Source organism: Longimicrobium sp. (assembly GCF_036399935.1).
Lineage (GTDB): Bacteria > Gemmatimonadota > Gemmatimonadetes > Longimicrobiales > Longimicrobiaceae > Longimicrobium.
Window position 1 is genome coordinate 1 of record NZ_DASWMD010000074.1, and the last position, 101,640, is coordinate 101,640.

Genomic DNA, 101,640 nt, shown 5'->3' on the forward strand with positions numbered 1-101,640 from the left:
AGGAGTTTCCGCGAGGATCGAGCGTCATCCGCACTGTGTGGCGGATCCCTCAGTCGCTGCCGTCATCGGTGTACGGGCAGGTTCGCCGGGGCCGCTCCATCGGGATGACATTGTGCGCCCCATCGGCCGGAGCGCGATCGAATTCTCCCTTTCCCCTGCGAAACTGGGGAGAGGGCCGGGGAGAGGGGGCTGCCGAGGCGTGCACGGGCAGCCAGTCGAAGAGCACCCCCGCTCGTGGCCAAGGAGTTTCCGCGAGGATCGAGCGTCATCCGCGCTGTGTGGTGGATCCCTCAGTCGCTGCCGTCATCGGTGTACGGGCAGGTTCGCCGGGGCCGCTCCATCGGGATGACATCGTGGCCCGTCGGCTGTCGTGCGCGTCCATGGTTTCGGACGGCTCGGGGTTGTCTCAGGCGTGTGGTTGAAGCCCCGAGCGGGACGCGACAGCGGCCCGAGTCGGGGCTTACCGCCGTTCCAGCCGCGGGTTCACCCGCCCCTGGATCGGGGCTGGCGCTTGGCCGGTTCCGCCTGGTTCACCCGCCCCTGGATCGCCGTGGCTTCCGTCGATCGACGCCCGGCCCTCCCGCAAACGAAAAAAGGCTCCCGTGCACCTGCGCGCGGGAGCCCTTCGTCATCGATCGGACGTGCTACTCTTCTTCGCCCTCGTCGTCGCCGTCCGCGTCACCCTCTGGCTCGGCGTCGGGGTCGGGCGCGTCGGCGGCCTCTCCCCTCAGCACCAGCACCCATCGCGGCGGCGTGTGGCGGTGCGACTGGTAGAAGTCGCGGAACAGGTCCACGGCTTCGCGCGTGGCGCCGGCCCGCTCGTCTTCGGGAAAACCCCAGAGCAGAAGCTCCATCACGGCCCTGGCGTCGCGCCCCGGAAGCGCGTCGTCCGGCTGCCCGGCCACGCCCGCCCGCAGCTCCCGCGCGTAGTACTTCTTCCACAGGCGCAGGTTGCGTTCGTACGGAACGGAGCCGTCGATGAACTTCTTGGTGGCGCCCACCTTCACGCCCGCACGTTTGGCAACCTTGCGCAGCGACGTGCGCGCAACCTGGCCGCGCACGTGCTCACGGATCCGGTCGATGGACGGATCGGCGACACGCTCGGTCATAGGACCCTCCCCGGGCGGGAGGGCCTTGTGCCTCGTGCACTTTGTTTGCTTCGTCTTGGATTACACTCTACAGATTAGTGCCGGTTTTTGGTCCCGGCAAGAACCTGAAAGCGCGATCCCGCAACTTATACAAAGTAGACGCGGCGCGATAAACTCTTGTTCACGCCAGAAGTGCAGGCGTAGCGCGCCCATTCGGACCGCGCGCAATGCGCCACAGGTGTTACGGGGGTGTAACGCCTGTGGCGGAAATTGATTCAGAAAAGCACGGCGCGCACCTTCACAGCAGTGCCGCGAGAAGCGCCAGCGCCGATCCCACGGCTGCCGCTACGGACACCACGAGGGCGGTCCTCGCCTGCCGCTCGGCCGCCTGCGCCCCGGCGCGCGCGGCGGTTTCGGCGATGCGCTGCACATCCTCGCGGAGCCGCTCGGCGTCTTCGCGGGAGCGGGCCTGCGCCTTTTCCATCCGCCGCAGCGTCTCGGACAGGGGCGTGACGGTGTCCTCCACCTCCACCAGCCGTGTCGACAGCGCGGAGACCTCGTCATCCATCCCGCCGCTCCCCGCCAGCCCGGCCATTCCCGCCAGCGCCGACTCGCCGAACAGCGACTGGTCCATCACCCGCCTGGAGGCCAGCACGTCGTCCACGGCGCCCTCGAAGTGGCGCTGCGCGATCCGCTTCTCCGCGTCGGGGCCAGGCTCCGCGATGGCCATCTGCGCGGCCTTGAGCACGGCGTTCTTGATGTCGCCGCCCGTCAGCGGGTAGCGCTGGGCCAGGGCGGCGAAGTCCACGTCGGCGGCCAGGGGCGTCTTGCGCGCATGGATCTGCACCTTCCAGATCTTTTCGCGCTCCTCCGGCCCGGGCTGCTCGAAGAGGATGTGGGTGCGGATGCGCCGCTCGAACGCGGGGTCGAAGTTGGCGGCCAGGTTGGTGGCGAAGATCACCACGCCGGGAAATTCCTCGAGCTCGCGCAGCAGCACGTTCACCACCGCGTTGGCCTCGCGCTGGTAGCCCTGGTCCATCGACGTGAAGCGGCGCCCGGCGATGGCGTCGGCCTCGTCGAAGAAGAGCACGGCATTTTCCTCCTGGGCGCTGGCGAACACGGCGGCCACGTTCTTGGCCGTCGCACCGGCCCACTGGCTTTCCAGCTCGTTGTAGCGAACCACCAGCAGACGCTTGCCCAGCGCATGCGCGATCGCCTCGGCGCAGATCGTCTTTCCCGTTCCCGGCGGCCCGGCGAAGTTGAAGGCCAGCCCCAGCCCGCTTTCGTGCCTCTCGCCGAGCCCCCACTCGCCGAAGATCAGGTCGTGCTTCTGGATCTGCACCAGCGCGTTGTCCAGCGCCCGCCGCGTGGACGGGGGCAGCACCACGTCGGCGAAGGAGCGCCGCGGCGTGCTGGCGCTGGCCAGGGCCGCCCGGTCGGGGCCGAAGATCAGGTCGCGCAGGGGGTTGTTGGACATGCTTGGGGGAAGTGCGTGAGTGCGTGAGTGCGTGAGTGCGTTAGTGCGTCAGTGGCGGGTGCAAGGAGTTCGCCTGGGATGGATACCGTGCCGCTCGTGGCGGGAACGGCGCCTTGTGATTACCTTTCGATGCCGGCTTTTCGTCCCCCCGCCGGCACCCTCTCCGATCCGTCCTTCCGCTGGAGTGCTCCCATGAGATTCGACCGCACGAAGTTCTTCGACGCGTACACCAGCGCGTTCGGCGCGCTGAAGCAGAGCCAGAAGGACGGCCTGAATGCGCTGCTCGCCGCCGCCGAGCGAGACGGCGACATCACCGACATCCGCTGGCTGGCGTACATGTTCGCCACCGTAAAGCACGAGTGCGCCGGCACCTGGCGGCCCATCGAGGAGTACGGCAGGGGCAAGGGCCGCAAGTACGGCCAGCCCGTCACCGTCACCGACGCGGCCGGCAAGGAGTACAACAACGTGTACTACGGCCGCGGCTACGTGCAGCTGACCTGGGACTACAACTACCGCGCGATGGGCGCCGCGCTGAAGAACCGGCTGCTGTACGAGCCTCATCTGGCGCTGGACGCCGAGGTGGCGTACGAAATCATGTCGCTGGGCATGCGGAAGGGCTCGTTCACGGGCAGAAAGCTGGCGGACTACATCCACGACGGCGCCTGCGACTACGTGCAGGCCCGCAAGATCATCAACGGGCTGGACCAGGCGGAGCGCATCGCGGGGTACGCGCAGAAGCTGGAAGCCATCCTGCGTGGCTCGGCCGTCGCCGCCGTGCCCGGCATCCCGGCCCCGCCCCAGCCCGTCGCGCCCATGATGCCGTCGCCCGGCATCGCCCCGGCCACCCGCCTGCCGAACCTGTAACCTCCGGCGGCGCGACGATTCTCGTCGGCTCCGCAACACGTCGTCGGCCCGGCTCCCCGTGCGCGGAGCCGGGCCGCCGTGCATCTTGCAGGGATTGGAGCCGACGCCGAACAGGAGATCGCGATGAGCCGCCGACCCATCCAGGCCAGCATCCGCACGCACGCAGGCGATGACGAGGTCGCCGACGGCGTCCGGACCGAGGACTTTCGCGAAGCGATGTCGCTGTGGGCCAGCGGCGTCGCCGTCCTGGCTGCTTCGGACGGCGACGACGTCGAGGCGATCACCGCCAGCGCGGTGACGTCGCTTTCGGTGGACCCTCCGCTGGTGCTGGTGTGCATCGGGAACCACGCGGCCATCCTGCCGACGATCCACGAGCAGCGCCGCTTCGTCCTCAACCTGCTGGCGGAAGGAGACCGGCGGCTGGCCTCGGACGTGGCGCTGCGGGTGCCGCCGGACCCGTCGCGCCTGCCCGCGTCGGGCGACCCCGTGCTGGAGGGCGCGCTGGTGTCGCTGGTCTGCAGGCTGTGGGAGACGTATCCCGGGGGCGACCACCAGATCGTCATCGGGCAGGTGGAGCGGGTGGAGATCGGTGCCGAGGCCGCGCCGCTGGTCCACTTCGCGCGGGAGTACCGCGCGCTGCGCTGACGCGGGTTCATCGAGCGGACGGGACAGGGAGGCGGACGTGAGACAGGTGTGGATCACCCGGCGCGGCGGGCCGGAGGTGCTGCAGGTGCGCGAGGCGCCGGACCCGGAGCCCGCGGCTGGCGAGGTGCGCATTCGCGTTCAGGCGTCGGGCGTGAACTTCGCCGACGTGCTGGCGCGCATGGGATTGTACCCCGACGCGCCGCCGCTCCCCACCGTCGTCGGCTACGAGGTGGCGGGGGTGATCGACCGTGTGGGCAAGGACGTCGAGGGATTCCGCGAGGGCGACCGCGTGGGCGCGCTCACCCGGTTCGGCGGGTACGCGGACGTGGTGTGCGTGCCGCCGATGCAGGTGTCGCCCCTGCCCGGCACGCTCTCGTTCCAGAAGGCGGCGGCCATCCCCGTGAACTACCTGACCGCGTGGATCATGCTGGTGCACCTGGGCTGCGTGCGCGAGGGCGACCGCGTGCTGGTGCAGGCCGTGGCGGGTGGAGTTGGCCAGGCCGCCGTGCAGATCTGCCGCTGGCGGGGCGCGGAGGTGATCGGCACGGCGAGCGCGGGCAAGCACGAGCGCCTGCGGGAGATGGGCGTGGCGCACTGCATCGACTACCGCACGCAGGACTTCGAGGCCGAGGTCAAGCGCATCACGGGCGGCAGCGGCGTCGACATCGCGCTGGACGCCGTGGGAGGCGAGTCGTTCGCCAAGAGCTATCGCTCCCTCGCGCACCTGGGGCGGCTGTACGTCTTCGGCGTGTCGAGCTTTGCCCCGGGCAAGCGCCGCAGCATCCCCGCCGCCGTGCGCGGGCTGTGGAAGATGCCGCGCTTCAGCCCCATCCCCATGATGAACAAGAACCGCGGCGTTCACGGGGTGAACCTGGGGCACCTGTGGAAGCGTGTGGACCTGCTGAAACGCATGCAGTCCGAGATCATGGAACTGGTGCAGGACGGCACCTTCGATCCCGTCGTGGACCGCGTGTTTCCCCTGGAGCAGGCGGCGGATGCGCACGCATGGATCCAGGACCGGAAGAACTTCGGGAAGGTGCTCCTGGGGAGTGCGTGAGTGCGGAAGTGCGGAAGTGCGGAAGTGCGGAAGTGCGAAATGAAAGGAGCCGGGTCCCCTGGGATGGCCCCCGGCTCGTGGTGCGTTCGCCGTTCACTCCCGCACTAACGCACTCACGCACTCACGCACTTCCTCGAGGGTTGAGCGAGGTTGCTGCGCGCCGTAGATTTGCGGGATTCCGTCCCGTTGGTTCGTTTCGTCGTTTCCGGCCCGTGTGGAGCCCATGAGCACAACCTGCCCGTCCTGCGGCACCGCGTCCGCAGGACGTTTTTGCCCCGATTGCGGAGTGGCGCTGAACGCCACCTGCCGCGAGTGCCAGAACCCGCTGCCCCTGGGCGCCCGCTTCTGCAACGACTGCGGCGTCGCGATCGCCGCGCCCACCGCCGCCCGGTCGCGCAAGGCGATGGTTCCCTGGGCGCTCGCGGGCGTGTCCGTGGCCGCGCTGGCCCTCGTGCTGGTGTTCCGCCCCGGCGCCGAGCCTGCCGCACAGCCGGCCGCCGCGGTGCCGGCGGGCCCGTTCGCGCAGAGCGGCGCCCCCGCGGGCGATCCGTCGTCCGTGGACCTTTCCAGCATGACGCCGCGCGAGGCCGCGGACCGGCTGTTCAACCGGGTGCTGAGCGCCGAAGCCAGCGGCGACACGACCCAGGCGCGCCAGTTCGCGCCGATGGCGGTGCAGGCGTACGGGCAGGTGCCGCAGGACAACGACGTGCGCTATCACCTGTCGGAGCTGTATCGCGTGCAGGGCGACGCGGCGGCGGTCAAGGCGCAGGCCGATGCCATCCTTGCGGTGGACCCCAAGCACCTGTTCGGCCTGTTCGCGGCCGGGCGCGCGGAGGCGATGGGCGGGAACGCCGCGGCGTCGCGCGCGTTCTACAAGCGGTTCCTGGATGCGTACGGCGGCGAGGTGTCGCGCGACCTTCCCGAGTACCGCGACCATCAGCAGGCGCTCCCCAGCATGCGCGCCGAGGCGGAACGGCTCAGCGCGCAGTAGGCCGGCGCCCCTCCCCGCTCAAACAGCGTGCGGAGAGGGGGAGACCCGGCGCGGTCACTGCCCCGGGCGGTACACGCGCTCCGTGTGCCCGCGCAGCTGCCCGGGGTAGAAGTACACGTCGCGCAGGCGGCCGGCCGCGTAGCGCTCCGCCTGGTCGTTGAAGTGGCGGGAGCGGGGGTCACCGCTCTCGCCGCCGGCCGTTACGGCCCGCGCCCGCACCGAGTCGCGCCCGAACTCCACCGCGGCGACGAAGCTGTTGCCGCTGGTGCCGTACCACCGCCGGCTGCCGTTGCGCGGTGCCGCGGCGAAGGAGGCGAGCGAGCCCCAGTGCCCGTGGGTGAACCCCACCGGGATGCTGGGGCCCGCGTCGCTGAAGGGGTGCACCACGTCCCCCGTGATCCGCTGGAAGCGGTTGATCTCCCCCCACGGCGTGCGCCAGCTGCCGAACTCCCGCTCCAGCCGCTCCACCGCGAAGACGAGCGCCTCCAGGTGCTGCTCCGGGGTCAGGGTCGCCGCGGCCCAGTGCAGCGTCGTCGCCGTGGGGCCGCGCTCCGCCACGCCGGGCGCCCGGCCGCCGTGCTCCCCCCACAGCCTTGTCCCGTAGAAGATGGCGAGCGAAGTGGGGACGGAAGCCGCGTCCCAGCGGCGGTCCCACCCGCGCAGCGCGGCCACCGGCTCGGCGAGCCGCGCCCGGCGGGGGTCCCCCGCCGGGAGGGCATCGTACGCGCGCAGGAGCGGCGGCAGCACCAGGTCGAAACCGGGCATGTGCGGGTCGTACGCCGCGTCGATCAGCCCCTGCAGCGTCCACCCCCGCCGGCCGCGCAGCAGCTGCAGGGCGTGCAGGCCGCGTGCGTTCTCGCCGTAGGTGTCCATGTAGCGGGCGAAGCGCTCGGGGCGGGGTGAGCTCTCCCCGGAAACGGAGTACGGCGTGTTGTTGGTGTTCTGGATCCACCCGGTGGCGGGGTTCACCACGCCGGGCGCCTCGTCCAGGGCATGCAGTCCGCGCCAGTCGGTGGCCGGGTCGCTTCCGTCCACCGGCCGCGTGTAGTCGAAGCGGTCGTCGCGGCGAGGGATGAACTGCGGGTGGAAGTAGGCGATGTTCCCGTCCGCGTCCGCGTACACGGTGGCGTTCGACGAGTTGGCGCGCAGCTCCAGCGCGCGGCGGAACTCCGCCAGTGTGCGGGCCCTGGTGCGCAGGTAGCTCTGGCTGAGCGCCTCCACCGGGGTGTTCATCATCGCCACCGCCACCCAGCGGCCGTCCTGCTCGCGCACCACCGGCCCATGGTGCGTTCGGAACACCGCCAAGCTCCGCCGCCCCATCGCCCCGTCCGCGCCGCGGACGGACACGGTGACTGTGTCCGTGGTCACCGGCCGCTCCTCGGCGCCGTAGCGGTAGACGTGGCGGCCACCGCGCTCCGCCACCGTTTCCAGGAACTCGTCGACGGCGTCCACCCCGCTGGTGGTGTGCATCCACCCCAGCCGGTCGTTGAAGCCCTGGTAGATGAAGAACTGCCCCCAGGTGGCGGCCCCGTACGCGTTCAGCCCCTCGTCGCTGGTGGCGTGCAGCTCGGCGCGAAAGAAGAACGAGGTGTGCGGGTTGATCAGGAGGAGCGCGCGCCCGTTCGCCGTGTTCGGCGGGGCGATGGCGATGCCGTTGGAGCCGCCCTGCTCCTTGAAGGCGCCGGTGTCCGGCACGGGCTGCCGGGCGGCCACCTGCCGGGTGCCGTAGAAGGCGGCCAGGTCGCGCAGCGACACCCGCTCGATGTCGGCTCCGATGCTCCCCTCGCTGAACGACAGCGCCATCCACGGCTCGAACCGGCGGATGGCGCGCGGCGTCACCTGGGGGTGCGTGTGCAGGTAGAAGTTGAGCCCGTCCGCCCACGCGTCCATCAGCGACCGCAGCCACGCCGGGCTCGCGGCGTACTGGGCCCGCAGCGTGTCGTGGTCGATGAAGAGACGCTGCCGCACGTCCTGCCACACCGCGGCCTCCCCTTCCGCCTCGGCCAGCCGCCCCAGCGACACCAGGTAGTTGCGCTCCACCCGGTTGAAGTCGTCCTCCGCCTGGGCGTACATCATCCCGAACACCGCGTCGGCGTCGGTGCGCCCGCGCACGTGCGCGATCCCCCAGTCGTCGCGCGTGATGGTGACGGCCTGCGCGCGCGCCTGCCACCGCGCCAGGTCGCCGCCGGCGTGCGCGGCGGATGCGGGCGCCGGCGCGCGCGGGGCAGGGGCGGCGCACGCGCTCAGCACGAGGAGCGCGAGCACGTGCCGGGCGGGGGACGTCAGGAGGCGGTTCATGGGCGCATTCGTTCGGGGAGGGGCGGCCGTCCGGGTGCACGGTCTGCCGCCCGCCGGTCCCCGGAACCTGCGACGGCGCGGAGCCGCGCCGCAAGACGCGGCGGGCAATCCGCCCGGGTCGGGTTCTGAACCGGCCGGCGCCCGCAAATTCCCAACCGCCGCGGCCCCTGTTCCTCGTTGGTACGCGATGTCGCATTCCTTGCGCGCCATGCTTCGTTTCGCTATCATTTGAGGCTCCTATCCCCACAGACATGCCGCTGTACCGAGCCGCCCGGCTTCACGGGCGAGTTCGCCGTTTTCACCATTCCCGTGAGGACGCCCCATGCGCAACCGCTTCACCCCCGCGGTGCTCGCCACCGCCCTCGCCGCCCTGGCGGCCTGCTCCGATGCCGGTCAGCCCGTTGCGCCCGACGTGCAGCCCGACCTGGCCCGCGACGGCCAGCCGGTGCCCACGCGCCAGGAGCAGCGCGGCGGCACGTTCATCGAGCTGAGCGACGCCCAGCTGTGGACGGCGGTGCAGGAGGGCGGCGGGCGCGTGATGGTGGGGCTCAAGGCTCCCGGCGGCGCGCGCGGCGTGTGGCAGGGCAAGGTGCTGGTAGACCGTGCCACGTGGACGCAGGGCAGCGCCGCCGTGCTGGCGCAGCGCGGCGTGCAGCTGATCCAGGCCGACGACCTCCTCCCGCGCGTGCAGGTGCGGGTGAGCGACGCGGGCGCGCTGGCCGCCATCCGCAAGCTTCCGATGGTGGACTACGTGGAGCCGGTGCTGGTGGCGGGCGATCTGCACGCCTTCGCGGGGACGGGCGGCTGCGGGTACGGCAGCGCATGGACGGGCGACCGGCAGTACACGTCGACCAGCGACATCTACTCGCAGAAGTTCACGGGGATGAACATCCCTTCCGCCTGGAGCCTGAGCGCCGGGGCGGGGATGACCATCGGCCTGATCGACACGGGCCTCTCGTCGGGGCAGGGGCAGTTCACCAGCACCTTCGCCTCGGGCTCCAGCACCGGGCGCACCATCCGATTCATGAAGGTGGCCTCGCAGTCCAGCGTGTACGACGGGTGCGGCCACGGCACGCGCATGGCCGGCATCATCGCCGCGCCGTGGGACGGGCGCAGCGTGGGCGGCATCGCCTACAAGGCCAACCTGATCAGCGTTCGCCAGGCCAGCGGCGTGGCGGCCGTCAGCAGCGCCGACGCGGCCGAGGCCGTGCGCATCGCCGCCTCCAACGGCTCGCGCGTGATCGTGATGGCGTGGGAGAGCCTGAACTGGTGGTGGCAGGTGTCGGACGAGATCGAGTACTGGCACTACAACCGCCCCATCCTGTTCCTGGGCGCGGCGGGCACTTCCGGGTGCGGCGACGGGATCCTGGACAGCAACGTCGTCTTCCCCGCCGACATGCCCGAGGTGATGGCGGTCACGGGGATCACCTACCCCGGCGGCGGGGTGCCCTGCGGCATCCACCGCGGCGCCGACGTGGAGATCACGGCCTACCTGGACGTGCCCAGCACCGGCCAGTACACGGGCGACGTCGTGGGGATGGGCGGCAGTTCCAACGCCACGGCCGTCGTGGGCTCCATCGCCGCGCTGGTCTGGTCGCGCACCCCCACGCTGACGCGCGACCAGGTGCGCGCGCGCATCCAGCAGAGCGGTGCCTTCTACCCCAGCCGCCACTCCGAGCAGGGGTACGGCCTGGTCAACGCGCTCAAGGCGGTTCGCGGGTACTGATGAATGGAGGCTCCGGGGCATTGGTGCTCCAGGGCCGCCCCATGACGTCGGATTCCGCGCTACCATCAGGTTCCTTGAGCGGGTAAACCCGCCGCTGGAAAGGCGGAAAGCCCCGACACAGGCCGCTTGCGCATCCTGTTCGGGGCTTCACCTTCACGCGTACCGCACCTGCCGGCGCGCGATCGATGCGAAGCGGGGGAGAGGGCAGGGGAGCGGGGGCTGCCGCGGCGTGCAGCGATAGCGCGTGGAAGCGCACCCCAGCCTCGTCGGCTTTGTGTTTCCGCGGGCGTGGCGCGTTTCTGCAGAGTGTGTGGCGGATCCCTCAGTCGCTGCCGTCTGCCGTGAGGCGGAGGGTTCTCCGGGGCCGCTCCATCGGGATGACAGACGCGCGTCCGGAGCTTCGGCGTGCATGCAGGTGAAGCCCCGGGCGGGACGCGGCAGCGGCCCGAGCCGGGGCTTTCCGCGGTCCCAGCCGCGGGTTCACCCGCCGCGGGGGGCACCCCGCTGTCGCGATCCCGGAGGAGGAATGCGCCGCGGCCTTGGGTACGGTGCCCGCTGCCGCGCCCCGGCTACAAGGTGTCCTCGGCTAGATCCTTCGGCCCGCGCAGGATGTGCTCGGGGCTGGTTGAGTGCGCCTGGGCCTCTGGATGACAGACTCCCTTCCCCCGCGCCGTTCGCGGGGAAAGGGCTGGGGATGGGGGCCCCGTCGGCATGCGCCGGAACCACCCCCTCCGGCCCGTGGCTTGCGACGGTCGGCGGCCCCAGGCGGATGACGGAAATCCTGACGGGAGGCGCAGATGCAGGATCGTGAAGCCCAGAGCGACGTGAACCCCGGCCGCGTGGAGCGCGGCCTGGACGCGGCGCCCACGCAGGGAGCGGAGAACAGCGAGAACGAGGGGCTGCGCGGCGGGCCGGTGATGGAGCGCGAGCGGGAAGACGGCGGGCAGATCACCACGCGCGAGGCGTTCGACGGGCCGGGGCAAGCAGGCCGCGAGAACATCCTGAACGGCAGCCGCTCCGGCGGAATGGAAAACCGGCCGGGCGACCGCAGCGATCCCATGCCGGAAACCTCGGGCAGCGCGCGCCCGGCTCCGCGCGAAGACCCGGCGTCAGGCGGCGGCCTCAGCTGATCGCAACTGCTGGTCTCACACGGAGGAACGGCGGAGGACTCCGTCGTTCCTCCTCCGTGCGAAGCTTTCTTTTCGGCTCAGGTAATCACGTTCCAGACCGCCCGCGCGGCCAGGTACGCCAGGATGCCGATGCCGCCCAGGATCACGACCAGGGCGACGATCACCGCGCTGACCACGCCCTTGCTGGAGCGGCGCGTGCTGCCCGGAAGGTCCATCTCGCGGCGCAGCAGCGCCACGTTGCGCGCGTTGGCCTTGAACGCCGCGTCGAACAGGTCTCCCAGCACGGGCACCGCGCCCGCCACCGCCTCTACCCCCATGTTCAGCAGCATGCGGATCAGCGTGGGGACCGATGCGCCCAGCCGCGCCGCCTGCACCACCACGTAGGCCGAAACCACGGCGCCCGCCGCGTCGCCGAAGCCGGGGATCAGCCCGATCACCGCGTCGAGCCCGAAGCGCGCCTGCGTTCCGGGCACCCGGATGGAGTTGTCGAGCAGGTGGCTCAGCGCGTCCAGGCGGCGCAGGGCGGTCTGGCGGGCGGGGTTCGGTGCGTCCATGGCGGGCCGTGGAAAGGGGGTGAGATGGGGGTCAGGAGGAGAGCGGATGCATTTCTCCGTCCCACACCAGCTGGAAGGGGCTGGTGCCGGCGGCGACCTCGGCGCGGCGGAAGTAGTTCTGCACGTAGCGCACGCCCTCGATCACCTCGTCACGGGCAATGTGCGAGTGCCCGAAGACGTGCACCGCCGCGCCGGCGCGCCGCACCTGCTCGTCGATGCCCAGCGACCCGGCCACCAGCGGCAGGCCCTTGAAGCTCAGCGAGTGGACGCCGGGCAGCAGCTCCGGCCGGGGAACAAAGTGCGAAAAGGTGATCGCCGGGGCGTCGTACTCGCGCACGTGCGGCTCGTTCATGGCCAGGAAGAACTGGTCCACCCGCTCCACGTCGTCCGGCCAGCGGCAGAAGTACAGGTCCGACCACGCCTCCAGCTCGGCCTGCACGCCCTCGCCGCGCACGTCGAACGAGGCGTCGTACCACGAGAACAGCGGCACCACCCAGGCGCCGCCCACCCGCGCCGGCCGCGTGCGCACCCCCACCTGGCTGCACACCCGCAGCACCGCCTGGAACTTGTCTACCGAGGTGCGCTCCTCGCCCCGCACCCACAGTTCGTGGTTGCCCGGAACGAAGAACACCTCGGCGAAGCGCGAAACCAGCAGCTCCAGCGTGTCGCGCAGCACCGCCTCGGAATCCGCCACGTCGCCGGCAACGATCAGCGCGTCGCCCCGGTGGCCGTGCCCCACCGCGCGCTCGAGCGCCTCGCGGTTTTCTCGGAAGTCGGTGTGAAGGTCGGAAATCGCGTAGATGCGCATCGGCAGAATCCAAAGGAACGGACGGCCCTGATCGCCCCCTCCTCAAAAAGAACGCCCGCCGTCGCGAACGAGGGCGGGCGGACTCACTTCTTGGGGGCGGCTTCGTCAGGCGGTGCCTTTTCGCGGCGCCTGCGGCTGGCCGTGGGGTAGGGCACTTCCCGGGCGTACTCGGCCTGCAGGCGCCGCAGAAGCCAGCGTTCCAGGTCTGCCGCCAGCGCGGGCGGGCGCGACATCCCCCGGAAGACCTCGAAGACGGCGCTGATCTCGGCGCTGGCCTTTTCCAGCCCGCGCGGCAGGAGCAGCTTCAGCTGCCCCGCGCTGGGCGCAGCCTCGCCCTCGGCCACCGAAAGCCGCTTCCGCTCCAGGTACAGCTGGCCCATGGCCCGGCGGCTGCGCTCATGCGGGCGGTCGGTTTCGCCGATGATGAACTTGCGCAGCGCCTCGTGCCCCAGGCCCACGCGCTTGGCCGCGGGACGCAGGGACGACTCGAGTACGAGCTCGCGCATGAAGCTGCGCAGCTCTTCGAGTCGCACCGAGCGCCACTCTTCGTCATAGCTGACGGGGGCGCCGGTCTTGCGACCATTTTGTCCACTAAGCGTTTTCGGACACTGGGGATTGTAGAAGCGCGGTCCCCCCAGCGCAAGGCGAGACCCTGCCCCGTGACGCCATCGCGATCAACTCCGTACCACACGTGGCGGATAACGCCGTGGCAGGCGATCCCGATTGCGTCCGAAGGAGCGGAGAATGTGCGGCTGGAGCGGGGCCGGGCGAGCCCCGCCCACCGCGCGGCGTGCTCAGTCGTCGTCTTCTTCGTCGTCGGACTCGAAGCCCGAGGCTTCTTCCTCGATGCGCTCGGTCAGCCCGCTCCCCCAGGCGCTTTCCAGCAGGCGGCGCACGCGCGGGAAGCGGCGCATGACCTCGGCCATCTCGGGCGTCACGAAGATTTCCAGGACCTCGCTCCGCTTGTAGTCGACGGATTCCTCGTCGTCCAGGAACGCCTTCAGCTCGTCGAGAAGGTCCTTGAAGTCGCTGACCAGCTCCGTGGGAAAGTGGCCTTCGTCCAGCGCCACCGCCGACTCCACCCAGTCGTGCACCTCGGCCACCAGCGAATCGAACCGCTCTTCCACCTTCGAATTGCTCATCCCGGTTACGTCTCTCTTCACGGTTGGGTTGGCGCTCTCGCGCGGCGTCCGCGCCTGGGCCGCCAGGTTTGGTGCCGGGCCGTGTTCGGCGCGGCGGAACACAGCGTAAAGTCCTGTCCCGGCCGGGTCAAGTGCCGTGAAGCAGGCGGCACACGGTTGCCGCCAACGGCGCCCCACCCCCGGCCCCTCCCCGCACGGTACTGCTGTGCGGAGAGGGGGGAACTTCGGTCCGGGTTCGACAGGGTGTCGGTGAATGCCTTGGGAGCCCCTCCCCCCGGCCCCCGTCCCCCGCTCCGCAGGGGAGGGGGAGAACTGCATGCGCCTTCCGGTTCACGATCGTGGCTCGGTGCAGAGTGGCGGCCGCCGCTCCGTTGGAGCGGGTGAACCCGCCGCTGGAAGAGCGGAAAGCCCCGACACAGGCCGCTGGCGCGTCCTGTTCGGGGCTTCACCAGCACGCACACCGCACCTGCGGAGCGCAATCGAATTCTCCCCTCTCCGCATGCGCAGCATGCGGGGAGGGGCCGGGGGAGGGGCCTCCCGCGGCATGCGCCGGCAGCCGGTCGAGACGGACCCAAACCCCACTGGCCAGGGTGTTTCCGCAGCGTCGGAGCGTCATCCGCGCTGTGTGGCGGATCCCTCAGTCGCTGCTGTCTTCGGTGTACGGGCAGGTTCGCCGGGGCCGCTCCATCGGGATGACACGGGCGCTTCGACGGGCTCGGCAGTTCCCGGCGGAGGGCTGGATCACACCTTTCGCTTTTCCAGATCCCGCAGCACCACGCGCGCGGCGTTGCGGCCCGAGGCGCCCATGATCCCGCCGCCCGGGTGCGTGCTGGCCCCGGTCAGGTACATCCCGCGCAGTGGCCCCCGGTACTGCGCCATCCCGCCGAACGGGCGCAGCGCGAACATCTGCGTGACGCTCATCTCCAGGTGCATCACGTTTCCCCGCACCAGCCCCAGCTCCCGCTCCAGCCAGAGCGGATGCTGAAACAGGCTGCCCACCACCTTGGCGCGCGTGCCCGGCGCGTACTTCTCGAAGGTGTCCAGGATGCCGCCCGCCACGCGCTCGCCGATGTCGTCCCAGCTGACGCCGCCGGCCAGCTCGTACGGGTAGTACTGCGCCCACAGCCACAGCACCTCGCCCCCGGGCGGCGCGAGCGAATCGTCGACCGCGCTGAAGGTCATCGCCACGATGGGCGGGTCGCGCGTGGGCTCGCGGCGCAGGTAGTCGCCGTACGCCGAAAGGATCTGCTGGCGGTCGCGGCACAGCAGTTGGAGCCCCACCCTGGCCTCGCGCCCCGGGTGCGCCGCGTACTCCACCGGCGAGTCCAGCGCCAGCCGCAGCACCGCGCCGAATCCGTTCCCCACCTGCATCCCGCGCGCGGCGGGCGGCCGGTGCTCCGGCGGCAGCAGCCGGCCGAACGTTTCTACCGCGTGCGTTCCCGACACCACGGCACGCGCGGTGTACGGCTGGCCGCGCACCCGGATCCCCACGGCCCGTCCGTCATCGACGAGGATCTCGTCCACGCCCGCGCCCGTGTGAACGTGGCCGCCGTGCGCCTCCACGTGCCGGGCCAGCGCCTGCGTGAGCACCCCCGATCCCCCGCGCGGCCGGGCGATGCCGCCCTCGTGGTAGAGCGGCTGCCACAGGAGAAAGGGCGCCGTCAGCGGCTCCGTGGGCGGCGGGCCGGACTGCGCGGCCATCCACACCAGCGGCGCCTTCACCTTTTCCTCGCGAAAGTACTCGTCTACCACCTCGCCGTACGGGCGAAGGATGGTGCGCAGCGCGCGCTGCCAGTCACGGCCGAAGGCGCGGTTGAACAGGAAGCGCTTCCCCAGCTGGAAGGGGCTGGGCACCTCCAGGAAGGCGTCCTTCACCAGCCGCGCGAAGGGGCGCCAGTCGTCCATCAGGCGGCGGTACGCATCGCCCTCGCCCGGGTACTTTTGCTCCAGCTCCTGGGCCGTGCGGTCGGCGTCGCGGTGGATGAACAGCGAGTCGCCGTCTTCGAACGGGGCGAAGAAGAGCGGGTCCAGCTCCAGGTACTCCAGCCCGAAGCGCTCCAGCCCCAGCTCCTCCACGACGGGCGTCAGGCGGATGAGGATGTGCGCGCTGCCGCCCAGGTCGAAGCGGTAGCCGGGAACGATCTCCTCCGTGGCCACCGCCCCGCCGACGATCGAACGCTTCTCGAACACGCCCACGCGGTAGCCGGTCTGCGCCAGGTACGCGGCCGTGATCAGCCCGTTGTGCCCGGCGCCGACCACGATGACGTCGTAGTCGTGCCCGCCCCTCACGCGGCCCTCGCGGGTGGGTGGAGAAAGAGGATCATCCCCTGCACCACCAGCAGGTTGGTCACCAGGAAGAAGACCGCTTCTTCCAGCGGCAGCACGCCCAGCGAGGGCCCCAGCGTGTGCGCCGGGCTGATGCGCCAGATTTCGAGATGGATGGCCACGGCGTCCGCCATCCACAGGTACAGCGTGGGGATGCCGACGGCGAATGCGAAGACGCGGCGCCGCGCCCAGATCTCGCGCCCGGCGTACGCCCACTGCAGGGCCAGCACCGGCGCCGCCCAGGCCAGGATCAACCCCAGGTAGGTGCCCTTCTCGAGCGTCAACAGCAGCCCGCCCGCGAGCGCCGCGGCGGCGTACACCAGCGCGCCCGTCCACCGGCTGACGTTGCCCGCCATCGACGGAACCGTGGGGAGCAGGGAGCACAGCCAGAGCCCCGTCAGCAGCGGCTGCAGGAGAAAGAACAGGTACTCCTCCACCGGCACGTAGCCGATGGTGCCCACCACGCGGTCGCTTCCGTAGTTCCACACGCCGCGCCAGATCAGGTAGTTGTCCCACGGCGTGGTGTAGACGAGCGCGATCAGCGCCATCAGCACCAGGAACCGCCCCGCCTGCGGATGGATGCCGCGCAGGCGCCGCCGCTGCGTCCACGCGAGGACGAGCAGGGGCGGGACGATGAACACCAGCAGAAAGGCGAGGTAGCTCACGCGGCGCGCCGGGGAGCGGGGACCACGCGGTCCAGCACCCGCGCCGAGCAGAGCACGCCGGGAACGCCGCCGCCCGGGTGCGTTCCCGCGCCCACGAAGTACAGCCCACCCACGTCCTCGGACCGGTTGTGGTAGCGGAAGTACGCCGACTGGGTGAGGATGGGCTCCAGCCCGAACGCCGCGCCGTCCTCGGACCGCAGCGTGTGCTCGAAGTCGTGCGGGGTCAGAAAGAACGGCTTTACCGGGCTCTCACCCAGGCCGGGGAGGAGGCGCTTTTCCAGCGACGCGCGGATGCGCTCCCAGTACGGCTGCGCTTCGCGGCTCCAGTCGATCCCCGCGCGGGTGTTGGGCACGGGGGACAGGACGTAGAAGCCCTCCTTCCCCTCCGGCGCCAGCGACGGGTCCGTCCGCGTCGGCGCGTGCAGATAGAGGGAGAAGTCGTCGGCCAGCACGCGCCGGGTGAAGATGTCGTCCAGCAGCGGCTTGTAGCGGTCGCCCAGGACGATGGTGTGGTGCGCCAGCTCCGGAAACTGCTTGCGGCTGCCGAAGTAGGCCACGAACAGGCTCATCGACTGCCTGCGGCGGCGCAGCGACCGGTCCGTGTGCCGCCGCCGGTGCGCCTTGCCGATCATCTGGCCGTAGACGCGCGACGGATCGGCGTTGGCGACGACGACGTCGGCGGCGAAGCGCTCTCCATCCGCCGTCCTCACGGCTACGGCACGCCCGCCGGACACCTCGATCTCCTCCACCGGCGAGCTCATCCGCACGTCCACGTCCATCTCCCCCAGCAGCTTCACCAGCCCGGCCACGATGCTGGTGGTGCCGCCCATGGCGAAGTGCACACCCCACTTTCGCTCCAGCCAGTGGATCAGCAGGTAGATGGAGGTGGTGCTGAACGGGTTGCCGCCCACCAGCAGGGGCTCGAAGGTGAGCGCCTGCCGCAGCCGCTCGTCGTGGATGTAGCGCGAGACCATCCCGTAGACGCTGCGATGGCTGCCCAGGCGGATCATCTGCGGGATCACCCGCGCCATGTCCGACACGCGGTCGAACGGCTGGTCGGCCAACTGTGTGTAGCCCACGTCGAAGATGCGCTCGGCGTGGGCAGCCAGCTTTCGATACCCGTCCACGTCGCGCGGGCTCATGGCGCGGATCTGCGCGATCAGCCGCTCCTCGTCGCCCACGTAGTCGAAGGTGCTGCCGTCGGGATACAGGATGCGGTAGAAGGGGTCCACGGGCACCAGCTTCACGTAATCCGCCATGTCGCGGCCGGCAAGCGCGAACAGCTCTTCCAGCAGATAGGGCGCGGTGATCACCGTGGGTCCGGCGTCCCAGGTGAAGCCGTCCTGCCGAAAGACGCGCGCCCGGCCGCCGGGCTGGTCCAGCGCCTCCAGGAGGGTGACCCCGTAGCCCCGGGCGCGCAGCCGCACCGCCGCCGCCAATCCCCCGAACCCGCTGCCGATGACCACCGCGCGGCTGCCGCTCATGCCTCTGCCCCACCAGGATGAAGGTCGTTCAACGCCGTGCGCAGCTCGTCCAGGTCGCGCAGCGGCACGGCGCCGGCGCGCCGCAGGGGCACGGCTGCCGCCTGGGCGCCGGGCCCGCCCACGAAAAGAGTGACGCCCTCTGCCACGGCGGCGCGTATTTCGCGTACTTCCGTATGGAGCGCATCCGCATCATCTTCCAGCACCGCGCTCAGCAGCACCACGCGGGCGCCGCGCACCTGGACGGCGGTGGCGATGTCGGCCGCGGGGAGGTCGGCGCCCAGGTAGGTGACGCGCCACCCCTCCTGCGCCGCCGCCACGGCGGCCAGCAGCGCGCCGAACTCGTGCCGGTGGCCGCGGGGCGCCACGGCTACGGCGTCCGGGGCGCCGCGCGGCACGGGAAGCGACTCCGCCAGCCAGCCCAGCACGCGGCCCACCTGCGCGGAAAGCACGTGCTCGTGCGCCGGGGTGATGCGGCCCTGCGCCCACCGGTCGCCCACGCGGTGCAGCAGGGGAACCACCACCTCGTCCGTGAACTCGTGCGAGGGCAGTGCGACGGCGGCACCCATCAGCGTGGCGTACAGGCGCGGCGCGTCCATCGCCTCCACCGCGTCGAGCGCCGAAGAGACGAAGACGCCGGCCCCGGCGCGCGGCCGGCCCTGCGCCGCGCGGGGCACGTCGTCGTCCCCCACCAGCGCCGCCAGCTCGCCGACGGACAGCGCGGCCGCCTGGCTGATGCCGTGCCCCGCCTCGGTGGCCAGGCGCAATTGGCGGAGCCGCGCGATGTCGGCCTCGGAGTACAGGCGGCCTCCCGCGGCGTCGCGCCCGGGCTGCACCACGTCGTATCGGCGCTCCCAGGCGCGCAGCACGTGGGGCGAAAGCCGGGTCATACGGGCCGCGACGCGGATGGGGTACCGCGGCAGCGTTTCGGACGCCTGCATCTGCACTCCCTGTCGAAGTACGGTCAAGCTATGCTATGAACAGAAGCTTGACAAGCCTTATACAAACCTTGTATCGTCCCTGCGACGCTCACGGCCGTCCCAGGCCGGACGAGCACGGCGTGACATCAGCCGCAGGGAAATCCCGAATGCGCAGCTCATCCGCCCCATCCTTATCGGCCCGCCTGCCCGGCGCGGGGCTGATGCTGCTGTACGCGTTCACGGCGTTCGCCCTGTTCGGCTACGCCACCTTCGGGCTGCACCCCGGGCTCCTTGCCCGCTATCCCCAGTTCGCCCGCTTCTACGGCATCTCCTTCCAGTTCTTTGCGCAGGCGCAGATCTACCTTGCCTGGGCCGTCCTGGCCGCGGTGCTGTCGCTGTACGCCGGGAGGCGCTGGGTGCCGGCTTTCTGTGCGCTCTACCTGCTGAGCCTGTGCAGCGAGCTGCTGGGCACCGGCGCGGGCATTCCCTTCGGCGAGTACCACTACACCGAGGCGCTGGGGGCGCGGTGGTTCGGCGCGGTGCCCATCGTCATTCCGCTCAGCTGGTTTTTCATGGCGCTGCCCTCGTACGCGGCGGCGCGCGCGGCGCTGCCGGAGCGTCCGGTCGCCCGGGTCCTGGTGGCGTCGCTGATCCTGCTGAGCTGGGACCTGGCGCTGGACCCGGCCATGAGCCACGCGACCGCGTACTGGGTGTGGGGCCAGCCGGGCGCGTACTACGGAATGCCCTGGCTGAACCTGTTCGGCTGGTACGTCACCGGATTGGGATTGATGGCCGCGCTGGCGGCGCTGCGGTCGGACGCGTGGGTGGCCCGGGTGCCCACGCGGTGGATGCTGGCGTTCTACGGCGCCAACCTCCTGCTCCCCGTGGGGATGAGCGCCGCGGCGGGGATGTGGGGCGCCGTGGCCGCCACCGCCGCCGCGCTGGCCGGTGCGGCCCTGGTCGCGCGGGCGCTGGGCCGCAGCGGGCAGGCGCACGCGAGCATGGTGAGGGCGACCGCATGAGCGCGCCGACCGTGATCGCCGAGCCCGTGCGGGAGCTGCTGCCGCGGGTGCGCGAAGGACTCCTGGCCGCGTCCGCCGCCGCGGGTGCGCAGGGGCTGCCCGGGACGGACGCCGCAGGGCAGCTGCTGAGGCCCGTGGTGGCCTTCGCCGGCGTGCGCGGCGAGCCGCCGGCCGGGTTCTGGGACGCCGTGCTCGCCGTGCAGCTGGCGCACGAAGCGTCGCTGCTGCACGACGACGTCATCGACCAGGCGGCGGTCCGCCGCGGCCAGCCGACGCTGGCGACGTCGCGGGGCGTGGCCTGCGCGCTGGTGCAGGGCGACCACCTGCTGACCGCCGCCTACCGGGCCGCGGCGCGCACCGGCAGCCTGGAATTCGTGACGCTCTTCGCCCGAGCGGTGGAGCGCACCGTGGCCGCCGAAGCCGCGCAGGGGCGCGGGGCAGGGCAGGTGCTCACCCGCGCCGCCTACGACGAGATCGCCCTGGGCAAGGCGGGCGAGCTGCTGGGGTGCGCCCTGGCGTCGGCGGCGGTGCTGGAGGGGCGCGCGGATGCGGGAGAGGTGTTCGAGCTGGGCCGCCGGCTGGGGCTGCTGTACCAGATGCTGGACGACCTGCTGGACTACTGTCCGCAGACCGACACGGGAAAGCCGCCCCTGGGCGACTACGCGCAGGGGCGGTGGACCTGGATTCTCGGCCAGGCGCCGGACCTTCGCTTCGGCGGCGAGCCGGGCCACGCGGCGCGGGCGCTTCACCGCTCCACCGCGCGCGGCCGTCCCATGGCCCGCGCGCTGACGCAGCTGGAGGCGGAGGGCCGGCAGCTTCGCGCAGCGCTTTCCCGCCACCTGCCGGGCGACGCGACGACGGTCGGGCTGGTGGATGATTGGATCGCCCGCGCCCGCGAGGCGGTGGCGCGCGAGGCTGTCGTCATCGAGACCCCGATCGCCGTCCCCTCCGCCGTTCCCGCGGTGGACCTGGCGGTCGCGCTGCGTGCACGCGTGCCGGCGCTGGATGCGGTGGACGCCTACCTGGCGACGGGAAGCCGCTCGTTCCGCTTCGCCTCTCGTCTCTTCTCCCCCGACGACGCCGGGCGGGTGGCGCGGGTGTACGCCTGGTGCCGGGTGACGGACGACCTGGTGGACGATCCGCCAGCCGGGGTCGACCCCGCGGAACTGCTCGACGCCTGGCTCGGGCTCTCCCGCCGCGCCTACGATGGGCATCCCACGGGGCTGCCGCTGCTGGACCGCGTGATGGGAGAGATGGCCGCGGGCGGCGTCCCCTTTCGCCACGCCGCGTCGCTGGTGGAGGGGATGCGGATGGACCTGCGCGGCGAGCGCTACGCCACCCTCGCCGAGCTGCGCCGCTACACGTTTTGCGTGGCGTCCACCGTCGGCCTGTGGCTCACGCAGTTGATGGGGGTGGACGACGCCGTGGTGCTGGAGCGCGCGGAGCGGATGGGGCACGCCATGCAGCTGACCAACATTCTGCGCGACGTGGGCGAGGACCGGGCGAACGGCCGGATGTACCTGCCCGCGGACCTGCTGGCGAAGCACGGCATCACCGAGCCGGCGCTGGCGCGGATGTGCGCGGGTGGGACCATCTCCCCCGCCTGGCGCGCGCTGGTGGAGGAGCTGATGTCGGTAGCGGAGGACGACTACCGGGCCGCGCTGGAGGCGGTGCCCTCCCTTCCGCCGTCGTTCGCCCGCCCCGTGGCGGTGGCGGCGCACGTGTACCGCGGCATCCATCGCGAAATCCGCCGCAACGGCCACGACAACCTGCGCCGCCGCGCGCACACCCGGGCGAGCGCCAAGGTGAGCCTGGCGCTCGCTGCACTCTGGGAGCTCTTCCGCGCCTCCCGCGGCTCGGCGAGCCTCGGCCGAAGCCGAACCCTTCAGGCCGGCACGTGGAACTGATCCAGCGTTTCGCCCTCCCGCTGCTGCTCGCGGCCGTGCTCTCCGCCGTTCCCGCGCCGGCGCACGGGCAGGACCCGCTGCAGCGCATCCGCCAGCTGTACCTCTCCGCCGTGGAGGACGAGTCGGCCATCGCGCGGGGGATGCGGGCGCTCCGCGAGGTGCGCGCGGCGGGCGCGGTACGGGCGGGAAGCGGATTGGATGCGGCGCTGACGGCGTACGATGGCGCGCTGGCGACGCTCAGGGCCAAGCACGGCAGCTGGCCCCCCGCCCGCCTGCGGCACCTTCGCCAGGGGCTGGCCGTAATGGACGCCGTCGTCGAAGCGCACCCGGACCACCCCGAGGTGCGCTACCTGCGGCTGATGAGCTGCTACTATCTGCCGAGCATCCTGGGCCGGACCGCATCGGTGCGCGAAGACTTCGCGGCCCTGGCGCGGCTGCTCCCGGACGCGCGCGGGGAGTATCCGCCGGAGCTGTACGCCGCCATCACGCGATTCGTCCTGCGGCACGGGGAGCCGACGCCGGGGCAGCGGCGGGCGCTGGAGGCGGCGTTAGGGGAATCCGGCGGATGAACAGCCGCTTTTCGCGCCCGGCGGTTGCCGCGTTCGAGCTGTTCTTTCGTCCGTGGATGCGGCGGCGGGTGCACGCCGTGCGCGTCTCCTTCGCCGCGCCTCCCCCGTCTACGGACCGGCCGCTGCTGCTGGCCGCCAACCACGTGAGCTGGTGGGACGGCTTCGTGCTGCGCGAGGTGCAGCGCGCGCTCCGTCCCGGCGCGCCGATGTACACGGTGATGTCGAGCGCGGAGCTGGCGCGCTTTCCGTACTTCCGGCTGATGGGCGTCGTGGGCGTGGACCCCGCGTCGGCGGGCTCCGTCTCCCGCGCCCTGGGATTCCTGCGGGCGCGGCTCCGCGAACGGCCGGAATCCACGGTCGTCTTCTTTCCCCAGGGGCGCATCTGGCCCTCGCACCGCCGTCCGCTGGGCTTCCGGCGCGGGGTGGAGGTCTTCGCGCGGCGCCTCTCCGCCCACGTCCTCCCCGTCGGCATCCACGCCGAGCCACTGAACACCGTCGCGCCGACGTTCTTCGTCTCCGTGGGTGAGGGTGTCGACGGACGTGTGCCGGCGGAGGAACTGGAGCGGCGGGTGGAGAGGGAGATCGATGCCGTGCTCGGGTTCCTGGCGGAGCACGGCGAGGACGCGGGAGACGCGTGGCCGGAGGGGACGCGATGATGGTGGTGTCGCTGGCCTCCACCGTCCTGCTCGCGGCCATGCTGGTGGTGGCCCTGTGGAATCTTGCGGCCGCGCGGCGGCTGGAGGCGGCGGGCGATCCGTCTTCGCGCCCCGTGGTGAGCATCCTGGTGCCTGCGCGGAACGAGGAAGCCAACCTGCGCACCCTGCTCCCCGCGCTGCTCCGGCTGGACTATTCCAAGCTGGAGATCCTGGTGCTGGACGATGGGTCGGAGGATGGCACGGCGGCCGTCGTCCAGGAACACGCGTCGATGCGGGGTGCGCGGCTTCGCCTGCTGGAGGGGCGACCGCCGCCGCCGGGGTGGATGGGTAAGTCGTGGGCCTGCCACCAGCTGGCCGCGGGCGCCGGCGGCGAGGTGCTGGTGTTCTGCGACGCGGACGTGGTTCCCCTGCCCGCCGCGCTGGACCGGACGATCGCGGCCATGCAGTCCGCGGGCGCCGGGGCCGCGACGGTCATCCCCCGGCACCGGCTGGACGGGTGGATGGAAAGCGCCGTGGTGCCGCTGGTAGCGCAGCTGCCCGTGCTGGCACTCCTGCCGCTGGCCCTCGTCCACCGGGTGCGCGCGCCGTCGCTGTCGATGGCGAACGGGCAGTGGCTGGCCTTCACCCGCGCCGCGTACGCCGAATGCGGCGGGCACGCGGGCGTGAGGGAGACGGTCCTGGAGGATGTCGCGCTGGGCCGGCGGGTGAAGGAGGCGGGGCATCGCCTGCTGCCCCTCGTCTCCCACTCGCTGGTGAACGTGAGGATGTATCGGGATTCGGCCGCCCTGTTCCACGGCTTCGGCAAGAACGTCTACGCGCTGGCGGGGGGACGGCCGGCCACCTTCGCGGCGGCCCTGGCGGTGTTCGGCCTCGTGGCCATCTACCCGTGGCTGGGCGCCATCCTGGGCGTGCGCGGCGCCCTGGTGCCGCTGGCGCTGCTGGCGGCGGTGCGGGCGTGCGGGGTGCTGCTCTTTCGCCACGGCCTCCGCTCCGCGCTGCTCCATCCGGCGGGAAGCATGCTGCTGACGGCGATCGCGCTCAGGTCGTACGTGGGAACGCGAAGGGGTACCATGGAGTGGAAGGGAAGGCGGATTGGCGAGCCGGGTGCCCGGATGAGGAGCGCGGCGTGAGCGAAGAACGGGTGATCCTGGTGGACGAAGGCGACGTGGAGCGCGGGACGGCCGAAAAGCTGGCCGCCCACGCCGAGGGCGCGCTTCACCGTGCCTTTTCCGTGGTCGTCTTCAACCGCAAGGGCGAGATGCTGCTGCAGCGCCGCGCGGCCGGCAAGTACCACTCGGCGGGGCTGTGGTCCAACGCCTGCTGCGGGCATCCCCGCCCGGGCGAGGACGTGCGCAGGGCGGCGAGACGCCGCCTGGCCGAGGAAATGGGGATCGACTGCGCGCTGGAGCCCCTGTTCCACCTTCGCTATCACGCGGACCTCGACGGCGGCCTGGTGGAGAACGAGTACGACCACGTGTTCACGGCCCTGTACGACGGCGACGAGCCGCGGCCCAACCCGGCGGAGGTGCAGGCATTCTGCTGGGTGCGGTTGGACGAAATCCGCCGCGACATGGACGAGGAGCCGGAACGCTACACGGCGTGGTTTCCTCTGCTGGTCGACGAGCTTGCCGCGGAAGGCGTCCGGCACTGATCGCCTCCGGGAAAAAGGGAGAGGGCCGGCCCCGCGTCGCGGGGCCGGCCCTCCGCTCATCCATACGCAGGTGGCTGCCCGTCGGCTGCCCTAGTTGACGGCGACGTGGCCGGGGTGCACGGCGGGAAGGCGCAGGCGGAAGAGGCTGCCGGCGCCGGGGGTCGACTCGGCCTGCAGCTCGCCCCCCAGCAGCTGGGCCAGGCGCTGCGAGATGGGAAGCCCCAGCCCGGTGCCCCCCTCGGCGGAGTTCGGAAGCTGCACGAACTCGTCGAAGATGCGGGGCAGGTCCTCGGCGGGAATGCCCAGCCCCATGTCCACCACCTCCAGCTCCATCCAGCCGCCCTCCCGCCGCTTGCAGCGGATGACCACCGGCTTGCCTTCGCCGAACTTGATGGCGTTGGACACCAGGTTCAGCAGGATCTGCCGGACGCGGCGCGGGTCGGTGATGATGGGGTCGGGGCAGTCGCCCTCGGCCAGGTCCAGCGGCGTGTTGCGGCTTTCGGCTACCGGGCGCACGGTGGAAAGCAGCTCCTCGATCAGTTGCGGCACGTGCACCGGCTCCGAGGCGATCTCCATCTTCCCCGCCTCGAGCTTGGACAGGTCCAGCACGTCGTTCACCAGCTCCAGCAGGTGCCGCGTGGCCCGCTGCGACCGCTCGATGCTCTCCTGGACCCCGGCGGCCAGCGGGCCGTACACCTCGGCCAGCACCAGGTCGTTGTAGCCCAGGATGGCGTTGATGGGGGTGCGCAGCTCGTGGCTCATCACCGTGTAGAAGCGGCTGCGCGCATGCACCGCGTGCTCGCGCTCCTGCTCGGCCAGCTTGCGGCGCGAGATGTCGGCCGCGCCCACGGCGATGCCGTCGCCCAGCTTCACCGCGGCCACGCGAAGCCACAGGTCCAGCCCGTCGTGCGCGTAGTGAACCTCGCTTTCGCGCGGCTCGCCCGTTTCCACCACGTCGGCGTACAGGCGGAACAGCCCCGCGTCGAGGTTGCCCGGATACTCGGCGATGATGGCGCGGCCCCGCAGCTCCTCGGGCGTGCGCCCCAGCATGCGGCAGGCGGCGGGGTTCAGGTATTCGAAGCGGAAGTCCTGGATGGCGCCATCCACGCCCCGCACGCTGCGCAGCACCACGAAGGCGTCGGGCGAGGTTTCCTGCACGGTGCGAAAGCGGATCTCCGCCTCGCGCGCCTGCGTCTCGGCGCGGTACAGGCGCACGGCGTGGCGAAGGCTCTGCGCCAGCCGCTCGGGGGTCAGCCCGTCCTTCTGCAGGTAGTCGGAGGCCCCCTCCTTCATCAGCCCCACGGCCGTCTGCGTGTCCTGCTGGCCCGTGAGCATGATGACGGGCGCGTCCACCCCCGACTCGCGCATGCCGCGCAGCACCCGCAGGCCGTCGCCCCCCGGAAGGTTGTAGTCCAGGAACACGCAGTCGAACGGCTCGCCCTTCACGGCGTCGAGCGCGCTGGCCACGTCCACGGCGTCGGTCACCTCGGCCGTCACCCCGCCGGCGCGAAGGGCGCGGCGCACGGCCATGCGGTCTACCTGGTCGTCGTCGACGATCAGGATGCGAAGCGTTTCTTCCGGCTCCATGGCTACGGCAGCTCGACGAGCGACCAGTACTTGTTCAGCGTGGCCATCGCCTCCACGAAGTTCATCAGCGTCACCGGCTTCAGGATGTAGCCGGCCACGTTCAGGTTGTATGCCTCCACCCGGTCGCGCTCGTCGTCGCTGGTGGTGAGCACCACCACCGGCACGGGCCGCAGCTCGGGGTCCGCGCGCAGCTCCCGCAGGAACTCGATGCCGTTCATCCGCGGCATGTTCAGGTCCAGCAGCACCAGCCGGCGCTCGCGGGGCATGTCGCCCGTCCGCAGCATCTCCAGGGCATCCAGCCCGTTGCCGGCCACCCACAGCGGGTTGCAGATGTTGTTCTTCTTGAAGGCGCGGCGAACGTTCATCACGTCCACCTCGTCGTCTTCCACCAGCAGAATGTTCAGCATTTTCTCATCGGCCTGTGACATCGTCGGCTCTCCTGGGCCACGTAAACCGGAAGGTGGCGCCCCCCTGCGGGGGAGACTCCACCCAGATGCGTCCGCCCCTGCTTTCCACCAGCTTCTTGACGAGGGACAGGCCGATGCCCGTTCCCTCCACCTTGTCGCGCGCCTGCAGCGTCTGGAAGATGCCGAAGATGCGCTCGTGGTACTCCGGTGCAATCCCGGGTCCGTTGTCGGCCACGCTGAACTCGAAGGCGCTTCCCAGGTCGCCCGCGGTCACCTGCACCCAGGGCGCGGGGCTGGTGTTGTACTTGGCCGCGTTGCCCACCAGGTTCATGAACACCTGCTGCAGGGGCAGCCGCTCGGTGACCATCCGCGGCAGCGGCTCCGGCACCCGCACCTCGAACCCCTCGGGAAGCGCCAGCAGGTCCTCGACCTCTTCCAGCAGCGCCTGCACGTCCACCTCCTCCGGCTCTTCGCGCACCCGCCCGGCGCGCGAGTACTGCAAAATGCCGTCGATCAGCCCCTCCATGCGGTGCACCCGGCCGCGCAGCAGCTCCAGGTGCTCGCGCGCCTCGTCGGTCACGCGGTCGCCCAGGTCTTCCTCGATCCAGCTGGACAGGTTGGCGATGCCGCGCAGGGGCGCCTTCAGGTCGTGGCTGGCCACGTAGGCGAACTGGTCGAGCTCCTTGTTGCTGGCCTCCAGCTGCCGCGCCAGCCGGCCCAGCTCGTCGGCCTTGGCTTCCACCTCACGGCGCGCGCGCACCTGGGCCGTAACCTCCACCGCGTGCACCAGGATGTCGCGCCCGTGCGCGCCGGCGCCCGCCAGCGGCCGCCACACCAGGTTCCACCAGGTGTCTTCGACCACGCCGCTGCCGAACCGCTCCAGCGGCACGTTCACCTCGGGATCGTGAAAGGGCTCGCCGGTCTCGTACACGCGCCGCAGCATCTCGAACAGCCCCGTTCCCGCGAACTCCGGGAACACGTCGCGGAAGGGCCGGCCCACGGCGTTGGGCTTGCCCACCGTCTGCTCCCAGGTGGGGTTCACCAGGCTGATCACGTGCTCGGGCCCGGAGTACAGGGCCATGACGGCGGGCGCCTCGGCGAAGATCTGCTGCAGGCGGGCCTGCCCCGTTTCCAGCTCGGCGATCAGCCGCTCGCGCTCGGCCTCGGCCGCGCGCCGCTCGGTGATGTCCTGCACCGTGCCCAGGAAGCGCGCCGGCTTGCGGGCCCCGCCCTGGCCCTCGAACGACACGCGGCCCACGGCGCGCACCCAGCGGTGCTCGCCGTCGGGGCACACGATGCGGTAGTCGGTGGCGAACTCGCCCCGGCCGGCCGGGTCCATGGCCGCGGCCACGGCGGTGTTCGCCCGGTCCTTGTCGTCGGGATGGACGATCTCCAGGAAGGTGTCGTAGGTCACCTCACCCTCCTGCGGAACCCCGAAAATCCGCCGCGCCCGCGGGTCCCACGCCAGCGAGCCCCCCGACACGTCCCAGTCGTAGGTGCCCACGTCGGCGGCGTCCAGCGCCAGGCGCAGCCGCTCTTCCAGCCGCTCCACCGCCACGCGCGCCCGCACCTGCTCCGTCACCTCCACCGCGTGGATCAGGATGCCGCTCACGGCGTCCGCGTCGCGCAGCGGCTGGAAGACGAAGTTGTAGAAGCCCTCCTCCAGGGTGCCGGTGCCCCGCCGGTCGATCAGCACCGGCGACTCGTTGCCCACCACGGCCTGGCCGCTGGCGTACACGCCGTCCAGCATCTCGAAGTAGCCCTGTCCCTCCACCTCGGGAACGGCCTGGCGGATGGTCTTGCCCAGCACCTCGCGCCCGCCCACCGTGGCCAGGTACGGGGGGTTGGCTAGCTCGAACACGTGCTCCGGGCCGCGCAGGACGGCGATCATGGCGGGGGCCTGCATGAACAGCTCGCGAAGGCGCGAGCGCTCCGCGGCCAGCTGCCCGATCAGCAGCTCGCTTTCCTCGGCCGCGCGCCTTTCGGCGTCGACGTCGTCCAGCACCACCAGCGCATGGGTCATCTCGCCGCGCGCGTTGCGGATGGGCACGCCGGTGATCTGCACCCAGCGGCGCACGCCGTCGCCCCGCTCGTACAGGTACGGGTCCGGCCCGGCGGGCTGGCCGGTGGCGAGCACCCGGGCCAGCGGGTACTCGTGCCCCTCCACCCGCCGGCCGTCGGGGTGGTAGCCCGTCCACTCGCGGTACGCCTCCACGCTTTCGGAACGCAGGAGCGGGTGCCCCAAAATCTCCTCCAGCCGGGGGTTTCCCATGACGATGGCCCCCGACGGGGCCTCGGCGATGATGATGCCCACGGGCGCGTTCTCGATGACGGCGGCCAGTTGCGCGCGCTCGCGGCCGGAATCCTCGATGGCGTGCTGCAGCTGCTCGTTGGAGGTTTCCAGCTCCACCTGCACGTCTTCCATCTGCTGCGCCTGCACCGTCATTTCTTCGGTCTGGGCCTCGAGCTCGGTGGCCTGCTCCTCCAGGCGCCGGCGCTGCTCCACCATCTCGGTGACGTCCACGCCGTGCGCCAGGATCCCCGCGACGGTGCCGCCGGGCCCGGGAAGCGGCTGGTAGACGAAGTTCACGAAGCGCGCCTCCATCCGCGCGCCCGCCTCGCGCTGCAGCGCCACCGGCACCTCGGTGCCGATGAAGGGCTGGCCGGTGGTGTACACGTTGTCCAGCAGCGCCAGGAAGCCCTGCTCCACCACCTCGGGAAGCGCCTCGGCCACCGGCTTTCCCAGGAGGTCGCGGTGCCCCACCAGCTGGTAGTACGGCGGGTTGGCCAGCTCGAATACGTGCGTGGGCCCGGTGAGCATGGCGATGAAGGCGGGCGACTCCTGGAACACCGTCCGCAGGCGCGCGCGCTCCATCTCCAGGTCGTTCAGCAGCCGCCGGCGCTCCGCCTCGGCCCGCCGGTCCTCGCTGATGTCGCGCGCCTCGATGATGGTGCCCACCGTGCGCTCGCCGTCGCGGATGGGGCTGGCGGTAAAGGCCACGGGGTAGAAGTGCCCGTCCTTGTGGACGAACGTTTCCTCGCCCTGCTCGCGCATGTTCCGGGGAAAGGCCCGGTCGATGGGGCACTCCTCCAGGGGATACGGAGTGCCGTCGGGGCGCGTGTGGTGCACGTAGTCGTGGAGCGCCTTCCCCTGCACCTCGGCCAGGGTGTAGCCGGTGAGCTGCTCGGCGGCGGGGTTCATGAACGTGCAGCGCTGGTGCTCGTCCATGATGAACAGCGCCAGCGTGGCGTTCCGGGCAAGCGCATCCAGCTGCCGCCGGTAGTGCTCGGCGGGCTGGTCGGCCTTACCCGCGGGCGCGCCCGCCGCGGGGCTGGTTTCGATGGAGGTCACCGCTGCATCGTTTTTCCGAGGACGCGAACGACCGCGTGCCCGGGAGCACGCGGCCGAGCCGCGCGGGTCTTTTCCCCGCGCGGGCGCGTCGGTCTTTGCGAGAATGGTGCCGCGCGCCGCCCGCCGAAACCGCTACGGGAGCGGGGGCGGGGCGTCGTCGTGGGTGGGAAGGCGGATGAAGAGCGTGGTGCCGGCGCCCGGGGCGGACTCCACCTCCAGCGTGCCCCCCAGCAGCTCCACGCGCTCGCGCATTCCCACCAGCCCGATGCGCCGCGTGCGCGCCCCCGTGGCGGCCACGGCGGCCGCGTCAAACCCCGAGCCGTCGTCCTCCACGATCACGCCCACGCTCCCCGGCCGCCGCTCCAGGATCACGCTCACGTTCTGCGCGGCCGAGTGCTTGGCCACGTTGGTGAGCGCTTCCTGCACGGTGCGGAAGAGCGTCGTTTCCACCTCCAGCGCGAACCGCTCGGGCCCCACGCCCAGCGGCTGGAACCCGGTGGCGATGCCGTAGCGGGCCGCCCAGTCTTCCACGTACGCCTGCAGCGCCTGCTGAAGCCCCAGCCGGTCCAGCGCGGGGGGGCGCAGCTCCGAGGCGATGTGGCTGAGCTCGCCCGCAAGCTGCACCGTCAGCTGCTCCAGGTCGTCCAGCGCGGCCCCCGCCGATCCGTTCCCGCTGCGCAGCCCCCGCAGTCCCAGGCGCAAGGCCGTCACCAGCTGCCCCAGCTGGTCGTGAAGCTCGCGCGACAGGCGGATGCGCTCCTGCTCCTCGGCGGCGATCAGCTGGCGCAGCAGCACGTAGCGCGTGGCCTCCAGCCGCGACCGCTCGGCGCGCTCCTCCCGCAGCCGCGCCGCGGCCCCCTCCATCTCGCCGGTCCGCCGCTCGTCCCCCTCGTCGTGGGCGCGCTCCTGCAGCAGCTCGGACTTCAGCCGGATGGCCACCTCGGCCTGGTGCTGGGCGATCAGGAGGGCGGCCTCTTCCGCGCGCTTGGCAGTCAGGTCGCGGGTCACCTTGGCGAAGCCCAGCAGCGTTCCCTCGGTGTCGCGCAGCGCGGTCAGCGAGACGCGGGCCCAGAAGGTGGAGGTGTCGGCCCGCACGCGGTGGCCCTGGCCGATGTATTCGCCCGACTCCGCCGCCTGGCGGATGTGCTCCTCGGCCGTTCCGTCTTCCGAGCCGCCGTCCGGGTACAGCATGCGAAGGTGGGCGCCCTCGGCCTCTTCCCTGGACCACCACTTGATCAGCCGCGCGCCCTCGCCCCAGAAGGTGATCACGCCTTCCGGGTCCATCAGGAAGATGGCGTAGTCGCGGACGTTCTCGGCCAGCGCGGCAAAGGCCCGGTCGGCGACCTCGGCCGGCGCCTGGCCGCGGTACGGGTCGCGCGGCGGCGCGGCGGCCGGGTCGCGGACGAGTTCCTCGCCCCGCTTCCACGCGGCCATCCGCTCGGCCGATTCGCGGCCGGGGGGCGAGGCGGTGGGGAACGCGGGTGAACGGTCGTTTCGATCCTGGTCCATGGCAGGCGCAACAAGCAGGACTGGCGCCAGCGCCGTCGCATGGCGTCGTCCTGAACGTGGACGTGCGACCCGCCCGCGCGCTACTCGGCCGCGGGAAGGGTCAGCGTGAAGGTGCTCCCGGCGCCCGGCGTGCTTTCGGCCGTCAGGTCGCCCCCCATGCCGCGCGCCAGGTCGCGGCTGATGGCCAGCCCCAGCCCCGTGCCCTCGGCCGTGCGCGCCAGGTCTGCCCGCACCTGCACGAACGGCTCGAAGATGCGCTCCATCTGGTCCGGCGCAATGCCGATGCCCGTGTCGCGCACCAGGACGTGCACGTCGCTTCCGGCAGACTCGCACGACAGGGCCACGCGGCCCCCGCTCTCCGTGAACTTCACCGCGTTGGAGAGCAGGTTCACCAGGATCTGCCGCACCTTCTCGGCGTCGGCGCGGGCGGCCAGCCCGGGCGGGCACCGGGTGACGGAAAGCGACAGGTCCTTGGCCCCGGCCTGCGGCGTCACCAGGGCCTCGGCGGCGGCGAGCGCGTCGCCAAGGTTCACGTCGGCCATGTCGTAGCGCACGGTGCCCGTTTCCAGCCGTGCGTAGTTGAGCACCTCGTTGATCAGCCCCAGCAGGTGCCGCTGGCTCACCTGGATGCGCCGCAGGTCCTCGAGCTGCTGCTCGGTGACGGGCCCGCGGATCCCCAGCTCCATCAATTCCGCGTACCCGCCGATGGCGTTCAGCGGGGTGCGCAGCTCGTGGCTCATCACGGCCAGGAACTCGCTCTTGGCGCGGTTGGCGCGCTCGGCCTCGGCACGGGCGGCGTGCTCGGCCTCGAACAGCCGGGCGCGCTCCACCGCCAGCGCGGCCTGCTGCCCCACGGCCAGGAGAAAGGCGCGCTCCCCGGCGGTGAACGCGCGCGGCGCACGGAAGGCGAAGGAGATGACGCCCACCGTTTCGCCCGCGGCGACCAGGGGAACGAAGGCCGCGGCCGCCACGCCCAGCGCGTCCCAGATGGGGGCGATGAGGGGATAGCGGGCGTCGAGCCCCTCGGCTCCCTCGCGCGTCTCGATCCACACCGGCGACTGGCTGCGGTAGCACTCCGTGAGGGGGCTGCGGAAGTCCAGCCGCTGCCGCTTCACGTGCGCCGGCACCGGCTCGGGAAAGCCGACCGTCCGCAGCAGCACCAGCGCGTCGCCCTCGGCCGTGCGGACGGCCAGCGCCCCGGTATGCGCACCCTGCGCCGCCACCATGTCGGCCACCACGACGGTCGCCACGTCGTCCACCGTGCGGGCGCGCGCCAGCGCCGCCGTCAGCGCCTGCAGCCGCTCGGCGCGGTCGCGGGCGGCCTCGGCCTGTGCCAGGGCGGTGCGCAGGCGGTGTTCGCTGTCCTGCAGGCTGCGCAGCGCGCGCGCCCGCTCGATGGACTCCCAGCAGCGCTGCGTTACCGTCCGCAGCAGCTCCACGTCCTCGCTCAGCCAGTGCCGCGGCGTGCGCTGGTGCACCGCCATCCCCGCCACGAAGCGCCCGGCCTTGTGCAGCGGCATGGAGATCACGGCGCGGATCTGCGTCTGCTCGTACGCGGCGCGGTCCGCCGCCGACACGCGCGGGTCCGCGGCCATGTCGTCCACCACATAGGGCTCGTCCCGCCGCATCAGCCGCAGCGCCTCGGCGCCGAACGCCGACATCGCGTAGCGCCCCACGATGCTGGCCGTGTCGCCCCGCGTGTAGTCGCCCGTGAGGACGAAGTGGTCCTCGTCGGCCTCCACCTCGGCGTAGGCGCAGCGGTCCACCTGCAGGTGCTCGCCGAGGAGCCGGGCCGCGGTGGCCACCACCTGGTCCGGGTCGGTCAGCGGCTGCAGCGCCTGGCCCAGCGCCGCCAGGAAGGCCAGCCGCCGCTCCACCCGCACCTCGTCGGTGATGTCGCGCACCTCGATGATGGTGCCCACCGTGCGGCCCCCCTGGCGGATGGGGCTGGCGGTGAACGCCACGGGGTAGAAGTGCCCGTCCTTGTGGACGAACGTCTCCTCGCCCTGCTCGCGCATGTTCTGGGGAAACGCCTGGTCGATGGGGCACTCCTCCAGGGGATAGGGAGTGCCGTCGGGGCGGGTGTGGTGAACGTAGTAGTGAAGCGCCTTGCCCTGCAGCTCCTGCAGCCGGAAGCCCGTGAGCTCCTCGGCCGCGCGGTTCATGTACGTGCAGCGCTGCTGCTCGTCCATGATGAACAGCGCCAGCGTGGCGTTCTCCGCCACGGTCTCCAGCTGGCGGCGGTAATGATCAGGACCGTTCACGAGCCGTCACCGGGCGGCGGTGGAGATCCCGGCGGCGGCTTCGGCCCGCGCGGGTGCGAGCGGCGCACCCCATGCAACATCCTCACCGGACACCCCGCGCACCCGGCCGCGGCTCTTGCCCCTGTCTCGGCGAACACACACGTTCATCGTGCCACGCGGCCCACTCTCCCCGGCTCCCGACCCGCGAACACCGGCGGGTCGCAGCCTGTTCCAGGCCCGCGTGGATTCCCGCCGGGGACGACATCCCCGGCCCCGAAGCCACACCTTCCGTACCGGTTTCTCCCGGCCTTTCCGATGAAATCTCTGTTTGCCGCGGTGCTCTGCCTCGTGCTGTCCGCCTCCGCCGCCGGCGCGCAGCAAACCGCCCGCCTGCAGGGCCGCGCCACCGACCCGTCCGGCCGTCCCGTGACAGGCGTGTCGGTGCGGGCGGGCGGCGCGGGCACCGTCACCGACGCGCAGGGGAGCTACGCGCTGCGCGTCGCGCCGGGCAGGGTGGCGGTGGTCGCCGCGCGCATCGGCTACGCGGTGGAATCGCGAACGCTCGACGTCCGGGAAGGCGAGGTGGCGCAGGTGGACTTCGCGCTGAGGCCACAGGCGGTGCAGATCGACGACCTCATGGTGCCGCCCCCCGACACCGCGGAGTGGCGTGCCGGCGTGCGCCGCGACACGGTGGTGCCGGGCGCCGGGCAGCTGGCCGCCGCGCGGACGCTCCCCCAGCTGCTGGCCGGGCGCGTCCCCGGGCTGCAGGTGCGCCCCGGCAGCGGGGCGGTGGCCTCGGGATCGCGGCTGCGGCTTCGCGGCGCGTCGGGGATCGAGCTCGCGGGCGAGCCGCTGGTGGTGGTGGACGGCGTGCGCGTGGTGAGCGAGCCCAACGACCTCGTTCTCTACCTGACGACGGGGCAACGGCCGTCCCGCCTCGACGACTTCGTTCCCGACGCCTTCGAGCGGGTGGAAGTGCTCTCCGCACCCGCCGCCATCGCCCGGTATGGACCGCAGGGGGCGAACGGGGCGATCGAATTCCACACGCGGCGCGGAGTCGCGGGACGTCTCCGGGTTCACGGGTTCGCCGAGGCGGGGGTCCGGAGCGACGTCGCCGACTATCCCACCATCTACGGGCGCCTCGGCCGGTTGCCCAATGGGTCGATGACCCCCGTGTGTACCTTGGCCGACGAAGCAGCCGGAAGGTGCACACCGGTGGGCGACTCGCTCCTTGCCTACAACGCGGTCGAACGGGCGAGCCCCTTTCGCACCGGGGGCACGCGCCGGGTGGGCGCATCGTTCTCGGGCGGGGCCGGGCCGCTGCTGTACCACGCCGGCGGCACCGCCGAGCGCGACCTGGGGGTGCTGCGCCGCGACTCCCGCGCCCGCGAGGAGGCACGTGGCTCGTTCACCCTCACCCCAGGCTTCGGCGTGCAGGTGTCGGGCTCGGCGCTCCACCTGCGCAACCTGCTGGAACTGCCCAACGAGGACGCCAGCCTTCACGGGACGATCATCAACGCCCTGGCGGGCTTCCCCTTCGACGGCGACTCCCTCCGCCGGGGCTTCGACCCGCTCACCCAGGCGGAGCGCGACACGCTGGGCATAACGCAGGACGCTCGCCGTACCGTTGCCACCGCCTCCGTTCGCTGGTCGCCGCTCCCCTGGCTGACCGTGGGAGGCCAATACGGCATCGACGACGTGCTGACCGATGAGGTGCCCCACGAGCATTACGACGGGCGGCTCCCCGGAGAGGAAATCACCCACGTCGCGGAATCGGACAGGACACGGCGCAACGCCGACGTGTTCGCCCGCGCCGAGTACGTCGCCCCGTTCGACCTCCTGCTTTCTACGGTGCTGGGCGCGGAGCGGTGGTCCACCCGACTGTACGCACACCAGGAATACAGGCGTGGCGGCGCATTCAACTCGAGCACGGAGCGCAGGCGCGACGAAACGAAGGCCCTCTACGTGCGCCAGGGCCTGTCGTGGCGCAACGGCGTGCTCGCGTCGCTCACCCTGCGTGGCGACGAATCGCTGGCGTGGGGGCACCGGCTTCTCTCGGGTGCGCTAGGCGCCGCGTGGGAGGTGCCGCTCTTCCCGCGCGCGGCGTGGATGGACGGGTTGCGGGTGCGCGCCGCGTACGGGCAGGCGGAGCGACACCCGACGGAGCTGGTGACGGCGTTCCCGCAGCCGTGCCCCCAGGGCGGCTGCCTGCACGACGAGAAGCCCTCGACGCCACAGCGCCACACCGAAGTGGAAGGCGGGGTCGATGCGGAGCTTTGGGGGGGATGGCTGGAGCTGTCGCTGACGGCGTACGCCCGGCGCACGGAGGGGGTCCTCGCCCTGGTGAGCGGCGCGAGCTTCTCACAGATCCCGAGACCGGGGCGGGTGGGCAACCGCGGCGGCGAGGCGCGTGTGAGAGTGGGGGCGCCGCCCGCGGCGGGGCTGCAGTGGGAACTGGTGGCCACCGGGGCGGTGAACCGGAACTGGGTGGAGGAGCTCGAAGGGGCGCCCATCATCCTTGGCTTCACGGGCCAGTCCGCCCGCGAGGGGTTTCCCGTGGGCGGGTTTTACGTCCGGCGCATCACGGGGTTCGCGGACCGCAACGGCGACGGCGTGATCGGCTATGCAGGGTGCACCACCTCCGGCACGTCCGCGTGCGAGGTGCAGGTGAGCGACGAGCCGGAGTTCGCCGGTTCGCCCGATCCCACCCGCATGCTCGGGCTCCGCGGACGGATCCGGCTGGGCTGGGTGGAACTCTCGGCGCTGCTGGACCACCAGGGCGGGGTGCACCGGACCAACGCCACGGACCGCTTCCGTTGCCACTCCCCCGTACAGGCGTGCCGCGCCAGCTACGATCCGTCTGCGTCGCTCCAGGAGCAGGCGCGGCTGGTGGCCTTTGCCGTGCCGGGCTACTTCCAGGTGGAAGACGCGAGCTTCACCCGTGTGCGGGAGGCGGCGGTAACGCTCTCGGTGCCCGGGCGCTGGGCCCGCCTGCTTGGGGGCCGCGGCGCGGAGCTGACGATCGCGGGCCGCAACCTGGCGACCTGGACACCGTACACCGGCCTGGACCCGGAAACGAACTACCAGGGTGCCGATCCCCTGGTCTTCGGCGAGTTCTTCACGCAGCCCCTTCCGCGCACCGTGACCACCCGGCTCGACGTGCGGTTCTAGGCGAAGGAGCCGCCGTCCCAGGCGACCGCCTTGCCTCGCAATGCACCTTGTCGTTATGGGACCCCGGGGAATGCACAATCGAGCACCCCGGGGATACGGGGTGTCACGGCAGCGCATCGCAAAGCCGGGCACCAGCCACGAAGCCAACGGCCGTCAGCCGATCGACGGCCGACCCCACCCCTCCGTGGGAGCGGAGTGATGCCAGGTAGTCTCCGGTGTCCGGCAGGGACTTCGTCATCGAGCAGCGATGTTCCTCGGCCGCCCGGAACACGGCTTCCATGTCCCTGTCGCAAAGGATCTCGGCAAACCGGTCGGGCTTGACTGCTTCTATCGCGTAAGGGGTGAGGACACACGCGGGGAAATCTCCGATATTGCTCGTGACGATGTAGTCGGCTTCGTAGTGGACCGCCAGGTCGATCACGTGCCGATCCCCCTCGTCGGGGAGTGTGCCCGCGATTGGGTTCCCGGCGAAACCATGGCCCCACGCTTCTGGGAAGTACCTGCGCAGGTTCTCGGTCAGCCGGTTGGCTCGCGCGGGTGTCATCACCGCGTTCTTCACGAGGTGATGGGTCGCTTCTTCCACGATCTCCTGGGACCATAACGGATCGTACAGACCCTCCGTCGCACAGAACAAAAAGAATCCACGCTGGACGAACGTGTAGAGGACGTTCGCGTCCAGCACGGCGAGCGGCTTCGGCGACATCAGTGCGGCTCTCCAGCCTCGATCCCGAGGTCTACCATCTGGCGGAGGCCACGGAGCCGATCCTGCTTGCTCTGGCGCGACGGGGCGGGCTCCCCCGCGTCCATTCGACGCTTGTACTCCAGCAAACTGGCGCGCGAAACCCGCCGGTGGGTGCCCACCAGGTGGTACCTGATCTCGCCAGACTCAAGAAGGTTGATCAGCGTCGGGCGCGAAACGTTGAGGATGCCCGCGGCCTCGGTCGTCGAGAGCGGTTCCTCGGGCATCGGCTGGATCGCAACGCGGTGCCCCTCGGCAACCTCGGCCAACACGCGCATCAGGAGCGGGACGACCGCCGTAGGAACCGCGAAGCCGTTGAAGCGCACAAGCCCATTCACGGCGCTGAGCGTGGCCGCTTCGACAACCGTGTCGGTCAGAGAGCGCAGGCTCTCGCGGGCGGCTTCGACATCCGTTGGGGTGGGCTCGATGACGTTGAGCGTTTCTGCGGTAGCCATGGTTTCTCCGGTGCGGGTACAAACACAATATGTGCAGCATATGCAATAAGTGCAAACCACGCGCCAGGTGGCGGATAGCGAAAGGGGCCAGGGATCCCTCCCCAGCCCCTACTCGTCTCGCCCCGCCCTGAGACTTATGGCAGCAGCCGAACTCCGGTAAACGCGTCTTACGAATTCATGTGCCGTCACACGTCCAGGAAGCGGACGTAGCGCGCGTTCTCTTCGATGAACTGGCGGCGGGGCTCCACCTCTTCGCCCATCAGCTTGGTGAACACGCTGTCGGCTTCCACCGCGTCCTCCATGGTCACCTGCAGCAGGGTGCGGGTATCGGGGTCCATGGTGGTCTTCCACAGCTGCTCGGGGTTCATCTCGCCCAGGCCCTTGTAGCGCTGCACGTGAATGCCGCGCTCGCTCTTGCCCTCGCCGTCGCCGTTGCCCTTGAAGCGCGCAAGGATGGTGTCGCGCTCGGCGTCGCTGTAGGCGTAGTGCTCCTGCTTGCCCTTCTTCACCAGGTACAGCGGCGGCTGGGCGATGTAGATGTAGCCCTCGTCCAGCAGCTGCCGCATCTGCCGGAAGAAGAAGGTCAGCAGCAGGGTGCGGATGTGGCTGCCGTCGACGTCGGCGTCGGTCATGATGATGACCTTGTGGTACCGCGCGTTCGTCAGGCTGAACTCGTCGTCGCCGATGCCCGTGCCGATGGCGGTGATGATGGCGCGGATCTCGTCGTTGCTCAGCACCTTGTCGAAGCGCGCCTTTTCGACGTTGAGGATCTTGCCCTTCAGCGGCAGGATGGCCTGGAACTCCCGCTTGCGCCCCTGCTTGGCGCTGCCCCCGGCGCTGTCGCCCTCCACGATGTACAGCTCGGTGAGCTCGGGGTTGCTCGACGAGCAGTCCGCCAGCTTGCCGGGCAGCACGCCCGTTTCCAGCGCGCTCTTCTTGCGGGTGAGGTCGCGCGCCTTGCGGGCGGCCTCGCGGGCACGGGCGGCCGAGATGGCCTTTTCGATGATCGCCCGGCCGATCCCCGGCGTTTCGTCCAGGAACTCGCTGAGCTTCTGGTTGACTACCGCCTCGACGGCGCCCTTCACCTCGCTGTTGCCCAGCTTGGTCTTGGTCTGCCCCTCGAACTGCGGCTCGCGCACCTTCACGCTGATGACGGCCGTAAGGCCTTCGCGCACGTCGTCGCCGGAGAGCGCGTCCAGCCCGCCCTTCTTGAACAGCCCCGACTTGCGCGCGTACTCGTTGATGGAGCGGGTGAGCGCCGCCTTGAACCCCGTGAGGTGCGTGCCGCCCTCGTGGGTGTTGATGTTGTTGACGAAGGTGAACGTGTTCTCGTTGTACCCGTCGTCGTACTGCAGGGCGATCTCGATCTCGGCCTCGGGGCGGCTGGCCTCGATGTAGATGACTTCGGCGTGCAGGGGCTTGCGGGTGCCGCGCAGGTGCTCCACGAACTCGCGCAGGCCGCCCTCGTAGTGGTAGTCGTCGCGCTTCGGCTCCTGCCCCTCTTCCGTCCGCTCGTCGGCCAGCGAGATGAAGACGCCCTTGTTCAGGAACGCCAGCTCGCGAAGGCGGTTGCTGAGCGTATCGAACGAGTAGGTGGTTTCTTCGAAGATCTGCGGGTCGGGCTTGAAGGTGACGGTGGTTCCCGATTCCGTCGTGTCGCCCGTAACCGTCAGCTCCTGCGTCTTGTCGCCGCGCGCGAACGCCATCTCGTGCACGTGCCCTTCGCGCTTCACCACCAGGCGAAGCCACTCGGACAGCGCGTTCACCACCGACACGCCCACGCCGTGAAGGCCGCCCGACACCTTGTACGAGCCGCCCTCCTGGTTCTCGAACTTGCCGCCCGCGTGCAGCACCGTCAGCGCCAGCTCCACCGCCGGCACGCCCTCGGTGGGGTGCATGCCCACGGGAATGCCGCGGCCGTTGTCGACCACGGTGATGCTGTTGTCGGCGTGGATGGTGACGTCTACCCGGTCGGCGAAGCCGGCCAGCGCCTCGTCGATGGAGTTGTCGACCACCTCGTACACAAGGTGGTGAAGGCCCCGCGCGCTGGTGGAGCCGATGTACATGCCCGGGCGCTTGCGAACCGCCTCCAGGCCCTTGAGCACCTGGATTTGCCCAGCGTTGTAATCGCTCTCTGCGCCGTTGATAGACATGGCTTCGGGGTATCGTGTTCCGGTTACGTAATCAGTGCATCCAGTACACCGTATGGACGCCGAAGTTCAGGGATGGGTACTCCGCTCTACCCGTTCCTCATCACGAAGACGATCTGCTCGATGCGGCCGTCCTTCTTGCCGGCGTTCACGTGCCGCATCAGGTCGTGCTTCATCATGTTCAGCTCCATCATCCACGCGCTGGTGTTGACGGCCACGAACAGGGTGCCCTCGGAAACGCGCAGCGGCTCGGTGACGGCGGCGATGCCCGGGCCCACGCGCTGCTCCCACTCGGGGATCACGGCCGCGGCCTCTACCTTGGGCCCCAGCCCGCTGCGGACAAGGTAGCGCGCAAGGACGTCGCCCACGGCCTGGGGCTGTCCGGTGCTGGGCTCTCGCTTGCGGCTCACGGCGTGGGGGGTCTGGGGCGTGCAGGACGGAGGTACAATGTAGCATCGCGCGCGCGCGTACGAAACCACCGGCGCGGCCGTGTAAACACTTTCCGCGCGTCCTCCGTCACACACCCGTAACCCCGTCGGGCGCCCGGCACCTTCCGCGGGCGGGGCTGGCCTCCCCGCCCGCAATTGCTCCAGCGAAAGACCGCCTCCATGTCATCCGCTTTCCTTCCCATCGCTCTTCGTCTGGCCCTGGCCGGGCTGCTTTCGGCCGTCGCCGCGCCGGCCGCGGCGCAGCAGGGCGACGACCTTTCCGTGGACCCGGCCACCCGCGACCGCCTGGTGGCCTTCGTGGCCCAGCGCGTCGGCGACGGCTACGTGAACCCCACCGCCGGCCGGCGGGTGAGCGATGAGGTGATGGCGCTGCACCGCGCCGGGCGCTACGGTGCGCTCGGCACCGCTTCGGCGCTCACCGACACGCTGACGGCCGACGTGCGGCGCATCGGCGGCGACAGCCACCTGCAGGTGGTGTTCAGCGTCCGCCCGCGGCCCATGTCCGCCGGGGGCGCGCCTTCGCCGGACGAGGCGCGCAGGCAGCGCGAGGCCGCGGCTGCGCGCAACTTCGGCTGGCACCGCGTGGAAAGGCTCGACGGCAACGTGGGATACATCGAGGTGGGCCGGTTCGAGCCCCTGGACGACGCCGGCCCCGTGATGGCGGCGGCCATGCGGTTCCTGTCCAACACCGACGCGATCATCGTGGACCTGCAGACCAACGGCGGCGGGCATGCGCAGACGGTGAACGCCTTCGTCTCGTACTTCCTTCCGCCCGGGGTGCACGTGTCCACGCTCCACCGCCGCGACCCCGCCGACTCCGTGCGCGCGGTGACGGACTCGGTGCTCCCCGCGCCGCGCTACCTGGACCGCCCCGTCTTCGTGCTGACGGCCGCGCGCACCTACTCGGGGGCGGAGGGCTTCACCTACGGGCTGCGAATGCGGGGCCGTGCGACCGTGGTGGGCGAGCGCACGCGCGGCGGCGCCAACCCGGGCGAATGGCAGCAGATGAACGAGCACTTCGCCGTCTTCGTGCCGACCGCACGCGTGGCCGACGGCGTGACGGGCGGAAACTGGGAGGGCACCGGCATCCACCCCGACATCGCCGCCGCGCCGCGCGACGGGCTGGCCGTGGCGCACGCGGCGGCGCTGGAGAAGCTGCTGGCGGAGCGGCCGGACTCCCCGCGCGCGCCCATGTGGCGCGAGGCCCTGGAGCGGCTGCGCGCCAGGGCGTCCGCACCGTGAAGGGGATCGGCCGTGGGCGATGAGCTGCCGCGCGACCTGGAGGCGCTGGCCGACGCCGCGCGGTCATCGCCGTCGGCCGCCGGGCCCGCCATGGCCGCCCTGCTGGCGGCCTCGCGGGAGCGGGTGTACCGCTGGGCCCTCGTGCGCACGGGAGACCCCGACGACGCCGACGACGTGGCGCAGGAGGTGTCGATGACCCTTCACCGGCGGCTGGACCAGTTCGGTGGGCGCTCGCGCTTCAGCACCTGGCTGTACCGGCTGGCGGCGAACGCCGCAGCCGAGCTCCACCGCCGCGGCCGCCGTCGCAGCGAGGTGCATGGCCTGGCTTCGGACGAAACGGTCACCGCCGCGCTGGACGAGCGCATCGCGGGGCTGGCCGACCGCCGCATCGCGGACGCGGTCCGCGGGTTCTTCGCCACGCTCCCCGACCGGCAGCGGGACCTGGTGGACCTCGTGGATCTGCAAGGCTACACCGCGGCCCAGGCGGCGGAGATGCTGGAGATCGAACCCGCCACGGCGCGCACCCACCTGTTCCGCGGCCGGCGCGCGCTGCGCGAGCGGCTCCTGGAAACGTACCCCACGCTGAGGGAAGACCGGTGACGATGACCTGCGCCCAGGCGCTGGACCGAATGCTGGAAGCCGAGCCCGCGGAGCTGCACGCCGATGCCGCGGGGGACGTCGCCGGCCACCTGCGCGGCTGCGATGCCTGCCGGAGCGCAGCCGAGCGGATACTGGCGGCACAGGCGGAGCTCGCGTCAGGGCTCGCCGCGCTGACCGCCGCGGGTGTGCGGGAGGAGGTGCGCGTGCGGCCGATCGCAAGCGCCCCGTCCGCCGCGCGACGCTGGGCACTGCGCGCCGCCCTGCCGCTGGCGGCGGCCGCCTCGCTCCTGCTGGTGCTGCGCCGGCCGTCATCATCAGCCCCGGACTCCGCCCGGGTGGCCGCGGCCGCCATCCAGCGCGACATGATGCACGAGGAAGCCCTGGTGGAGCCCGGCCCCGGACAGAGCGTCGCGGTGATGGCCACCCGCGATCCCGAGGTCACCGTCGTCTGGCTCTACCCATCCAACTGACCCGAACGGAGCTGATCCGATGAACCGATTGATTCGAGCCGCTGCCACCGTGCTGGTGCTGCTGCTGGCAGCATGCGACAGCGGACGCGACCTGCAGGTGCGCACGTACGAGCTGCACCGGCTGTCCAAGGACGAGGCGCTCACGCTGGTGACCCCGTACGTGGACGATGGCGGCTATCTCAGCGGCAGCAACGAGCTGATCACGGTGCGCACGAGCCCCGCGCGCCAGGCCGAGATCGCGAAGGTGCTTGCCAAATTCGACGCGGCGCCAGTGGAGGTGGTGCTCCACTTTCGCGTGGTCGAGGCCAACGGCTTCGCCACGCGCGACAGCGCCCTGGCCGACGTGGAGCCGCTGCTGCGCGGCCTCTTCCGCTACGATGGGTACCGGCTGGCGCGCGAAGCCACCGTGCAGGTGACGGAGGGAGGAAAGTTTTCGCAGGGCGTGGGCGGCCCCACGGCCCTGGAGGGCGAGGTCGAGCGGGTTACCCGGGTGGGGAACGAGTACCGGGTGAAGGTTTCCATCTCGCTCACGGCACCCGGCGGCGCCATGCAGAGCTCGGTCACCGCCGTGGCCGGCAAGACGGTGGTCGTGGGGTCGCAGAAGGAGGGTTCGGCCGCCGGCGCGTGGATCGTGGTGATGCGGCCGGAAGTCCGCTGAATCAGCGTAAGAAGACGACGCCCACGCGGAAGGTGTCCGCGATCTCCGCCTCCCGCTTGGCCTCGCCCATCGCGGGGGAGGGGAAAAAATTCTCGCGAATGAACGCCGTTGCCACGCACTTCCTGCCACGCCGGCTCACCGCACAGATGCGGCCCGCCCATGTCCACTACGCACTCATTTGCTGGCCGATCTTGAACTGCCATCCTCTTTCCACGATCTTTGTTCCTGCCTCGGGAAGCGTCCCGAGGCGCCCCCACACCCACTGGAGTATCCGCAGTGAAACCAAACCTCCTCTCCCCTGCGATCCTTGCGATCGCCCTCGCCCTGACAGCCTGCCAGGACGCGCCTCTGGCTCCGGATGCGGCGGAGAAGCCGGCCGCGCCAATCCCGATGGGACCACCCAGCGGCGAGGTGCGCACGGGATGGATCTACGGACCCGATGGCAAGCCGGCAGAAGTGACGTTCACGGTGTTCGAGGGCTGGGCGCTCTTCGAAGGCGACATCAACCTGGGCCGCGCGGACAAGATCGCAAAGACGCGCGAGGAGCTTGCCCCCACCGCAGGCCCCCGCTATGGCGTGTTCATCAACGGCTCCACCTACCGCTGGCCCAGCGGTGTCATGCCGTACGTGATCGACCCCAGCTTCGACCCGTTGCAGCAGCAGACCATCCTGGATGCGATGAGCCACATCGTCAACACTGTTGGCGGCGTAAAGTTCAAGCCGCGCACCACCGAGTCGAACTACGTGGTGTTCCTTGTGCACCCCAGCGTCTGCAACTCGCCCCCGGGACGGCAGGGAGGTGGGCAGGTCATCAACCTGACGTCCGGGTGCGCGTACAACATGGGGAAGGTGGCGCACGAGATCCTGCATTCGGCGGGCATGTGGCACGAGCAGAGCCGCTGCGACCGTGACAGCTACGTGTCGATCAACCTGAACAACGTACTTTCGAAAGACCACCACAACTTCGACAAGAAGTGCCCCTGGGCCCACTCGAGCGTGTTCGAGTACAGCGAGGGCTCGATCATGCATTACGGCGCGTACGACGGCAGCTACAACGGGCAGCCGGTCATTACGTCCAAGCGCGGGCTGGGCCACCTGATGGGCCAGCGCACCGGACTGGCGCAGAGCGACGTCAACACCCTCAACTACATCTACAGGCCGTGGGTGCCGCAGAACCTCGACATCGTCAACTCCAACGGCGATGCGGTGGTGACCTGGAACCCGTCCAGCGGGGCCACCCACTACACGATGACGTACATCCAGCGGTACGAGTACCGCGACAACTACGCTGGCACCTCGTACACCACGGAGCAGCGGCTCGGGCCCGGCACCATCTACGGAACCACCACGAGCCTCGGCCCGTACACCGGCAAGACCAGCTGCGTGGCGTACGACGACGGATACGTCCAGGAGATCTACACGTACGAGTTCGAACTGCAGGCGCACTTCCCCGAAGGGATCACGAGCTACGCGGGGGCCTGGGCGTCACCGACCGGTGACTGCTGAGCGCGGGCCCGGGAAACAGGACTACCCGGGCAGCACCACGCCGTCGCGGATGCTCCAGCGGGGCAGGGTTTCGCCCCGGAGCTGAAAGTCGGTGGGCTTGGGGGAGGTCAGGATCACCTGGCCTCCCTCTTCCGTTTCGATCCCGTCCACGCTGCGAGCGGCGACCGATTTGACTGACACTCTCTTTCCGTAATCTTTGTTCCTGCCTCGAGAAGCCGTCCCGAGGCGCCTCCACACCCACCGGGAGTATCCGTCTTGAAGCCAAACCTCCTCTCCCCCGCGATACTTGCGATCGCCCTTTCCCTGACAGCCTGCCAGGACGCCATCGTCAACCCGCCGTCCGACGTGTCCCCGCCCAGCCCTGCTTCCGCCCAGCTGCAGAAAGGATTCATCTTCCGCGAAGGCGAGCCGTTCGAGGTAGCGTTCGAAGTGCACGATGGACGCGCGGTCTTCGAGGGCGACATCGATCTCGGCCCCGTCTCCGAAATCGCCCGCACGCGCGACGAGCTGTTGGGCAGCGCGCCCGGGCAAGGCGGCACGGGCCCGCGGCTGGGGGTCGTGACCAGCAACACCGACAAGCGGTGGGTCAACGGCGTCGTAGGATACGTGATCGAATCGAACGTCCCCGACCAGAGCCGCATCACCGGCGCGATCGCGCACATCGAAGCGAACGTCGGCGGGGTGGATCTCCAGCCCCGCACCACGCATTCGTCGTACATCATCTTTCGCCGGACTACCGATCCCGAAATCTGCGGCTCGTCACCGGTGGGCCGCGTCGGAGGCGGGCAGGTAGTCCTGATCCGCGACGACTGCGACATCCGCACCGCGATCCACGAGATCGGGCATGCGCTCGGCTTCTGGCACGAGCAGTCCAGGTGCGACCGTGACGACTACGTGCAGATCCTCTGGAGCAACATCAAATCCGCATACAAGTACGCGTTTGACAAGTTCTGCAGCAACATCAAGCCCGTGACCGATATCGGCACGTACGACGAGTATTCGGTCATGCACTACGACAGCACCAGGTTCGGCTTGCCGGACGGGTCGGGAGGCAAGCTCCAGACGATCAACTCCCTGCGCGGCCTGAACGGCGTCATGGGCGTGTACTCCTCGCTCAGTTCGATGGATGCGTACACGATCGACGTCATGTACCGGCCGTACCCGGTTGCCAACTACCAGGCGACGTACCCCGGCAACGTTCCGACCCTGTCGTGGAGTGCCTCGGCACGCGCGACGTCGTACGAGGTATACCTGGTCGAAGACACCGAGGAGTACATCATGGATCGGGGGACGTTCTACTACCATAACGCCACCCACCTGACCAGCACGTCGAACACGAGTTGGAGCGACCCGAACAACACGTACACGGGCTCAGACCACTGCACGCTGTACAATGACTCCGGGTGGTACAACACCGATTACTGGTACGATGTGTACGCGGTGTACGCAACGGGGGTATCCAGCCAGGTTGCGCGCGTGGACGCAAAGATCGGCTGCTGAGCGCCCTGTTCCGCGGCAGGGTGTGGGGCACGGTTTCCTCCGTTATCCGGCTGGACCCGCCCCGCCCCTCCGCGGTTCAGGCAGGGTGCACCACGCCCTGGCGGATGCTCCAGCGGGGCAGCGTTTCGCCCCGGAGCTGAAAGTCGGTGGGCTTGGGGGAGGTCAGGATCACCTGCCCTCCCTCTTCCGCCTCGATCCAGTCCACGATGCGCTGCGAGCGGCCGGGGTCCAGCTCGGCGAACACGTCGTCCAGCAGGATGATGGGCTCGCGGCCGCGCGCCTGGTGGATGGTCTCGGCCTCCACCATCCGCAGGGCGATGGCGCCCGTCCTCTGCTGCCCGCCGGAGCCGTAGGTGCGCAGTTCCAGCGTGCCGCCCTCACCCTCCGTGGTGAAGCGCAGGTCGTCGCGGTGCGGGCCCACGAGCGTCATTCCGCGCCGCTGCTCGCGGTCCGCCGCCCGGGCCAGCGCCTCGCGGAAGGCAGACGCGATCTCCGCCTCGCCCTTGGCCTCGCCCATCTCGGGCGCGGAGGGCGCGTACGACATCCGCCCCGGCTGCCCGCCCGCCACGCGCTCGTAGTGCGTGCCGAAGCTGTTCGACCGCTCCGCCACCCAGCGGTCCCTCGCCGCCACGACCCGGCTTCCCGCAATCACGAGCCCCTCGTCCCACACCTCCACCAGCGCGCGCGGGCTGCCCTTGCGCAGCAGCGTGTTGCGCTGGAAGAGCGTCTGCCGGAAGCGCTGCAGCGCGCCCAGGTAGCCGGGCTCCGCCAGGGAAAGCACGATGTCCAGGAACCGCCGTCTGCCGCCCGGCCCGCCCGCCACGATCTCCACGTCCGACGGCGAAAAGATCACCGCGCCCACCTGCCCCAGCGCGCCGCCCAGCCGCTCGGGCTCGGCGCCGTTCACCGTGACCTTCTTCTTGCGCGCCCGCCGGTCGAACGCGGCCGACACCGAGCGGTCCGCGCCCGACGCGTCGGCCAGGCGCGCCTCGGCGCGAAAGACCTCCTCGCCGAACCTCACCAGCTGCTCGTCGGGCGCGCCGCGGAAGGAGCGGAAGATTTCCAGGTAGTAGATGGCCTCGAGCAGGTTGGTCTTCCCCTGCCCGTTGTCGCCGACGATGGCGGCGCCCTGCGGCGGAAACTCCAGCACCTGCTCGGCGAAGTTCCGGTAGTTGCGCAGGTGCAGGCGGTGGAGGAACAACGATGTGTGTGAGTGCGTGAGTGGCGGACTCAGCGAAGCCGGCGAACGCTGCGCTCGCCCACCTGGAACTGGAACGGGCGGCGCTCGCGGGACAGCCGCTTGATCTCGGGCCAGTGCTTGATCACCGTCTGCACGATCTGGCAGAGCCGCGGCGAGTTCTTGCCGGGGAGCAGAAAGAACGCGCCCACCTGGTGGTCGCGAAGCGCCGCCGCCTCGTGCACCTTGCGGGTGATGTTCACGTCACGCCTGACGATGCACCACCCCCGCTCGCCGGCGTAGCGGATCCAGGTTTCGTCGGGCGTCGCGGGGGCAAAGAGCTCATTGACGTGCTCCACCTGCTCGCCGAGGACGGTCAGTGCTTCGACCAGCCCCGGCGGCAGGTGGGCATCGAAGAGCAGGGTTACGCCGCCGCCCGCCATTCCTCGAACTGCACGGCGCGTTCAACCTGCGCGGGGGTGATGCGGTACATCGACGCCACGCGGTTCAGGGCGCGGCCCGCGTCGTACTCCTGCTCGCCCGCGTACACGTCGGCCAGGGTGCGCGTGGGGATGCCCGCGTCGGCCAGCACGGGCGCCCCGAACGACACCTGGGGATCCACGACCACGCCGTTCTCGCGCCCCAGCGGCCACCAGCGCGTGGGCACGTCGGCCGGGTCGAAGTCCAGCTGTCCCAGGTACGGCTGCACGATGGGCTGAAAAGCGTGCTGGCCGTGGCCCACCAGCGCCACCAGCGACTCGTCGCCCGGCGCCTCGTCGAGCAGCGCGTAGATGCCGTGCGGATCGGCGAAGAACTTTCGCGTGGCGAACGGGTGCCCGGTGTCCAGCATGCGGGCTGCGACGCCCGCGGCTTCGTCGATCAGGTGCCACGGCGCGCCCGCCTTGCGGAACGCCTTGATGTACATCAGCTCCACGAGCTCGATGAACGTAAGCGCGCGCTGGCCCTCGATTTCGGGAAGCTCGGTGCGGATCAGCGCGGGGTAGCGCACGCGCTCGCCGTCGCGAACGCGCGAGTACCCGAACGCCCAGCGGCGCACCTCATCGGCGGGCGCCTTGAGGAGCGAGGCGGCTTCCGCGGGCGTGTAGATGCCAGTTCCAAGCATGTGCCCTCCCGGTCACGAGAAAAACCCCGACAGCCAAAGATAACCCGAAAGACTCAGCGGCAAAAGGAAACATCGTGCGCGCTGCCGCGTCAGATTTCTACGCCCTCGTGGCGCAGCAGCCAGCGCTTGAGCGCTACGCCATCCCCTTCTTCACTGGAGCCCATGTAGCCCCCAATGCCGCCCCCAGCGGAGAGCACGCGATGGCAGGGCACGATGATGGGAATGGGGTTCCGCGCGTTTGCCTGGCCGATCGCCCGCGCCGCCTTGCTGCGGATGGCCCGGGCGATGTCGACGTACGAGCGCGTCTGCCCGAACGGAATGTCGCACAGCGCGGCCCACACTCGCTGCTGGAACTCGGTGCCCTCGGCGCTCAGCGGCAGGTCGAACTCGCGTCGCGCGCCGGCGAAGTACTCGCGCAGCTGCCCGGCGATCCGCCACCCCATCGGGTCGTCGCGCGTAGGCTCTACGCGGGTGCCCGCCGGCGGGTGGTCACCCTGCTGCCAGAAGCGCACGGCGTTCAGCCCCTCGTCGGTGTACTCCACGAACAGCGGCCCAACGGGCGAGGCCAGCAGCAGGCGGTTCACCCGCGAGGTCGGCTCGATTCGCATTTTCATTGGCTCCCTTTCCCCTCTTACCGGCCCTTGAACTCCGCCTTCCGCTTCTCGAGGAAGGCGTTCATCCCCTCGCGCATGTCGTCGGTGGCGGCGAGCAGGCCGAACAAGTTGCTTTCCATCGCCAATCCGTCGTCCAGCGACATCTCCATCCCGCGGGTGGTGCACTCGATGGCCAGCCCCAGGGCGATGGGGCCGTTGGCGATGATGGTAGCCATCATGAGGCGCGCCTCGGCCATCAGCGCGTCCTTCTGGCTGGGCGCCTCCTGGCCCTCCGCCGCCTCGGGGCGCCTCACCAGCTTGTTCACCAGGCCGATGCGGTACGCCTCTTCGGCCTTGATGAACTGCGCGGTCAGCATCAGCTCCAGCGCGCGGCCCTTGCCCACGATGCGGGGCAGGCGCAGGGTGCCCCCGTAGCCGGGGATGATGCCCAGCTTCACCTCGGGCAGCCCGAACTGCGCGTTTTCGCTGGCGATGCGAAGGTGGCAGGCCAGCGCCAGCTCGCATCCGCCGCCCAGCGCGAAGCCGTTGACGGCCGCGATGACCGGCTTGCGCGAAAGCTCGATCTGTCGGAACACGCGCTGCCCCAGGCGGCTGACGTCGATGCCGTCCACCGGCCCCATCCTGGCCAGCTCGGCGATGTCGGCGCCTGCGACGAAGCCTTTTTCGCCCACGCCGGTCAGGATCACGCCGCGCACGTCGTCGCGCGCCGTGATCTCGTCCATCGCCTGGCCCAGCTCGCGGATGGTCTGCTCGTTGAGCGCGTTGAGCTTGTCGGGCCGGTTGATGGACAGCGTGGCGACGCGGTCCCGGACGTCGAGCTGAAGGTTGCTGTATTCGGCCATGATGAAGGCAGTCCGTGAGTGCGAGGTGCGTGAGTGCGGAAGCGGCTTCCACAGGGCAACAAGCTACAGGGCGGACACCCCGAAAGCAACGCGCGTCGGAGGCGCCACAGGTGGGTTAGGTAGCCCGTCCGTGGCGGAAATTACGGGACGGGATCGACGAGAACGAGGACGACGTCGTTGACGTTGGTGCCCGTGGGGCCGGTGACGATCAGGTCGCCCGCGGCGTGCAGAAAGGTGTGGGAATCGTTGCGGCGCAGCGACTCGCGCGCGTCCAGCCCGCGGGCGCGTCCGCGCGCCACGGTACCCCCGTCCGCGAACCCGCCCGCGGCGTCGGTGGGGCCGTCTGTGCCATCCGTGCCCATCGACGCGACCAGCACGCCGTCGTCGCCTTCCAGGTCGATGGCGGCCGAAAGCGCGAGCTCCTGGTTGCGCCCGCCCCGTCCGCGGCCCTGGACCGTGACCGTCGTTTCGCCACCGAGCAGGAACGCGACGGGGCGGTCCGGCCGCTCCGCGCGCGTGTTCCGGGCAAGGAGGCCCAGCTGCTCGCCCACGGAGCGCGCCTCACCCTCCAGGTCGTCGGCCACGATCCGCGCGCGGTACCCCAGCCGCTCCGCTTCGGCCACGGCTGCGTGCAGGGCATCGGCGTTGCCGGCGATCACGTGCGCGGAGGCGTGATGGAAGGCCGCGTCGAACTCCTTGGGCGTTTCAGGCACCTCGCCCGCGTCGCCGGCCTGCAGGTGGGCGCGCACGGCGGGCGGAACCTGCACCTCGTAGCGCAGGAGGACGTCCAGCGCGTCCTCGTACGTCGTCGCGTCGGGCACCGTGGGGCCGGAGCCGATGGCGCTCAGGCTGCCGCCCACCACGTCGGAGATCGCCAGGGTGACGACGCGGGCCGGCACCGCCGCGTGCGCCAGCCATCCCCCGCCGATGCGCGACAGGTGCTTGCGAACGGCGTTCACCTCGCCGATGCGCGCGCCGCTGCGCAGCAGCCTCTCCGTTGCCTCCCGCAGTTCCGACAGCGCCACGCCCGCCACCGGCGCCGGCCACAGCGCCGACGCGCCGCCGGAGAGCAGGCAGAGCACCAGGTCGCGCCGCCCCGCCGAGCGCGCCAGCCGCAGGGCAGCCGCCGCCCCGGCCAGCCCACGCGTGTCGGGAACGGGGTGCGCCGCCTCCCAGACCTCCATCGTCGGCAGCTCGGCGGCGTACCCGTCCTTCGTCGTGACCGTCCCCTCGGCGACGACATCGCCCAGCACCTCCAGCGCGCCACGCGCCATGCCGATGACCGCCTTCCCGGCGCCGATCACCAGCACGCGGTCGATGTCGGCCAGGTCGATCTCCCGCTCCCCGCCAATCCGCAGGACGCCCCCATCGCGCTGGAGCGCGCGGACCACGGCAAGGCGTGGGTCGGCCGCGGCGACGGCGGCGTCCAGGATCACCCGGGCGTGCTCGCGAAGCGCCGCCGTCATCGGACGGGGGTCAGCGGGGGGTGGCCGGAGAGCACCGCGTGGGCGTTGCGCGCGGCCAGCATCGCCATGCGCGTCCGCGTCTCGCGCGTCGCGGAGCCCACGTGGGGGAGCAGGACCACGTTCGGCAGCTCCAGGAGCCCGGGGTGAATGCTCGGCTCGTGCTCGTACACGTCGAGCCCGGCGCCGGCCAGCGTCCCGTCGCGAAGCGCATCCACCAGCGCCGCCTCGTCCACCAGCGCGCCGCGGGCCGTGTTGACCAGGAACGAGCCCGGGCGCATCCGCCGCAGCACCCCGGCGTCGATGGCGTGCCGCGTGTCGGGCGTCAGCGGCGCGTGGAGGCTCAGCACGTCGCTGCGGGCGATCAGCGCATCTAAGTCCACCCACTCAGCCCCCAGGGCCGCCTCCGCGTCCGCCGGCAGGCGCGTCCGCGAGTGGTAGATGGCCCGCATGCCGAACGGCGCCGCCCGTCGCGCCACCGCCTGCCCGATGCGTCCCATCCCGAAGATCCCCAGCGTCTTGCCCGGCAGGTCGCCGCCGAGGTAGTCCCAGAAGCCCCAGCCGTGGAACTCGCCCGCGCGCAGGCTGCGCTCCGCCTGGGGGAGCCCCCGGACGGCGGACAGGATGAGCGCGAACGCCAGGTCGGCCGTGGCGTCGGTCAGCACGTCGGGGGTGTTGGTGACCACGATGCCGCGCGCCCGGCACGCCGCCACGTCCACGTGCTCGTATCCCACGACCGCGTTCGCGACCACCTTCAGCCGCGGCGCGAGATCCAGCAGGGCGGCGTCCACGCGGACGGTCAGCAGACACAGCAGCGCCTCGGCGTCGGCCAGGGCGTCGCGCCAGCCGTCGGGCCCCGCGACCGGGCCGAGGGGGCGCAGCAGCTCCGACGCTTCGCCGGGGAGCGGAAAGGTGGTGACGATTCGCGCCATCAGGCGATCGGTTTTTCCCAGAGGCTGATCCCGGCGCCGCTCAGCCCCAGGAGCGCGTGGTCGCGGATGCTCATCTCCCGAAATCCCAGGGCGCGGACGATGGGGTGCACGGAAAGCCGGCGCCGCTGGAACGCGGTGCGCATCGCCTTGATGCCGCGCCCCGCCAGCCACACCTCCAACGCATCCAGCGCCTCGCGCGCCAGCCCCTGCCCGCGGTGCGCGGGGTCCACCATCAACAGCCCCAGCAGGGCGCGGTCCGGCTCGGGGTTGCCCTCCCACCATCCCACGGCGCCGACTTCCTCGCCCGAGTCCAGCCGCGTCAGCAGTGCCACCTGGCGTCCGGGGCTGCCGGTGGAGGCGCGCAGCTCCGCGGCACCGGCGCCAGGCTCCGGGGCGGGGCGGCCGGTGAGCGCGGAAAAGTGGTCGGCGCAGCGCTCGAACACGCGCTGCAGCCGGTCTTCCTCCCCCGGCTCCAAGGTGCGCAGGACCAGGCGGTCGGTTTCTATTTCCAGCGGCGCGGCGGGCGCGTTGTCCACGTAGGTTCCCGTCGTTCAGGCAGAAGTGCGGTGCCCCGGAGTGGCGGTTCCGGCGCGGAAAGTTGCCCCGCGGCGGGCGGGGGCGTCAAGTTGAGGGGAGCGAGCGCGGCCGGGTGGCCGGCGTGGAACCGAAAACGGCGGAGAGCGCGAGCGATGCAACTGGAGAGCGCCCACTTCCTTCGGCGCGGCGACCTCGTTCGGCACGCGGCGGGGCGCGAGGGAAGCGTGGTGGACGCGATGGCGCTGTATGCCGTCGTGCGCTGGGACGACGGCACGCAGGACGAGGTGGAACAGCTGGATCCCCAGATCCTGGTGACGGAGCGCGCCTCCCGCGAGTAGAAGATCCCAACCGACCGACTGATGAGCCACTTCGACCCCAGCTGGTGCGCGCGCCTCCACGCCCGCCCGGAGCCGGTACCTGAGCCGGAGCCCGCCCCGCGTCCGCTGTTCCAGAAGCGCGAAATCCCCTCGGTGCACGAGTGCGAGCTGTGCGGGACGGTGATGTTCGACCACAACTGCAAGATCATCTGCCCCAACTGCGGCTATAAACGCGACTGCAGCGATCCCTGACATCGCTCCGCGAGCACGAGTTCGTCACCGCCGGTAATCTCCGTGTTGGCAGAGTCCGACAAACGGCGGGGGTACAGAGATACAGAGAAAAGCCAGAGATACAGAGGAAGATCGTTTACTCTGTATTTCTGGCTTTTCTCTGCTCCTCTGTACCCCTCGCCGTTGTATTTTCTACAAGCTTCATCGACAGCGCGGACGAGCTGGCCACCTGACGAGTCGGGCGACCCCGATTTGTGCAACGGCCTGTTGCACAATTTTTCACGGGAGAGTTCCGCGCGTGACTCGCGCGGAAATGTCCAACAGGCTGTTGGACGATTGGCCCTGTGAACGAAGCGGGCTTGTTGGATGGGGGCCGAACCGCTCAATTCCCCGCGTCGTCTCGCGCCCACGCAACTCACGGATCATCCATGAAACTCCGCAGCTTTCTTCCCGCCGCGCTCGCAGCGCTGCTTGCCCTTCCAGCCGCCGCGCAGCGGGAGAGCGGCAGCTTCGTCGTACGGCTGGGGAACGACACCGTGGCGTTCGAGCAGTTCGTGCGCACGCCGCGCCACCTGAGCAGCCACCTGGTGTCGCGGTCGCCGCGTACCGTGCTGCGCCGCATCGACGCCGACCTGCGCGCCGACGGCACCGTGCAGCGGCTGGTGATGCACTCGCAGGTGCTGAACGATCCCACCCTGCTGCCGCAGGTGATCACCGTTCGCCTGGGCGGCGACAGCGCCGACGTGCGCATCGCCCGGGGCGACACCGTCCGCAATCTGCGCGTCGCCACGCCCAACGGGGCCTGGCCGTGGATCGGCGATTCGTACGCGTTCGCGGAACTCGCGCTGCGCGCCGTCCGCCCCATGCGCCGCGATTCGGTCGTCCTTCCGCTGATCCCGCCCGGCGCCCCGGCCACGACCACGGGCACTCTCCGCCGCCTGGGTCGCGACTCCGTGACCCTCGTCGCCGGCGCCGGCGAGTCGCGCATCGCCACGGATGCGGCCGGACGGGTCCTGGGTGTGGCCAGCCCGAACAGCACGCGGAAGGTGACGGTGGAGCGAATCGCCGCCGCCGCCGCGTACGACGTGGCGGCGCGGTTCGCCGCGGCCGAGCGCACCGGCCGGGCGATGGGCGCCCTCTCGCCGCGCGACTCCGTCGTGGCCTCCGTGGGCGGCGCGAACGTCTCGGTGGCGTACGGCCGCCCGGCGCGGCGCGGGCGCCAGATCGCGGGCGGGGTGGGGCCGTGGAACCTGGTGTGGCGCACGGGCGCCAACAACGCCACGGCCTTCCGCACGGACCGCGACCTGGTGTTCGGAGGCACGCGCGTGCCCGCGGGCAGCTACACCCTGTTCTCGCTCCCCAGCCGCGACAGCTGGCTGCTGATCATCAACAAGCAGACGGGGCAGTGGGGAACGGAGTACCACCCGGAGCAGGACCTGGCGCGCATTCCCGCGCAGGTGCGCACGGTGACGGGCGAGCCCGTGGAGCTGTTCACCATCCGGGTGGAGCCCGACGGGCAGGGTGGCGCGCTGGTGCTGTCGTGGGGCGACATGGAGGTGCGGGCGCCGTTCACCGTGGCGCCGTGAGCGACGACACCACCCCCGTGGACGTGGGGCCTACGGAAGACGGGTCGCAACTCCGCATCCGCTGGAAGGACGGCGCGGTGTCGGACTACCAGCCGCGCTACCTGCGGCTGAGCTGCCCCTGCGCGGGGTGCGTGGACGAGATGACGGGGCGCCCGCTCGTCGACCCCGGGCGCATCCCGATGGACGTGCACCCGCTCTCGGTAGAATACGTGGGCGAGTACGCGCTGCGATTCGACTGGAGCGACGGGCACCGGACGGGCATCTACCCGTGGGACTACCTGCGCGAGATCTCGCTCACCACCGTGAGACGCGTGCCGTCCGAATGACAGAAGCCCACCCTGGCCGTGCCGGGGTGGGCTTCGCTTTCTTCTCGACGGATCGCGATCAACCAGCAGTTTCATCCGGCGGGCCGATCATCGTCCGCACCTCCTGCAGCAGGTGCGGGGGCATGCAGGGCTTGATCAGCAGGCCGTCGAAGCCCTCGGCGATCATGCGATCGCGATCCACCGAAAGCGCCATGGCGGTGAGCACCACGATGGGCACGCTCGCGGTGCGGGGGTCGTCGCGCAGCACGCGCATGGCCTGCCGCCCATCCATCACCGGCATCGCCAGGTCCATCAGCACCAGGTCGGGCATGTGCTGGCGCACCAGCTCTACCGCGTCCCGGCCATTCGCGGCGTCCAGGGTGCCATAGCCCTCGCGCTCCAGCACGGCCAGCAGGGCCACCCGGTTGTCTTCGTGATCGTCGACGAGAAGGATGGTCTTGGGCATCCGCGGGGCACCAGCGTGCGCAAATGGCCGCCGGTGTCCGAGCCTCGGCGGAACAGCCTGGGTGGAGGGGCTGAACCCTGCGGAATCCGCAAGAACGGCGCCGGGGCGAGCCCCGCGTCAGCCGAAAAGGTCCTGCTGCGGCGTCGCGGGATAGGTGACGAGTCCGTCCGCGTGCACCACGGCGTGGGGAGACAGGCGGGCCTCCGCCGCCGGCCCCGGCCCGAGGATGTCGGCCACGGGAACGCCGCGGGCCAGCAGCGCGTCGGTGATCAGGCGGCGGTGGCAGCGCCAGGGCACCGCTTCGGCGCACATGATGGCCGGCGTGCGCTCGCGTGCGTCGTCCATCAGCCGCCGCAGGGCGGCCTGGAAGGGCGGGGTGGCCGTGTAGTCGGCGTAGGCGCGAAAGGCCGCGTGCCGCCACGCCGTGTTGGGCGACGCGGCGCCGCGTTCCGTCGTCCGCCGCCCGCCCAGCGCTTCCTCGTGCCGGTAGCCGATCCCGGCCTCGGCGAGCGCCGCCACCAGCGCGTCGCTCCCGAACTGCGGATGGCGGCGGGACCCGGGAAAGCGCCGCACGTCCACCAGCAGCTGCACGCGGTTGCCCCGCAGCAGCTCCAGGAACTCGGCCGTGCCGCGGGTGGAGTGGCCGATGGTGAAGATGGTCACAACGGAAGGCGCCGTTTACGGCTGTTCCACCGCGGAGATGGCGATGCTGATGCGCACCTCGTCGCCCAGCACGGCGCCGCCGGCCTCGGCCGCGCGGTTCCAGGAGACGCCGTAGTCCATGCGGTCGATGGTGGTCTGCGCCTCGAAGCCGATGCGCCGCTTGCCCGCCGCGCCGCTGACCTCCGTCATCTCGCCCTCCAGCACCACGGGCCGGGTGACGCCGCGGATGGTGAGGTTGCCGTGCACGCGCAGCTCGCGCCCAGCCACCGCCACGCGGGTGCTGCGGAAGGTGATCACGGGGTGGTTGGGAGCATCGAAGAAGTCGTCGGAGCGGAGGTGCGTGTCGCGCCGTTCGTTGTTGGTGTCGATGCTGGCGGTCTGGATGTCGACCTCCACCGATCCGCCCGCCAGGCTGGCCGGGTCGGCCACGAGGGTGCCGCTCCACTGGTTGAACTGGCCGCTCACACGGCTGACCAGGTGCCGGATGCGGAACGTGAGCTCCGAGTGCGACGTGTCGATCCGCCACCTCACCGGCGCCGCCGCCACCGCCACGGGGGGCGCCTCGGCCGCCCGCGCGCCGCCCACACCCGCCGACAGCATCAGCGCCGGCACCATCACCACGGCCATCATCCCACGAACCCGCATGTGCATCATCTCTTGGAGAAGGTAAAAACGTCGGCACGGCAAGAACGGTAACAGAAACGGCAACCAGGGCCAACCCCGGCATCCGCCGTGTCGACCGTGGTCACCGTCGTGACGATCGTTGCCGCAGTTACCGCCGTGACCTGAGCAGCCGGCGCAGCTCCGCCTCGGACGCGATGTAGCCGAAGGGGGTCCAGTTCTCGGCCGAGGTCACGCGCCAGAAGATTTCCTCGGCCTGCTCGGGGCGGCCGTTGTACAGGTGCCAGTTGCCCACGGCGTAGCCCTGCGTGGCCAGCGTCGTCGCGTCGCCGCCCGCCGCCAGCAGCGAGTCGGGAGCCACGCGCCCCTGGTACATCATCAGGCGGCGGTGGTAGGCCTGGTTTTCGATCACGTCCATCTCCGGCCGCACCGCGGCCAGCACCTGGGCGGCCTCGTCGTCGCGGCGCCCCCGGCGGAGCGACATGTACAGCCAGTCGATGGCCGCCACGCGCTCGTCGTCGTTGCGCGACAGGGCCAGCGCGTTGCGGAAGGAGTACTGCGCGTGGGGAAACTCGCCGCGAAGGTAGTACGCCAGCCCCAGGTGGTACCACACGTTGAACTGCAGCGTGGTGCGCGGCTCGTTGCGCGCGTTGGGAATGCCGTCGGGCTCGATTTCGAGGGGACGGCGGCCGATGAGCCGCGCCGCATGGTCCAGGTCGGCCACGGCGCGGTCGAAGTCGCGCGTGGTGATGTAGCGGTGGCCCCGGTGGCGGTAGAAGCGGGGATCGCCGGGGTGCTTGCGGATGCCCTCGCCGAAGATGGCGATGGCGTCGCGGTAGCGGCCCAGGTACGCCACGCGCCGGCCCAGCCACAGGATGGCGTCGGCGTTGTCGGGGTCGCGCTCGTACGCGTCGTACGCCTCGGAAAGCTGCGCCTCCAGCCGCTGCCGCGTTTCCAGCGGAAGCTCGGGCGCGTACAGGGGGGCGCCCAGCAGCGACACGGCTTCGGGCGTGCCGGAGGCCGTGGGCGGCGCACGGCGCACGCCCGCACAGGCGGTCAGCAGCAGGGCCGAAAGCAGCGCGAGCGCGGCGGCGAGCCTCATGAAAGAGTGGCGGTTCCCAGGTGCGGTGCGCGGAACGCGGCCGAACCGCCGCGCCGCGCGGGCCCGTTCGGCGGGGCTGGAAGCAAGGGCCGATGATGACGGACAAGTTGCAGGATACCCCCGGAGCGCCGCGTTGAAAAGGGGGAAGCGCCCGGGCCGTTCCCTTGGGGCCTCCGCGTTCAGCGCACGTGGTACGGGATGGTGATTTCGCCCGGGACGGGCTGCCCGTCCTCGGTGGCGGGCGCAAAGTCCAGGGTACGGGCGGCGGCGAGCAGGTGGGCGTCGCTGCCCCGGAGCACGCCCGCCCGCTCCACCCGCACGCCGGTCACGTTTCCGGCTGCGTCCAGCGACACGCGCAGCCACACCGTCCCGGCACTGCCCGCGGAAGGCACGGGCGAGGAGTCGCGGACGTCGCCCCAGCCGCGGTTGGCCGCGGCCGAGAACGGCCCCCCCGCTGGGTCGCGGAGCGCGGGCGGGCACAGCACGCTGCGCTCCACCGTCAGCGCCGGCTGCTCGCCCAACTCCATCCGCAGCCGTACGCCCCACTCGCGGTCCGCGGGGGGCGTGGTGCGGCGGTGGGCATAGGCGAGGGCCTGGAGGGAGTCGGCCAGGACCGGGGGCACGCGGTGCTCGATCACCTGGCGCCTGACGTTCAGCCCGTGGGGATCGTACCGCAGCGAGAACACCACGTGCCCCGTGGGCCGCCCGGCGTGGCGCCACGCGTCGGCCGCGCCCTTCACCAGCCCGGCCGAGTCCAGCAGCGCCGCCGCGGCGGGAAGCTCGCGCGGCTCCCGGGCGGCCTGGCACACGCGCTGGGGCCGCCCCGGGCCGCCACCGGGCACCTGGGTCCCTCCCGGCGCACCGGCGCAGGCGGAAACGGCCGCGAGCGCGGCGGCGAACAGCGGAAGGAGCAGGCGACGAGGGCTCATCGTCTTGGCCGGGGATCGTGGGAAGAGGCGCCGGCGGGGCGGCGCAGGTCCGCGGAGCAGGGCGCTGCATCGGCGGTGCCAGGTTCGCGGGGTTTGACCTCAATCCCGCCCCTGCATACGTTTGGAAGGGCGGGGCGGGCGTGAAGGCGCCTGGCCCCGCACACAGAGTACACCTCTACCCGGGTGCCCGCCATGCGCTACTCCATTTCCTGCCTCCTGGCCCTCGCGGCCTGCGCTCCCAGCGTCCAGCCGTCCGCCAGCACCGGGGGCAACAACACCCAGGTGGTTTCCAGCGCCCAGTCGCTGAGCGTGACCACCGAGTCGGAGTTCCGGGTCGTCTCGGCGAACGTGGGTGCTCCCGTGGCCCGGGTGCTGGAGGTGCTGCCCGCCGTGTACCAGGAGCTGGGGCTGACGCCCGCCGCGGAGCCGGCCGTGCGCACCGTCCGCGCGCAGGGCGCCATGGCGCGCCGGTTCCAGGGCCAGGCCACGTCCAGCTACTTCGACTGCGGGCGCGGCCAGTTCGGGGTGGAGATCGCCACCCAGTACGAGGTGCGCTTCAACCTGCAGACGACGGTGCAGCCGGGGACCAGCGCCGAGTCGTCGCGGCTGGATTCGGGGGTGGAGGCGTATGCGCGCAACAACGACGGCTCCGCCAACGCCCTGCTGGCCGTCTGCCACACGCGCGGCAGGCTGGAGGAGCTGATCGCCGCCCGCATCCGCGAAAAGCTGGGGGCGTGACCACGCGCCTCGACCCATCCCGCACCCCCGTGGCTTCCATGCGCCTGTGGCCGTTCTCCGTCCTGCTCCTGGCGCTGGCCGCCGCGCGGTGCGCCCCCGCGCAGCCCGCGCCGCGTGCGGCCACGGAGGCGAGCACGCAGATGGTGGTGGTGACCACGGCGGGGTGGGACACGGTGAACGCGGTGCTCCAGCGCTACGAGCGGGCGGGCGCGGGGCAGCCGTGGCGCGCCGTGGGCGGCGCCATCCCCGCCGCCGTGGGGCGCACGGGCGTGGCGTGGGGCGACGGGCTGCACCCCGAGCCCGGCGCGGGGCCGCGCAAGCGCGAGGGAGACGGAAAGGCGCCCGCCGGCATCTTCGCCCTGAGCTCCGCGTTCGGCTACGCGGGGGCAAACGAGGCCGCGTGGGTGCGCATGCCGTACGTGCAGGCGGACGCGAGCATCGAGTGCGTGGACGATTCCCGCTCGCGCCACTACAACCGCCGGGTGGACCGCGACACCATCGCGCAGCCGGACTGGACGAGCCACGAAGAAATGCGCCGCCCCGACCATCTCTACCGCTGGGGGGTGTGGGTGGACCACAACTCCAACCCGCCGCGGCCCATGGGCGGGTCGTGCATCTTCCTTCACGTCTGGGGCGGTCCGGGGGTGGCCACCAGCGGGTGCACGGCCATGGCCGAAGAGGACCTGCGCGCCCTGCTGGCCTGGCTGGACCCCCGCGCCCGCCCCGTGCTGGTGCAGCTTCCCCGCGCCGAGTACGCCTCCCTGCGCGCCGCGTGGGACCTGCCGTGACGCCGCCTTGACGCGCGTGCCAGCGTTTTTGCGGCCGCGCGTGTCTTTCCCTGCAGGATGAGCGACGACGACGCCCGCCTGGTGCAACGGGCGCTGGCCGGGCACGCCGGGGCGGCAGACGCCCTGCTGCGCGCCCACGCCGGCACCGCCTACGCCGTGGCCCTGGCCGTCACGCGCAACCCCCACGATGCCGAGGACGTGGTGCAGGACGCCATGGTCCTGGCGCTGGAGCGGCTGGCCGAGTGCCGCGACCCGCGCAAGTTCGGGGGATGGCTGGTGCGCATCGTCCGCAACCGCGCCCTGAACCACCGCCGCTACCTGGGCATTCGCGCCGCCGAGCCGCTGGACGACGCCGGCCACGCCGCCTCCCCCGATTCGCCCGCCGACGACGCCGAGCGCGCCGACCTGCGCGACCAGTTGACGGAGGCCATGTCGGGGCTCACGCCGGGGCAGCGCGAGGTGCTGCTGATGCACGACCTGGAAGGCTGGAAGCACCGCGAGATCGGCGACGTGCTGGGGATGCCCGAAGGCACCGTTCGCTACCACCTGTTCAACGCCCGCCGCGCGGTTCGCGCCCGCTTGCAGGCCCTGGTTCGCGAGGAGGAATGATGGAGCCGGAGCCGATCGACCTTTCACCGCTGGCCCTGCCGGCGCACCGCCGCGAGCGCCTGATCGGCGCCGTGCTGGCGCGCGCCCGGGTGGGCGTGGTGCAGCGCACACCGCTGTCGGAGCTGGCCGGCTGGGCGCGTCCCACGCTGGCCGCCGCCGCGGTGGTCGCCGCGCTGTCGCTGGGGCTGCTGACCCGCACCGGGCCCGCCGCCGCGGCCGAGCCGCTGCCCCTTACCGTGGCCGACGCCCTGAGCATTCCGGGGCCCGCGAGCGATTGGGTGGCCGAAGACCGGCCGCCCACCGAAGAAGACCTGCTCGCCCAGTGGGACGAGGAAATGACCGATGCACGCTGACCTGACACACCCGGGGGTACGCCCGTGAACCGCCCCAGCCGCACGCGCCTGATGGGAATGGGGATGCTGGTGGTGACCTTCGCCGCCGGCCTGCTGGCCGGCGCCGCGTCCAGCCGCGCCCTCTCCGCCCGCGAAACCGAGCCCCAGGCCGCCACTGCGGCCGAATGCTCGGACCGGCGCGGGCCCCACTCCATCTTCGAGAAGCTTTCGCTGTCGCCCGAGCAGCGCCAGCGCATCGACGGCATCATGGCTCGCCGCCGGGCCCGGATGGACACCGTCTGGCAGGAGCACGGGGCGCCCATCCGCGCGGCGCACGACAGCGCGCGGGCAGAGGTCCGCCAGGTGCTCACTCCCGCGCAGCAGGCGGAGTACGATCGCCTTCGCGCCGCCCACCGCGCCGAGCGCGAACGGCGCGAGGCCAAGGAGAAGCAGGGGATGTCGGACGGCGGATCGCGGTGAGCATCCGGGCGGACGACGGCAGCCGGGGGGAGCGGGAGGGGCGGATGGGGGAAAGGCGGTTCTTCATGCACCGCTTCGAAGAGGCCGCCCTCGCGCTGCTGCGCGTGGTCTCGGGGCTGATGCTGATGCAGCACGGCGCGCAGAAGCTGTTCGGCGAGCTGGGCGGGTGGCGCGGCACGTCCGGCGCCACGGCTCCTCTCCTGTCGCAGAGCGGGCTGGCGGGGATGCTGGAGATGTTCGTGGCGCCGCTGCTGGTGGTGGGGCTGTTCACGCGGCCGGTGGCGTTCCTCCTTTCCGGGATGCTGGCCGTGGCCTACTTCCAGTCGCACGCGCCGGACGGGTTCTGGCCCATCGTCAACCGGGGCGAGCTGGCCGCGCTGTACTGCTTCGTCTGCTTCTACGTCTCCGCCCGGGGTGGGGGAAAGTACAGCGTCGACGCCTGGCGCGAGCGCCGGCACAACGTGCGGAACCTGCGCCGGATCTGATGCGGGAGCCGCGGAGAACGAACGAGAGAGGCCGGACGCCCCAGCGCCCGGCCTCGTTCTTTTCGCCGCGTCCCCGCCCGTTACTTCGCGGGTGTGCCGGGTGTCGTGGAACCCGGGGAGGTGGCCGCCGGCGCCGGGTCGCCGGAGAACGCGTTGTGATAGCGCGTGTGGATGAGCATCAGGCGCTGGCTGCTCTCGGGCGCCGCGCGGGCCAGGAGCGTGACGATCTCGTCGCGCTGGGCCAGGATGGCGTCTACCTCCTTCTGCTGCGCGGGCGAAACCTGCTCGCGCACGGCCTGCAGGTCGCTGAACACCGTGGTCATCACCTGCCGCGAGCGCTCGTAGTTGCTGCGCAGCGACTCGGCCAGCGCGGCGCCGATGCGGTTTTCGATCTGCGCCGTCCGCAGCTGCAGGCGCATGTCGTCCAGGCTGTCTCGCATTCCGTTTGCGCGCGACCACTGGGGCAAAAAGCCGAGCAGAAACCCGAGGAGCGCGGCGCCCGCGGCAATGGTGATGATTCGGTTGCGGTCCATGGATGGGAAGCGGTGGGGATGGAACTGCGCCGGAGGGATGATGGCGTGCGGGTGAGGCGCGTGGCAAGGGCGGCGCATGGGTGCGATCGCGTGGTCGGGTGCAAAGGCGGCCACATCCGCCCGGGCGTTTGAAACCGCGTCTGAAAAGGCACGAAGTCCGCCTGCGCGGACTGGGCGGGACGGTGCCGTGTGCGTCCGCGGGAAGGGCGCCGGTCCGGCGCGCCTGAGTAGCCGAGGGGTACCCCGCACGTGAAGTGTACCCCCTCTCCCACGCTGTTTGTGGGAGAGGGTGGCACGCGTGTCAGCGCGGCCGGGTGAGGGCCCCACGGCAGCCGAGGCCTCGGCGACGGCGACCGCTGCCGCGCCCATGTTTGTACGTGCCAGCCGGTTAGATCCTTCGGCCCGCGTGGTCTCAATTGCGGGCGAGTGTGGTGCGCCTGGGCCTCAGGATGACAGGTCGGGTGTGGGCTCCTCCGCCTCTGCGGCCTCCGCGGTCTCGGGGAGCACGTCTGCCTCGTCGGATTCGCCTTCCCAGCGGCTGGCGATGGCCTGCGCCTGCCAGCCGCGCTCCCGAAGCCAGCGCACCACCGGCTCGCGGTACCCGTGCGTCACCCACACGCACTCCGCGCCGGTCTCCTTGATGGCGCCCAGCAGCGAGGGCCAGTCCACGTGGTCCGACAGCACGAATCCCCGGTCCACCGACCGCCGCCGCCGCTGCCCCCGCATCCGCATCCATCCGCTCGCGAACGCGGTGGACGTCGCGCCGAAGCGCCTCATCCACGGCGTTCCCATGGCGGAGGGCGGCGCCACGACCATCGCCCCGCCCCAGACGGTGCCGCGCGGCTCGGCGCCGGCGTACCGCGTTTCGGGGAGCGGAATGCCCGTCCGCCGGTAGTCCTCGTTCAGCCGCTCCACCGCGCCGTGGGTGAAGATGGGGCCGATGGAGGGATCCAGCCCCGCCAGGAGCCGCTGCGCCTTGCCCAGCGCGTAGCCCATCAGCAGCGACGCGCGCCCCGCCTGCGCGTTGGCGCGCCACCACGCGTTGATCTCGCCGAACACCTCGGCATCGGGCTGCCAGCGGTAGATGGGCAGGCCGAAGGTGCTCTCGGTGACGAAGGTGTGGCAGCGGACGGGCTCGAACGGGGTGCAGGTGGGGTCTGCCTCCGTCTTGTAGTCGCCCGAGACCACCCACACCTCGCCCCCGTGCTCCACCCGCACCTGCGCGCTGCCCAGGATGTGCCCGGCCGGATGCAGGCTGATGCGCACGCCGTTCACGTCGATCGGCAGGCCGTACTCCACCGAGCGGATGCGCGCGCCCGGGCCCAGCCGCGTGCGCAGCACCGCCTCGCCCTCGCGCGAGCCCAGGTACACCCGCGAGCCCCAGCGCGCGTGGTCGCCGTGCGCGTGGGTGATCACCGCCCGGTCCACCGGCTGCCACGGGTCGATGAAGAAGTCGCCCGCCTCGCAGTACAGCCCCCGCTCCGTGATCCGCAGCAGCATGAAAACCCTGGAACGCCCGTGAGGATGCCACGCGCAAGTTGCTCATCGCCGGCACGGCTCGCAACGCCTTGCGGAAGATGGCCTCACGCGGGCCATCCCGATTGACAGTACATTTCCATTCTCCCGAGATTGCGTGCGGGAACCCATCTCACCCGGGGGAGGAGGCGCATGGCTGCGAAGAACGTGGAGCTTGGCGTGCTCGCCGCGTACGTCGATGGAGAGACCGAACGCTGGCGGGAGTGGTTCGAAACGGCGGCCGCAGAGGTGCTGGACCTGCCGCTCGGAACGGGGGCGGACGGGACGGTGCGCACCCTCCTCAAGCACATCTTCGCCGTCGAGCTCCGCTACGCCCAGCGGCTGGCCGGCGAGGCCGTGACGGGCTACGAGCAGCTGTCCGATCGAACCGTCCAGGAGCTTTGGGACATCCACGGTACGGCCGCCTCCATGCGCGACCAGTTCCTGCGCGACGCCACCCCCGAAGCCCTCGATCGCGTGCTGGTCTCGGACACGCGCAAGCTGGGCCGGATCGAGTCGCGCGCACACGTCGTGGTCGTCCACACATTCATCCACGGCATCCGCCACTGGGCGCAGATCGCCGCGGTGCTGCGGCAGCATGGGCATGGCGGGTTGTGGGAGCACGACTGGCTCCTGAGCCCGGAAGTGCAGTCGCCGGGTACCGCATCATCCTGACGAGAGGAGAAATGATGGCCGCCGCCGACCTGAGCCTGCACACCGCCGTGCTGGAGCGCACTCCCGGCGTGCTGCGGGCGCTCCTGCTGGACCTTCCCTCGGAATGGGCCGATGGCACCGAAGGCCCGGGGTCGTGGAGCCCGGCCATGGTGGTGGAGCACATGGCGGGGGAGGAGCGCGCGAACTGGATTCCCCGCGCGCGAAGCATCCTGAAGCCCGGAGGGCCGCGGGCGCTTCCCGCCATCGATCGCGTAGCGCCCTCCACCCGGGGCGACCCGCGGGCGCTCGCAATGCTCCTGGAGGAGTTTGCCGTGCTGCGCCGGGAGAGCCTTTCCACCGTCGCCTCGTGGACGCTGGCGCGGGAGGACCTGGAGCGCGAGGGCGAGCACCCCGAGTTCGGCCGGGTGACGCTGGGCCAGCTGCTGGCCACCTGGGTGGCGCACGACCTCGGCCACCTCGCGCAGATCGCGCGGGCGATGGCTAAGCAGCAGCGCGAGGCGGTGGGCCCCTGGCGCGCCTACCTGCCCATCATGGACCGCTGACTGGGGCGCGCCCAGGAGAGGCACGACGAAATCGTCGTGGCCGCCGCCTACGCGCCGGTGGTCACCTCTTCGTAGGCCACGCTTACGGCGTCGCGCGGGCCCACCTGTCCGAACGGGCCCCACGCCTCGAAGCCGGCGAGCGGCGCACGCATCGCCAGGATCTCGTCGCGCGAGCGGCCCGCCGCCACGTGCTGCTCCACGAACGCCAGCACGGCGGCCAGGTAGTCCCGGAACTGCAGCAGCTCGGCCGAGCTCCCGGTGACCGGAAGTCCCTGCCCCGCATGCCCGAAGATGTAGATGGTGTCGGGCGCGTGCGCGTTCACCACCTGCTCCAGCACGCGCGCCCAGTTGCGCATCGACGCGCCGGCCGCGCGGTCCACCACCGGGTGGCGGCGGTGGAAGGCCAGGTCGCCCATGTGCACCACGTTGGCGCGCTCGAAGGTGATGACGGCGTCGCCGCTGGTGTGCGCACGCCCGTGGTGCCGCGCGACGATGCGCTCGTCGCCCACCTCGGTGGACCAGCTGTGCGTAAAGGTGGTGTCCGGGTACAGCGGCTCCGGCGGAGCCGGCTGGGGCTGCTGCGGCTGCGGGGACGGCTGCTGCGCCGGAGGCTGCTGCGCGGGCTGCGCCTGCTGGGGCGGCTGCGGAGCGCGACGCATGTGCTGGTCGGCCATGCCGTGCGCCACGACGCGCCGGGCGACGCCGCGAAACACGCCGTTGCCGCCCGTGTGGTCCCCGTGATGGTGCGTGTTGATCAGCACGTCCACGCCCCGGTTGCGCGACCGCTCCTGAAGACCCGCGAGCAGCGCCCGCGCCTCGGCGGGGAACTGCGTGTCGACCACGGCCACGCCGCGGGCGTTCACGAGCCAGCCCACGGTGCCGCCGCGCATGGTGAACGTGCCCACGTTGCGGCGGACGGGCGTGAACGCCGCCTGGGCGGGCTGCGCCGTCTGCGAGGCGAGCGCGTGGAGCGGCCGCCCGAGGAGGGCGCCCAGCGTCATTGCGGCGGAGGTAGCGAGAAAGTCGCGGCGGGTGTGAGCCATCGGCCAGTCCAGGGTTCGTGGGATCGGGAAAGGCGCGATCACGTGCGCGCCAGCACTGCGATCCTGCTGCAACAAGAATCGCTCCTCGTCACCCTGGCTCCGTAAAAGAGCATCACGCAGAGGGCGCAGAGAAAACGGAGAGGACGCAGAGAACTCACCGGAGCCCTCTGCGTCCTCGGAGAGAAAAGCAGCGAGCGCTCGCCGCCCCTCCCGCGTTTCCACCGCCCGATCGATCAGTTTCGATGGACGCGGACGCCGCCGGAGCCGGTGTCGATCTCCACCCGGCCGTTGCCGTCGCCGATGCGCCCCTCCAGGCGCGAGCGCGACGAGCGGCGGTTGGTCACCGGCACGTCTACGTCGATGCCGCCGCTGCCGGTGTCCACGAGCAGCTCGGCGCCGAAGCTGGCGGGAAGCCCCAGCGTCACCGAGCCCGAGCCGGTGTCGACGCTCACCCGCTGCGCGTCGGACGCCATCGCCAATTGCACGCTGCCGCTTCCCGTTTCCACCGACACGTCGCGGGCCTGGATCCCCGACATGGTCACCGAGCCCGAGCCCACCTCCACCGCCACGGTCTCGGCGCGCAGGTTGGCGGCGGTCACCCGGCCGCTGCCCGTTTCCAGCTGCACGCGGCTGCCGCGGACGCCGTCCACGCTCACCGAGCCGGACCCTGCGTCGGCCGTGACGTCGCCCTGGGCGCCGCGCACCTGGATGGAGCCGGACCCGGTGTTCAGCTGCAGGCCGCCGCGTGTGCCGGAGGTGGCCACCGACGCGGACGAGCCGTGCACCTGCACGCGGCCGTCCACGTTGGTCACGGACACGCGGCCCACCCCCTGGTGCACCGACACCGAGCGCCCCGCCGGAACCAGGACCCGCACGTCGGCCCAGGCGCGGGTGCCGCGGCCGGAGCCGGCGATGGTCACCTGGCGCGAGCGGAGGCCGCCCCCGAACGAGCCGTCGGACGCCACGCGCAGCTGCGTGCGGCTGTTGCGGCCCATCCGCGCATACACCACGCGCTCGCCGGGAAAGACCACGCGCAGCGTGCCCCCGGTGTGGTTCACCCGCAACTGCGACGCGTCGTCGCCGGCCCGCGTGACCTCGACCACCACCTGGCTCCCCGAACCGGGCGCCACGGTCACCTCGCCCGCCAGGTTGTACACGGTGGCGCTGCCCCCCAGCACGAAGCGCTGGGCCCCGGCCGGGAGCGCCGCCCCGGCCACCAGGGCCAGGGCGAGCACCAGCGGGCGAACACGTCCGATCATCGCGAAGGCTCCGGTCACAGGTTCAGCCAGTAGTTCAGCTTGATCATCAGCACGTTGGTGGCGGGCACGGGCATGGCCTCGTCCGTGCCGAACAGCCGGCCGAAGTCGCGCGTAAGGCCGAAGCTGCCGTCGTTCACGAAGTTCTCGCGGCCCTGGCTCCACACCACGAACAGCGTGCTTCCCGGCCGGTACTCCCAGCGCAGCACCGCGTTGCTGCGGAACGCCTGCACGTTGAACTCGGGGTTGAAGCCCGGCGCGGCGCCGGGCTCGAACCGCTCGCCGAAGTCCGCCGCACCGGGGTCGGCCACCTGCAGGAACTCGCCGTAGTCGCCCGCGCTCACGAACGGCTGCGCGTACAACTGCAGCGTCAGGTCGGGGCTGAAGGTGTAGTTCAGCCGCGTGGTGATGGCGACGGTCTTCTGGTCCAGCCGCCCGAAGACGTAGCGGCCGGACTCCTCACGCGTCACGTACTGCACCTGGTCGTTCGTCCACGACACCGACGGCGACAGCGAAAGGCTCACCCGGCTGGAGGGGCGCGCGCTCACCGATGTCTCCACCCAGCGGTTGCCCATCCCGCTGTCGTCCTCGTTGTAGAAGCCGGCCGCGGCGCTGTACGAGATGCGGCGGCGGCTGTCGGTGCGCAGGCTGGCCGAGGCCATCCACGCGCCCTCGTCGACCAGCGCGGGGCCGCCGCGCAGCCCGCGTACGTCCAGCCCGCCGTGGTTGCGGCCCACGCTGCCGTGCCCGCCCCACAGGTTCTTGAGCGTGTAGCTGCCGTTGATGTTCGCGCCCGTGAACATCCGCTCGTTCCCCGTGGTCCACCCCGAGAACAGGTTCCACCCCAGGTTCCAGTTGCGGAACGCGCCCTGGGGCGTGTTCTGGAACCAGCGCCCGTAGCCGGCACCCACCAGCTGGTCGGCCTCGCGCAAAAAGCCCAGGTCGTTCACCTCCATCCCGGGCGAGCGGTACAGCCCCAGGAAGCCGCCGCGGTACCGCCCGGCGATCTTGCCCACGTGAAAGCTGGCGCCGTTGCCCGAGAGCGACGTAAGGTCGCGCTGCACGTCCAGGTGGCTCGCGTCCGGGCGCTGGTAGTAGCGCGCGGGTGCGTGCTGCAGGCGCTGGATGGCCAGCGTGTCGCCGTTCACCTGGGTGAGGATCGCCCAGCCGTTCGTTTCCCAGTCGCCGCCGCCGAAGCGGTGGCGGAAGTCCAGCCCGCCGGAGACGGCCGACGAGGGAAGGAAGCGCAGCGCGTCGTCGCTCAGGTCGCGATACGTGCCCGTGAGCACGCCGCCGAAGGCGCTGCGCCCCTGGTTGAAGTCGCGCCGCAGCCGCACCATGCCGTAGCCGCTCATGGGCTCGCTGGTGGCGCGCTGCACCTCGCCCGGCTCGGCCGTGGTGATGAAGCGGGCCTGCTCCTCGGCGGTCAGCGCGCCCAGCACGCCCACCGACAGGTTGTCGCCGATCTTTCCCGTCAGCTTGGCGGCGCCCAGGATGGTCGTCTGCTGGGGCGCGTCCACGTACGGACGGGCGTCGGTGGTCGACACCCCGCGCTGCGGATGGCGCCCGATGCGCCGCGAGTAGAACAGCGTCTCGCTCTCGTCGTCGCCCAGCCCCAGGCCGAAGCGGAAGATGTCGATGCCTTCCACGAAGAAGGGGCGCTTTTCCGAGAAGAAGCTTTCGAAGGCCGAAAGGTTCACCTCCGAAGGGTCAGCCTCCACCTGCCCGAAGTCGGGGTTGATGGTGGCCGTGAGCGTAAGGTTGCTCGAAAGCCCGTACTTGATGTCGGCGCCGGCCGAGGCGAACGGGTCGTTCTCGCGGAAGAAGGGGTCGCCGCCGCGGCCGTGGCTGGACGCGCTGGTGACGCTGGCCACGGTGTAGGGAAGCACCTCCAGCCGCCGCGGCGGGCGCAGCCCCGAAATGCCCGTCAGCGTGCCGATGCGCGACACGAAGCCCGGCTGGTCGGGAAGCATGGGCGACCACCACGAGCGCTCCTCCTTGCGGGCCAGGTCGCGCGACACGTTCAATCCCCAGCTCTGCCCCGCCTCCGACGCGCGGAAGCGAAGCTGCGAGAGGGGGATGCGGAACTCCGCGCTCCACCCGGCCGAATCCACCGACACCTCCACGTCCCACACCGCGTCCCACCCCAGGTCTTCGCTGCCGTCGTCGAAGTGGAAGACGTCCTTCTTGACGCCCCGCGGGTTCACGGCGAAGCGGTAGGCCGACCGGCGGTCGTGATAGCTGTCGAACATCACGTGCACCCAGTCGCTGTAGATGCCGCTGGCGTCGCGCCGGGCCAGCTGGGCCGCGATGCTGTCGGGTGCCGTGTCCCAGGCGCGGATGGCCACGTACACCGCCTGGTCGTCGTAGGCCACGCGGGCCTCGGTGCGCTGCGACGAGGGCTGCGACGGGTTGGGGTACTGCTGCACGAAGTCCGTCGCTACGGGCACGGTGGCCCACACCGCGTCGTCGAGGTTCCCGTTGACCACGGGCGCCTGGCCGGCGGCCAGCCGGTGGGCGCCCACGGTCTTGGCGGGGGTGGTGTCGGCGGGCGCGGCGGCGGGCCCGAGCAGGGCGCCGGCCAGGAGCAGGGTAATGATCATCCCAGGACCTTCGGGAGAAAGGGAGTCAGGAGCAGTGGACCGGCGTACGCGCCTACCGCCGGGTGAGTTTCACGTTGCCGCTGAACGTGGTGATGCTGAGCTCCATGCCGCCGCGGCCCAGCCGCAGGTGCCGCTCGTTGCCGTCGCGCCGCCCCGCGCCGAAGTCCGAGCGGAATCCGCCGCTGTAGGTGGTGACGTCGACGTCGGCGGCGGTGCCGGCGGGAAGCCGAAGCTCCACGTCGCCGCTGTGGCTTTCCACGCTCAACCCGCCGCCCAGCGTGCCCTCCACCACCACGCCCCCCGACACGTTCTCGATGCTTCCCGACAGGCGGCGTCCGGCCACGTACACCGGCCCGCTGACCGACGCCACCTCCACCGGCCCGCCGGCGTTGGTGATGCGCACGGGGCCGCTGAGGGCGTTGATCTCCACCCGCTCGGCGGCGGCCGTCACCGTCACCGGCCCCGACATGGCGTTCACCTCGGCCAGGCCGCGCACGGTGCCGCCGATGGTCACCGGGCCGCCGGTGGAGTTCACCGACACGCTGCGGGCGCTGGCGTTCACCGTCACCGGGCCGCCGGTGGAGGTCAGCTCCACGTCGCGGGGGCTTCCTTCCACCGTCATGGGCCCGCCGCGGTTCACCGCCTCCACGTCGCCGGTGACGCCGGACACGTGCACGGGGCCGGCGCTGGTCTGCACTTCCACCGACTTGCCGGCGGGAACGTGCACGGTGAGCGTGGCGTTCCCCGGGCGGCCGCTTCCGCTGACCACCTCCACCTCCATGGACCCGCGCCCGCCGCTGATCTGCACGCGGTCGGTGGAGCGGCTGAGGTGCCCCGTCACCTGCACCTCGTTGCGGCTCCATCCGGTGACGCGCACCGCCCCGGCCGGAACGGTGATCTCCACCGTTCCCGTGGCGCCCGTGGCCTGCCGCTCGTTCACCTGGCGCTGGGCCACCGCGGGCTGCGCCACCGCCAGCGCGGCGGCCGCCGCCGCGCCCATCATCATCCTCATCCCGGTCGTCATCGGTCTATTCGTCTCCCGGACGGGCTCAGAGCGATACCGCGCGCTGAAGCACGTCCAGCTTGGCGTCGTAGGATTGCGAGAGCATCGTGGCGAGCTCCCGGCTGTTGGGGTCGGCGGCCAGGGCCGCGCGCGACTCCTGGATGGCCTTGTCGATCACCTTCAGGTTGGCCTCGAGCGTGGCCACCGTCTGGGGCGCCAGCTTGTCCCTGTGCTGCCCGAGCATCTGCTCCAGGTCGCCGATGGCGCGCTGGTACTCCTGCTCCGCCGGATGGAAGGCGGCCAGCGCGGTGCGGGCGGCGGGCGCCGCGGCCTGCTGCGCCGCGGGCTGCTGCTGTACGGCCGCCACCTGCGCGGGCCCGGCCCGGTCGATCTGCAGCGTCACCACCGAGGTGGTGACCACCAGGGCGATGGCGGCGGCGGCCTGCATCCACCAGGGAATCCGCCGCACCGGCCGCGGGCCGATCACGGGGATCTCCGGCGCCAGGGCCACCGTGGCCGAGCGGGGCTCCAGGCGGGCGGCGATGCCCTCCCACAGCTCCACCGGCGGCTGGATCCCGGGCGGCAGCGCGGCGGCCTCGTCCAGCAGGGTGCGCAGCTCGCGCTCTTCGGCGCGGCAGTCGTCGCACTGCATCAGGTGGCGGCGGACGCCGCGCTCGTCGTGGGGGGGCAGCGTGCCCTCGACGTAGTCGTCCAGCAGTTCCAGCGTACGTTCGTGTGTCATCGTCCCAGTGCCTCCCTCAGGAGCCGGCGGGCGCGGTGAAGCTGCGCCTTGCACGTTCCTACGGCGGTTCCCTGCATGGTTGCGATCTCCTCGTGCCGGTAGCCCTCCACGTCGTGGAGAACGAACACGGCCCTGGCCCCGGGGGGGAGCTGCCCGATGGCGCGCTCCAGGTCCATCACGGTGCCCGGGTCGGACTCCCGGGCGGGCCTGTCGAACTTCTCGGGCTCGTCGGTGCAGTAGATGCGGTGCACCCGCACCCCTTCGCTCCGCCGGTCGCCCAGCACCACGTTCACGGCCAGGCGGTGGAGCCAGGTGCTGAACGCGCTGCCGCCCTGGAACGTTCCCAGCTTTTCCCAGGCGCGGACGAACACGTCCTGGGTGAGCTCCTGCGCCTTGATGCTGTCGCCGCTCATGCGCAGGCACAGGGCGTAGATGCGGCCGGCGTTGTCGCGGTACAGCTGCTCGAAGGCGGTGGCGTCGCCCTCCTGGGCGCGGCGGACCGTAAGGTCCGCTACGGCGGTCCCCTGAACCGCGGGAGGGTTTTCAGCCAGCATGGTCGCCATCGAGACGAGCGGGATAGGGGTGTTCCGTTTTCCTGACACCCGTATGATGCGGGGGCCACCCCAAAGGTTTGAACGAGGGGGAAAGGGATTTCATCGGGCGGGCTATGGTGCGGGAACCGCGGATTTGCGGGAAGAGACTTCGATCGGGAGAAATACGGTCGGGGTTCGACGGGTGCCGGTGCATGCGGCGGCAGCCCCCTCTCCCGGCCCCCTTCCCCCGCTGCGCAGGGGAGGGGGAGACCTGAACTGCGCTTCGGCTGGCCTGGTGCACTCGACTGCGCGTGCAGTCCGCGAAGGCGGACTTCGGGCCGTCGTTGCCGCGACTTCAGTCGCCCCAGCGCGGCCGGGTGAGGGCCCCACGGCAGCCGAGGCCTCGGCTACGGTGACCGCTGCCGCGCCCAGGCTTGTACGTGCCCCAGGCTGGATCCTTCGGCCCGCGACGCCTGTGCTGCGTGCCAGTAGCGTTCGCCTGGGCCTCAGGATGACAGGCTGCCGGAGCCGCCCGGCACCGGCCCCCACATCACGCGGCGGACGCGGAACGCCAGCATCACCGCCACCACCCCCAGCGACACCACCAGCCCCGCCCAGATCCCCCGCGGCCCCATGCTCGTGTGGAACCCCAGCAGGTACGCCACCGGCGCGCCGATCACCCAGTAGCCCAGGATGGTGATCCACAGGGGCACCCGCGTGTCGGACGCGCCGCGCAGGGCGCAGAGGCCGGCCACCTGCGCGCCGTCGAACACCTGGAAGAGCGCCGCCATCGTCAGCAGCCCCACGCCGATGCTCACGATCTCCGGATCGTTCGTGAACAATCCCAGCAGCCAGCGCGGCGCACCCAGGAACAGCAGCACGCACACCAGCATGAAGGCCGTGACCACGGCGTAGGTGGTCAGCGTGCTTCGCTGCACCCCCCGGCGGCTGCCCGCGCCCACGTGCTGGCCCACGCGGATGGAGCCCGCCAGGCTGGTGCCCATGGCCACCATGAACGTGGCCGACGCGATGTTGATGGTCACCTGGTGCGCCGCCTGGGCCGTGGGGCTCAGCCATCCCATCATCACCACCGCGAAGGCGAACACCCCCACCTCGGCCGTCAGCTGCCCGCCGATGGGCAGGCCGATGCCCGTCATCCGCCGCAGCTGGGCGGCCACGGGCGCCAGCCGCACGCCGGAGAACGGGGCCAGGTCGCGGCGGCGCATCACGTACCACGCCATCGCCACGAACATCGCCCAGCGGACCAGCGTCGTCGCCCACCCCGAGCCCACCAGCCCGTACGCCGGGACACGGACGACGCCGACGAGGGGGACGGACAGTTGGACGCCGTACACCAGCACCAGGTTGCCCCCCACGTTCAGCGCCACGCCCAGAAAGGTCATGGTCATCGCCGGCCGCGTGAAGCCCATGCCGTCCAGGTACTGGCGAAAGGCCATGAACAGCAGCATGGGCGGCACTCCCCAGGCCAGCGCCGCCAGGTAGCCGCCCGCCATCCGCGACACCTCCGGCGGCTGGTCCAGCGCCCGCGCGATCGGCTGGCCGAACAGGCAGAAGAGCGTCATGGGCAGCGACAGCAGCGCGGCCAGCCACAGCCCCTGCACCAGCACGCGGCGGCACTCGGCCCGGTCGCCCGCCCCGAAGGCCTGGCTGACCAGGGGCGACATGCCCATCAGCGTGCCCGTGCACATGATCATGACGGCCATGAACAGCGCGTTGCCCAGCCCCGCCGCGGCAAGGGGGCCCGCACCCAGCGGCCCCACCATGATGGTGTCGGTGGTGTTCATGGCGATGGCGCCCAGCTGGCTCACGATGATCGGCCCCGCGATGCGCAGCAGGGCCCGGAGCTCGTGAAGGTACAGCAGCGTGCGGCGGCGTCCGCCCGGGCGCGGAGCCCTGCGCGGCGTGACGGGGGCGGGCGCAACCCCCACGGGCATCGTCATCTACGGACGCAAACGGAAGGAAACATAAGATAGTGGACGGGGCGGCCGGGGGGAACCTCCCGGCCGCAAAAAAAGGGCGGGGCCCCGCGCCGGGGCCCCGCCGCCGTGCCGCCGGCCGTGGCCGCCCTCAGTTGCGCTCCTGCGCGCGGATGGGCGCCGGGGCCGACAGCAGCTTGCCGTCCGCCGCCGAAAGCAGCGCCTCGGCAAAGTCCTGGCGCTCCTCGATCTGGTCAAGCCGCCCGTCGATGCTGGAAAGCACCTCGCGGATGCGGGTGAGCTCGGCCTCGGGGGTGCCCTTGAGCGTGGCCGCCGTCTTGGCGTCCAGGAACGTGCCCAGCCGCAGGGCGATGGGCCGAAGGATGAGCACGGCGCCGGTGGTGAGCGCCACCGTGCACATCACGATCACCTGCGCGAGTTCTGACGACATGGGTGGTACTCCGGGAACGAGGCTTTTCCGGGCCTACGGATGAACGGGGCCGCGTGTTTCGACAGGCGCCGGGCGGCGGCGGGCCGCCACGAGCCGGGGCGCCAGCCGCGCCAGCATCAGCGCGGCGAACACGGCGGCGAAGATCAGCGGGTCGCGCAGGTCCTTCTTTACCAGCCACAGGAAGTGCAGCACGCCGAGCCCCGTAGCAAGATACACCAGACGGTGGAGTTTCTGCCACCTCTTTCCCAGCCGGCGGATGGACGCCTTGGTCGACGTGAGCGCCAGGGGTACCAGCAGCAGGAACGCCGCGAAGCCCACGGTAACATACGGGTGCTCCACCACGTCCTCGACGATGAAGCCCACCGAGAAGCCCTGGTCCACCAGGTAGATGACGAGGTGGAGGCACACGTACAGAAACGCGCACAATCCCAGCGTCCGCCGGGCGGGGGCCAGCCAGTTCCACCCCGTCCAGCGCCGGATGGGGGAGATGGCCAGCGTCAGCATCAGCATCAGCAGGGTGGCGAATCCCGTGCGGTGGGTAACCTCTTCGATGGGCTCGGCGCCCAGGCCGCCGGTGAACCCCGCCGCGACGATCAGCGCCAGCGGCACCAGGCCGCCCACCCACGCGGCCGGGCGAATCCAGCGCGCGGCGCGCAGCTGCCAGGGCGCGGGGGCGGCCACGGCTAGAAGTTGCGCCGCAGGTCCATCCCGCGGTACAGGCTGGCGACCTCGGGGTAGCCGTTGAAGGGGAGCGTGGCCCGCTTGCGCCACTCGCCAATGCGCCGCTCGCGTGCCTGCGTCCACCGGGGGTGGTCCACCGCCGGGTTCACGTTGGCGTAGAACCCGTACTCGGTGGGCGCCGAGCGGGCCCAGCTGGTGGCCGGCATCCGCTCGGTGAAGCGGATGCGCACGATGGACTTGATGGACTTGAAGCCGTACTTCCACGGCACCACCAGCCGCAGGGGCGCGCCATTCTGCGCCGGCAGGTCGCGGCCGTACAGCCCGGTCGCCAGCAGCGTCAGGGGATGCATGGCCTCGTCCATCCGCAGCCCCTCCACGTAGGGCCAGTCCAGCACGCTCCTCCGCTGTCCAGGCATCTGCGCCGGGTCCAGCAGCGTGGTGAACTCCACGAAGCGCGCGCCGGGGCGGGGCCGCGCGCGGGCCAGCACGTCGCGCAGGGGAATGCCGCGCCAGGGGATGACCATGGACCACGCCTCCACGCAGCGCAGCCGGTAGGTGCGGTCCACCTTCTGGTGCGGGCGAACCAGGTCGTCGAAGGCGTAGCGCCCCGGCCGGTCGCACAATCCGCCGATCTCCACCGTCCACGGGCGGGTGCGCAGCGTGCGCGAGGCCAGGCGCGCCGGGTCGCTCTTGTCGGTGCCGAACTCGTAGAAGTTGTTGTACGAGGTGATGTCCTCATACGAGTTGGGCTCGTCGCGCTGCGCCGCCTCCGCCTCGTCCATCGTGCACGCGGCCAGCGACGTGGGGAGCGCGCTTGCGGCCAGCGCTCCCGCCGCCGCGCCGAAGAACTGGCGGCGGTTCAGGTACGTCGCTTCCGGGGTGATCTCGGACGACGGGATCTCTGGCTTTCGGATGAGCATCTGCTGCACCTTCTTCTCTTCGACGGAGGGGCCGGGTGCGTCCGGCCCACGCACCTGTAACTCCAAGGTACGTGCAAGGTTCCCCCGTGCAAGACGGCGGCCGGGGTTCCCCGTTCACAGAGAGAGATACGTCGCCGGGGCCCCGGCCGGATTCGTTTCAGGGATGCGAGTGCACCTCGCCGCCCGCCCGGTGGTCGCCTCGCTGGAACGCCAGGAACGCGTGAACGGCCCGCAGCGCCTCCGCGTCCGCCGTGGTGATGCGCACCTCGCCCCCGCGCGGCAGGTCGCGGTAGGTGTAGCGGATGGATGCGCGGCGCGCGGCCATCACCTCCGTGCCCGGCACGGTACCGGCGTGCACGAACCCTGGCGTGCGGAAGTCGCCTTCGTTGAACGCCTGCGCAATGGACGCGAGGTGGGCGCGGATGGCCGCCACGCCCTCGGGGTCGTCCGCGCCGCGCTGGAGCTCGATGCGGCCGCCGTCCACGAGCGAGTCGAAGCGGTGCGTAGACGTGTACTGGTCTACGTCCATGGCCTGCCCGCCTCGGTCCTGCAGCGCGGCGAACGCGCTGTCCGCCGTCTGGGCCGGGGGATGGTGGGCCGCGTGGCTCTGCGGGGTGTGCTGGGCACAGGCGGCCGCGGGGAGCGCGAGGGCGGCGGCGAGAGCAAGGGGGATGATGCGCATCGTGATATCTCCTGTGCGGATGATGTCGGTTCGGGGCGGCGCGTCGGCCACTCTTTCACGCTAACGGCGGCGCCGCCCGCGCGAAGGAATCTGGGTCACACCCGATGATCGATCCCGACGCCCTGCTCGCCATCCCGCTCCTCGCCGGGCTGAACGACGCCGCCCGCCGTGAGTTGGCGGCGCGCTCCACCCCGCGCACCTTCGCGCCGGGCGAGGTGCTGTGGAGCGCGGGCGCGGAGCCCCGCGGCTTCTTCGTGGTGCTGGAGGGCGAGGTGCGCGTGGTCCGCTCCGTGGGCGGGCGGCAGCACGTGATCCACGTGGAGGGGCCCGGCGGCACCTTGGGCGACGTCGCGCTGTTCGCGGGCGAGCGCTATCCCGCCACGGCCATCGCGTCCCGGCGCACCACCTGCGTGGCGGTAACGCGCGACGGGCTGCTCGCCGCCATTCGCCAGGACCCGGAGCTTGCCCTGGCGCTGCTGGGTCGGCTGGCCGGCCGCGTGCGGCAGCTGATCGGCCGGCTGCACGGCGCCACGTCGCGAAGCGTGACGGCGCGCTTGGCGGGCTACCTGCTCGCGCGGCGGGAGTGCGCGGGCCGCGACACCTTTCCGCTCGGCAGAACGCAGGCGCAGGTGGCCGAGGAGCTGGGCACGGTGCGAGAGGTGGTGGTCCGCACCCTGCGCTCCCTGCGCGAGCAGGGCGTGATCCGAGCCGCGCCGCGCGGCGCGCTCACCGTGCTGGACGCGGCGCGGCTGGCGGAGTTGGCGGACACCTGAACGGGCGGACGATGGCGGGTGATGCAAACGCGCGGCTGTTCGTCGCCGTGCCGATGACGGACGAGGCCCGCCGCGCGGTGCAGTTCCACCTGCGGGCGGCGGCACCCGAGGGGCTGCCCGGGCGCCCGGTGGCCGCGGACAACTGGCACCTGACGCTGCGCTTCCTGGGATCGAGCACTGCGCAGCAGCGCCGTGGGATGGCGGACGCGCTCGCCGCGGCGGAGCTAGGGCCGTCCTTCCGCATCCGCTTCGGCGGACTGGGCGCGTTTCCGCGGCCCCGGAGCGCGCGGGTGGTGTGGATGGGCATCACGGAGGGCGTGGAGCGGCTGCAGGAGCTGGCGCGCATCGCGGAGCAGGCGGCGCGCGAGAACGGATACGGAGCGGAGGAGAAGCCGTACCGCCCGCACCTGACGCTCAGCCGCATCCAACCCAACCGCGACGTGGGCCGGCTGGTGGAGTCCGTCCCCGCGCTCGAGCTGGAGATGCCGGTGCGCGAGGTCGTCATCTACCAGAGCCACCTGGGCGGCGGCCCCGCGCGCTACGAAGCGGTGGAACGCTTCCCGCTGAGCTGAGCGGACGACATCGAATCCTGTTCCCTCTTTCTGGGGTTGGTCATGCAGTTGGAGAACAAGGTCGCGCTGATCACCGGCGGCGGCGAAGGTATCGGAAAGGCGACCGCGCTGCTGTTCGCCAAAGAGGGTGCGAAGGTGGCCGTCCTGGGCCGCCACCGCGAGAACCTGGACCCCGTCGTGGCCGAGATCACCCGCGCCGGCGGCGAGGCCATCCCCGTCTGCGCCGACATCTCCAAGCCCGACGAGATGCAGGCCGCCATCGCCGAGATCGTCGAGCGCTGGGGCCAGTTGGACATCGTCTTTGCCAACGCGGGCGTCAACGGCGTGTGGGCGCCGATCGAGGAGCTGGAGCCGGAGGAGTGGGACAACACGCTGTCCATCAACCTCAAGGGCACCTTTTTGACCGTGAAGTACGCCGCGCCGCACTTGAAGAAGAAGGGTGGTTCGGTGATCGTGAACGCGTCAATCAACGGCACGCGCATCTTCAGCAACACGGGCGCGACGGCGTACTCGTCGTCCAAGGCGGGGCAGGTGGCGTTCACCAAGATGGTGGCCCTGGAGCTGGCCCCGTTCAAGGTGCGCGTGAACGTGATCTGCCCCGGCGCCATCGAAAGCAGCATCGACGACAACACCGAGCAGCGCCACCTGGACAAGGTGCAGATTCCGGTGGAGTTCCCGGAGGGCAACCAGCCGCTGGAGCGCGCGCCCGGCAAGGCCGGGCAGGTGGCGCAGCTGGTGCTGTTCCTGGCGTCGGACCTGTCGGACCACATTACGGGTACGGAAATCTGGATCGATGGCGCCGAGTCGCTGATCAAGGGATGATGAACGAATGCGCACTCACAAACGTCAGGGGGAGCCGTGAAGATCATCCTCCTCTCCGATGAGCGGATTCGCCTGGAGGGCGGCGGGGGGCCCATGTCCATCGAGGCGGAAAGCGCGGCGATGCAGTACTCGCCCTTCCACATGCTGGCCAGCAGCCTGGCGACGTGCACCTACTCGGTGGTGGCGTCGTGGGGAACCAACGCCAAGCTGAACGTGGACGACTTGGCGATTGAGGTCGGCTGGAGCTTCGCCGAGGAGCCGCACCGCGTAGGCGAGATGAGCGTGGTGCTGGACTGGCCCTCGCTGCCGCCGGAGCGCCGGAACGTGGCGACGCGAGCCGCCGGGCTATGCACGGTGAAGAAGACGCTGGAGATGCCGCCGAAGCTGTCGACGGAGGTGAAGGCATGAACACCATTCCCGTGGTGCACTTTCGCTTCGGCGACGTGCAGGCGATGGCGGCGGCCGCGGGCCGTCCCTACACGGTGGTCTACGACGGCCAGTGCAAGGTGTGCAGCCGCCTGGTGAAGGTGCTGACCCGGTGGGACACGAGCGAGGATCTGGAGCTGATCCCCTTCCAGAACACCACCGTGCTCAGCCGCTTTCCCTGGATTCCCGCCGCGTCCTACGCCGAGGCGCTGCAGCTGATCGGGCCCGGCGGAAAGACGTGGCAGGGCGGCGAGGCCATCGAGCAGCTGCTGAAGATCCTTCCCTACGGATTGACGTTCGGCTGGGCCTTCAAGGTGCCGGGCTTCGGCAACCTCTTCGGCCGGTTCTACCGCTGGTTCGCGCGCAACCGCTACAAGTTCGGCTGCGGCGAGCACTGCCAGATGCGCCCGCAGAAGCTGGACTTCGGCGAGGTGGAGTAGCGTGTGGTGGGGACGAAAGCCGGCCTGCGATGGGCCGGCTTTCGTGCGTTTGGGACGGACAGAGGCGCGTTCGAATGGGCTCGGCGCATGCCGCGGGGAGCCCTCTCTCCGCGGCCTCACGTCCCGCTGGGGCGGCTGAAGTCGCGGCAACAACGGCCCGAAGTCCGCCTTCGCGGACTGCACGCGTGTTCGACTGCGTCAGGCCATCCGAAGCGCGGTTCAGGTCTCCCCCTACCCCTGCGAAGCGGGGGCGGGGGCGGGGGCGGGGGAGGGGGCGCCGAAGGCATGCGCCGATGCGGGTCGAACCTCGCTTCAGCCGCTCCCACGAACTCCCCTCGAAACAAACCCCTTGCACCTCACGCTACGTGAGGGTTTACCATTCTGCCGTGGCCACGAAACGCAGGACGAAAGGACGACTGATGCGGACCTGGAAGGTGGGCGAGCTGGCGAAGGCGACCGGGCTGACGGTGCGCACGCTTCACCATTACGACGAGATCGGGCTGCTTTCGCCGTCGCACCGGACGGCGGCGGGGCACCGGATGTACTCGGAGGGCGACGTGCAGCGGCTTCAGCAGATCGTTTCGCTGCGCAGCCTGGGGTTCGCGCTGGACGACATCCGCGGCGTGCTGGGCGGGCGCGAGCTCACGCCCCTGCAGATCGTGCGGATGCACGCCGATCGCCTGCGGCAGCAGATCCGGACGCAGCAGCGGCTGGTCGAACGGCTGGACGCGGTGGCGGCCGGACTCAGAACGGCGGAGCACGTTTCCGCCGACGAACTGATACACCTGATCGAGGAGACTACGATGTTCGACAAGTACTACACGCCCGAGCAGCTGGACCAGCTTGCCGCACGGCGTGAGCAGGTGGGCGAGGCGCGCATTGCGGAGGTCGAGGCCGAGTGGCCGCGCCTGATGGCCGAGGTGCGCGCCGAGATGGATCGCGGCACCGACCCGTCGGATCCACGCGTGCAGGAGCTGGCGCGCCGGTGGAGTGGGCTGGTGCAGGAGTTCACCGGCGGCGATCCCGGGATCGCGCGCAGCCTGAACAACCTGTACCAGAACGAGCAGTCGGTGATGGGGATGGACGTGGGCCCTATGCGCGAGATGGGCGCCTACATCGCCCAGGCGAGCGCCGCGGCAAACCCGCAGGCGTGATCACCGGAACGAGCCGAACAGCGGCCCGCGCGAGCAATCGCGCGGGCCGTCAACGGTGCTTCGTACCCCTACCAGGTGGGTGGTTTCCTGATGGCGTGCCCGGACGGAAGCACGACAGGATCCGGAAGCTGGTATTTTGCGTACTGCTCCTTCGAGATCTTGAACGATCTCGCTACAGCCCTCTTCAGTTCTGCGTTGTGCCGGTTATAAGGGAACATCAACGCGATCTCGGCGCCGGGAAACAACGCCCGGCCTGTCCGAATCGCCGGAAGCAGATCGGTATCTCCGCTGATCAAGACAACCGCATCGGCCGTCTGCCGATGAAGGAGTTCGAACATCTTCGACGCGATTGCGACATCCGTTTCCTTCTCTTCCGCTTTGATGTAACTCAGGCTGCATCGGGGTATCGGCACGCGTAGCCGCCTCTTCCAACGCCCTATGCGGAACCTACAGTACTTGAGCGGAATGAACTTCTCGCGTGCTTTGAAGTTCGCGAGTGTCACGTGCACCCCCGTGCTCTTGAGTGCGTCGATATACGCCTGGTGACGCAACTCGATGTCCGGCTTGGATGCCGCGAGGTGCTTGGCAATGGCAGAGAAGTAGTAGATGCCTTCCAGCGTAGCAGTGCGCCCAAACACCTGAAGGTAGGATGAGCAGAGCGCATTCAGGTCCAGCCAGCGCTGGGGACGCGCTGCCACAAGTTTTTCCGCGTCCCTGATGGAGTGATACAGATTGAAGCCGTCCACGACGAACGCCACCCGCATGTCAGCACTCCTGTACTGGTGCGGCCGAACAAAAAAAACCCCCGGGACCGTAGCCCCGGGGGGCCCGAGAAGCCGTAGCTCCTCGGGGATGATGTGCGAGAACGATATGCATTCATTATGCCTCTGTCAATAATTTTGACTAGGCCGCGTGACTAGCTGACGAGTGCAGTTCTCGTGCGGGCGATGATGCGGGAAATATGCTCCGTCGGCCGGACCGCCATTGAGCGCGCTCAGTTCCGGCGAGTGTAAGATCATGGGCGCGACGCCATCAGCCGCCGCATCGCCACGATCCCCAGCGCAGGGCCGACCGCCAGCAGTCCGAAGGCCAGCGGCCATCCACCGGCGTCGCGCAGGTGCGGGACGGCGGCGATGGAGAACGACGTCAGCAGGAACCCGATCGCCGTCTGCAGCGTGAGCGCCGTCCCCACGGCGTGCGCGGGCGCCAGCTCGGTGACCAGCGCGCTGAACTGCGCCGAATCCGCCACGACGGCGAATCCCCAGACCACCGCGACGGCGACGGCCAGCCACACCGGCGCGCGCAGCAGCCACCCCATCGCCAGCGCGCAGCATCCGCTGACCGCCATGGCCCAGATGGTGATCCGCTCGCGTCCCAGCCGGTCCGCCCACCGCCCCGCCAGTACGGAGCCCGCGCCTCCCGCTCCGATCATCGCGAACGCGACCACGCCCGCGCGCGCCTGCCCCGCAGCGTCCGAGTAGCCGCGCGAAACAAAGAAGTCCTCGAAGAACACGCTTACGAACGTCCACGCGGCGTACAGCTCGAACATGTGGCCCAGGTAGCCGTAGATGGCCAGGCGCACGGGCCGATCCCGCGCCACCTGCCCGATCAGGCCCCACGCGAACGGCCGCCGCGCGAACGGAAACGGCCCCTCGCGATAGCCCACGCCCACGAGCACGGCCGCCGCGAGCGCCCCGGCGGATGCCACCAGCACTACCTCCTGCCATCCCAGCGACGGAAAGGCGCGCAGCAGGTACGGCGTGGCCTTGCCCACGGTGAGCGCCCCCACGACGGTTCCGATCGCCAGGCCGCGGGCGGAGCGGAACCACGTGGCGACCATCTTCATCGCCGGCGGATACACGCCCGCCAGGAAAACGCCCGCCAGGAATCGAAGCACCAGCGCGGTGCCATATCCATCCGCCACCACGAGCGCCGCGTTCGCCGCCGCGGCAAAGACGGCGCTCGCGGCGAAGTACCAGCGGCTGGGCAGCAGGTCCGCCAGGTTCAGCACCGCCGCGAGGGCCGTCCCCACCACGAACCCCAGCTGCACGATCCCCGTCAGCCATCCGGTCTCCGACGCCGAAAGCCCCCACAACTCCTGCAATCGGGGCGACGCCGCGCTGGCACTGAACCACACACCCATCCCCAGCAACTCCGCTAGGGCGATCAGCAGCAGCGCGCGCCAGCGGTGCGGGTGCGCGTCGGAATCAAGGGGTGACGGGGTCACGTTGCGCTGTGCTGGAGAATCGGGTATCGAATCGATGCCGGAGGGTACGCCTGACCACGAGAGTGTGCAATGCCTCACGTCTGCACACCTGATTGTCATTCCGAGGAGCGGCCACACCAAACCTCCCCTGACCTCCCGGCCGGCAGCGACCGAGGAATCCGCCACACACTCCGCGATGCGCACGACAGTTCGTTTCCCACGGCACTGGTTCGACCGCGGCACGGAGGAACGAGCCGTCGTAGCGTCGACGGCATCGACCCGTGATGCATGGTGTGTAGCGGATCCCTCAGTCGCTGCAAGGCGTGGTGCTGCCGCAACTTGTGCGTGGCCGCTCCATCGGGATGACATTGTGCGGCGTCGGAGGGTGCGGTGTGCGTGCAGGTGAAGCCCCGGGCGGGACGCGACAGCGGCCCGAGCCGGGGCTTACCGCAGTTCCAGCGGCGGGTCCACCCGCTCTTGGGGATGGGGGGCGCCTGCCCGTGCGCGGAGCCCTGTCGATTCGCGAGCGACGTCTCGAAAGCCGGTTACGACCCGTTCGACTGCTTGACGAGCAGGTCGAACGCGGCGCGCTGGTGGGGGGTGAGCTTGGGGGGAATGGCGACGACCAGCGCCGGGCTGCCGGCGTTGGACGGCAGGTGAAGCACCAGCGCGTCCAGCGGCACCGGCCGGGCGTACTCGCGCGAGCGGCCGGTGGCGTCGATCTGCACCGTGCGGCCGGGGATGGAGAGCGAAGCCAGCATGCGGCCGTACTCCAGCCACTCGGCGATGGGGTCCGACGCGTCGTCGGCCACGGCCGGGATCAGCCGCTGGTTGAAGTAGGTGAGCGCCTGCTGGAACGCCTCTCCGTCGCGCGCGCGGAGGTCGCGCAGCTGGTCTCGGAAGAAGTTGCGCGGGTCACGCGCGCCCGTCTCGCGGAGCGCGCGCTCGAACCGCTGGTCGGCGCGGGCGCGAAGGTTGTCTGCCATGTGCCGGATTCTATCCGCCGGGCCCGCGCCCCGCTACCAAGCGCGAAATGTTTGCTTTCATGAGGGGAACGGATCTTGTAACGTGCACGGCCCCCTTCTGAACCCGGCTCCCGGAGCTTTCCATGGCCGTCCCGACCGTGCTTCATCCCGCGCATTCGCTCGCGGGTGGCCTATCCGGCCGGTTCGATCTGTCGTGGGAGCTGTTCGGTGAGCTGTGCCGCGCCCTGGCGGTGCGGGTGGCGCAGGACTTCCAGCCGGAGCTCGTGATCGGCATCGCCACGGCGGGGGTGGTGCCAGCGGCCACGGTGGCGACCATGCTGCAGTGCGACTTCGAGGCGATGAAGGTTACCCGCCGCGAGCACGGGCGCGTGGCGCACGCCTATCCGCGCGTGCTGTCGCCCACCCCCGTGAGCGCCCGCGGCCGCCGCGTGCTGATCGTGGACGAGATCAGCACCAGCGGCGACACCCTGCGCCTGGCGCTGGCGGCGGTGCGCGAGGTGGGTCCGACGGCGGTGAGGACGGCGACTAGCTTCGTGCGCCCCGGCGGCTACCGGCCGGACTTCCACGCGCTGGAAACCGGCTCGCTGATCGTGTTTCCCTGGGACCAGCAGGTGATCGAGGGCGGCGGCCTGGTGCCCGGCGCCATGTACACGCCCCAGGCCTGACTCGCTGACCGGTGCCGACTGCCGCCCCGCCACCTGTCATCCTTAGGCCCAGGCGCACAGAACCGGCCCGTAGCACAAGCATCGCGGGCCGAAGGATCTAGCGGCGGACACGTACAAACCAGGGCGCGGCAGCGGTCACTGAAGCGGGGTCGGCTTTGGTCGGGCGAATGAAATTCGCGGCAACAACCACACGAAGTCCGCCTGCGCGCCGCCTGCGCGGACTGGCTTACGCTGCTGTGGAGGAGGTCCCGGGTGGCGCGTCCGGACTTTCGCACGGCGGGTCCGGCGTGCGGGACGGGCCCGTGCACGACCGAGGGTGTGTGGCGGATCCCTCGGTCGCTGCAGACTTTCGTGCGGGGGCTGGTTCGCCGGGGCCGCTCCGTCGGGATGACATTGGCAGCTCTCGCCCGCGTGCAGGTGAAGCCCCGAGCGGGACGCGACCGCGGCCCGAGTCGGGGCTTTCCGCTGTTCCAGACGCGGGTTCACCCGCCGCTGGTTCCGCGGCCGTGGTTCGCCGCTCTTGGCGCACGCCCCTTGATCATCCGACCCCTGACTCACTGCTCCTTGGTTCACCCGCCCCTCGCTCCTACGCGCCGGCGGCCATCCGTTCACGGCCGAGCGCCTCCAGGTTGCGCAGCTCGCGCAGAAAGACAGGGCGGGCGAGCGGGGGCAGGAGCACCCGCTCCAACCATCCGCGCACCCCACGGCGGGTCCACCTCGTCGCGATCGTCACACGGCACCCCTTCCCCCCATCCACCGGGTCCACCGTAAACGTGGTCACCAGGTCGGAATCCAGGTCGCTCTCCACCAGCACTCGGCCGGGCTGCGGCTCGCTCGCCCGCATGCGAAGCGTGCGCATGCCCGTGGACTGCCGCGTCTGCACGCGGAAGACGGTGCCGGCCCCGGTGCCGCCGCTCTCCACGGTCAACTCACCGAAGTGTGGGCGGGGAAGGATGCTCGGGTGCCCCTCGCGGTAGTCGATCAGGATGCCGTACGCCACCTGCGGAGGCACTGACAGAGGGGCGGAGGCGGAGATGACGACGGTGTGCATGATGGTCAGCGGCGCATCTCGGAGGTGACGCGCCGGTCGGTGATCCCCAGCTTCTGCTCTACCTGGCTCTCGATGAACAGCGCCTGGTCGCGGTCGTTCAGGCCCGACACCAGCGTGATCTTGCGGCGGCTCTCCTTGCCCACCGCCTGAACGGAGTAGCGGATGGTGGTGCCGCCGTTACGGCTGTGCGTCACGTGCTCCTGGCAGTACAGCTGCTCCAGGGCGTCGGCTGGCAACTCGCGATTCCCCGTCCACGGGATGGGCCCGTGGCGCACGCTCAGGTGCCCGCGCTCCACGCTGATGGTGGTGCTGTTCAGGAACCCGGCGATGGTCGCGTACGCCAACCCGATGCCGACCGCGACGTGAAGCAGGGGAAAGAGCTGAATGATCACGGGCCCGCCGATGGTCAGCGCATACCAGAGAACCAGGAATCCGATCCAGAAGACGGAAAAGACCGCCAGGAAGATGTACACCGGGCTGAACCAGCGCAGAACCAGCCGCAGCTCGCGCGCGTTGCTGTGCACCTGGATGCCGTGCGGCAGGGGCATCTCGATGGGCCCGGGCCGGGCCGGCGTGCCGGCGGAAGCCAGCGAGGGGGCCTGGTCGCGCAGGTCCAGCAGGGCGTCGCAGGTGGGGCATCGGGCCGCCATCTGGGCGAGGTTCATGTCCTCGCCCCGGATGTGGGTGCCGCACGAGGGACAGCGCACGTGGGCTTGAATCGGCATGGGCGGTCGGGCGCGGGGAGCGGACGTGGAACCCCCAAAGTCTGCCCGGCGCGCCCGCCGCACAAGAGAAACGTTCAGGCCGCCACCCGAAACACCTCCGGCTGGGTGCCATCGACGTCGGTGAAGCCGTACTCGCGCGCCAACGCTCCGACTGCCAGCGTCTGCCCCGACCAGCGCATCACCTGCTCGTCTTCGGCCAGCGCGGCGACGGCGCGCCCCAGGTACGCGGGCGTCTCGGTGGCGGACAGGTCGAACCCGCCACGCTCGTGCGCCGCCATCACGGGCTCGGTGCGCATCCACCCGGCGCCAGGGCCACCGCGGCCACGCCGTGCGCCCGCAGCTCCGTCGCCATCCCGCTGGCACCCATGACGACGGCGGACCTTGTCCTGCAGCGTCTTCATGTGCAAACTCCTGAATCGTCGTTCTCTTTCAGGCGGAGCCCGGGCCGCACTGAATACATGAATAACTATTCACAATCTGTCAGCCATGCCGCGACCGAGAACGACATCCAACCCCGAGATCCTGGATGCGGTGATCCGCGTGGTGTCGCGCGTGGGGCCGGCCCGGCTCACGCTGGCCGACGTGGCGGCCGAGGCAGGGCTCGCCGCGCCCACGCTTCTGCAGCGATTCGGCAGCAAGCGGGGGCTGCTGCTGGAGGTGGCGCGGCAGGGGGCGGAGCAGCTTCCGGAGCAGTTCGACCGGGCGCGGCAGGCGCAGGCGTCGCCGCTGGAGGCGCTGCTTCACGCGCTGGCGGCGGTCGGCGCCATGCTCCAGACGCCGGAGGAAGTGTCGAACCACCTGGCGTTCCTGCAGATGGACCTGAACGACCCGGAGTTTCACGCCTTTGCGCTCGAGCACGCCGTGGCCATGCGCGAAGAGATCGCCGCGCTGCTTCACGAGGCGATCGCCGCGGGTGAGCTGTCCGGCTGCGACGCCGAAAACCTAGCCCGCACGGTGCAGACTGCCTACAACGGCGCGCTGGTCACCTGGGCGATCTTCCGCGAGGGCCGGCTAGACGTGTGGATTCGCGGCGAGGTGGACGAGGTTCTCGCGCCGTACGCCAGGGTGGGATGAGCTGAGGGGTTGAGGCTGCGCACCAAACGGATGGACGCGTGTCAGCGCGGACGGGTGAGGCCCCCACGGCAGCCGAGGCCACGGCGCCCAAGGAGCGGGTGAACCCGCGGCTGGAAAGCGGAAAGCCCCGACTCGGGCCGCTGTCGCGTCCTGCTCGGGGCTTCACCTGCACGCGCGCCACACCTTCCGAAGCGCGCCGGGATGGCTCCCTTCCCCCGCGGCAGTTTGCGGGGGAAGGGCTGGGGATGGGGGGCGGCCTGGGCGTGCGCCAACGTAGGCCGAAGCGCACCCGATCCAGAAGTGTACCCCCTCTCCCACGCTGTTTGTGGGAGAGGGTGGCACGCGTGTCAGCGCGGCCGGGTGAGGGCCCCACGGCAGCCGAGGCCTCGGCCTCCGTAGCCGCTGCCGCGCCCTGGCTGGTACGTGTCCCGGGCTGGATCCTTCGGCCCGCGACGGATGTGCTGCGGGCCAGTACGGTGCGCCTGGGCCTCGGGATGGCACGCCTCGGTGCACCCGCGTGCACCCTCGGGACTACCGGTCGGCCGGGTCGGTGGAGCCGTGCAGGCCCACGGGCGGGCCCAGGATCTCGGCCATCAGCACGGCGCGGCGCAGCATGGCGGGATCGCGCATGTCGTCCATCAATCCGCGCTGCGCATGGTGCGCCGGCGCCTTGCGGTCCACGTACCGCTGGTGGAAGCGCTCGTGCTCCACCGTCCAGTCCACCTCGTGCTCCAGCGATTCCGCCCGCACCGGCAGCGGGCGCGCCTCGGTCGTCGTGAGCACCACCTCGCGCGAGTCCAGCGGCTCCATCGAGTGCACCTCGGCCTGCGCCTCGCGGTACAGCTGCAGCTCCGTGTCGTCTGCCAGCTCGTCGGTATCGAGCTCCGACGTGCTTTCCTCGAACACGGCGAACCGCCCGGCCGGCGGCGCAATCACCGCCGGGGCGGCGATGTGCCGCACGTGCTCCGGCGGCACGACGATCGTCTGGAACACGGCGGGCGGGGGCACCTGCTTGCCCGCCCGCTTGGCCGCCCCCGCGATGCCGCTGACGATCCACCCGATCACCAGCAGCGTGATGATGAGCTCCATCGGTCAGCTGTCCTTGGGGCCTTCGGGGGCCGCGGCGCCCGGGCCGGCCAGCGCGCGCCGCATGGACGTGTCGCTCTGCACGTTCTGGTACCGCGCGTAGTCCATCACCCCCAGGTGGCCCCGGCGGAACGCCTCGGCAATGGCCAGCGGCACCTGCGCCTCGGCCTCGACCACGCGGGCGCGGGCTTCCTCCACCCGGGCGCGGTTCTCCTGCTCCAGCGCCACCGCCATCGCGCGCCGCTCCTCGGCGCGGGCCTGGGCCACGCGCTTGTCGGCCTCGGCCTGGTCGGTCTGCAGCTCGGCGCCGATGTTCTTGCCCACGTCCACGTCGGCGATGTCGATGGACAGGATCTCGAACGCCGTTCCCGCGTCCAGCCCCTTGCTCAGCACCGTCTTGCTGATGTTGTCGGGGTTCTCCAGCACGGCCGCGTGGCTGGCCGCCGAGCCGATGGTGCTGACGATGCCCTCGCCCACGCGCGCCAGGATGGTTTCCTCGCCCGCGCCGCCCACCAGCCGGTTGATGTTGGCGCGCACCGTCACCCGGGCGATGGCGATCAGCTGGATCCCGTCCTTGGCCATGGCCGCCACGCGCGGCGTGCTGATGACCTTGGGGTTCACCGAGGTCTGCACGGCGTCCAGCACGTCGCGCCCGGCCAGGTCGATGGCGGCCGCCTGGTTGAAGGCCAGGGCGATGTTGGCCTTGTCGGCCGCGATCAGCGCCTGCACCACCCGCTCGACGTTGCCGCCGGCCAGGTAGTGCCCCTCCAGCTCGTCGGCGTCCAGCGGCAGCCCCGCCTTGCGCGCGGTGATCAGCGGGTTGACGATGCGGCTGGGGCTCACGCGGCGGAACCGCATTCCCACCAGCTTGCTGAAGGGCACGTACACCCCCGACGTCCACGCCTGCACCCACAGGCCGACGGGGATCAGCTGGAAGAGCACCACCAGCAGGATGAAGCCGAAGAAGAGCAGAACGAGCAGACTGCCGGCCGCGAATTCCATTGCAGCGTATCCTGTGGAGCGGTGAGCCCCGCCCGGCGGGCGGGAAGCGAGCGCGGCCGCGAGATCGGCCGGCGGAGTTGATGTACGAGGTTGGGGCGAAAGAAGTTGCGAGCTGCTGCCGGATGGGCCCCGCTCAGCCCTCCGCTTCGGGCGCCGGGGGAAGGGCCAGCGGCTGCACGACGTGGCGGTAGCCCTCGGCGCGCAGCACGCGGACGGGGGTGCCGGCGTCGATCCATCCGCCGTCGCTCACCACGTCCAGCCGCTCGCCCGCCACCTCCGCCGTCCCCGCGGGGCGAAGGTCGGTGAGCGCCACGCCCTGCAGCCCCTCCAGCTCCGGCCGCGGCACGGCGGCCAGGTAGCCGCCCTCGCGGTCCAGCGTTCCCCCGAACAGCGCCTTGTATCCGCCGCGCCGGCTGGCGACGATGGCCCAGGCGGCTACCCCCAGCAGCGTGAGGGCCGAGACCACGGCGAAACCGGCGAGCGCCGCGTCGCCCGCCCCCGGCGTGGGACCGCCCAGCACGATCGCGACCCCCGCGATCATCGCCAGCACCCCCAGGATCCCCGCCACCCCGAACCCGGGGAGCACGAACAACTCCACGAGCAGCAGGACGATGCCGGCCATGAGGATCAGCAGCGGCTCCCAGCCGGCGATGCCCAGCGGCATCGTGGACGGGGGGAGCAGCGGCGCGGCGTGGGCCGTGGCGGGAAGCACCAGCGAGAGCAGCAGGGCGCGAAGGGCGGTGTGGCGCATGGGTCGGCGGTGGCGGGGGATGCGGGTGGACGCGTTCAGTCTACACTCTCCGCGCGCGCAATCCAACCCTGGCGCGCGCTACCGCTGGCCGGGGGAGATCCACTTTTCCGTGGGGGGCGGCGCGAAGGCCGCCATCCGCTCCAGCAGCGAGGCGGGGTCGTCCGCCTCCAGGACGATGCCGCGGTGCTGCGTGCGGACGAACCCCTCGGCGACCGCGTGGTCGAACATGGCGAGCAGCGGCGCATAGTAGCCGGCCACGTTCAGCAGGCCGCAGGGCTTGGGATGGATGCCCAGCTGCGACCAGGTGAGCACCTCGCAGAACTCCTCGAAGGTGCCGTAGCCGCCGGGCATGGCGATGAAGCCGTCGGAAAGGTCGGCCATCAGCGCCTTGCGTTCGTGCATGGAGCCCACGACGTGAAGCTCGGTCAGCGCCGCGTGCCCCACTTCGCGGCGCATCAGCGCCTCGGGGATCACGCCGACGGCCTCGCCGCCGGCGGCCAGCACCGCGTCGGCCACCACGCCCATCAATCCCACGCGCCCGCCGCCGTAGACCAAGCCGATGCGGCGCTCGGCCAGCAGGGTGCCCATCGCGCGCGCCGCCTGGGCGTACTCCGGCCGCATGCCCGCGCTGGAGCCGCAAAAGACACAGATTCGCTTCACGGGTGATCTCGTGTGGGGGCGATGCGAACGGGGCCTACTCGGCCGCGGAGGCGCCGGAGCGCATGCCCTGGATGCTGATTTCTTCCGCGCGCTCCACCAGGCTCCGCAGGACCTCGCGAACCGCGCCTACCTCGTGGTCGCCCGCGCGGGTGGCGGCGTGCAGCGCTTCGTCCAGCGACTCGCGCAGGATCGCGAACTCGCGCCGCAGCCCCTCCTCCGTCCACCCCTGCTGCGCGCGGCGAAGACCGTGGCGGGCGGCGATCAGCCGCTGGATGTCGGAGCCGTCGCGCATCAGCGCGGGGTCGGCGCCCGTCTGGCCGATCAGCACCAGCGCCTGGGCGATGTCGGCCAGGAAGGTGGCCTGGTGGTCCTCCAGCTCCGCCTCGGTGAGCCCCGCCGCCCCGGGGATGGCCGCATCGGCGCGCAGCCGCTCGTTCACCGTGTTCAGGACGTCGGCGATGCGGGCCTGCAGCGCCTCGCCCATCTCGGCCACCCCGCGCGGACGCTGCTCCACCGCGAGGGTGGGCTCCGGCGCGTGCGCGGGTGCGGGGCCGGGCGCGGCGGCGGGGAGCCACAGGGTGAAGCACGAGCCCTCGCCCGGCGCCGTCCTCACCGTCAGGTCTCCTTCCATCAGCCGTGCCAGCTGCCGGCTGATGGTAAGCCCCAGCCCGGTTCCGCCGTGCGCGCGCGTGCGTCCCATGTCGGCCTGCACGAACGGCTGGAAGATCGCCTCCACCTGGTCGGGCGCAATCCCCATCCCCGTGTCTTCCACCTGCAGGCGCACCCACGGCCCGGCCCCCGCCAGCTGCGCATCGTCGGCCGGCGCATGGGAAACGTTGCAGTGGATGCTCGCCCGGCCGCCCCCCGCCGTGAACTTCACCGCGTTGGAGAGCAGGTTCACCAGGATCTGCCGAACGCGGTCGGGATCGCCCATGAACCACGTGTCGGCCCCGGGATCGCAGTCCAGCGCCAGGTGCAGCCCCTTTTCCGCCGCCTGCGGGGTGACGAGCGCCAGGGCCGCATCCACCGTCTCCACCACGGGCGCGGCCACGCGTTCCACCCGAAAGCGGCCCGCCTCGATCTTGGAGAGGTCCAGGATCTCCTCGATCAGCCCCAGCAGGTGCTGGCTGCTGGCGCGCACGCGGCCCAGCTGCGCGCGCTGCGCCGGGGTGATGGGCCCGGTGATCCCCATCTCCAGCAGCTCGGAGTAGCCGATGATGGCGTTGATGGGGGTGCGCAGCTCGTGGCTCATGTTGGCCAGGAACTCGGTCTTGGCGCGGTTGGCGGACTCGGCTTCGGTGGTGCGGGAGGCCAGGCGCTGGTTGGCTTCGGCAAGCTCGTGGAGCGCCTGGTCGCGGGCTTCCTCGGCACGGACCCGCTTGATGGACTGGCCGATGTCGCGGCCGATGGCGTCCACCGCCTCCAGCAGCGCGGGATCGGGCGCCAGCACCGACTCGTGAAAGAACTCGATGACGCCCATCAGCTCGTCGGCGGCGCGGATGGGGAACGCGAACGCGCCGTGCAGCCCCGCCTCGGCCGCCCTCGCGGCGCGCGGAAAGTTCGCGTCGCGCGTGACGTCCGACACCCACGTCGGCTCGCCCCGTTCCCACACGCGGCCGGGAAGACCCCGGCCGCGGCCGAAGGTGAGGGCGGGGTCGGCGACGCCCTGGCCGGGATCGGCCGCATCCGGCGCCGTCCACCGTCCCGCGAAGCACAGCTGCTCGCCGTCCGTGTCCATCACCCAGAACACGCCGACGGGCCAGTGCAGCGACTCGCCGATCACCTGCAGCAGCCGGGGCGCGGCCTCGTGCAGCGTGTGCGACTCGGCGACGACGCGGGTGACGGCGTGCTCGGCCGTCAGGCGGCGCTCGGCCGCCTTCTGCTCGGTGAGGTCGCGGATGAAGGCGTTGAAGAGCACGCGGGTGCCGGAGCGCGCCGGGGCCACCGTGAGCTCCACGGGAAACTCCGTCCCGTCACGGCGGATGGCGGAGATCTCGATGCGCCGGTTGAGGATGGGTCCCTCGCCCGTCGCCAAGTAGTGGTCGATGCCCCTCTGGTGCCCCTCGCGAAAGCGCGGGGGGATGATGGTCTGCGCGAGCGTCTGGCCGATCGCCTCGTCGGCGCTCCACCCGAACAGGCGCTCGGCGTGGTGGTTCCACTCCATGATGACGCTCGCGTCGTCGGTCATGACGATGGCGTCGAGCGACGAGTCGATGGTGCTGCGCAGGCGGGCCTCGGAGGTGGCCATCTCTTCGTTGAGCGCCTCCAGCTCGGCCGTCTGCTCCTGCAGGTGCGACGCCTGGTCCTGCAGCTGCTCGGCCAGCTGCTCCAGGTCGCGGCGGGCAGACTCGGCCTGCTCGTACAGCCGCGCCTGCTCTGCCCCGGCCCGGCCGCGCTGCACCAGCCACCAGGTGACGGCGGCGCCCACCGCCGCGATCAGCAGGGCCAGGACGGCGGCCGCGGCATCGGGAAGCTCCAGCGCGAGCACCCCATGCACGGCCTCGCCGGGGTTCAGGAACGAACCCGGCTCGCTTGCGAACGCTCCCTTCCACCCTATCCGCATCACCGGCAGCACGAGAACGGAGTCAATCGACGGCGGGCCGACGGGCCGGGCGCGCCGCGAACCAGCCGAAACGGATTCAGGCCTGCAATCTCGGGACCGGCGGGCCCCTCCCCCGGCCCCTCCCCGCACAAACTACGCGCGGCGAGGGGGGAACTTCAATCCGTGAAGGCTGGCTCCGGAGCTTCGGCGGGCGCCTCCCATCCCCAGCCCTTCCCCCGCAAACCCCGCGGGGGAAGGGAGCCAGCCTAGTAGTGCATCAGGGGAGTGCCGGCGAGTGGGCTGAGCCTGTAGCAGGCTTGGGAGCCATTTCGAGATCGGCCGTGCACTCCCCGGCTGCCCTCTCCCCCCGGCCCCCTCTCCCGCAAGCGGGCCGCAAGCGGGGGAGGGGGAGAACTGCACCACCTTCCGGGCGCGCGCCGGGCTTCGACCCCCACCTGGGCAAGCCAGTCTGCGAAGGCGGACTTCGTGTGGTTGTTGCAGCGAAATCATTCGCCCCCGGGGTTCGCACTTCCCTTGCATCACTCTGCGGCCAGCACTGCGACGCACCCGATCTCATGCCCCCCAGGAACGCCGATGCGAAAGCTCTTTCCCCTGATGCTCGGAGCCGCGCTGGTGGCCTCCACCGCCGCCTGCCCGGTCCAGATCCCCAAGTCCAATCCCATGCCCAAGTGGAACGAGGACCTGCGCGAAACCTCGGGGGAGCTGGCGCGGCGGCTGAACGATCCCCAGGTGGTGGTGCTGCACGTGGGCCGCGACCGCACCAGCTACGACGCGGGCCACATCCCCGGTGCCCGCTTCCTGCCGCTGTCGGCCATCGTCGCCGAGCGCAACGGTATTCCCAACGAGCTGCCCTCCGTGCAGCAGCTGGAGGAGGCGTTCGAGGCCGTCGGGGTGTCCGACAACTCGCGGGTGATCCTGTACGGCGACCTGCAGGGGCTGCTGGCCGCGCGCGCGTTCTTTACCCTGGACTACCTGGGACACGCGGACCACGCCATTCTCGACGGCGGGCTGGAGAAGTGGCGGGCCGACGAGCGGGCGGTGTCGACGGAGGTGCCCGCCGCACGGCCCGGATCGCTCACCCCGCGGCCCCGTGCCGACCTGGTGGTGACGGCCGAGTGGGTGCGCGACCGCCTGAACGACACCAGCGTGGTGTTCGTCGACGCCCGCCCCGCCGCGGAGTTCAGCGGCGCCACGCCGGGCGATGGCGTCACGCGACCCGGCCACATTCCCGGCGCCCACAACCTGTTCTGGCGCGACGCGCTGATCTCGGAAACGGACCCGCGCCTGCGCTCGCCCGAGGTGCTGGCCTCCGCGTACACCCTGGCCGAGGCGTCGCAGGCCGACACGGTGGTGGTGTACTGCCGCACGGGCGTGCAGGCCAGCCACGCCTACTACGTGGCGCGCTACCTGGAGCGGAACGTGAAGATGTACGACGGCTCGTTCATCGAGTGGAGCCGGCGGGGCGCCGACTTTCCCGTGGAGCGGTAGGAGGCAGGGCAATGGAAACGACGACGACGCAGCAGAAGGCGACGGTGCAGTGCCCCTCGTGCGGACGGCTGAACCGCGTAGACCTGGCCCGCGCGACCCACGGGCCAAAGTGCGGCCACTGCAAGCAGGCGATCGCGCTCGACCGGCCGCTGCACCTTTCCGACGCCGCGTTCGACCGCGTGGTGGCGGATTCGCCGGTGCCCGTGCTGGTGGACTTCTACGCCGATTGGTGCGCGCCCTGCAAGATGATGGCGCCCGTGCTGGACCGGGTGGCCGTCGAGCGGATGGGGAACGTGCTGGTGGCCAAGGTGGACACCGACGCCAATCCCATGGTGTCGCAGCGCTTCGGCATCCGCTCCATCCCCACGCTGATCGTGTTCCGCGGCGGCCGCGAGGTGGCGAGGGAGATGGGCGCCCTCCCCGCGCCGCGCCTCAACGCGCTCCTCGACTCGGCGATGCGCTAGACGACGGACCTCGCCCCGCGAACGGACTCCCTTCTCCCGCGCGGTTTGCGGGGGAGGGGCAACCGCAGCCTCAGGACTGCTCGCGCAGGTGCGTCTCCAGCACAGCATCACGATGCGGCGCGTCAGGGAGCGGCTCCGGTACGACGAAGTCCACACCTGCCGGTCCGTCCTTCCAGAACTCTTCCCAGAACCCGCGCGGCCAGGCCCGCTTCTCCACTGGTTTCGCCGTCCGTTCGTCTCTCATAGTCGCGGCTTTCCAAGGTGGACGCTCGACGGACCTTTACAGTGCACCATGCCGCGCGGAGCGGCAAGAATCTTAGTTATCCCGCCATCTGCTTTTGCCTCAACAACATCCACCACGCATACGCGAATCTGCCTCACAGCATTGTTGCTGAATCGTGCTCGTGGAACCACTGTTGCGAGTCGTACTTTCCGCGGGCGCGCACCGGCATCCCTCCCTGGCGATGCCCTGTCGCTCATGTGCAGAGGTCGAACGAATCATCCCGAGAGGAACGCAGATGACGGTCGCGGACGAAGCAGCGGGGCAGGTGCAGGGCATTCAGGTCCTGGGAGACGCGGACGGCGCGGCAGCGCGCGTGCTGACGCCCGAGGCGCTGGCCTTCGTCGCGGACCTTCACCGCCGGTTCAACCCCACCCGCCTGGAGCTGCTGCGCCGGCGCGACGAGCGGCAGGAGTGGATCGACCAGGGCAACGACCCCGGCTTCCTGGCCGAGACGGCCGAGGTGCGCGCCGGAGACTGGACGGTGGCGCCCTGCCCGGCGGACCTGGAGGACCGGCGCGTGGAGATCACCGGGCCCACCGACGCCAAGATGGTGATCAACGCGCTGAACTCCGGCGCCAGCTGCTTCATGGCCGACTTCGAGGACGCGCTTTCGCCCACGTGGAAGAACGTGCTGCACGGCCAGGCCAACCTGGCGGACGCCATCCGCCGCACCCTGTCACTGGATGCCGGGGGCAAGCAGTACCGGCTGAAGGACAAGACGGCCGTGCTGATCGTCCGCCCCCGCGGCTGGCACCTTTCCGAGCGCCACGTGCTGGTGGACGGCGCGCCCATCAGCGCGTCGCTGTTCGACTTCGGGCTGTACTTCTTCCACAACGCGCGCGAGCTGCTGGAGCGCGGCAGCGGCCCGTACTTCTACCTGCCCAAGCTGGAAAGCCACCTCGAGGCGCGCCTGTGGAACGAGGTGTTCACCCACGCGCAGCAGGCCTTAGGGCTTCCGCACGGAACCATCCGCGCCACGGTGCTCATCGAGACCATCCTGGCCGCGTTCGAGATGGATGAGATCCTGTACGAGCTGCGCGACCACGCCGCGGGCCTCAACGCCGGCCGCTGGGACTACATCTTCAGCATGATCAAGAAGTTCCGGAACCGCGGCGACTTCGTGCTCCCCGACCGGGTGCAGGTCACGATGGCGGTTCCCTTCATGAAGAGCTACGCGGAACTGCTGGTGAAGACCTGCCACCGCCGGGGCGCCCACGCCATGGGGGGGATGGCGGCCTTCATCCCCAGCCGCCGCGACGCCGAGGTGAACGAGCGTGCGATGGCCAAGGTGCGCGAGGACAAGGCGCGCGAGGCCGGACAGGGCTTCGACGGCACCTGGGTGGCGCACCCGGACCTGGTGCCCGTGGCGCGCGCCGAGTTCGACCCGGTGCTGGGCGACCGGCCCAACCAGAAGCACCGCCAGCGCGACGACGTGAACGTGCGGTCGGCGGCGCTGCTGGAAACGGGCATCGTGGGCGGGCAGGTGAGCGAGGGCGGCGCGCGGCTGAACGTGAACGTGGCGCTGCAGTACATCGAGGCGTGGCTGCAGGGCAACGGCGCCGTCGCCATCCACAACCTGATGGAAGACGCCGCCACCGCCGAGATCAGCCGGGCGCAGCTGTGGCAGTGGATCCGCAACCGCACCCCCATCGCCGACGACGGCGACAAGGACGGCTACTTCACGCCGGACGACTACACGCGCATCCGCGACGCCGAGATGGCGGCCCTGCGCGCCGAGCGCACCGACACGCGCTGCCTGGAGTCTGCCTGCGCGCTCCTGGACGAGCTGGTGCTGGGCACCGAGTTCGTTCCGTTCCTCACCCTTCCGGCGTACGAAATCCTGCACTGAGGGGTGCCCCACCCCCGGCCCCTCCCCGCACGGTACTGCTGTGCGGAGAGGGGAGAACTTCGGGCGGGGTTCGACTGGGTTGGGCGCATGCCTTGGGAGCCCCCTCCCCCCGGCCCCCGTCCCCCGCTTCGCAGGGGAGGGGGAGACCTGAAACGCGCTCCGGCGGGCCTGGTGCACGCGACTTCGCATGCAGTCCGCGTAGGCGGACTTTGGGCCTTCGTTGCCGCGAATTCATTCGCCCCAGCGGAGCCGAGGCACTGGCTGGATGACCGGCTGGTTTGTGCGGGGAGGGGCCGGGAGTGGGGCCCCTTCAATCGTCGTCCGTGACGATCCGCAGCTCGCTCCCGGCGAAGGGGTCCGCCGACAGGGCCGGCGGCGTGGCGCGCTCGTCTTGAGACTGCTTCGCGAGCGCGGCGGCGGCCATGATGCCGCTCGCCCCCATGCTGTCGACGATGGTGCTGGGCACCACCATCATCCCGCCCTTCTGCTTTAGCCCCTCGTACAGAATGTTCATCTGCCGAAGCTGCAGCGCCACCGGGTTTCCCTGGTAGCTCTCGGCGGCCTTCTCGAACAGCTTGGCGATCTCCACCTCGGCCTCGCCCAGGATGATGCGCGCCTGCTTTTCGCGCGTGGCCTGCGCCTGGCGGCTCATGGCATCCTGCAGCGACGCGGGGATCACCACGTCGCGCATCTCCACCGAGTGCACCGTCACTCCCCACGGGGTCGTACGGCTGTCGATGAGGCCTTGCAGCTCCTGCTCGATCTTTTCCCGCCCGGCCAGCAGCTCCGAGAGCGACGTTCGGCCGATGATGTCGCGCAGCGCGGTCTGCGATGCCCAGCTCACCGCCTGCCGGTAGTCCTGCACCTCCAGCGTGGCCTTTTCCGCGTCGTACACGGTCCAGAACAGCACCGCGTCCACGTTCACGGGCACGGCGTCGCTGGTCAGCGTCTGCTCGGCGGCGAAGGAGGTCGTGGTGGTGCGATGATCCACCCAGGCCGCCACCTTGTGCACGCCCGGGATCACCCAGAACACGCCCGGGCCCTGCAGCCCCACGTACTTGCCGAACTTCAGCACCACCGCGCGCTCCCACTGCTGCGCGATCTTGGGCGAGAACATGGCCACGCAGCCGATTCCGATCCCGGCGATCAGCGCCAGCGGCTCCCCCGCGGCCGCCGTGATCGCCCCGCCGATGACGGACGGAATGGTGAGCGCCAACGTTCCCAGGACGTTGCCGCGCGGCGCGCTTCCCGGGGTGAGCTGGGGCATGTTCGCCTTGTACTGCGTGAGGTCGGTGCCCGGCATGCGGTCCCCCTTAGCGGTTGCGGCGGCTGTCCAGGTGAATGATCACGTCGTCCAGCGAAAATCCCAGCGCGGCCGCCTCGCGCAGGAACCCGTCTTCCAGCGCGCACAGTTCCGCGAGCAGCTCTTCGCGGTCGATGGCGTCGGAAGATGCCCTCACTACGGTGCCCACCCCGGCCACGGTTTCGAGTACCCGCTGCTTTTCCAGCTCGGCGTAGGCGCGGGCGACGGCGTTGGCCCCCACGCGCAGGTCCACGGCAAGCTGGCGCACGGTGGGCAGCGTGTCGCCGGGGCCCAGCGCGCCGGCCCCGATCGCCGCGCGAACCGTGCGGACGATCTGCGCTTCCACCGGCGTGGGATCGGTTGAATCGATGTAGAACATGGGGAAGGGATGCGGCAGCCGGGTGCCGCGGTCAAGTGTTTCCGCCCAGCGTGAGAGAATCGGCGGGCTCAGCGAATGGCCGCCGAAGCCCACCTGTCATCCCGATGGAGCGGCCACGGCGAATCTGCCCCTGCACGTCAGACGGCAGCGACTGAGGGATCCGCCACACACTTCGCGCGACGCAAACAAATCGACGCCGCCACAGATCCTCCGGCCCGCGGACCAGCGGATCCGTGCGCCGATACCAAACCAGCAGTGAGGCGTCCGTAGTTGCTGCGCACAACGCGCGCTGTGTGGCGGATCCCTCAGTCGCTGCAATCCACGGTGTCAGGGCTGAGTAACCCGGGGCCGCTCCACAGAGTGTGTCGAAACTCCCGGAGCTGCTGTAAGTTTACGGCGAGCACAGTGACCGGGGAGAGTGCATGGGCTACAGGGAAGGAGTCAGCCG

At 70.9% G+C, this 101,640-nt stretch carries 102 protein-coding genes; 42 read left to right on the top strand and 60 right to left on the bottom strand.

Annotated features, from left to right (window positions below):
• Positions 1 to 644: 644 nt before the first annotated feature.
• Positions 645 to 1,109 carry a hypothetical protein gene (locus VGB24_RS21865; protein WP_331075044.1) on the bottom strand — a complete coding sequence of 155 codons (465 nt, stop codon included), beginning with the start codon at positions 1,107 to 1,109 and terminating at the stop codon, positions 645 to 647.
• A gap of 277 nt (positions 1,110 to 1,386) precedes the next feature.
• Positions 1,387 to 2,565, bottom strand: a complete 1,179-nt coding sequence (locus VGB24_RS21870; RefSeq protein WP_331075045.1) for an ATP-binding protein — start codon at positions 2,563 to 2,565, stop codon at positions 1,387 to 1,389.
• Positions 2,566 to 2,757: 192 nt separating this feature from the next.
• Here VGB24_RS21870 and VGB24_RS21875 point away from each other — a divergent pair, with 192 nt between their 5' ends.
• The 4 genes from VGB24_RS21875 to VGB24_RS21890 all read left to right on the top strand — a co-directional run bounded on the left by VGB24_RS21875 (position 2,758) and on the right by VGB24_RS21890 (position 6,122).
• A complete protein-coding gene (locus tag VGB24_RS21875; RefSeq protein WP_331075046.1) occupies positions 2,758 to 3,429 on the top strand; it encodes a glycoside hydrolase family 19 protein in 672 nt (223 codons plus the stop codon).
• 123 nt (positions 3,430 to 3,552) lie between these two features.
• Positions 3,553 to 4,074: a flavin reductase family protein gene (locus tag VGB24_RS21880; protein ID WP_331075047.1), complete on the top strand. Its 522-nt coding sequence runs from the start codon at positions 3,553 to 3,555 to the stop codon at positions 4,072 to 4,074.
• A 37-nt stretch (positions 4,075 to 4,111) separates the two neighbouring features.
• Complete coding sequence (locus tag VGB24_RS21885) at positions 4,112 to 5,131, top strand: medium chain dehydrogenase/reductase family protein (protein WP_331075048.1); 1,020 nt, start codon at positions 4,112 to 4,114, stop codon at positions 5,129 to 5,131.
• Between the two features lie 223 nt (positions 5,132 to 5,354).
• Positions 5,355 to 6,122, top strand: a complete 768-nt coding sequence (locus VGB24_RS21890) for a zinc ribbon domain-containing protein (RefSeq protein ID WP_331075049.1) — start codon at positions 5,355 to 5,357, stop codon at positions 6,120 to 6,122.
• A 54-nt stretch (positions 6,123 to 6,176) separates the two neighbouring features.
• Here the strand turns inward: VGB24_RS21890 and VGB24_RS21895 are convergent, their stop codons facing one another.
• A complete protein-coding gene (locus VGB24_RS21895) occupies positions 6,177 to 8,420 on the bottom strand; it encodes a penicillin acylase family protein (protein ID WP_331075050.1) in 2,244 nt (747 codons plus the stop codon).
• A gap of 322 nt (positions 8,421 to 8,742) precedes the next feature.
• On the opposite strand from VGB24_RS21895, the gene VGB24_RS21900 reads away from it, so the two are divergent.
• Together VGB24_RS21900 and VGB24_RS21905 are read left to right on the top strand one after the other, a co-directional pair.
• Positions 8,743 to 10,146 (top strand): S8/S53 family peptidase, encoded by a 1,404-nt coding sequence (locus VGB24_RS21900; RefSeq protein WP_331075051.1) that lies wholly within the window; start codon positions 8,743 to 8,745, stop codon positions 10,144 to 10,146.
• Between the two features lie 797 nt (positions 10,147 to 10,943).
• A complete protein-coding gene (locus tag VGB24_RS21905; RefSeq protein ID WP_331075052.1) occupies positions 10,944 to 11,276 on the top strand; it encodes a hypothetical protein in 333 nt (110 codons plus the stop codon).
• 77 nt (positions 11,277 to 11,353) lie between these two features.
• Here VGB24_RS21905 and VGB24_RS21910 read toward each other — a convergent pair whose 3' ends face one another.
• The 8 genes from VGB24_RS21910 to VGB24_RS21945 form a co-directional block, all read right to left on the bottom strand.
• Positions 11,354 to 11,830 (bottom strand): DUF4112 domain-containing protein, encoded by a 477-nt coding sequence (locus VGB24_RS21910; protein WP_331075053.1) that lies wholly within the window; start codon positions 11,828 to 11,830, stop codon positions 11,354 to 11,356.
• 31 nt (positions 11,831 to 11,861) lie between these two features.
• Positions 11,862 to 12,638 carry a metallophosphoesterase family protein gene (locus tag VGB24_RS21915; protein ID WP_331075054.1) on the bottom strand — a complete coding sequence of 259 codons (777 nt, stop codon included), beginning with the start codon at positions 12,636 to 12,638 and terminating at the stop codon, positions 11,862 to 11,864.
• Positions 12,639 to 12,721: 83 nt separating this feature from the next.
• Positions 12,722 to 13,171 (bottom strand): hypothetical protein, encoded by a 450-nt coding sequence (locus VGB24_RS21920; protein ID WP_331075055.1) that lies wholly within the window; start codon positions 13,169 to 13,171, stop codon positions 12,722 to 12,724.
• Between the two features lie 261 nt (positions 13,172 to 13,432).
• Entirely contained in the window at positions 13,433 to 13,780 is a 348-nt protein-coding gene (locus tag VGB24_RS21925) for a hypothetical protein (protein WP_331023854.1), read from the bottom strand.
• 741 nt (positions 13,781 to 14,521) lie between these two features.
• A complete protein-coding gene (locus VGB24_RS21930; RefSeq protein ID WP_331075056.1) occupies positions 14,522 to 16,069 on the bottom strand; it encodes an NAD(P)/FAD-dependent oxidoreductase in 1,548 nt (515 codons plus the stop codon).
• Entirely contained in the window at positions 16,066 to 16,770 is a 705-nt protein-coding gene (locus VGB24_RS21935; protein ID WP_331075057.1) for a lycopene cyclase domain-containing protein, read from the bottom strand. The genes VGB24_RS21930 and VGB24_RS21935 overlap by 4 nt, the downstream gene beginning before the upstream one ends.
• Positions 16,767 to 18,254, bottom strand: coding sequence for a phytoene desaturase (locus VGB24_RS21940; RefSeq protein WP_331075058.1), 1,488 nt, complete (start codon positions 18,252 to 18,254; stop codon positions 16,767 to 16,769). Before VGB24_RS21940 ends, VGB24_RS21935 begins: the two co-directional genes overlap by 4 nt.
• A complete protein-coding gene (locus VGB24_RS21945; protein ID WP_331075059.1) occupies positions 18,251 to 19,219 on the bottom strand; it encodes a MerR family transcriptional regulator in 969 nt (322 codons plus the stop codon). Before VGB24_RS21945 ends, VGB24_RS21940 begins: the two co-directional genes overlap by 4 nt.
• Positions 19,220 to 19,338: 119 nt before the next feature.
• On the opposite strand from VGB24_RS21945, the gene VGB24_RS21950 reads away from it, so the two are divergent.
• Genes VGB24_RS21950 through idi form a run of 6 tightly spaced genes read left to right on the top strand, consistent with a single transcriptional unit; the run spans position 19,339 to position 24,976 of the window.
• Positions 19,339 to 20,193: a carotenoid biosynthesis protein gene (locus tag VGB24_RS21950; RefSeq protein WP_331075060.1), complete on the top strand. Its 855-nt coding sequence runs from the start codon at positions 19,339 to 19,341 to the stop codon at positions 20,191 to 20,193.
• Positions 20,190 to 22,100, top strand: a complete 1,911-nt coding sequence (locus tag VGB24_RS21955; RefSeq protein ID WP_331075061.1) for a squalene/phytoene synthase family protein — start codon at positions 20,190 to 20,192, stop codon at positions 22,098 to 22,100. The genes VGB24_RS21950 and VGB24_RS21955 overlap by 4 nt, the downstream gene beginning before the upstream one ends.
• Entirely contained in the window at positions 22,091 to 22,669 is a 579-nt protein-coding gene (locus tag VGB24_RS21960; protein ID WP_331075062.1) for a hypothetical protein, read from the top strand. Before VGB24_RS21955 ends, VGB24_RS21960 begins: the two co-directional genes overlap by 10 nt.
• Positions 22,666 to 23,325, top strand: coding sequence for a lysophospholipid acyltransferase family protein (locus VGB24_RS21965; RefSeq protein WP_331075063.1), 660 nt, complete (start codon positions 22,666 to 22,668; stop codon positions 23,323 to 23,325). The genes VGB24_RS21960 and VGB24_RS21965 overlap by 4 nt, the downstream gene beginning before the upstream one ends.
• Complete coding sequence (locus VGB24_RS21970; RefSeq protein WP_331075064.1) at positions 23,304 to 24,455, top strand: glycosyltransferase; 1,152 nt, start codon at positions 23,304 to 23,306, stop codon at positions 24,453 to 24,455. Before VGB24_RS21965 ends, VGB24_RS21970 begins: the two co-directional genes overlap by 22 nt.
• Complete coding sequence (idi, locus tag VGB24_RS21975; RefSeq protein ID WP_331075065.1) at positions 24,452 to 24,976, top strand: isopentenyl-diphosphate Delta-isomerase; 525 nt, start codon at positions 24,452 to 24,454, stop codon at positions 24,974 to 24,976. The genes VGB24_RS21970 and idi overlap by 4 nt, the downstream gene beginning before the upstream one ends.
• Before the next feature lie 90 nt (positions 24,977 to 25,066).
• Here the strand turns inward: idi and VGB24_RS21980 are convergent, their stop codons facing one another.
• The 5 genes from VGB24_RS21980 to VGB24_RS22000 form a co-directional block, all read right to left on the bottom strand.
• Positions 25,067 to 26,563, bottom strand: a complete 1,497-nt coding sequence (locus VGB24_RS21980) for an ATP-binding response regulator (protein WP_331075066.1) — start codon at positions 26,561 to 26,563, stop codon at positions 25,067 to 25,069.
• 2 nt (positions 26,564 to 26,565) lie between these two features.
• A complete protein-coding gene (locus VGB24_RS21985; RefSeq protein WP_331023867.1) occupies positions 26,566 to 26,991 on the bottom strand; it encodes a response regulator in 426 nt (141 codons plus the stop codon).
• On the bottom strand, positions 26,975 to 30,322 hold the full coding sequence (locus VGB24_RS21990; RefSeq protein WP_331075067.1) for a PAS domain S-box protein: 3,348 nt from the start codon (positions 30,320 to 30,322) through the stop codon (positions 26,975 to 26,977). Before VGB24_RS21990 ends, VGB24_RS21985 begins: the two co-directional genes overlap by 17 nt.
• A gap of 132 nt (positions 30,323 to 30,454) precedes the next feature.
• Complete coding sequence (locus VGB24_RS21995) at positions 30,455 to 31,831, bottom strand: PAS domain-containing sensor histidine kinase (RefSeq protein ID WP_331075068.1); 1,377 nt, start codon at positions 31,829 to 31,831, stop codon at positions 30,455 to 30,457.
• A gap of 80 nt (positions 31,832 to 31,911) precedes the next feature.
• Positions 31,912 to 34,095, bottom strand: coding sequence for an ATP-binding protein (locus tag VGB24_RS22000; protein WP_331075069.1), 2,184 nt, complete (start codon positions 34,093 to 34,095; stop codon positions 31,912 to 31,914).
• Positions 34,096 to 34,389: 294 nt separating this feature from the next.
• On the opposite strand from VGB24_RS22000, the gene VGB24_RS22005 reads away from it, so the two are divergent.
• Positions 34,390 to 37,245 carry a TonB-dependent receptor domain-containing protein gene (locus tag VGB24_RS22005; RefSeq protein ID WP_331075070.1) on the top strand — a complete coding sequence of 952 codons (2,856 nt, stop codon included), beginning with the start codon at positions 34,390 to 34,392 and terminating at the stop codon, positions 37,243 to 37,245.
• Between the two features lie 103 nt (positions 37,246 to 37,348).
• Here the strand turns inward: VGB24_RS22005 and VGB24_RS22010 are convergent, their stop codons facing one another.
• The 4 genes from VGB24_RS22010 to VGB24_RS22025 form a co-directional block, all read right to left on the bottom strand.
• Positions 37,349 to 37,948: a PIN domain-containing protein gene (locus VGB24_RS22010; protein ID WP_331075071.1), complete on the bottom strand. Its 600-nt coding sequence runs from the start codon at positions 37,946 to 37,948 to the stop codon at positions 37,349 to 37,351.
• A complete protein-coding gene (locus VGB24_RS22015) occupies positions 37,948 to 38,439 on the bottom strand; it encodes a helix-turn-helix domain-containing protein (protein WP_331075072.1) in 492 nt (163 codons plus the stop codon). Before VGB24_RS22015 ends, VGB24_RS22010 begins: the two co-directional genes overlap by 1 nt.
• Positions 38,440 to 38,624: 185 nt before the next feature.
• Entirely contained in the window at positions 38,625 to 40,592 is a 1,968-nt protein-coding gene (gene gyrB / locus VGB24_RS22020) for a DNA topoisomerase (ATP-hydrolyzing) subunit B (RefSeq protein ID WP_331075073.1), read from the bottom strand.
• Positions 40,593 to 40,678: 86 nt separating this feature from the next.
• Positions 40,679 to 40,999, bottom strand: a complete 321-nt coding sequence (locus tag VGB24_RS22025) for a DUF721 domain-containing protein (protein WP_331075074.1) — start codon at positions 40,997 to 40,999, stop codon at positions 40,679 to 40,681.
• A 198-nt stretch (positions 41,000 to 41,197) separates the two neighbouring features.
• Here VGB24_RS22025 and VGB24_RS22030 point away from each other — a divergent pair, with 198 nt between their 5' ends.
• The 5 genes from VGB24_RS22030 (at position 41,198) to VGB24_RS22050 (ending at position 45,514) form a co-directional block, all read left to right on the top strand.
• Positions 41,198 to 42,280, top strand: coding sequence for a S41 family peptidase (locus VGB24_RS22030; RefSeq protein WP_331075075.1), 1,083 nt, complete (start codon positions 41,198 to 41,200; stop codon positions 42,278 to 42,280).
• A gap of 12 nt (positions 42,281 to 42,292) precedes the next feature.
• Complete coding sequence (locus VGB24_RS22035) at positions 42,293 to 42,880, top strand: RNA polymerase sigma factor (protein WP_331075076.1); 588 nt, start codon at positions 42,293 to 42,295, stop codon at positions 42,878 to 42,880.
• Positions 42,877 to 43,350, top strand: coding sequence for a hypothetical protein (locus tag VGB24_RS22040; protein WP_331075077.1), 474 nt, complete (start codon positions 42,877 to 42,879; stop codon positions 43,348 to 43,350). The genes VGB24_RS22035 and VGB24_RS22040 overlap by 4 nt, the downstream gene beginning before the upstream one ends.
• Before the next feature lie 19 nt (positions 43,351 to 43,369).
• The gene (locus tag VGB24_RS22045) at positions 43,370 to 44,008 is read left to right on the top strand and encodes a hypothetical protein (protein WP_331075078.1); all 639 of its coding nucleotides are present in this window, start codon (positions 43,370 to 43,372) and stop codon (positions 44,006 to 44,008) included.
• A gap of 390 nt (positions 44,009 to 44,398) precedes the next feature.
• Positions 44,399 to 45,514 (top strand): M12 family metallopeptidase, encoded by a 1,116-nt coding sequence (locus tag VGB24_RS22050; RefSeq protein WP_331075079.1) that lies wholly within the window; start codon positions 44,399 to 44,401, stop codon positions 45,512 to 45,514.
• 21 nt (positions 45,515 to 45,535) lie between these two features.
• On the opposite strand, the gene VGB24_RS22055 is transcribed toward VGB24_RS22050, so the two are convergent.
• Complete coding sequence (locus VGB24_RS22055) at positions 45,536 to 45,694, bottom strand: hypothetical protein (RefSeq protein WP_331075080.1); 159 nt, start codon at positions 45,692 to 45,694, stop codon at positions 45,536 to 45,538.
• A 75-nt stretch (positions 45,695 to 45,769) separates the two neighbouring features.
• Here VGB24_RS22055 and VGB24_RS22060 point away from each other — a divergent pair, with 75 nt between their 5' ends.
• A complete protein-coding gene (locus VGB24_RS22060) occupies positions 45,770 to 47,014 on the top strand; it encodes a M12 family metallopeptidase (protein ID WP_331075081.1) in 1,245 nt (414 codons plus the stop codon).
• 76 nt (positions 47,015 to 47,090) lie between these two features.
• Here the strand turns inward: VGB24_RS22060 and recF are convergent, their stop codons facing one another.
• From recF to VGB24_RS22100, 8 genes are all read right to left on the bottom strand, one after another.
• The gene (recF, locus tag VGB24_RS22065; RefSeq protein WP_331075082.1) at positions 47,091 to 48,215 is read right to left on the bottom strand and encodes a DNA replication/repair protein RecF; all 1,125 of its coding nucleotides are present in this window, start codon (positions 48,213 to 48,215) and stop codon (positions 47,091 to 47,093) included.
• Positions 48,216 to 48,244: 29 nt separating this feature from the next.
• Entirely contained in the window at positions 48,245 to 48,634 is a 390-nt protein-coding gene (locus VGB24_RS22070) for a DUF5615 family PIN-like protein (protein ID WP_331075083.1), read from the bottom strand.
• On the bottom strand, positions 48,616 to 49,314 hold the full coding sequence (locus VGB24_RS22075) for a hypothetical protein (RefSeq protein WP_331075084.1): 699 nt from the start codon (positions 49,312 to 49,314) through the stop codon (positions 48,616 to 48,618). Before VGB24_RS22075 ends, VGB24_RS22070 begins: the two co-directional genes overlap by 19 nt.
• 89 nt (positions 49,315 to 49,403) lie before the next feature.
• Positions 49,404 to 49,922 carry a methylated-DNA--[protein]-cysteine S-methyltransferase gene (locus tag VGB24_RS22080; protein ID WP_331075085.1) on the bottom strand — a complete coding sequence of 173 codons (519 nt, stop codon included), beginning with the start codon at positions 49,920 to 49,922 and terminating at the stop codon, positions 49,404 to 49,406.
• 23 nt (positions 49,923 to 49,945) lie between these two features.
• Entirely contained in the window at positions 49,946 to 50,770 is an 825-nt protein-coding gene (locus VGB24_RS22085; RefSeq protein WP_331075086.1) for an enoyl-CoA hydratase-related protein, read from the bottom strand.
• 140 nt (positions 50,771 to 50,910) lie between these two features.
• Complete coding sequence (locus tag VGB24_RS22090; RefSeq protein WP_331075087.1) at positions 50,911 to 52,236, bottom strand: glycerate kinase; 1,326 nt, start codon at positions 52,234 to 52,236, stop codon at positions 50,911 to 50,913.
• Positions 52,233 to 53,165 carry a D-glycerate dehydrogenase gene (locus VGB24_RS22095; RefSeq protein WP_331075088.1) on the bottom strand — a complete coding sequence of 311 codons (933 nt, stop codon included), beginning with the start codon at positions 53,163 to 53,165 and terminating at the stop codon, positions 52,233 to 52,235. The genes VGB24_RS22090 and VGB24_RS22095 overlap by 4 nt, the downstream gene beginning before the upstream one ends.
• Positions 53,165 to 53,701 carry a GNAT family N-acetyltransferase gene (locus tag VGB24_RS22100; protein ID WP_331075089.1) on the bottom strand — a complete coding sequence of 179 codons (537 nt, stop codon included), beginning with the start codon at positions 53,699 to 53,701 and terminating at the stop codon, positions 53,165 to 53,167. The genes VGB24_RS22095 and VGB24_RS22100 overlap by 1 nt, the downstream gene beginning before the upstream one ends.
• A gap of 153 nt (positions 53,702 to 53,854) precedes the next feature.
• Between VGB24_RS22100 and VGB24_RS22105 the strand changes: the two genes are divergently transcribed.
• From VGB24_RS22105 to VGB24_RS22120, 4 genes are all read left to right on the top strand, one after another.
• Positions 53,855 to 54,040, top strand: a complete 186-nt coding sequence (locus VGB24_RS22105) for a hypothetical protein (protein WP_331075090.1) — start codon at positions 53,855 to 53,857, stop codon at positions 54,038 to 54,040.
• Between the two features lie 21 nt (positions 54,041 to 54,061).
• Positions 54,062 to 54,271, top strand: a complete 210-nt coding sequence (locus VGB24_RS22110) for a hypothetical protein (protein WP_331075091.1) — start codon at positions 54,062 to 54,064, stop codon at positions 54,269 to 54,271.
• Between the two features lie 407 nt (positions 54,272 to 54,678).
• A complete protein-coding gene (locus VGB24_RS22115) occupies positions 54,679 to 55,836 on the top strand; it encodes a DUF2911 domain-containing protein (protein ID WP_331075092.1) in 1,158 nt (385 codons plus the stop codon).
• Positions 55,833 to 56,162, top strand: a complete 330-nt coding sequence (locus tag VGB24_RS22120; protein ID WP_331075093.1) for a DUF971 domain-containing protein — start codon at positions 55,833 to 55,835, stop codon at positions 56,160 to 56,162. The genes VGB24_RS22115 and VGB24_RS22120 overlap by 4 nt, the downstream gene beginning before the upstream one ends.
• 58 nt (positions 56,163 to 56,220) lie before the next feature.
• On the opposite strand, the gene VGB24_RS22125 is transcribed toward VGB24_RS22120, so the two are convergent.
• The 5 genes from VGB24_RS22125 to VGB24_RS22145 form a co-directional block, all read right to left on the bottom strand.
• Positions 56,221 to 56,607, bottom strand: coding sequence for a response regulator (locus tag VGB24_RS22125; RefSeq protein WP_331075094.1), 387 nt, complete (start codon positions 56,605 to 56,607; stop codon positions 56,221 to 56,223).
• Positions 56,608 to 56,724: 117 nt separating this feature from the next.
• Positions 56,725 to 57,270, bottom strand: a complete 546-nt coding sequence (locus VGB24_RS22130; protein WP_331075095.1) for a DUF488 domain-containing protein — start codon at positions 57,268 to 57,270, stop codon at positions 56,725 to 56,727.
• 15 nt (positions 57,271 to 57,285) lie between these two features.
• A complete protein-coding gene (locus VGB24_RS22135; protein ID WP_331075096.1) occupies positions 57,286 to 57,915 on the bottom strand; it encodes a YceI family protein in 630 nt (209 codons plus the stop codon).
• Between the two features lie 127 nt (positions 57,916 to 58,042).
• Entirely contained in the window at positions 58,043 to 58,993 is a 951-nt protein-coding gene (locus VGB24_RS22140; protein ID WP_331075097.1) for a tetratricopeptide repeat protein, read from the bottom strand.
• A 179-nt stretch (positions 58,994 to 59,172) separates the two neighbouring features.
• Positions 59,173 to 59,922, bottom strand: a complete 750-nt coding sequence (locus VGB24_RS22145) for an energy transducer TonB (protein WP_331075098.1) — start codon at positions 59,920 to 59,922, stop codon at positions 59,173 to 59,175.
• Between the two features lie 192 nt (positions 59,923 to 60,114).
• Between VGB24_RS22145 and VGB24_RS22150 the strand changes: the two genes are divergently transcribed.
• The 6 genes from VGB24_RS22150 to VGB24_RS22175 are packed head-to-tail and all read left to right on the top strand — an operon-like array spanning position 60,115 to position 63,354.
• Entirely contained in the window at positions 60,115 to 60,660 is a 546-nt protein-coding gene (locus VGB24_RS22150; protein ID WP_331075099.1) for a hypothetical protein, read from the top strand.
• Entirely contained in the window at positions 60,657 to 61,448 is a 792-nt protein-coding gene (locus VGB24_RS22155) for a L,D-transpeptidase family protein (RefSeq protein WP_331075100.1), read from the top strand. The genes VGB24_RS22150 and VGB24_RS22155 overlap by 4 nt, the downstream gene beginning before the upstream one ends.
• 57 nt (positions 61,449 to 61,505) lie before the next feature.
• Positions 61,506 to 62,057: an RNA polymerase sigma factor gene (locus VGB24_RS22160; protein WP_331075101.1), complete on the top strand. Its 552-nt coding sequence runs from the start codon at positions 61,506 to 61,508 to the stop codon at positions 62,055 to 62,057.
• Positions 62,054 to 62,410, top strand: a complete 357-nt coding sequence (locus VGB24_RS22165) for a hypothetical protein (protein ID WP_331075102.1) — start codon at positions 62,054 to 62,056, stop codon at positions 62,408 to 62,410. Before VGB24_RS22160 ends, VGB24_RS22165 begins: the two co-directional genes overlap by 4 nt.
• Before the next feature lie 24 nt (positions 62,411 to 62,434).
• Positions 62,435 to 62,869 (top strand): hypothetical protein, encoded by a 435-nt coding sequence (locus VGB24_RS22170; RefSeq protein ID WP_331075103.1) that lies wholly within the window; start codon positions 62,435 to 62,437, stop codon positions 62,867 to 62,869.
• Positions 62,866 to 63,354 (top strand): DoxX family protein, encoded by a 489-nt coding sequence (locus tag VGB24_RS22175; protein WP_331075104.1) that lies wholly within the window; start codon positions 62,866 to 62,868, stop codon positions 63,352 to 63,354. The genes VGB24_RS22170 and VGB24_RS22175 overlap by 4 nt, the downstream gene beginning before the upstream one ends.
• Before the next feature lie 80 nt (positions 63,355 to 63,434).
• Here the strand turns inward: VGB24_RS22175 and VGB24_RS22180 are convergent, their stop codons facing one another.
• Positions 63,435 to 63,887, bottom strand: a complete 453-nt coding sequence (locus VGB24_RS22180) for a hypothetical protein (protein ID WP_331075105.1) — start codon at positions 63,885 to 63,887, stop codon at positions 63,435 to 63,437.
• 444 nt (positions 63,888 to 64,331) lie between these two features.
• Positions 64,332 to 65,387, bottom strand: coding sequence for a ligase-associated DNA damage response exonuclease (locus VGB24_RS22185; protein WP_331075106.1), 1,056 nt, complete (start codon positions 65,385 to 65,387; stop codon positions 64,332 to 64,334).
• A gap of 168 nt (positions 65,388 to 65,555) precedes the next feature.
• Here VGB24_RS22185 and VGB24_RS22190 point away from each other — a divergent pair, with 168 nt between their 5' ends.
• On the top strand, positions 65,556 to 66,077 hold the full coding sequence (locus VGB24_RS22190) for a DinB family protein (protein ID WP_331075107.1): 522 nt from the start codon (positions 65,556 to 65,558) through the stop codon (positions 66,075 to 66,077).
• An 11-nt stretch (positions 66,078 to 66,088) separates the two neighbouring features.
• Positions 66,089 to 66,619: a DinB family protein gene (locus VGB24_RS22195; RefSeq protein ID WP_331075108.1), complete on the top strand. Its 531-nt coding sequence runs from the start codon at positions 66,089 to 66,091 to the stop codon at positions 66,617 to 66,619.
• Positions 66,620 to 66,666: 47 nt separating this feature from the next.
• Here VGB24_RS22195 and VGB24_RS22200 read toward each other — a convergent pair whose 3' ends face one another.
• The 11 genes from VGB24_RS22200 to VGB24_RS22250 all read right to left on the bottom strand — a co-directional run bounded on the left by VGB24_RS22200 (position 66,667) and on the right by VGB24_RS22250 (position 78,470).
• Positions 66,667 to 67,662, bottom strand: coding sequence for an MBL fold metallo-hydrolase (locus tag VGB24_RS22200; protein WP_331075109.1), 996 nt, complete (start codon positions 67,660 to 67,662; stop codon positions 66,667 to 66,669).
• Positions 67,663 to 67,895: 233 nt separating this feature from the next.
• The gene (locus VGB24_RS22205; RefSeq protein WP_331075110.1) at positions 67,896 to 68,939 is read right to left on the bottom strand and encodes a DUF4097 family beta strand repeat-containing protein; all 1,044 of its coding nucleotides are present in this window, start codon (positions 68,937 to 68,939) and stop codon (positions 67,896 to 67,898) included.
• Positions 68,936 to 71,521, bottom strand: a complete 2,586-nt coding sequence (locus VGB24_RS22210; RefSeq protein WP_331075111.1) for a DUF5916 domain-containing protein — start codon at positions 71,519 to 71,521, stop codon at positions 68,936 to 68,938. Before VGB24_RS22210 ends, VGB24_RS22205 begins: the two co-directional genes overlap by 4 nt.
• Before the next feature lie 52 nt (positions 71,522 to 71,573).
• The gene (locus tag VGB24_RS22215; RefSeq protein WP_331075112.1) at positions 71,574 to 72,545 is read right to left on the bottom strand and encodes a DUF4097 family beta strand repeat-containing protein; all 972 of its coding nucleotides are present in this window, start codon (positions 72,543 to 72,545) and stop codon (positions 71,574 to 71,576) included.
• Between the two features lie 25 nt (positions 72,546 to 72,570).
• Complete coding sequence (locus VGB24_RS22220) at positions 72,571 to 73,266, bottom strand: anti-sigma factor (protein ID WP_331075113.1); 696 nt, start codon at positions 73,264 to 73,266, stop codon at positions 72,571 to 72,573.
• Complete coding sequence (locus VGB24_RS22225; protein ID WP_331075114.1) at positions 73,263 to 73,820, bottom strand: RNA polymerase sigma factor; 558 nt, start codon at positions 73,818 to 73,820, stop codon at positions 73,263 to 73,265. The genes VGB24_RS22220 and VGB24_RS22225 overlap by 4 nt, the downstream gene beginning before the upstream one ends.
• Positions 73,821 to 74,305: 485 nt before the next feature.
• Positions 74,306 to 75,754, bottom strand: coding sequence for an MATE family efflux transporter (locus VGB24_RS22230; protein ID WP_331075115.1), 1,449 nt, complete (start codon positions 75,752 to 75,754; stop codon positions 74,306 to 74,308).
• A gap of 133 nt (positions 75,755 to 75,887) precedes the next feature.
• Positions 75,888 to 76,187, bottom strand: coding sequence for a hypothetical protein (locus tag VGB24_RS22235; RefSeq protein WP_331075116.1), 300 nt, complete (start codon positions 76,185 to 76,187; stop codon positions 75,888 to 75,890).
• Between the two features lie 33 nt (positions 76,188 to 76,220).
• Positions 76,221 to 76,868 carry a protein-methionine-sulfoxide reductase heme-binding subunit MsrQ gene (locus VGB24_RS22240; RefSeq protein ID WP_331075117.1) on the bottom strand — a complete coding sequence of 216 codons (648 nt, stop codon included), beginning with the start codon at positions 76,866 to 76,868 and terminating at the stop codon, positions 76,221 to 76,223.
• A 2-nt stretch (positions 76,869 to 76,870) separates the two neighbouring features.
• Complete coding sequence (msrP, locus tag VGB24_RS22245) at positions 76,871 to 77,788, bottom strand: protein-methionine-sulfoxide reductase catalytic subunit MsrP (RefSeq protein ID WP_349263946.1); 918 nt, start codon at positions 77,786 to 77,788, stop codon at positions 76,871 to 76,873.
• Between the two features lie 157 nt (positions 77,789 to 77,945).
• Entirely contained in the window at positions 77,946 to 78,470 is a 525-nt protein-coding gene (locus VGB24_RS22250) for a hypothetical protein (RefSeq protein ID WP_331075119.1), read from the bottom strand.
• A gap of 104 nt (positions 78,471 to 78,574) precedes the next feature.
• On the opposite strand from VGB24_RS22250, the gene VGB24_RS22255 reads away from it, so the two are divergent.
• The 6 genes from VGB24_RS22255 to VGB24_RS22280 all read left to right on the top strand — a co-directional run bounded on the left by VGB24_RS22255 (position 78,575) and on the right by VGB24_RS22280 (position 82,657).
• Positions 78,575 to 79,243 (top strand): Crp/Fnr family transcriptional regulator, encoded by a 669-nt coding sequence (locus tag VGB24_RS22255; RefSeq protein WP_331075120.1) that lies wholly within the window; start codon positions 78,575 to 78,577, stop codon positions 79,241 to 79,243.
• Between the two features lie 11 nt (positions 79,244 to 79,254).
• Positions 79,255 to 79,815, top strand: a complete 561-nt coding sequence (thpR, locus tag VGB24_RS22260) for an RNA 2',3'-cyclic phosphodiesterase (protein ID WP_331075121.1) — start codon at positions 79,255 to 79,257, stop codon at positions 79,813 to 79,815.
• A 42-nt stretch (positions 79,816 to 79,857) separates the two neighbouring features.
• Positions 79,858 to 80,637: an SDR family NAD(P)-dependent oxidoreductase gene (locus tag VGB24_RS22265; RefSeq protein WP_331075122.1), complete on the top strand. Its 780-nt coding sequence runs from the start codon at positions 79,858 to 79,860 to the stop codon at positions 80,635 to 80,637.
• A gap of 36 nt (positions 80,638 to 80,673) precedes the next feature.
• On the top strand, positions 80,674 to 81,045 hold the full coding sequence (locus tag VGB24_RS22270) for an OsmC family protein (RefSeq protein ID WP_331075123.1): 372 nt from the start codon (positions 80,674 to 80,676) through the stop codon (positions 81,043 to 81,045).
• Positions 81,042 to 81,503 (top strand): DUF393 domain-containing protein, encoded by a 462-nt coding sequence (locus VGB24_RS22275; RefSeq protein ID WP_331075124.1) that lies wholly within the window; start codon positions 81,042 to 81,044, stop codon positions 81,501 to 81,503. The genes VGB24_RS22270 and VGB24_RS22275 overlap by 4 nt, the downstream gene beginning before the upstream one ends.
• A 419-nt stretch (positions 81,504 to 81,922) precedes the next feature.
• Positions 81,923 to 82,657 carry a MerR family transcriptional regulator gene (locus VGB24_RS22280; protein WP_331075125.1) on the top strand — a complete coding sequence of 245 codons (735 nt, stop codon included), beginning with the start codon at positions 81,923 to 81,925 and terminating at the stop codon, positions 82,655 to 82,657.
• Between the two features lie 68 nt (positions 82,658 to 82,725).
• Here VGB24_RS22280 and VGB24_RS22285 read toward each other — a convergent pair whose 3' ends face one another.
• From VGB24_RS22285 to VGB24_RS22295, 3 genes are all read right to left on the bottom strand, one after another.
• On the bottom strand, positions 82,726 to 83,421 hold the full coding sequence (locus tag VGB24_RS22285; protein WP_331075126.1) for an NYN domain-containing protein: 696 nt from the start codon (positions 83,419 to 83,421) through the stop codon (positions 82,726 to 82,728).
• Positions 83,422 to 83,672: 251 nt separating this feature from the next.
• Entirely contained in the window at positions 83,673 to 84,884 is a 1,212-nt protein-coding gene (locus VGB24_RS22290) for an MFS transporter (RefSeq protein ID WP_331075127.1), read from the bottom strand.
• A 524-nt stretch (positions 84,885 to 85,408) separates the two neighbouring features.
• Entirely contained in the window at positions 85,409 to 85,849 is a 441-nt protein-coding gene (locus tag VGB24_RS22295) for a hypothetical protein (RefSeq protein WP_331075128.1), read from the bottom strand.
• A gap of 122 nt (positions 85,850 to 85,971) precedes the next feature.
• On the opposite strand from VGB24_RS22295, the gene VGB24_RS22300 reads away from it, so the two are divergent.
• Positions 85,972 to 86,514 (top strand): phosphoribosyltransferase, encoded by a 543-nt coding sequence (locus VGB24_RS22300; RefSeq protein ID WP_331075129.1) that lies wholly within the window; start codon positions 85,972 to 85,974, stop codon positions 86,512 to 86,514.
• A gap of 586 nt (positions 86,515 to 87,100) precedes the next feature.
• Here the strand turns inward: VGB24_RS22300 and VGB24_RS22305 are convergent.
• The 3 genes from VGB24_RS22305 to VGB24_RS22315 form a co-directional block, all read right to left on the bottom strand.
• Positions 87,101 to 87,565 carry an SRPBCC family protein gene (locus VGB24_RS22305; RefSeq protein WP_331075130.1) on the bottom strand — a complete coding sequence of 155 codons (465 nt, stop codon included), beginning with the start codon at positions 87,563 to 87,565 and terminating at the stop codon, positions 87,101 to 87,103.
• A gap of 5 nt (positions 87,566 to 87,570) precedes the next feature.
• Positions 87,571 to 88,290: a hypothetical protein gene (locus VGB24_RS22310; RefSeq protein ID WP_331075131.1), complete on the bottom strand. Its 720-nt coding sequence runs from the start codon at positions 88,288 to 88,290 to the stop codon at positions 87,571 to 87,573.
• A 74-nt stretch (positions 88,291 to 88,364) separates the two neighbouring features.
• A complete protein-coding gene (locus VGB24_RS22315; RefSeq protein WP_331075132.1) occupies positions 88,365 to 88,586 on the bottom strand; it encodes a hypothetical protein in 222 nt (73 codons plus the stop codon).
• Positions 88,587 to 88,776: 190 nt separating this feature from the next.
• On the opposite strand from VGB24_RS22315, the gene VGB24_RS22320 reads away from it, so the two are divergent.
• Positions 88,777 to 89,364 carry a TetR/AcrR family transcriptional regulator gene (locus VGB24_RS22320; protein ID WP_331075133.1) on the top strand — a complete coding sequence of 196 codons (588 nt, stop codon included), beginning with the start codon at positions 88,777 to 88,779 and terminating at the stop codon, positions 89,362 to 89,364.
• A 531-nt stretch (positions 89,365 to 89,895) separates the two neighbouring features.
• On the opposite strand, the gene VGB24_RS22325 is transcribed toward VGB24_RS22320, so the two are convergent.
• The 5 genes from VGB24_RS22325 to VGB24_RS22345 form a co-directional block, all read right to left on the bottom strand.
• Positions 89,896 to 90,453: a hypothetical protein gene (locus tag VGB24_RS22325; protein ID WP_331075134.1), complete on the bottom strand. Its 558-nt coding sequence runs from the start codon at positions 90,451 to 90,453 to the stop codon at positions 89,896 to 89,898.
• A gap of 3 nt (positions 90,454 to 90,456) precedes the next feature.
• On the bottom strand, positions 90,457 to 91,452 hold the full coding sequence (floA, locus tag VGB24_RS22330; RefSeq protein ID WP_331023935.1) for a flotillin-like protein FloA: 996 nt from the start codon (positions 91,450 to 91,452) through the stop codon (positions 90,457 to 90,459).
• 133 nt (positions 91,453 to 91,585) lie between these two features.
• Positions 91,586 to 92,203, bottom strand: coding sequence for an NfeD family protein (locus VGB24_RS22335; RefSeq protein WP_331075135.1), 618 nt, complete (start codon positions 92,201 to 92,203; stop codon positions 91,586 to 91,588).
• Positions 92,204 to 92,281: 78 nt separating this feature from the next.
• Positions 92,282 to 92,863 carry a TIGR00730 family Rossman fold protein gene (locus VGB24_RS22340; protein ID WP_331075136.1) on the bottom strand — a complete coding sequence of 194 codons (582 nt, stop codon included), beginning with the start codon at positions 92,861 to 92,863 and terminating at the stop codon, positions 92,282 to 92,284.
• Between the two features lie 34 nt (positions 92,864 to 92,897).
• Positions 92,898 to 95,426, bottom strand: a complete 2,529-nt coding sequence (locus tag VGB24_RS22345) for a PAS domain S-box protein (RefSeq protein ID WP_331075142.1) — start codon at positions 95,424 to 95,426, stop codon at positions 92,898 to 92,900.
• Between the two features lie 573 nt (positions 95,427 to 95,999).
• On the opposite strand from VGB24_RS22345, the gene VGB24_RS22350 reads away from it, so the two are divergent.
• The 3 genes from VGB24_RS22350 to aceB all read left to right on the top strand — a co-directional run bounded on the left by VGB24_RS22350 (position 96,000) and on the right by aceB (position 99,510).
• Entirely contained in the window at positions 96,000 to 96,914 is a 915-nt protein-coding gene (locus VGB24_RS22350; RefSeq protein WP_331075137.1) for a sulfurtransferase, read from the top strand.
• Between the two features lie 11 nt (positions 96,915 to 96,925).
• Positions 96,926 to 97,378: a thioredoxin TrxC gene (gene trxC / locus VGB24_RS22355; RefSeq protein ID WP_331075138.1), complete on the top strand. Its 453-nt coding sequence runs from the start codon at positions 96,926 to 96,928 to the stop codon at positions 97,376 to 97,378.
• A gap of 518 nt (positions 97,379 to 97,896) precedes the next feature.
• On the top strand, positions 97,897 to 99,510 hold the full coding sequence (aceB, locus tag VGB24_RS22360) for a malate synthase A (RefSeq protein WP_331075139.1): 1,614 nt from the start codon (positions 97,897 to 97,899) through the stop codon (positions 99,508 to 99,510).
• Between the two features lie 310 nt (positions 99,511 to 99,820).
• On the opposite strand, the gene VGB24_RS22365 is transcribed toward aceB, so the two are convergent.
• Together VGB24_RS22365 and VGB24_RS22370 are read right to left on the bottom strand one after the other, a co-directional pair.
• The gene (locus tag VGB24_RS22365; RefSeq protein ID WP_331075140.1) at positions 99,821 to 100,813 is read right to left on the bottom strand and encodes a slipin family protein; all 993 of its coding nucleotides are present in this window, start codon (positions 100,811 to 100,813) and stop codon (positions 99,821 to 99,823) included.
• 10 nt (positions 100,814 to 100,823) lie between these two features.
• Complete coding sequence (locus VGB24_RS22370) at positions 100,824 to 101,192, bottom strand: GntR family transcriptional regulator (protein ID WP_331075141.1); 369 nt, start codon at positions 101,190 to 101,192, stop codon at positions 100,824 to 100,826.
• Positions 101,193 to 101,640 lie beyond the last annotated feature (448 nt).

What these genes read in the sequence shown, in the direction of transcription:
- VGB24_RS22095 (WP_331075088.1), bottom strand. Translation starts at nt 53,165, where the DNA reads ATGGCGCGAATCGTCACCACCTTTCCGCTCCCCGGCGAAGCGTCGGAG.
- VGB24_RS21950 (WP_331075060.1), top strand. Translation starts at nt 19,339, where the DNA reads ATGCGCAGCTCATCCGCCCCATCCTTATCGGCCCGCCTGCCCGGCGCG.
- VGB24_RS22135 (WP_331075096.1), bottom strand. Translation starts at nt 57,915, where the DNA reads ATGCGGGTTCGTGGGATGATGGCCGTGGTGATGGTGCCGGCGCTGATG.
- VGB24_RS22160 (WP_331075101.1), top strand. Translation starts at nt 61,506, where the DNA reads ATGAGCGACGACGACGCCCGCCTGGTGCAACGGGCGCTGGCCGGGCAC.
- VGB24_RS22190 (WP_331075107.1), top strand. Translation starts at nt 65,556, where the DNA reads ATGGCTGCGAAGAACGTGGAGCTTGGCGTGCTCGCCGCGTACGTCGAT.
- VGB24_RS21940 (WP_331075058.1), bottom strand. Translation starts at nt 18,254, where the DNA reads ATGAGCGGCAGCCGCGCGGTGGTCATCGGCAGCGGGTTCGGGGGATTG.
- VGB24_RS22345 (WP_331075142.1), bottom strand. Translation starts at nt 95,426, where the DNA reads ATGCGGATAGGGTGGAAGGGAGCGTTCGCAAGCGAGCCGGGTTCGTTC.
- VGB24_RS22315 (WP_331075132.1), bottom strand. Translation starts at nt 88,586, where the DNA reads ATGCGCACCGAGCCCGTGATGGCGGCGCACGAGCGTGGCGGGTTCGAC.
- VGB24_RS21980 (WP_331075066.1), bottom strand. Translation starts at nt 26,563, where the DNA reads ATGGAGCCGGAAGAAACGCTTCGCATCCTGATCGTCGACGACGACCAG.
- VGB24_RS21900 (WP_331075051.1), top strand. Translation starts at nt 8,743, where the DNA reads ATGCGCAACCGCTTCACCCCCGCGGTGCTCGCCACCGCCCTCGCCGCC.
- VGB24_RS21880 (WP_331075047.1), top strand. Translation starts at nt 3,553, where the DNA reads ATGAGCCGCCGACCCATCCAGGCCAGCATCCGCACGCACGCAGGCGAT.
- VGB24_RS21910 (WP_331075053.1), bottom strand. Translation starts at nt 11,830, where the DNA reads ATGGACGCACCGAACCCCGCCCGCCAGACCGCCCTGCGCCGCCTGGAC.
- VGB24_RS22275 (WP_331075124.1), top strand. Translation starts at nt 81,042, where the DNA reads ATGAACACCATTCCCGTGGTGCACTTTCGCTTCGGCGACGTGCAGGCG.
- VGB24_RS22140 (WP_331075097.1), bottom strand. Translation starts at nt 58,993, where the DNA reads ATGAGGCTCGCCGCCGCGCTCGCGCTGCTTTCGGCCCTGCTGCTGACC.
- VGB24_RS22230 (WP_331075115.1), bottom strand. Translation starts at nt 75,754, where the DNA reads ATGCCCGTGGGGGTTGCGCCCGCCCCCGTCACGCCGCGCAGGGCTCCG.
- VGB24_RS22300 (WP_331075129.1), top strand. Translation starts at nt 85,972, where the DNA reads ATGGCCGTCCCGACCGTGCTTCATCCCGCGCATTCGCTCGCGGGTGGC.
- VGB24_RS22070 (WP_331075083.1), bottom strand. Translation starts at nt 48,634, where the DNA reads ATGGCGGGCGGCGGCGTAACCCTGCTCTTCGATGCCCACCTGCCGCCG.
- VGB24_RS22110 (WP_331075091.1), top strand. Translation starts at nt 54,062, where the DNA reads ATGAGCCACTTCGACCCCAGCTGGTGCGCGCGCCTCCACGCCCGCCCG.
- VGB24_RS21955 (WP_331075061.1), top strand. Translation starts at nt 20,190, where the DNA reads ATGAGCGCGCCGACCGTGATCGCCGAGCCCGTGCGGGAGCTGCTGCCG.
- msrP (WP_349263946.1), bottom strand. Translation starts at nt 77,788, where the DNA reads ATGCTCATCCGAAAGCCAGAGATCCCGTCGTCCGAGATCACCCCGGAA.
- VGB24_RS22165 (WP_331075102.1), top strand. Translation starts at nt 62,054, where the DNA reads ATGATGGAGCCGGAGCCGATCGACCTTTCACCGCTGGCCCTGCCGGCG.
- VGB24_RS22010 (WP_331075071.1), bottom strand. Translation starts at nt 37,948, where the DNA reads ATGTCGCCGAAGCCGCTCGCCGTGCTGGACGCGAACGTCCTCTACACG.
- VGB24_RS21870 (WP_331075045.1), bottom strand. Translation starts at nt 2,565, where the DNA reads ATGTCCAACAACCCCCTGCGCGACCTGATCTTCGGCCCCGACCGGGCG.
- VGB24_RS22305 (WP_331075130.1), bottom strand. Translation starts at nt 87,565, where the DNA reads ATGCACACCGTCGTCATCTCCGCCTCCGCCCCTCTGTCAGTGCCTCCG.
- VGB24_RS22255 (WP_331075120.1), top strand. Translation starts at nt 78,575, where the DNA reads ATGATCGATCCCGACGCCCTGCTCGCCATCCCGCTCCTCGCCGGGCTG.
- VGB24_RS22180 (WP_331075105.1), bottom strand. Translation starts at nt 63,887, where the DNA reads ATGGACCGCAACCGAATCATCACCATTGCCGCGGGCGCCGCGCTCCTC.
- VGB24_RS22365 (WP_331075140.1), bottom strand. Translation starts at nt 100,813, where the DNA reads ATGCCGGGCACCGACCTCACGCAGTACAAGGCGAACATGCCCCAGCTC.
- VGB24_RS22350 (WP_331075137.1), top strand. Translation starts at nt 96,000, where the DNA reads ATGCGAAAGCTCTTTCCCCTGATGCTCGGAGCCGCGCTGGTGGCCTCC.
- thpR (WP_331075121.1), top strand. Translation starts at nt 79,255, where the DNA reads ATGGCGGGTGATGCAAACGCGCGGCTGTTCGTCGCCGTGCCGATGACG.
- VGB24_RS22325 (WP_331075134.1), bottom strand. Translation starts at nt 90,453, where the DNA reads ATGGAGCTCATCATCACGCTGCTGGTGATCGGGTGGATCGTCAGCGGC.
- VGB24_RS22335 (WP_331075135.1), bottom strand. Translation starts at nt 92,203, where the DNA reads ATGCGCCACACCGCCCTTCGCGCCCTGCTGCTCTCGCTGGTGCTTCCC.
- VGB24_RS21890 (WP_331075049.1), top strand. Translation starts at nt 5,355, where the DNA reads ATGAGCACAACCTGCCCGTCCTGCGGCACCGCGTCCGCAGGACGTTTT.
- VGB24_RS21995 (WP_331075068.1), bottom strand. Translation starts at nt 31,831, where the DNA reads ATGGACCAGGATCGAAACGACCGTTCACCCGCGTTCCCCACCGCCTCG.
- VGB24_RS22045 (WP_331075078.1), top strand. Translation starts at nt 43,370, where the DNA reads ATGAACCGATTGATTCGAGCCGCTGCCACCGTGCTGGTGCTGCTGCTG.
- VGB24_RS21965 (WP_331075063.1), top strand. Translation starts at nt 22,666, where the DNA reads ATGAACAGCCGCTTTTCGCGCCCGGCGGTTGCCGCGTTCGAGCTGTTC.
- VGB24_RS22080 (WP_331075085.1), bottom strand. Translation starts at nt 49,922, where the DNA reads ATGCGAATCGAGCCGACCTCGCGGGTGAACCGCCTGCTGCTGGCCTCG.
- VGB24_RS22280 (WP_331075125.1), top strand. Translation starts at nt 81,923, where the DNA reads ATGCGGACCTGGAAGGTGGGCGAGCTGGCGAAGGCGACCGGGCTGACG.
- VGB24_RS22085 (WP_331075086.1), bottom strand. Translation starts at nt 50,770, where the DNA reads ATGGCCGAATACAGCAACCTTCAGCTCGACGTCCGGGACCGCGTCGCC.
- VGB24_RS22225 (WP_331075114.1), bottom strand. Translation starts at nt 73,820, where the DNA reads ATGCTGGCTGAAAACCCTCCCGCGGTTCAGGGGACCGCCGTAGCGGAC.
- VGB24_RS22310 (WP_331075131.1), bottom strand. Translation starts at nt 88,290, where the DNA reads ATGCCGATTCAAGCCCACGTGCGCTGTCCCTCGTGCGGCACCCACATC.
- VGB24_RS22105 (WP_331075090.1), top strand. Translation starts at nt 53,855, where the DNA reads ATGCAACTGGAGAGCGCCCACTTCCTTCGGCGCGGCGACCTCGTTCGG.
- VGB24_RS21875 (WP_331075046.1), top strand. Translation starts at nt 2,758, where the DNA reads ATGAGATTCGACCGCACGAAGTTCTTCGACGCGTACACCAGCGCGTTC.
- gyrB (WP_331075073.1), bottom strand. Translation starts at nt 40,592, where the DNA reads ATGTCTATCAACGGCGCAGAGAGCGATTACAACGCTGGGCAAATCCAG.
- VGB24_RS22115 (WP_331075092.1), top strand. Translation starts at nt 54,679, where the DNA reads ATGAAACTCCGCAGCTTTCTTCCCGCCGCGCTCGCAGCGCTGCTTGCC.
- VGB24_RS21865 (WP_331075044.1), bottom strand. Translation starts at nt 1,109, where the DNA reads ATGACCGAGCGTGTCGCCGATCCGTCCATCGACCGGATCCGTGAGCAC.
- floA (WP_331023935.1), bottom strand. Translation starts at nt 91,452, where the DNA reads ATGGAATTCGCGGCCGGCAGTCTGCTCGTTCTGCTCTTCTTCGGCTTC.
- VGB24_RS22370 (WP_331075141.1), bottom strand. Translation starts at nt 101,192, where the DNA reads ATGTTCTACATCGATTCAACCGATCCCACGCCGGTGGAAGCGCAGATC.
- VGB24_RS22235 (WP_331075116.1), bottom strand. Translation starts at nt 76,187, where the DNA reads ATGTCGTCAGAACTCGCGCAGGTGATCGTGATGTGCACGGTGGCGCTC.
- VGB24_RS22215 (WP_331075112.1), bottom strand. Translation starts at nt 72,545, where the DNA reads ATGACGACCGGGATGAGGATGATGATGGGCGCGGCGGCGGCCGCCGCG.
- VGB24_RS22285 (WP_331075126.1), bottom strand. Translation starts at nt 83,421, where the DNA reads ATGCGGGTGGCGTTCGTCGTGGACGGCTTCAATCTGTATCACTCCATC.
- VGB24_RS22125 (WP_331075094.1), bottom strand. Translation starts at nt 56,607, where the DNA reads ATGCCCAAGACCATCCTTCTCGTCGACGATCACGAAGACAACCGGGTG.
- VGB24_RS22195 (WP_331075108.1), top strand. Translation starts at nt 66,089, where the DNA reads ATGATGGCCGCCGCCGACCTGAGCCTGCACACCGCCGTGCTGGAGCGC.
- VGB24_RS22295 (WP_331075128.1), bottom strand. Translation starts at nt 85,849, where the DNA reads ATGGCAGACAACCTTCGCGCCCGCGCCGACCAGCGGTTCGAGCGCGCG.
- VGB24_RS22320 (WP_331075133.1), top strand. Translation starts at nt 88,777, where the DNA reads ATGCCGCGACCGAGAACGACATCCAACCCCGAGATCCTGGATGCGGTG.
- VGB24_RS22075 (WP_331075084.1), bottom strand. Translation starts at nt 49,314, where the DNA reads ATGCTTGGAACTGGCATCTACACGCCCGCGGAAGCCGCCTCGCTCCTC.
- VGB24_RS21895 (WP_331075050.1), bottom strand. Translation starts at nt 8,420, where the DNA reads ATGAACCGCCTCCTGACGTCCCCCGCCCGGCACGTGCTCGCGCTCCTC.
- VGB24_RS22050 (WP_331075079.1), top strand. Translation starts at nt 44,399, where the DNA reads ATGGGACCACCCAGCGGCGAGGTGCGCACGGGATGGATCTACGGACCC.
- VGB24_RS22185 (WP_331075106.1), bottom strand. Translation starts at nt 65,387, where the DNA reads ATGCTGCTGCGGATCACGGAGCGGGGGCTGTACTGCGAGGCGGGCGAC.
- VGB24_RS22250 (WP_331075119.1), bottom strand. Translation starts at nt 78,470, where the DNA reads ATGCGCATCATCCCCCTTGCTCTCGCCGCCGCCCTCGCGCTCCCCGCG.
- VGB24_RS22200 (WP_331075109.1), bottom strand. Translation starts at nt 67,662, where the DNA reads ATGGCTCACACCCGCCGCGACTTTCTCGCTACCTCCGCCGCAATGACG.
- VGB24_RS22005 (WP_331075070.1), top strand. Translation starts at nt 34,390, where the DNA reads ATGAAATCTCTGTTTGCCGCGGTGCTCTGCCTCGTGCTGTCCGCCTCC.
- VGB24_RS22220 (WP_331075113.1), bottom strand. Translation starts at nt 73,266, where the DNA reads ATGACACACGAACGTACGCTGGAACTGCTGGACGACTACGTCGAGGGC.
- VGB24_RS22210 (WP_331075111.1), bottom strand. Translation starts at nt 71,521, where the DNA reads ATGATCATTACCCTGCTCCTGGCCGGCGCCCTGCTCGGGCCCGCCGCC.
- VGB24_RS21915 (WP_331075054.1), bottom strand. Translation starts at nt 12,638, where the DNA reads ATGCGCATCTACGCGATTTCCGACCTTCACACCGACTTCCGAGAAAAC.
- VGB24_RS22090 (WP_331075087.1), bottom strand. Translation starts at nt 52,236, where the DNA reads ATGACGGCGGCGCTTCGCGAGCACGCCCGGGTGATCCTGGACGCCGCC.
- VGB24_RS22150 (WP_331075099.1), top strand. Translation starts at nt 60,115, where the DNA reads ATGCGCTACTCCATTTCCTGCCTCCTGGCCCTCGCGGCCTGCGCTCCC.
- VGB24_RS22265 (WP_331075122.1), top strand. Translation starts at nt 79,858, where the DNA reads ATGCAGTTGGAGAACAAGGTCGCGCTGATCACCGGCGGCGGCGAAGGT.
- VGB24_RS21905 (WP_331075052.1), top strand. Translation starts at nt 10,944, where the DNA reads ATGCAGGATCGTGAAGCCCAGAGCGACGTGAACCCCGGCCGCGTGGAG.
- trxC (WP_331075138.1), top strand. Translation starts at nt 96,926, where the DNA reads ATGGAAACGACGACGACGCAGCAGAAGGCGACGGTGCAGTGCCCCTCG.
- VGB24_RS21925 (WP_331023854.1), bottom strand. Translation starts at nt 13,780, where the DNA reads ATGAGCAATTCGAAGGTGGAAGAGCGGTTCGATTCGCTGGTGGCCGAG.
- VGB24_RS22030 (WP_331075075.1), top strand. Translation starts at nt 41,198, where the DNA reads ATGTCATCCGCTTTCCTTCCCATCGCTCTTCGTCTGGCCCTGGCCGGG.
- VGB24_RS22015 (WP_331075072.1), bottom strand. Translation starts at nt 38,439, where the DNA reads ATGGCTACCGCAGAAACGCTCAACGTCATCGAGCCCACCCCAACGGAT.
- VGB24_RS21985 (WP_331023867.1), bottom strand. Translation starts at nt 26,991, where the DNA reads ATGTCACAGGCCGATGAGAAAATGCTGAACATTCTGCTGGTGGAAGAC.
- VGB24_RS22145 (WP_331075098.1), bottom strand. Translation starts at nt 59,922, where the DNA reads ATGAGCCCTCGTCGCCTGCTCCTTCCGCTGTTCGCCGCCGCGCTCGCG.
- aceB (WP_331075139.1), top strand. Translation starts at nt 97,897, where the DNA reads ATGACGGTCGCGGACGAAGCAGCGGGGCAGGTGCAGGGCATTCAGGTC.